General features: G+C 45.8%; 133 protein-coding genes, 1 tRNA gene, 3 pseudogenes and 1 riboswitch (2 of these 138 only partly in view). Of the genes and pseudogenes, 27 read left to right on the top strand and 110 right to left on the bottom strand.

Features of this window, described 5'->3' with window-relative positions; all coding sequences use genetic code 11:
• The 14 genes from accC to C5I45_RS07795 form a co-directional block, all read right to left on the bottom strand.
• Positions 1-79 carry the beginning of an acetyl-CoA carboxylase biotin carboxylase subunit gene (gene accC, locus C5I45_RS07860; RefSeq protein ID WP_003153154.1) on the bottom strand. Its footprint begins 1,274 nt before the window's first position, so the window shows 79 of its 1,353 coding nt (coding positions 1-79); its start codon is at positions 77-79; its stop codon lies beyond the left edge, outside the window.
• Positions 80-93: 14 nt separating this feature from the next.
• Positions 94-573 (bottom strand): acetyl-CoA carboxylase biotin carboxyl carrier protein, encoded by a 480-nt coding sequence (gene accB / locus C5I45_RS07855; RefSeq protein WP_003153152.1) that lies wholly within the window; start codon positions 571-573, stop codon positions 94-96.
• A gap of 153 nt (positions 574-726) precedes the next feature.
• Positions 727-1,377, bottom strand: coding sequence for a SpoIIIAH-like family protein (locus tag C5I45_RS07850; RefSeq protein ID WP_003153150.1), 651 nt, complete (start codon positions 1,375-1,377; stop codon positions 727-729).
• 3 nt (positions 1,378-1,380) lie between these two features.
• Complete coding sequence (gene spoIIIAG, locus C5I45_RS07845; protein ID WP_024085595.1) at positions 1,381-2,073, bottom strand: stage III sporulation protein AG; 693 nt, start codon at positions 2,071-2,073, stop codon at positions 1,381-1,383.
• Positions 2,066-2,686, bottom strand: coding sequence for a stage III sporulation protein AF (gene spoIIIAF, locus C5I45_RS07840; RefSeq protein ID WP_003153146.1), 621 nt, complete (start codon positions 2,684-2,686; stop codon positions 2,066-2,068). The genes spoIIIAG and spoIIIAF overlap by 8 nt, the downstream gene beginning before the upstream one ends.
• Before the next feature lie 16 nt (positions 2,687-2,702).
• Entirely contained in the window at positions 2,703-3,911 is a 1,209-nt protein-coding gene (gene spoIIIAE / locus C5I45_RS07835) for a stage III sporulation protein AE (RefSeq protein WP_003153145.1), read from the bottom strand.
• A gap of 33 nt (positions 3,912-3,944) precedes the next feature.
• Positions 3,945-4,334, bottom strand: a complete 390-nt coding sequence (gene spoIIIAD / locus C5I45_RS07830; RefSeq protein WP_071392571.1) for a stage III sporulation protein AD — start codon at positions 4,332-4,334, stop codon at positions 3,945-3,947.
• Positions 4,335-4,346: 12 nt separating this feature from the next.
• Positions 4,347-4,553, bottom strand: a complete 207-nt coding sequence (gene spoIIIAC, locus C5I45_RS07825; RefSeq protein ID WP_003153142.1) for a stage III sporulation protein AC — start codon at positions 4,551-4,553, stop codon at positions 4,347-4,349.
• A gap of 22 nt (positions 4,554-4,575) precedes the next feature.
• Positions 4,576-5,091 (bottom strand): stage III sporulation protein SpoIIIAB, encoded by a 516-nt coding sequence (spoIIIAB, locus tag C5I45_RS07820; RefSeq protein WP_003153126.1) that lies wholly within the window; start codon positions 5,089-5,091, stop codon positions 4,576-4,578.
• Entirely contained in the window at positions 5,085-6,008 is a 924-nt protein-coding gene (spoIIIAA, locus tag C5I45_RS07815) for a stage III sporulation protein AA (RefSeq protein WP_107994313.1), read from the bottom strand. The genes spoIIIAB and spoIIIAA overlap by 7 nt, the downstream gene beginning before the upstream one ends.
• A gap of 76 nt (positions 6,009-6,084) precedes the next feature.
• Complete coding sequence (locus C5I45_RS07810; RefSeq protein ID WP_003153124.1) at positions 6,085-6,366, bottom strand: YqhV family protein; 282 nt, start codon at positions 6,364-6,366, stop codon at positions 6,085-6,087.
• 147 nt (positions 6,367-6,513) lie between these two features.
• A complete protein-coding gene (gene efp, locus C5I45_RS07805; protein WP_003153123.1) occupies positions 6,514-7,071 on the bottom strand; it encodes an elongation factor P in 558 nt (185 codons plus the stop codon).
• 24 nt (positions 7,072-7,095) lie between these two features.
• Positions 7,096-8,157 carry a M24 family metallopeptidase gene (locus C5I45_RS07800; protein WP_003153122.1) on the bottom strand — a complete coding sequence of 354 codons (1,062 nt, stop codon included), beginning with the start codon at positions 8,155-8,157 and terminating at the stop codon, positions 7,096-7,098.
• Between the two features lie 131 nt (positions 8,158-8,288).
• Entirely contained in the window at positions 8,289-8,819 is a 531-nt protein-coding gene (locus C5I45_RS07795) for a YqhR family membrane protein (RefSeq protein ID WP_003153121.1), read from the bottom strand.
• A 221-nt stretch (positions 8,820-9,040) separates the two neighbouring features.
• Here C5I45_RS07795 and C5I45_RS07790 point away from each other — a divergent pair, with 221 nt between their 5' ends.
• A complete protein-coding gene (locus tag C5I45_RS07790) occupies positions 9,041-9,997 on the top strand; it encodes a DUF1385 domain-containing protein (protein WP_003153120.1) in 957 nt (318 codons plus the stop codon).
• Between the two features lie 34 nt (positions 9,998-10,031).
• The gene (locus tag C5I45_RS07785) at positions 10,032-10,427 is read left to right on the top strand and encodes an SA1362 family protein (protein ID WP_003153119.1); all 396 of its coding nucleotides are present in this window, start codon (positions 10,032-10,034) and stop codon (positions 10,425-10,427) included.
• Here C5I45_RS07785 and C5I45_RS07780 read toward each other — a convergent pair.
• The 3 genes from C5I45_RS07780 to C5I45_RS07770 all read right to left on the bottom strand — a co-directional run bounded on the left by C5I45_RS07780 (position 10,424) and on the right by C5I45_RS07770 (position 12,778).
• Positions 10,424-11,299: a patatin-like phospholipase family protein gene (locus tag C5I45_RS07780; protein WP_003153118.1), complete on the bottom strand. Its 876-nt coding sequence runs from the start codon at positions 11,297-11,299 to the stop codon at positions 10,424-10,426. The genes C5I45_RS07785 and C5I45_RS07780 overlap by 4 nt on opposite strands.
• A gap of 114 nt (positions 11,300-11,413) precedes the next feature.
• Positions 11,414-11,842: a transcriptional regulator MntR gene (mntR, locus tag C5I45_RS07775; protein WP_007408338.1), complete on the bottom strand. Its 429-nt coding sequence runs from the start codon at positions 11,840-11,842 to the stop codon at positions 11,414-11,416.
• A gap of 99 nt (positions 11,843-11,941) precedes the next feature.
• Positions 11,942-12,778 (bottom strand): lipoate--protein ligase family protein, encoded by an 837-nt coding sequence (locus C5I45_RS07770; protein WP_025852904.1) that lies wholly within the window; start codon positions 12,776-12,778, stop codon positions 11,942-11,944.
• A gap of 193 nt (positions 12,779-12,971) precedes the next feature.
• Here C5I45_RS07770 and C5I45_RS07765 point away from each other — a divergent pair, with 193 nt between their 5' ends.
• Positions 12,972-13,352 (top strand): rhodanese-like domain-containing protein, encoded by a 381-nt coding sequence (locus C5I45_RS07765; RefSeq protein WP_007408335.1) that lies wholly within the window; start codon positions 12,972-12,974, stop codon positions 13,350-13,352.
• 52 nt (positions 13,353-13,404) lie between these two features.
• Here C5I45_RS07765 and gcvPB read toward each other — a convergent pair whose 3' ends face one another.
• The 3 genes from gcvPB to gcvT are packed head-to-tail and all read right to left on the bottom strand — an operon-like array spanning position 13,405 to position 17,334.
• Positions 13,405-14,880, bottom strand: coding sequence for an aminomethyl-transferring glycine dehydrogenase subunit GcvPB (gcvPB, locus tag C5I45_RS07760; RefSeq protein WP_014305403.1), 1,476 nt, complete (start codon positions 14,878-14,880; stop codon positions 13,405-13,407).
• A complete protein-coding gene (gene gcvPA, locus C5I45_RS07755; protein ID WP_032856854.1) occupies positions 14,873-16,219 on the bottom strand; it encodes an aminomethyl-transferring glycine dehydrogenase subunit GcvPA in 1,347 nt (448 codons plus the stop codon). Before gcvPA ends, gcvPB begins: the two co-directional genes overlap by 8 nt.
• A 14-nt stretch (positions 16,220-16,233) precedes the next feature.
• Positions 16,234-17,334 carry a glycine cleavage system aminomethyltransferase GcvT gene (gene gcvT, locus C5I45_RS07750; RefSeq protein WP_003153108.1) on the bottom strand — a complete coding sequence of 367 codons (1,101 nt, stop codon included), beginning with the start codon at positions 17,332-17,334 and terminating at the stop codon, positions 16,234-16,236.
• 177 nt (positions 17,335-17,511) lie between these two features.
• Positions 17,512-17,612: riboswitch (glycine riboswitch) on the bottom strand.
• A 144-nt stretch (positions 17,613-17,756) separates the two neighbouring features.
• Between gcvT and C5I45_RS07745 the strand changes: the two genes are divergently transcribed.
• The 4 genes from C5I45_RS07745 to sinR all read left to right on the top strand — a co-directional run bounded on the left by C5I45_RS07745 (position 17,757) and on the right by sinR (position 20,958).
• Positions 17,757-19,427 carry a DEAD/DEAH box helicase gene (locus tag C5I45_RS07745; protein ID WP_003153107.1) on the top strand — a complete coding sequence of 557 codons (1,671 nt, stop codon included), beginning with the start codon at positions 17,757-17,759 and terminating at the stop codon, positions 19,425-19,427.
• A gap of 17 nt (positions 19,428-19,444) precedes the next feature.
• Positions 19,445-20,239: a YqhG family protein gene (locus C5I45_RS07740; RefSeq protein ID WP_014305407.1), complete on the top strand. Its 795-nt coding sequence runs from the start codon at positions 19,445-19,447 to the stop codon at positions 20,237-20,239.
• A gap of 176 nt (positions 20,240-20,415) precedes the next feature.
• Positions 20,416-20,589: an anti-repressor SinI gene (gene sinI, locus C5I45_RS07735; RefSeq protein WP_003153105.1), complete on the top strand. Its 174-nt coding sequence runs from the start codon at positions 20,416-20,418 to the stop codon at positions 20,587-20,589.
• 33 nt (positions 20,590-20,622) lie between these two features.
• Positions 20,623-20,958 (top strand): transcriptional regulator SinR, encoded by a 336-nt coding sequence (gene sinR, locus C5I45_RS07730; RefSeq protein WP_003153104.1) that lies wholly within the window; start codon positions 20,623-20,625, stop codon positions 20,956-20,958.
• 47 nt (positions 20,959-21,005) lie between these two features.
• Here sinR and tasA read toward each other — a convergent pair whose 3' ends face one another.
• From tasA to tapA, 3 genes are all read right to left on the bottom strand, one after another.
• Positions 21,006-21,791 (bottom strand): biofilm matrix protein TasA, encoded by a 786-nt coding sequence (tasA, locus tag C5I45_RS07725; protein ID WP_003153102.1) that lies wholly within the window; start codon positions 21,789-21,791, stop codon positions 21,006-21,008.
• Positions 21,792-21,854: 63 nt separating this feature from the next.
• Complete coding sequence (gene sipW / locus C5I45_RS07720; RefSeq protein WP_025852917.1) at positions 21,855-22,439, bottom strand: signal peptidase I SipW; 585 nt, start codon at positions 22,437-22,439, stop codon at positions 21,855-21,857.
• Positions 22,411-23,082 carry an amyloid fiber anchoring/assembly protein TapA gene (tapA, locus tag C5I45_RS07715; protein WP_014305409.1) on the bottom strand — a complete coding sequence of 224 codons (672 nt, stop codon included), beginning with the start codon at positions 23,080-23,082 and terminating at the stop codon, positions 22,411-22,413. Before tapA ends, sipW begins: the two co-directional genes overlap by 29 nt.
• Before the next feature lie 258 nt (positions 23,083-23,340).
• On the opposite strand from tapA, the gene C5I45_RS07710 reads away from it, so the two are divergent.
• Entirely contained in the window at positions 23,341-23,670 is a 330-nt protein-coding gene (locus C5I45_RS07710; protein WP_003153097.1) for a DUF3889 domain-containing protein, read from the top strand.
• Positions 23,671-23,709: 39 nt separating this feature from the next.
• Here the strand turns inward: C5I45_RS07710 and C5I45_RS07705 are convergent, their stop codons facing one another.
• The 9 genes from C5I45_RS07705 to C5I45_RS07665 form a co-directional block, all read right to left on the bottom strand.
• On the bottom strand, positions 23,710-23,889 hold the full coding sequence (locus tag C5I45_RS07705; protein ID WP_003153093.1) for a YqzE family protein: 180 nt from the start codon (positions 23,887-23,889) through the stop codon (positions 23,710-23,712).
• A 56-nt stretch (positions 23,890-23,945) separates the two neighbouring features.
• Positions 23,946-24,323 (bottom strand): competence type IV pilus minor pilin ComGG, encoded by a 378-nt coding sequence (gene comGG / locus C5I45_RS07700; protein WP_014305410.1) that lies wholly within the window; start codon positions 24,321-24,323, stop codon positions 23,946-23,948.
• A complete protein-coding gene (comGF, locus tag C5I45_RS07695; RefSeq protein WP_226565836.1) occupies positions 24,324-24,824 on the bottom strand; it encodes a competence type IV pilus minor pilin ComGF in 501 nt (166 codons plus the stop codon).
• Positions 24,733-25,047 carry a competence type IV pilus minor pilin ComGE gene (gene comGE, locus C5I45_RS07690; RefSeq protein WP_015388003.1) on the bottom strand — a complete coding sequence of 105 codons (315 nt, stop codon included), beginning with the start codon at positions 25,045-25,047 and terminating at the stop codon, positions 24,733-24,735. The genes comGF and comGE overlap by 92 nt, the downstream gene beginning before the upstream one ends.
• Positions 25,031-25,468, bottom strand: coding sequence for a competence type IV pilus minor pilin ComGD (gene comGD / locus C5I45_RS07685; RefSeq protein ID WP_025852922.1), 438 nt, complete (start codon positions 25,466-25,468; stop codon positions 25,031-25,033). Before comGD ends, comGE begins: the two co-directional genes overlap by 17 nt.
• Positions 25,458-25,766 carry a competence type IV pilus major pilin ComGC gene (gene comGC / locus C5I45_RS07680; protein ID WP_003153087.1) on the bottom strand — a complete coding sequence of 103 codons (309 nt, stop codon included), beginning with the start codon at positions 25,764-25,766 and terminating at the stop codon, positions 25,458-25,460. Before comGC ends, comGD begins: the two co-directional genes overlap by 11 nt.
• Before the next feature lie 4 nt (positions 25,767-25,770).
• Positions 25,771-26,808, bottom strand: coding sequence for a competence type IV pilus assembly protein ComGB (comGB, locus tag C5I45_RS07675; protein WP_024085602.1), 1,038 nt, complete (start codon positions 26,806-26,808; stop codon positions 25,771-25,773).
• Positions 26,795-27,865, bottom strand: a complete 1,071-nt coding sequence (gene comGA / locus C5I45_RS07670) for a competence type IV pilus ATPase ComGA (RefSeq protein ID WP_003153083.1) — start codon at positions 27,863-27,865, stop codon at positions 26,795-26,797. The genes comGB and comGA overlap by 14 nt, the downstream gene beginning before the upstream one ends.
• A 191-nt stretch (positions 27,866-28,056) precedes the next feature.
• Positions 28,057-29,007: a magnesium transporter CorA family protein gene (locus C5I45_RS07665; RefSeq protein ID WP_003153082.1), complete on the bottom strand. Its 951-nt coding sequence runs from the start codon at positions 29,005-29,007 to the stop codon at positions 28,057-28,059.
• Between the two features lie 145 nt (positions 29,008-29,152).
• On the opposite strand from C5I45_RS07665, the gene C5I45_RS07660 reads away from it, so the two are divergent.
• Positions 29,153-30,454: a hemolysin family protein gene (locus C5I45_RS07660; protein WP_014305416.1), complete on the top strand. Its 1,302-nt coding sequence runs from the start codon at positions 29,153-29,155 to the stop codon at positions 30,452-30,454.
• A 38-nt stretch (positions 30,455-30,492) separates the two neighbouring features.
• Here C5I45_RS07660 and C5I45_RS07655 read toward each other — a convergent pair whose 3' ends face one another.
• On the bottom strand, positions 30,493-31,323 hold the full coding sequence (locus tag C5I45_RS07655) for an STAS domain-containing protein (protein WP_025852928.1): 831 nt from the start codon (positions 31,321-31,323) through the stop codon (positions 30,493-30,495).
• Between the two features lie 71 nt (positions 31,324-31,394).
• On the opposite strand from C5I45_RS07655, the gene C5I45_RS07650 reads away from it, so the two are divergent.
• Positions 31,395-31,465: transfer RNA gene (locus C5I45_RS07650), tRNA-Gln, on the top strand.
• A gap of 63 nt (positions 31,466-31,528) precedes the next feature.
• On the opposite strand, the gene C5I45_RS07645 is transcribed toward C5I45_RS07650, so the two are convergent.
• Positions 31,529-31,909 carry a Spx/MgsR family RNA polymerase-binding regulatory protein gene (locus C5I45_RS07645; protein WP_003153079.1) on the bottom strand — a complete coding sequence of 127 codons (381 nt, stop codon included), beginning with the start codon at positions 31,907-31,909 and terminating at the stop codon, positions 31,529-31,531.
• Positions 31,910-32,145: 236 nt separating this feature from the next.
• Between C5I45_RS07645 and C5I45_RS07640 the strand changes: the two genes are divergently transcribed.
• Entirely contained in the window at positions 32,146-32,391 is a 246-nt protein-coding gene (locus C5I45_RS07640; protein WP_003153078.1) for a DUF2626 domain-containing protein, read from the top strand.
• Between the two features lie 40 nt (positions 32,392-32,431).
• On the opposite strand, the gene C5I45_RS07635 is transcribed toward C5I45_RS07640, so the two are convergent.
• Entirely contained in the window at positions 32,432-33,070 is a 639-nt protein-coding gene (locus tag C5I45_RS07635; RefSeq protein ID WP_025852931.1) for an MBL fold metallo-hydrolase, read from the bottom strand.
• 154 nt (positions 33,071-33,224) lie between these two features.
• Here C5I45_RS07635 and C5I45_RS07630 point away from each other — a divergent pair, with 154 nt between their 5' ends.
• Positions 33,225-33,398, top strand: a complete 174-nt coding sequence (locus C5I45_RS07630) for a DUF2759 domain-containing protein (RefSeq protein WP_003153076.1) — start codon at positions 33,225-33,227, stop codon at positions 33,396-33,398.
• A gap of 32 nt (positions 33,399-33,430) precedes the next feature.
• Here C5I45_RS07630 and C5I45_RS07625 read toward each other — a convergent pair whose 3' ends face one another.
• The 5 genes from C5I45_RS07625 to C5I45_RS07605 all read right to left on the bottom strand — a co-directional run bounded on the left by C5I45_RS07625 (position 33,431) and on the right by C5I45_RS07605 (position 37,277).
• Positions 33,431-33,745, bottom strand: a complete 315-nt coding sequence (locus tag C5I45_RS07625) for an MTH1187 family thiamine-binding protein (RefSeq protein WP_025852933.1) — start codon at positions 33,743-33,745, stop codon at positions 33,431-33,433.
• Between the two features lie 5 nt (positions 33,746-33,750).
• Positions 33,751-34,788 (bottom strand): YqgU-like beta propeller domain-containing protein, encoded by a 1,038-nt coding sequence (locus C5I45_RS07620; protein ID WP_025852935.1) that lies wholly within the window; start codon positions 34,786-34,788, stop codon positions 33,751-33,753.
• A gap of 72 nt (positions 34,789-34,860) precedes the next feature.
• Entirely contained in the window at positions 34,861-35,988 is a 1,128-nt protein-coding gene (locus C5I45_RS07615) for a M14 family metallopeptidase (protein WP_107994312.1), read from the bottom strand.
• Between the two features lie 82 nt (positions 35,989-36,070).
• Complete coding sequence (glcK, locus tag C5I45_RS07610; protein ID WP_003153068.1) at positions 36,071-37,033, bottom strand: glucose kinase GlcK; 963 nt, start codon at positions 37,031-37,033, stop codon at positions 36,071-36,073.
• Positions 37,034-37,067: 34 nt separating this feature from the next.
• Entirely contained in the window at positions 37,068-37,277 is a 210-nt protein-coding gene (locus C5I45_RS07605) for a YqgQ family protein (RefSeq protein WP_003153065.1), read from the bottom strand.
• A gap of 197 nt (positions 37,278-37,474) precedes the next feature.
• On the opposite strand from C5I45_RS07605, the gene nhaC reads away from it, so the two are divergent.
• A complete protein-coding gene (gene nhaC / locus C5I45_RS07600; RefSeq protein WP_014305423.1) occupies positions 37,475-38,839 on the top strand; it encodes a Na+/H+ antiporter NhaC in 1,365 nt (454 codons plus the stop codon).
• A 76-nt stretch (positions 38,840-38,915) separates the two neighbouring features.
• Here nhaC and C5I45_RS07595 read toward each other — a convergent pair whose 3' ends face one another.
• From C5I45_RS07595 to rpmG, 3 genes are all read right to left on the bottom strand, one after another.
• Entirely contained in the window at positions 38,916-39,089 is a 174-nt protein-coding gene (locus C5I45_RS07595) for a hypothetical protein (protein ID WP_003153061.1), read from the bottom strand.
• Positions 39,090-39,159: 70 nt separating this feature from the next.
• The gene (locus tag C5I45_RS07590) at positions 39,160-39,714 is read right to left on the bottom strand and encodes a 5-formyltetrahydrofolate cyclo-ligase (protein ID WP_003153058.1); all 555 of its coding nucleotides are present in this window, start codon (positions 39,712-39,714) and stop codon (positions 39,160-39,162) included.
• Between the two features lie 78 nt (positions 39,715-39,792).
• Positions 39,793-39,942 carry a 50S ribosomal protein L33 gene (gene rpmG, locus C5I45_RS07585; RefSeq protein ID WP_003153056.1) on the bottom strand — a complete coding sequence of 50 codons (150 nt, stop codon included), beginning with the start codon at positions 39,940-39,942 and terminating at the stop codon, positions 39,793-39,795.
• 347 nt (positions 39,943-40,289) lie between these two features.
• On the opposite strand from rpmG, the gene C5I45_RS07580 reads away from it, so the two are divergent.
• Together C5I45_RS07580 and C5I45_RS07575 are read left to right on the top strand one after the other, a co-directional pair.
• A complete protein-coding gene (locus C5I45_RS07580) occupies positions 40,290-40,643 on the top strand; it encodes a hypothetical protein (protein ID WP_003153047.1) in 354 nt (117 codons plus the stop codon).
• Complete coding sequence (locus C5I45_RS07575) at positions 40,640-41,104, top strand: endolytic transglycosylase MltG (protein ID WP_003153042.1); 465 nt, start codon at positions 40,640-40,642, stop codon at positions 41,102-41,104. Before C5I45_RS07580 ends, C5I45_RS07575 begins: the two co-directional genes overlap by 4 nt.
• 98 nt (positions 41,105-41,202) lie before the next feature.
• On the opposite strand, the gene pstB (C5I45_RS07570) is transcribed toward C5I45_RS07575, so the two are convergent.
• The 9 genes from pstB (C5I45_RS07570) to C5I45_RS07530 all read right to left on the bottom strand — a co-directional run bounded on the left by pstB (C5I45_RS07570) (position 41,203) and on the right by C5I45_RS07530 (position 50,652).
• Positions 41,203-41,985 (bottom strand): phosphate ABC transporter ATP-binding protein PstB, encoded by a 783-nt coding sequence (pstB, locus tag C5I45_RS07570; protein ID WP_003153040.1) that lies wholly within the window; start codon positions 41,983-41,985, stop codon positions 41,203-41,205.
• 11 nt (positions 41,986-41,996) lie between these two features.
• Positions 41,997-42,803, bottom strand: a complete 807-nt coding sequence (gene pstB / locus C5I45_RS07565; protein WP_107994311.1) for a phosphate ABC transporter ATP-binding protein PstB — start codon at positions 42,801-42,803, stop codon at positions 41,997-41,999.
• 18 nt (positions 42,804-42,821) lie between these two features.
• Positions 42,822-43,706, bottom strand: a complete 885-nt coding sequence (pstA, locus tag C5I45_RS07560; protein ID WP_107994310.1) for a phosphate ABC transporter permease PstA — start codon at positions 43,704-43,706, stop codon at positions 42,822-42,824.
• Positions 43,706-44,635: a phosphate ABC transporter permease subunit PstC gene (gene pstC / locus C5I45_RS07555; protein ID WP_107994309.1), complete on the bottom strand. Its 930-nt coding sequence runs from the start codon at positions 44,633-44,635 to the stop codon at positions 43,706-43,708. Before pstC ends, pstA begins: the two co-directional genes overlap by 1 nt.
• Before the next feature lie 48 nt (positions 44,636-44,683).
• Positions 44,684-45,586: a phosphate ABC transporter substrate-binding protein gene (locus C5I45_RS07550; RefSeq protein ID WP_003153032.1), complete on the bottom strand. Its 903-nt coding sequence runs from the start codon at positions 45,584-45,586 to the stop codon at positions 44,684-44,686.
• A gap of 155 nt (positions 45,587-45,741) precedes the next feature.
• Complete coding sequence (gene pbpA, locus C5I45_RS07545; RefSeq protein ID WP_014305428.1) at positions 45,742-47,889, bottom strand: penicillin-binding protein 2A; 2,148 nt, start codon at positions 47,887-47,889, stop codon at positions 45,742-45,744.
• A 101-nt stretch (positions 47,890-47,990) separates the two neighbouring features.
• Positions 47,991-49,280, bottom strand: a complete 1,290-nt coding sequence (locus tag C5I45_RS07540; RefSeq protein ID WP_014305429.1) for an MFS transporter — start codon at positions 49,278-49,280, stop codon at positions 47,991-47,993.
• 117 nt (positions 49,281-49,397) lie between these two features.
• Positions 49,398-50,003, bottom strand: a complete 606-nt coding sequence (sodA, locus tag C5I45_RS07535; RefSeq protein WP_107994308.1) for a superoxide dismutase SodA — start codon at positions 50,001-50,003, stop codon at positions 49,398-49,400.
• A gap of 166 nt (positions 50,004-50,169) precedes the next feature.
• The gene (locus C5I45_RS07530) at positions 50,170-50,652 is read right to left on the bottom strand and encodes a DUF456 domain-containing protein (protein WP_003153024.1); all 483 of its coding nucleotides are present in this window, start codon (positions 50,650-50,652) and stop codon (positions 50,170-50,172) included.
• 157 nt (positions 50,653-50,809) lie between these two features.
• Here C5I45_RS07530 and C5I45_RS07525 point away from each other — a divergent pair, with 157 nt between their 5' ends.
• From C5I45_RS07525 to ispG, 3 genes are all read left to right on the top strand, one after another.
• On the top strand, positions 50,810-51,574 hold the full coding sequence (locus C5I45_RS07525; RefSeq protein ID WP_107994307.1) for a DUF1189 domain-containing protein: 765 nt from the start codon (positions 50,810-50,812) through the stop codon (positions 51,572-51,574).
• Positions 51,575-51,665: 91 nt separating this feature from the next.
• Entirely contained in the window at positions 51,666-51,968 is a 303-nt protein-coding gene (locus C5I45_RS07520; RefSeq protein WP_003153022.1) for a LysM peptidoglycan-binding domain-containing protein, read from the top strand.
• Positions 51,969-52,100: 132 nt separating this feature from the next.
• Positions 52,101-53,219, top strand: a complete 1,119-nt coding sequence (gene ispG, locus C5I45_RS07515; RefSeq protein ID WP_169510269.1) for a flavodoxin-dependent (E)-4-hydroxy-3-methylbut-2-enyl-diphosphate synthase — start codon at positions 52,101-52,103, stop codon at positions 53,217-53,219.
• A 34-nt stretch (positions 53,220-53,253) separates the two neighbouring features.
• Here the strand turns inward: ispG and C5I45_RS07510 are convergent, their stop codons facing one another.
• Entirely contained in the window at positions 53,254-53,631 is a 378-nt protein-coding gene (locus C5I45_RS07510) for a DUF308 domain-containing protein (RefSeq protein ID WP_087920773.1), read from the bottom strand.
• A gap of 133 nt (positions 53,632-53,764) precedes the next feature.
• Between C5I45_RS07510 and C5I45_RS07505 the strand changes: the two genes are divergently transcribed.
• Complete coding sequence (locus C5I45_RS07505; protein WP_007408297.1) at positions 53,765-54,346, top strand: nucleotidase; 582 nt, start codon at positions 53,765-53,767, stop codon at positions 54,344-54,346.
• Between the two features lie 31 nt (positions 54,347-54,377).
• On the opposite strand, the gene C5I45_RS07500 is transcribed toward C5I45_RS07505, so the two are convergent.
• On the bottom strand, positions 54,378-54,788 hold the full coding sequence (locus tag C5I45_RS07500; protein ID WP_003153018.1) for a zinc uptake transcriptional repressor Zur: 411 nt from the start codon (positions 54,786-54,788) through the stop codon (positions 54,378-54,380).
• 123 nt (positions 54,789-54,911) lie between these two features.
• The gene (locus tag C5I45_RS07495; RefSeq protein ID WP_107994306.1) at positions 54,912-55,793 is read right to left on the bottom strand and encodes a YitT family protein; all 882 of its coding nucleotides are present in this window, start codon (positions 55,791-55,793) and stop codon (positions 54,912-54,914) included.
• A gap of 118 nt (positions 55,794-55,911) precedes the next feature.
• Between C5I45_RS07495 and C5I45_RS07490 the strand changes: the two genes are divergently transcribed.
• Positions 55,912-56,166 carry a DUF2624 domain-containing protein gene (locus C5I45_RS07490; protein WP_003153013.1) on the top strand — a complete coding sequence of 85 codons (255 nt, stop codon included), beginning with the start codon at positions 55,912-55,914 and terminating at the stop codon, positions 56,164-56,166.
• Positions 56,167-56,194: 28 nt separating this feature from the next.
• Here C5I45_RS07490 and C5I45_RS07485 read toward each other — a convergent pair whose 3' ends face one another.
• On the bottom strand, positions 56,195-57,088 hold the full coding sequence (locus C5I45_RS07485; RefSeq protein ID WP_063174749.1) for a deoxyribonuclease IV: 894 nt from the start codon (positions 57,086-57,088) through the stop codon (positions 56,195-56,197).
• A 10-nt stretch (positions 57,089-57,098) separates the two neighbouring features.
• A complete protein-coding gene (locus C5I45_RS07480; protein ID WP_003153010.1) occupies positions 57,099-58,415 on the bottom strand; it encodes a DEAD/DEAH box helicase in 1,317 nt (438 codons plus the stop codon).
• A gap of 165 nt (positions 58,416-58,580) precedes the next feature.
• Here C5I45_RS07480 and vrrA point away from each other — a divergent pair, with 165 nt between their 5' ends.
• A complete protein-coding gene (vrrA, locus tag C5I45_RS07475) occupies positions 58,581-59,276 on the top strand; it encodes a VrrA/YqfQ family protein (protein WP_025852949.1) in 696 nt (231 codons plus the stop codon).
• A gap of 122 nt (positions 59,277-59,398) precedes the next feature.
• The gene (locus C5I45_RS07470) at positions 59,399-60,343 is read left to right on the top strand and encodes a 4-hydroxy-3-methylbut-2-enyl diphosphate reductase (RefSeq protein ID WP_003153006.1); all 945 of its coding nucleotides are present in this window, start codon (positions 59,399-59,401) and stop codon (positions 60,341-60,343) included.
• 20 nt (positions 60,344-60,363) lie between these two features.
• Here the strand turns inward: C5I45_RS07470 and C5I45_RS07465 are convergent, their stop codons facing one another.
• The 25 genes and pseudogenes from C5I45_RS07465 to rpsU all read right to left on the bottom strand — a co-directional run bounded on the left by C5I45_RS07465 (position 60,364) and on the right by rpsU (position 83,345).
• A complete protein-coding gene (locus C5I45_RS07465; RefSeq protein ID WP_024085615.1) occupies positions 60,364-61,485 on the bottom strand; it encodes a Nif3-like dinuclear metal center hexameric protein in 1,122 nt (373 codons plus the stop codon).
• The gene (locus tag C5I45_RS07460; protein ID WP_032856945.1) at positions 61,478-62,182 is read right to left on the bottom strand and encodes a tRNA (adenine(22)-N(1))-methyltransferase; all 705 of its coding nucleotides are present in this window, start codon (positions 62,180-62,182) and stop codon (positions 61,478-61,480) included. Before C5I45_RS07460 ends, C5I45_RS07465 begins: the two co-directional genes overlap by 8 nt.
• A gap of 125 nt (positions 62,183-62,307) precedes the next feature.
• The gene (gene cccA / locus C5I45_RS07455; RefSeq protein WP_025852954.1) at positions 62,308-62,670 is read right to left on the bottom strand and encodes a cytochrome c550; all 363 of its coding nucleotides are present in this window, start codon (positions 62,668-62,670) and stop codon (positions 62,308-62,310) included.
• A 350-nt stretch (positions 62,671-63,020) separates the two neighbouring features.
• Entirely contained in the window at positions 63,021-64,142 is a 1,122-nt protein-coding gene (gene rpoD / locus C5I45_RS07450; RefSeq protein WP_003152998.1) for an RNA polymerase sigma factor RpoD, read from the bottom strand.
• 189 nt (positions 64,143-64,331) lie between these two features.
• Positions 64,332-66,143, bottom strand: a complete 1,812-nt coding sequence (gene dnaG, locus C5I45_RS07445; protein WP_025852958.1) for a DNA primase — start codon at positions 66,141-66,143, stop codon at positions 64,332-64,334.
• A 21-nt stretch (positions 66,144-66,164) separates the two neighbouring features.
• The gene (locus C5I45_RS07440) at positions 66,165-66,671 is read right to left on the bottom strand and encodes a YaiI/YqxD family protein (protein ID WP_014418404.1); all 507 of its coding nucleotides are present in this window, start codon (positions 66,669-66,671) and stop codon (positions 66,165-66,167) included.
• 255 nt (positions 66,672-66,926) lie between these two features.
• Positions 66,927-67,739 (bottom strand): pyruvate, water dikinase regulatory protein, encoded by an 813-nt coding sequence (locus C5I45_RS07435; RefSeq protein WP_003152991.1) that lies wholly within the window; start codon positions 67,737-67,739, stop codon positions 66,927-66,929.
• A gap of 25 nt (positions 67,740-67,764) precedes the next feature.
• Positions 67,765-68,403, bottom strand: a complete 639-nt coding sequence (gene ccpN / locus C5I45_RS07430) for a transcriptional regulator CcpN (protein WP_003152989.1) — start codon at positions 68,401-68,403, stop codon at positions 67,765-67,767.
• 100 nt (positions 68,404-68,503) lie between these two features.
• A complete protein-coding gene (gene glyS, locus C5I45_RS07425) occupies positions 68,504-70,543 on the bottom strand; it encodes a glycine--tRNA ligase subunit beta (RefSeq protein WP_014305438.1) in 2,040 nt (679 codons plus the stop codon).
• On the bottom strand, positions 70,536-71,423 hold the full coding sequence (glyQ, locus tag C5I45_RS07420; protein ID WP_003152984.1) for a glycine--tRNA ligase subunit alpha: 888 nt from the start codon (positions 71,421-71,423) through the stop codon (positions 70,536-70,538). The genes glyS and glyQ overlap by 8 nt, the downstream gene beginning before the upstream one ends.
• A gap of 301 nt (positions 71,424-71,724) precedes the next feature.
• Positions 71,725-72,492: a DNA repair protein RecO gene (recO, locus tag C5I45_RS07415; protein WP_003152982.1), complete on the bottom strand. Its 768-nt coding sequence runs from the start codon at positions 72,490-72,492 to the stop codon at positions 71,725-71,727.
• 36 nt (positions 72,493-72,528) lie between these two features.
• Complete coding sequence (locus tag C5I45_RS07410) at positions 72,529-72,672, bottom strand: YqzL family protein (RefSeq protein WP_007408286.1); 144 nt, start codon at positions 72,670-72,672, stop codon at positions 72,529-72,531.
• A 155-nt stretch (positions 72,673-72,827) separates the two neighbouring features.
• Entirely contained in the window at positions 72,828-73,733 is a 906-nt protein-coding gene (gene era, locus C5I45_RS07405; protein WP_003152978.1) for a GTPase Era, read from the bottom strand.
• Positions 73,714-74,124, bottom strand: a complete 411-nt coding sequence (locus tag C5I45_RS07400) for a cytidine deaminase (protein ID WP_003152976.1) — start codon at positions 74,122-74,124, stop codon at positions 73,714-73,716. Before C5I45_RS07400 ends, era begins: the two co-directional genes overlap by 20 nt.
• 123 nt (positions 74,125-74,247) lie before the next feature.
• Positions 74,248-74,622 carry a diacylglycerol kinase family protein gene (locus C5I45_RS07395; protein ID WP_003152974.1) on the bottom strand — a complete coding sequence of 125 codons (375 nt, stop codon included), beginning with the start codon at positions 74,620-74,622 and terminating at the stop codon, positions 74,248-74,250.
• Entirely contained in the window at positions 74,603-75,076 is a 474-nt protein-coding gene (gene ybeY / locus C5I45_RS07390; RefSeq protein WP_003152973.1) for an rRNA maturation RNase YbeY, read from the bottom strand. The genes C5I45_RS07395 and ybeY overlap by 20 nt, the downstream gene beginning before the upstream one ends.
• Positions 75,077-77,209 (bottom strand): HD family phosphohydrolase, encoded by a 2,133-nt coding sequence (locus C5I45_RS07385; protein WP_025852966.1) that lies wholly within the window; start codon positions 77,207-77,209, stop codon positions 75,077-75,079.
• 80 nt (positions 77,210-77,289) lie between these two features.
• Positions 77,290-78,249, bottom strand: coding sequence for a PhoH family protein (locus tag C5I45_RS07380; protein WP_003152970.1), 960 nt, complete (start codon positions 78,247-78,249; stop codon positions 77,290-77,292).
• Positions 78,213-79,437 (bottom strand): annotated as a pseudogene (gene yqfD, locus C5I45_RS07375) (sporulation protein YqfD). The gene C5I45_RS07380 and the pseudogene yqfD overlap by 37 nt, the downstream one beginning before the upstream one ends.
• 17 nt (positions 79,438-79,454) lie before the next feature.
• A complete protein-coding gene (gene yqfC, locus C5I45_RS07370) occupies positions 79,455-79,736 on the bottom strand; it encodes a sporulation protein YqfC (protein WP_003152966.1) in 282 nt (93 codons plus the stop codon).
• Positions 79,737-79,792: 56 nt separating this feature from the next.
• Positions 79,793-80,227, bottom strand: coding sequence for a hypothetical protein (locus tag C5I45_RS07365; protein WP_014305441.1), 435 nt, complete (start codon positions 80,225-80,227; stop codon positions 79,793-79,795).
• 27 nt (positions 80,228-80,254) lie between these two features.
• Positions 80,255-81,247 (bottom strand): flotillin-like protein FloA, encoded by a 993-nt coding sequence (gene floA, locus C5I45_RS07360; RefSeq protein WP_003152961.1) that lies wholly within the window; start codon positions 81,245-81,247, stop codon positions 80,255-80,257.
• 24 nt (positions 81,248-81,271) lie between these two features.
• Positions 81,272-82,588 carry an NfeD family protein gene (locus C5I45_RS07355; RefSeq protein ID WP_107994588.1) on the bottom strand — a complete coding sequence of 439 codons (1,317 nt, stop codon included), beginning with the start codon at positions 82,586-82,588 and terminating at the stop codon, positions 81,272-81,274.
• A gap of 122 nt (positions 82,589-82,710) precedes the next feature.
• Complete coding sequence (locus C5I45_RS07350) at positions 82,711-83,157, bottom strand: GatB/YqeY domain-containing protein (RefSeq protein ID WP_003152958.1); 447 nt, start codon at positions 83,155-83,157, stop codon at positions 82,711-82,713.
• A gap of 14 nt (positions 83,158-83,171) precedes the next feature.
• Positions 83,172-83,345 carry a 30S ribosomal protein S21 gene (rpsU, locus tag C5I45_RS07345; RefSeq protein ID WP_003152957.1) on the bottom strand — a complete coding sequence of 58 codons (174 nt, stop codon included), beginning with the start codon at positions 83,343-83,345 and terminating at the stop codon, positions 83,172-83,174.
• Positions 83,346-83,516: 171 nt separating this feature from the next.
• Between rpsU and C5I45_RS07340 the strand changes: the two genes are divergently transcribed.
• Positions 83,517-84,443 (top strand): Na/Pi symporter, encoded by a 927-nt coding sequence (locus tag C5I45_RS07340; protein ID WP_032856881.1) that lies wholly within the window; start codon positions 83,517-83,519, stop codon positions 84,441-84,443.
• Positions 84,444-84,480: 37 nt separating this feature from the next.
• Here the strand turns inward: C5I45_RS07340 and mtaB are convergent, their stop codons facing one another.
• From mtaB to gpr, 12 genes are all read right to left on the bottom strand, one after another.
• Entirely contained in the window at positions 84,481-85,836 is a 1,356-nt protein-coding gene (mtaB, locus tag C5I45_RS07335) for a tRNA (N(6)-L-threonylcarbamoyladenosine(37)-C(2))-methylthiotransferase MtaB (protein ID WP_014305444.1), read from the bottom strand.
• Positions 85,836-86,606, bottom strand: a complete 771-nt coding sequence (locus C5I45_RS07330; RefSeq protein ID WP_003152900.1) for a 16S rRNA (uracil(1498)-N(3))-methyltransferase — start codon at positions 86,604-86,606, stop codon at positions 85,836-85,838. Before C5I45_RS07330 ends, mtaB begins: the two co-directional genes overlap by 1 nt.
• 22 nt (positions 86,607-86,628) lie before the next feature.
• Positions 86,629-87,564: a 50S ribosomal protein L11 methyltransferase gene (gene prmA, locus C5I45_RS07325; RefSeq protein ID WP_003152897.1), complete on the bottom strand. Its 936-nt coding sequence runs from the start codon at positions 87,562-87,564 to the stop codon at positions 86,629-86,631.
• A gap of 23 nt (positions 87,565-87,587) precedes the next feature.
• Entirely contained in the window at positions 87,588-88,715 is a 1,128-nt protein-coding gene (gene dnaJ / locus C5I45_RS07320; RefSeq protein ID WP_003152895.1) for a molecular chaperone DnaJ, read from the bottom strand.
• Positions 88,716-88,900: 185 nt separating this feature from the next.
• Positions 88,901-90,739, bottom strand: a complete 1,839-nt coding sequence (gene dnaK, locus C5I45_RS07315) for a molecular chaperone DnaK (protein ID WP_003152893.1) — start codon at positions 90,737-90,739, stop codon at positions 88,901-88,903.
• A gap of 24 nt (positions 90,740-90,763) precedes the next feature.
• Complete coding sequence (grpE, locus tag C5I45_RS07310) at positions 90,764-91,339, bottom strand: nucleotide exchange factor GrpE (RefSeq protein WP_003152892.1); 576 nt, start codon at positions 91,337-91,339, stop codon at positions 90,764-90,766.
• Between the two features lie 59 nt (positions 91,340-91,398).
• Positions 91,399-92,430, bottom strand: a complete 1,032-nt coding sequence (gene hrcA, locus C5I45_RS07305; protein ID WP_003152889.1) for a heat-inducible transcriptional repressor HrcA — start codon at positions 92,428-92,430, stop codon at positions 91,399-91,401.
• Between the two features lie 80 nt (positions 92,431-92,510).
• Positions 92,511-93,650 carry a radical SAM family heme chaperone HemW gene (gene hemW / locus C5I45_RS07300; protein ID WP_088037413.1) on the bottom strand — a complete coding sequence of 380 codons (1,140 nt, stop codon included), beginning with the start codon at positions 93,648-93,650 and terminating at the stop codon, positions 92,511-92,513.
• A 59-nt stretch (positions 93,651-93,709) separates the two neighbouring features.
• Positions 93,710-95,545 (bottom strand): translation elongation factor 4, encoded by a 1,836-nt coding sequence (gene lepA, locus C5I45_RS07295; protein WP_013352938.1) that lies wholly within the window; start codon positions 95,543-95,545, stop codon positions 93,710-93,712.
• Between the two features lie 132 nt (positions 95,546-95,677).
• The gene (locus C5I45_RS07290; protein WP_003152882.1) at positions 95,678-96,016 is read right to left on the bottom strand and encodes a YqxA family protein; all 339 of its coding nucleotides are present in this window, start codon (positions 96,014-96,016) and stop codon (positions 95,678-95,680) included.
• 16 nt (positions 96,017-96,032) lie between these two features.
• Entirely contained in the window at positions 96,033-97,226 is a 1,194-nt protein-coding gene (gene spoIIP, locus C5I45_RS07285) for a stage II sporulation protein P (RefSeq protein ID WP_003152880.1), read from the bottom strand.
• 67 nt (positions 97,227-97,293) lie between these two features.
• The gene (gpr, locus tag C5I45_RS07280) at positions 97,294-98,400 is read right to left on the bottom strand and encodes a GPR endopeptidase (protein WP_003152878.1); all 1,107 of its coding nucleotides are present in this window, start codon (positions 98,398-98,400) and stop codon (positions 97,294-97,296) included.
• A 202-nt stretch (positions 98,401-98,602) separates the two neighbouring features.
• On the opposite strand from gpr, the gene rpsT reads away from it, so the two are divergent.
• Entirely contained in the window at positions 98,603-98,869 is a 267-nt protein-coding gene (gene rpsT / locus C5I45_RS07275) for a 30S ribosomal protein S20 (RefSeq protein ID WP_003152876.1), read from the top strand.
• Between the two features lie 16 nt (positions 98,870-98,885).
• On the opposite strand, the pseudogene holA reads toward rpsT, so the two are convergent.
• Positions 98,886-99,927, bottom strand: a pseudogene (holA, locus tag C5I45_RS07270) (DNA polymerase III subunit delta).
• 39 nt (positions 99,928-99,966) lie between these two features.
• Positions 99,967-100,121 (bottom strand): annotated as a pseudogene (locus tag C5I45_RS20215) (hypothetical protein).
• Positions 100,122-100,161: 40 nt separating this feature from the next.
• On the opposite strand from C5I45_RS20215, the gene C5I45_RS07265 reads away from it, so the two are divergent.
• On the top strand, positions 100,162-100,296 hold the full coding sequence (locus C5I45_RS07265; RefSeq protein WP_003152870.1) for a YqzM family protein: 135 nt from the start codon (positions 100,162-100,164) through the stop codon (positions 100,294-100,296).
• An 18-nt stretch (positions 100,297-100,314) separates the two neighbouring features.
• Here the strand turns inward: C5I45_RS07265 and C5I45_RS07260 are convergent, their stop codons facing one another.
• From C5I45_RS07260 to C5I45_RS07250, 3 genes are all read right to left on the bottom strand, one after another.
• Positions 100,315-102,666, bottom strand: coding sequence for a DNA internalization-related competence protein ComEC/Rec2 (locus tag C5I45_RS07260; protein ID WP_107994305.1), 2,352 nt, complete (start codon positions 102,664-102,666; stop codon positions 100,315-100,317).
• Positions 102,667-103,236 (bottom strand): ComE operon protein 2, encoded by a 570-nt coding sequence (locus C5I45_RS07255; RefSeq protein ID WP_003152868.1) that lies wholly within the window; start codon positions 103,234-103,236, stop codon positions 102,667-102,669.
• A gap of 66 nt (positions 103,237-103,302) precedes the next feature.
• Complete coding sequence (locus C5I45_RS07250) at positions 103,303-103,917, bottom strand: helix-hairpin-helix domain-containing protein (RefSeq protein WP_015387983.1); 615 nt, start codon at positions 103,915-103,917, stop codon at positions 103,303-103,305.
• Positions 103,918-103,975: 58 nt separating this feature from the next.
• Here C5I45_RS07250 and comER point away from each other — a divergent pair, with 58 nt between their 5' ends.
• Positions 103,976-104,797 carry a late competence protein ComER gene (comER, locus tag C5I45_RS07245; protein WP_014305449.1) on the top strand — a complete coding sequence of 274 codons (822 nt, stop codon included), beginning with the start codon at positions 103,976-103,978 and terminating at the stop codon, positions 104,795-104,797.
• Between the two features lie 68 nt (positions 104,798-104,865).
• Here the strand turns inward: comER and C5I45_RS07240 are convergent, their stop codons facing one another.
• Genes C5I45_RS07240 through C5I45_RS07205 form a run of 8 tightly spaced genes read right to left on the bottom strand, consistent with a single transcriptional unit; the run spans position 104,866 to position 109,871 of the window.
• A complete protein-coding gene (locus C5I45_RS07240; protein WP_107994304.1) occupies positions 104,866-105,603 on the bottom strand; it encodes a class I SAM-dependent DNA methyltransferase in 738 nt (245 codons plus the stop codon).
• Complete coding sequence (gene rsfS, locus C5I45_RS07235) at positions 105,600-105,956, bottom strand: ribosome silencing factor (RefSeq protein ID WP_003152864.1); 357 nt, start codon at positions 105,954-105,956, stop codon at positions 105,600-105,602. The genes C5I45_RS07240 and rsfS overlap by 4 nt, the downstream gene beginning before the upstream one ends.
• On the bottom strand, positions 105,953-106,534 hold the full coding sequence (gene yqeK / locus C5I45_RS07230) for a bis(5'-nucleosyl)-tetraphosphatase (symmetrical) YqeK (protein WP_107994303.1): 582 nt from the start codon (positions 106,532-106,534) through the stop codon (positions 105,953-105,955). Before yqeK ends, rsfS begins: the two co-directional genes overlap by 4 nt.
• Positions 106,524-107,093, bottom strand: coding sequence for a nicotinate-nucleotide adenylyltransferase (locus tag C5I45_RS07225; RefSeq protein WP_003152860.1), 570 nt, complete (start codon positions 107,091-107,093; stop codon positions 106,524-106,526). Before C5I45_RS07225 ends, yqeK begins: the two co-directional genes overlap by 11 nt.
• Positions 107,094-107,103: 10 nt before the next feature.
• The gene (yhbY, locus tag C5I45_RS07220; RefSeq protein WP_003152858.1) at positions 107,104-107,394 is read right to left on the bottom strand and encodes a ribosome assembly RNA-binding protein YhbY; all 291 of its coding nucleotides are present in this window, start codon (positions 107,392-107,394) and stop codon (positions 107,104-107,106) included.
• Complete coding sequence (gene aroE / locus C5I45_RS07215) at positions 107,388-108,230, bottom strand: shikimate dehydrogenase (protein WP_003152856.1); 843 nt, start codon at positions 108,228-108,230, stop codon at positions 107,388-107,390. Before aroE ends, yhbY begins: the two co-directional genes overlap by 7 nt.
• 19 nt (positions 108,231-108,249) lie before the next feature.
• Positions 108,250-109,350, bottom strand: a complete 1,101-nt coding sequence (yqeH, locus tag C5I45_RS07210; RefSeq protein ID WP_014305454.1) for a ribosome biogenesis GTPase YqeH — start codon at positions 109,348-109,350, stop codon at positions 108,250-108,252.
• Between the two features lie 2 nt (positions 109,351-109,352).
• On the bottom strand, positions 109,353-109,871 hold the full coding sequence (locus C5I45_RS07205; RefSeq protein WP_003152852.1) for a YqeG family HAD IIIA-type phosphatase: 519 nt from the start codon (positions 109,869-109,871) through the stop codon (positions 109,353-109,355).
• A gap of 357 nt (positions 109,872-110,228) precedes the next feature.
• On the opposite strand from C5I45_RS07205, the gene C5I45_RS07200 reads away from it, so the two are divergent.
• Complete coding sequence (locus C5I45_RS07200; protein WP_003152850.1) at positions 110,229-110,369, top strand: sporulation histidine kinase inhibitor Sda; 141 nt, start codon at positions 110,229-110,231, stop codon at positions 110,367-110,369.
• 131 nt (positions 110,370-110,500) lie between these two features.
• Here the strand turns inward: C5I45_RS07200 and C5I45_RS20105 are convergent, their stop codons facing one another.
• The 3 genes from C5I45_RS20105 to C5I45_RS07190 all read right to left on the bottom strand — a co-directional run.
• A complete protein-coding gene (locus C5I45_RS20105; RefSeq protein ID WP_003152848.1) occupies positions 110,501-110,635 on the bottom strand; it encodes a hypothetical protein in 135 nt (44 codons plus the stop codon).
• A gap of 74 nt (positions 110,636-110,709) precedes the next feature.
• Positions 110,710-111,441, bottom strand: coding sequence for an SGNH/GDSL hydrolase family protein (locus C5I45_RS07195; RefSeq protein WP_107994587.1), 732 nt, complete (start codon positions 111,439-111,441; stop codon positions 110,710-110,712).
• A 69-nt stretch (positions 111,442-111,510) separates the two neighbouring features.
• A protein-coding gene (locus C5I45_RS07190; RefSeq protein ID WP_041481888.1) for a polysaccharide deacetylase family protein crosses the window boundary here: on the bottom strand, positions 111,511-111,624 show its 3' portion. The gene runs 621 nt beyond the window's last position; the window shows 114 of its 735 coding nt (coding positions 622-735); its start codon lies off the right edge, out of view — the gene reads right to left on this strand; it ends in the stop codon at positions 111,511-111,513.

The following is a 111,624-nucleotide window of genomic DNA, read 5'->3' as shown; positions in this document are numbered from 1 at the left end:
CAATGCCCAGCTCTTTGCAGGCCCGGATGATTCTGACGGCGATTTCTCCTCGGTTGGCGATCAATAGCTTTTTAATCATAATAGCAGGTCTCCTTACTCAGCTTTTACAAGAAATAGAGGTTGTCCGTATTCGACCAGCTGGCCGTTTTCAACTAACACTTCAACGATTTCTCCTTTTACTTCGGCTTCAATCTCGTTAAAGAGTTTCATTGCTTCTACGATACAAACAACTGTATTTTCGCTCACTTTTGAACCTTGGTTTACGTAAGGGCCGGCTTCCGGCGATGAAGAAGCATAAAACGTTCCGACCATCGGAGACGTAATTTTGTGCAGGTTTTCGTCTTGTTTCGGCGCTTCCTGAACAGGAGCGGCTTCATGCGCTTCCGGTTTTGCAGCCTGCGGAGCAGGTGCGTAAGCGGCGGGAACGGCTTGAGCTTGTCCCGTTACATTCACTGCCGGCGCTTCATTTTTTTTCAGTTTGAGGCTTACGCCTTCGATTTCGTAAACGAATTCGTCGATGGAAGATTCATCGATTCTTTTTATCAGTTCATGAATTTCGTTGATTTTTAACATCAGTTTCCACTCCTATGTATAAAAAATAGAAATTTATGGGTTGCTACTAAAAGTACATACTATGTTTATCTTACAGGAGCGCTTGTGTAAATTCAACACTGATCTAAAATGACATCAGAAAAGCCCGCAGCGGGTGCGGGCGGTGGAGATCTCTTATTTTGTCGGTTCAAACGTGACGGCGACGTCTTTCATCGTCTTGATTTCTTTTTCCACCAGGTCAATGATAGCGGAAGCTTTTGCGTTTGAATGTTTGTCAGACATGACCGTAATGTTGATTTTGTCTCCTTCAGCATCCACGAGCGCATCTTTGTAGCCTTGTGTTTTAATCAGCGTTTCCAGCTGTTTTTCCGTCCCTTCAGCATTGCTCAGCGCCGTCATTTTATCGTAGGCTTCGCTTTTTTCCTTTGCGGTCGCATCATCGCTTGAAACAATGCTGTTTAACTGTTCCCTTTCTTTGCTTCTTGCGTCTTCAAGTTCCATGCGGTATGCGGTAAATAAGTTTTCATCAGCTGTTTCTGTAGCGACCGATCCGTCTTTGTCCGATGCTTCGGCTGATGTTTCTTTATCCTCTTTTGTGCCTTTAGAATCTTTCGTTCCTTTTGTTCCGTCTTCTTTATCCGTGCCGCTTCCGTTCTTATCTTTCGTTTCAGGAGCCGGCGTTTTTTCAGTTGCCACTTCTCCGCTGCTTTTTTCGCTTTTCATCTGCACGGCATTTTTGCTTTCCGGCGACATAATATAATAAACACTTAATACCACGACGAGACTGAGCATTGTTAAAAGCCAAACCGTTTGTTTTTTCAGCATGATTTATGAATCCTCCTTGATTTTTTTAGGGGCAACCGCTACACGGTAGCTCGGAACATCAAGCACCCTTGTGACGGCATCAATGATGGTTTTTTTTATTTGAACGTTGTCCACTCCCTGAGCGACAACGAGTACACCGCGGATATCGGGCTTTCTCGTCTGGACGACGACCGGGGTTTCCTGATCCCCGTTTCGAATCATGACAATTTGTTCTTCAGAGGTTTGATCGGTTACGCTTCTTTTGCCGCCTTCTTTATCGGTTTCTTCGGTGGTGGTGTCTTTTTTCGTTTTATTTTTCTCAAACACTTTCAAAGATGTTGCGTCTACGTTCACGACAATTGATACATCCTCCACGCCGATAATCGTTTCAAGGATTTCTTTCAGCTGGTTTTCATAGTCTCTTTCATAATCATCGATCGTGTTTTTGGCGCTGCTGTCTTTCGATGCCTTAAAAACGGGTGCGCTTTTTTGCCCGCTTTTGTCTTCCGTTCGGCCGGACATGACGGTCTGCGCCGCTTGGTCCTTCCCGGTTTTCTCCGGTGAAGAGAACAGCTGGCTCACCAGCATAAAAGATACTCCGAGCACAAACACGAACAGAAAGTAATGATATTTTGTCAGTTTTGGTTTTTCTCCGTCTTTCGCCTGTCCGATCATCAGCTGTTTTTTGAGTATGGTCCATAGTCCGTTTTTATTCATGGCCGTTTTTCTCCCCGCCTTCCATATAAACCGTAATTTTCTCACTGCCGATTTCCCATATATCCGCAAGTTTTTCTTTGATGTCTGCGGCCTCTTTTTTGTCGGCTGCGCCTTCCGGTTCGTATTTGCGGTCTGTGCGGATGTCGATCGGTGCGACGGTTTGCACGGTTTTTTCAGAAGATGGGGCCATATACACGCTGATCGTTTTTACATCTTCTTCTGAACGAACCTGTTCTTCCGCTGTAAGGCGGATGTCGTCTATTTTGTATTCGTCATGACTGAACATCTCCTCCGCTTTCTTTTTTAGTTGGACAGCCATTTCTTCTAAAACATATGCGCGGTTTGATGCTTGTATTTCTTTTTTTTCTGATTTGATTTGATTTTTTATATCAGCGGATTGAGATTGCTCTTGTTTTGTCAAATAATCGAAGATGATTTCCGGGTCTGTTTTGAAAAGTTTGAAGATCGGGTTGAGCATGACAATGATTAACAGCAGGCTGACAACCATCTTGGCGTATTTTTGCATACTGGAGCTGGGCAGCAGCATGTCGATGACGATGGCGAATAAGATAAACAAAATAATGCTTGTCAGCCATTCTGTTAAAAAGCTCATATCCAATGGGCCTCCTTTATTTCATCATCATGGTGAGGTTGCCTGCTGTAATAATGACTGTAATACTGAGGAAAAACATGAGAGAGACGATGGCGAGCGCCGCGAAAATATACAGCACGCTTCTGCTGATGACGCCGAGGCACGTAATGACGGGCCCGCCTCCGAGCGGCTGCAGAATAGCGGCCGCGAGCTTATAAATAAAAGCGAGCGAGAGCACTTTGATCGCCGGAAACGCGGAGATGCAGATCAAAATTCCGACTCCTAGGATTCCCACGGTGTTTTTTAATAGGAGCGATGCGCTGATGACCGTATCCGTCGCATCCGTAAACATCCGGCCGAGCACGGGAATAAAATTGCCTGTGATAAATTTTGCAGTCCTGAGCGTAATCCCGTCCGTCACGGCAGCCGAAGCCCCCTGTACGGAGATGACGCCGAGAAACACGGTGAGAAATACGGCAAGCGCGCCGATCGCGATATTTCTGAGCAGATTGGCAAGCTGCGTGACTTTATATTGATCCGTCATCGTGCTGACGATGCTTAAAATCGCTGACAGGAAAATAAGCGGCATGACAATGTTTTGAATGAGAAGGCCGCTCGTATTCATCAGAAATAAAATAACGGGGTGAAAAAAAGCTGCGGAGACGGCTCCCCCGGAAGACGCCAAAAGCGCGAGTAAAAGCGGGATGAGCGCGAGAATAAAACTTGTCATCGTCTGGATCGCTTCACTGGCATAATTGACGGCAACATGAAAGCTGTTTAAAGCGAGAATAATCAGCACCATGTAGACGATTGCATAAGCCACTTTGCTGACAGTGCTCTGCTGAAACGCATTTTGCAAAAGCTGCAGAATGACACAAAAAATGGTGAGAAGAATCAAAGTTCCCAGAAGCTTTCCGTTTGCGAGCACTTCATGAAACAAGTATGAAAATAAAGCCTTCAGCCATGCCTCCGGCGAGAACGTTTTTTCACCGTTAATAAAGTCGATGATGCTTCCCTTTTGGCTTTCAGGCAGAAGACCGCCGTATTCTGTCATGATGTCGTCCCAAAACTTTCCGATGCCTTCTGTTTTCAGCGCTTCGGCCTGCTTTTTCGCCACTTCATCAGCGGATTCTTGGTGAACTGCGGTTTCCTGCGACGCACCGTCTGTTCCGGCAGCTTGTACACATTCAGTCTGAAAAAATAAGAGGATGAACAAAAAAGCCCCCGCCCACCGAAAGCGCTTCATTTTTTGTGCCCCCCCTTTCCATTTTATTGATGATCAAGAAGGAATAAGTCCGAGAATCGTTTCAATAATGACGGTGAGTATCGGCACGGCCATTACCAGTATCAAAATTTTTCCGGCCAGCTCTATTTTCGAAGCAATCGCTCCCTGGCCCGCATCCTTTGTCAGCTGCGCACCGAATTCAGCGATGTAGGCGATGCCGATAATTTTTAAAATGGTTTCCACATAGACCATATTGACATTTGCATTGACGGCTATTTTTTCTATCATTCTGATAATGTCGTAAATCTGATCGATGAGATAGAGAAAGATCACGCAGCCGCTGAAGACGACAATCATAAACGCGAAAGTCGGTTTCTGTTCTTTTACGATCAGGGAGAGAAATGTGGCGATCAGGCCTAAACCTACAATTTGAACAATCTCAATCTGTAAGCCCCCCTATCCTTGGAATAGAAACACAGCTTTGATCTTTTTGAACAGGTCATCGACAATCGTCGCCACCATAAATAAAATATAGATAAAGCCAAGCAGCGTCACCCATTGGGCGTATTCTTTTTTTCCCATTTGGTCAAGTATGGTGTGCAGAAACGCAACCACGATACCGACTCCGGCGATTTGAAAAATGACATTTACGTCGACTCCCATTTTATGTTTGCTCCCCTCATGTTTACATCAATAGAAGAATGAGTAACAGTCCGGCTAAAAATCCTAAGCTTTTCACCATTTTTTCATTTTTCGCCTGCGCCCGTCCGGCATCCGCTTCCGCCGCTTCCAAATGTGTAAGCGCAAGCTTGATATGTTTCTGCTGAGAAACACGGTCATGGAGCCCGAGCGTCTCTCCGAATTGCTTCAGCACATCGTATTCGCTTTTTTTCATCGCCATGGAGGGCCAGTTATGTTTCAAGCTCTGTTCCCAGGCCGTTTTGGCGGAATCGCTTCCCTGCTCAAGCCTCCTGCTGAAAGCTTGAAACAATGACGATACAGGCTTGGAAAGCTGTGCGGCGATTTGTCCCGAAGCTATGTGCAGCGGCGTATGCCCGAACATGATTTCCGCTTCAAGCGATTGCAGCGCCGCGCGCAGCTGACGGATCTGTCTCGGCCTTTCAATATACATTTTGGCGATCTCAAATCCCGTCCATGTCGTCGCTGTCAGAATGAACACGGCACCCAAAAGCTTCAGCATGTCATCACGCTTTCAGCATGCGGAACAGGTTCCCCGTCCTTTCCGTACATCCTGCTGATCGTTCCCGGACCGCGGCGTCTTGACAGTTCAACATACCGGTCAAACACGTTTTCCTCCCAAAGCATTTTCAGCGACGGCCTCTTGACCAAGTCTTTCATATTCCATCCGTGCGCAGAGACGATAACGGATACGCCCGCATGGAGCGCCTCCATCAGCGCTTGTGAGTCTTCCATTCTGCCGATCTCATCCACAATTATGACATCAGGACTCATAGAACGGATCATCATCATCAGCCCTTCCGCCTTCGGACAGGCATCAAGGACATCGACTCTGCGGCCGAAACTGTGCTGGGGAATGCCCCGCAGGCAGCCGGCAATTTCCGACCGTTCATCTACGATACCTGTCTTTTTTGCCGGGATGCGTTTTGATCCGGTGCTGGAAAGCCGGGCCAAATCACGAAGCAAGGTCGTTTTCCCCGTTTGCGGAGGACCGATGATCAGCGTGTTCAGCCAGTTTTCTTTCCATAAGAAAGGAATGAGCGGTTCTGCGATCCCCAGCTTCTCCCGGGCGATTCGGATATTAAAAGAAGTAATATCCCGGAGTCCTTTGACGGCTCCGTTTTCGACGATGACTCTTCCGGCCAGCCCCACACGGTGGCCTCCTCTGATTGTGATGTATCCTTTTTTCAGCTCTTCTTCCAGCGTGTACATACTGTAGTTGCTGAGCCGGCTGAGGATCAGCTGTGCGTCGCCGGCCGTACACACATATGACAAATACAAAGGTTGTCCTTTTTGGATCAGTTCAACCGGCCTGTCGACCCGGATTCTGATTTCTTCTGTATCCCGCCTCGCTTCTTCGGGCACGGCGGAGATGGCATCTCTCAATAATTCAGGGAGAAACTCTGTAATTTCATTCAATAGAGTCCCCTCCTTTTTACCGATTGGCTTCTTTAAAATGTATGATCCGGGACAGACTTTATGACACCCCGGCCCTCTATTTATGCACACCGGCCAAAATCAGCACCACCCCCGCAAAAATCAATATTAATTTTGCATATGAGAGCTGTCCGGCAATCTGATAAATGCCGATCGTCATTGTGATGATAAAGATCAGAGGGCCGACGATTGCCAAAATACTATTCACCACAACCGCTTTTCTGATGTCGTTTGTCAAAAGCATGATAATAGCGGCAGATAATTCAATGAGCGAGGACAAAACTCGTAAACCGGCCATCGTTAAAACAGTAGAATTGATTGAACCGAACAAAAATTTCATTGCAATCCCCCAACTTCAAGCATTTTGTTACACTATATGCTCTAGCTGACGGAAGTAGTCTCACTATTTTCATATAGAAGAAAGATTCTGAGGCAGAACGCAAAAAAAGCCTGCCCCGTAAAAGGAGCAGACTCCGAATTTCTTTAACTACGCTCTTGACACGTAAGAACCGTCTGATGTATTTACAACCAGCGTATCGCCTTCGTTCACGAAGAACGGTACGTTTACGACAAGGCCTGTTTCCGTTTTGGCAGGTTTCGTGCCGCCTGACGCCGTGTCGCCTTTAATTCCCGGCTCTGTTTCAACAACTTTCAGTTCAACTGTGTTCGGCAGTTCAATACCGAGCGTTTCAGACTGATACATCATGATATGCACAGACATATTTTCCAGAAGGTATTTCAATTCTTCTTCGATTTGGTTTTCGTTCAATTCAAGCTGTTCATATGAGCTTGTATCCATGAACACGTGCTGATCACCGTTGGCATAAAGATACTGCATCGTTTTTGTTTCGATTTGAGCTTTCGCGACTTTTTCACCTGCACGGAATGTTTTCTCCTGAATAGCGCCCGTGCGCAGGTTACGCAATTTAGAACGGACAAATGCCGCTCCTTTTCCCGGTTTTACGTGCTGAAAGTCAACGACGCGCCAAATGCCGCCGTCTACTTCAATCGTTAGTCCTGTACGAAAATCGTTAACTGAAATCATGTTTGATGTCCTCCTATATTCCGATCACAAAATAATTAATTCTTTAGGGGAATGCGTAATTGTCCGGTTGCCGTCCTCAGTGATGATGATATCATCTTCGATTCTTGCGCCCCCGACTTCCGGTATGTATATGCCCGGCTCAACCGTTACCGCCATGCCCGGCTCAAGAACGGCCGATGACCTGAAAGACAGCCCCGGTGATTCATGGACTTCCATTCCGAACCCGTGTCCTGTCGAATGGCCGAAATACTGTCCGTAGCCTTTTGCGGTGATATGATCCCTCGTCAGGGCATCCGCTTCTTTTCCCGTCATGCCGGGTTTAATATGCAGGACACCAAGCGCTTGGGCATCGTATACGACCTGATAAATCTCTTTCAGTTTATCACTTGGCTCTCCGACCGCGACGGTGCGTGTGATATCAGAACAATAGCCTTTATAATAAGCGCCGAAATCGAGCGTGACCAAGTCTCCCTTTTCAATCAATTTGCCGCTTGCCACTCCGTGGGGAAGGCTGGATCTGACTCCCGAGGCGACGATCATATCAAAGGAAGAGCCGTCTGCTCCTTGACGTCTCATATAAAATTCAAGCTCGTTTGCAACTGAAATCTCTGAGATGCCCGGTTTGATAAACGTCAGAATATGTTCAAACGCATCATCCGCAATCTTCGCAGCTTCCTCTAATATCTTAATCTCTTCACTTGACTTAATCAAGCGCAACTTTTCAACGGAATCCGCGACGGGAACCATCTCCGCTTCCTGCAGCACCGCTTGGTAGGATGCATATGTTCCGTACGTCATGCTGTTTTGCTCGAAGCCGAGTTTTTTAATGCCGTACTCAAGAATCGTATCCGCAGCCGTTTGGATTAAGCTTCCGCCGTGCTCGATAATGTCAAAACCCTTCACTTGCGTCTTCGCCTGCTCGGTGTAACGGAAATCCGTGATAAATGCCGCACGTTCTTTCGATATGACCGCAAGGCCTGACGAACCCGTAAATCCCGTCATATACTGCAGATTGGCGGAGCTTGTCACCAACATTCCGTCTATATCCAGCTGACCGAAAAGATTTCGCAATTTCTCAAGTTTCATTCCCTTTCTCCTCCTCGCCGATTCTTGACTGCCGCCTGACAACGCGGGAGCATCCCCGCCCGGTTTTCAGCATAAAAAATGTTCACTTCTCGTGAACATTTTACCATACCGGACAGGGATTATACACTTATTCACTTGTTGCCGAGCGCCCTTGCAAGCTTGTCTGACGTAAGTTCATTGTAGTTGAAGGAAATTGAGTAGCCGACAAACAAACCGTACAGAATGTAAAGGCAAAGCGTCGTCACGATTGTATCTGATTTCAATTCAGTGACGGATTTCACATCTTCGAAAATCGGATTGAATAAGAAAAAAACCGCACACCATAAAATGACGCCGTACACCATCCCCGGCCACATGGTTTTAAAACGCTTCAGGCAGACGAAATAAATAAACGCCCCGGCAATTGAAATGAATCCGATGACAACGATGCTGACCATCGTGCCCAGCCATTGTTTTTTCCATTCTCCGATCATAAACGGCTGAAGAATCATGTTGGGGCTGATCTCTGAAAAATGAAAGACATACCCGAGATAGCCGATCAAACTCCAAAATACACCGCCGGCAAATCCGATACCGCAAATTCTGCCGGTAAATGAAACAGGCTGCTGATCATCATCCTGCTTCTTTTTTTCTTCCTGTTCTGAATGTTTTTCGCTTGTCATCATGGCACCTCCAGTCATAGACTGCCCAAAAATTGAAAAGTCATAAAAAGCTGCGCCATATTTTCATTCAATGAGTAAAATCTAAAGAAACGGGGTATACTGCATGTAGAAAAAGCATTGATTTTCCGGCTGTCTAACTAGAGGTTTACCGCGGTTTCCTGTACAATAGAGTGAAAGGAAATGGTTAGTAAATCCTAAGAAAACAGGCAGGTTGATAAACAATGTCCAAACAAAAAACACCCCCTGCATACGGCGGGCAGGCTGTCGTTGAAGGGGTAATGTTCGGCGGCAGAAAAAATTATGTTACCGCCATCCGCAGGAATGACGGAAGCATTGATTTTTTCAAGCTTCCGAGAGTGCCGAACGCCAAGCTTTCGGCTTTAAAAAAGATTCCTTTTTTGCGGGGAATCGTCGCCATCATTGAGGCGAGCGCCAACGGCACAAAGCATTTAAACTTTTCCAGCGAACGTTACGGGCTTGATCCTCAGGATGACGCCAAGCTGGAGCAGGAAGATAAGAAGGGTTCCGGCTTATCGATGTTTTTCAGCCTGGCGGTGATCGGCGTTCTGTCGTTTTTGTTCAGCAAATTCGTTTTTACGCTCGTCCCGGTCTTCTTAGCGGAGCTTGTAAGGCCCGTATTTTCCTCAGACGCCGCGCAGATCGGAATCGAAAGTCTGTTTAAGCTGATTCTGCTTCTCGGATACATTTATTTTTTATCAATGACGCCGTTAATTAAAAGAGTGTTTCAATATCATGGAGCCGAACATAAGGTCATAAACTGTTATGAACAGAATTTGCCAATTACAATAGAAAATGTTCAGAAACAGTCACGGCTTCATTACCGTTGCGGTTCAAGCTTTATTTTATTTACGATCATTGTCGGCATGTTCGTCTATTTACTCGTTCCGACAGATCCGCTTTGGGTGCGGATTTTAGACAGGATTGCGCTTATACCGGTCGTTCTCGGCATCTCCTTTGAAGTGCTCCAGCTGACGAACAGAGTACGGAATATCCCCGTTTTGAAAGTGCTCGGTTATCCCGGCCTGTGGCTGCAGCTTTTAACGACAAAGGAACCGGCGGATGACCAGGTCGAGGTTGCCATAGAAAGCTTTAACGAGCTTCTCAGACTGGAAGACATTTCAGAACAGAGCGAAAAGCCGTCTCACAACGTAATCTGAACCGTTACCGTTATTATTTTGGAGGTGGGCAGTTATGAATCATCGTGTACAACCTTTTTTTGCTGTATTGATAGCGCTTGGCGCATTCGGTTTCATTTATGCGGCGGTAACCAACCCCGGGCAGATGATTTCAAGAGCAATCACCGTTATTATCGCAGGCATCATTATTTATTTTATCGTGAGGACGGTCCTGAACCGACGCACCGGCCGTGACGGAACCGCTTTCAAAAAAGCGGCCAGACAATCGCGGCTCCGAATGAAGGAGCAAAAAGCGAAGCACCGCGCCGGACACAGAGGCCGGGTCAGCCATTTGCGGAGCGTGCCGAGCAGCAGCAGACCGAAGCCGATGATTCTTAAGAAAAAAAGCCAGACCCAGCTTACCGTCATAGAAGGCAAAAAGAATAAAAAGAAAAACAGAGCGCTTTTTTAATAGCTCCATTGCTTCAAAAATTGCTCTGTTCTGCTTTTTCCTAGCTCAATGAGAGCTAGTTTTTTTTGCGGTGTGAGATGAAACTCCGTCGCCATCACATGTTCCACCGGAATAAAAATAATATTCTGTTCGTACTTTGTCGCGATATGCCTGGCATCATGAGCGTCTTTCATCGTTTCAAACAAAGCCCCGAACAGCTCAAAAGCGTTGCGGATTGATTTTTTCGGGCGCTCTTTTTCGTTGGGCGAAAGCGAAATTCCGATGACCGGCCGTTTGCGTTCTTTTGAATACAGCCAAATCGGGAAATTGCTTAACACGCCGCCGTCAACGACCGTTGAGGTGCCTTTTTCGGTCTTCAGTTTTATCGGTTCAAAAAAATAAGGAATGCTGCAGCTCATTCTGACGGCTCTGGCAACCGGGAACATCTCCGGATTTAATCCGTAGCGGGGAAGATCGTCAGGAAGCACGATCATCGTTCCGTTCGTCAGATCTGAAGCGATGAGACGGAGCGAGCCTTTTTTCAAATCGCCGAACGCGATGATGCCCTTCGCTTTTAATTTATCCGCAATCCACTTTTCCAGCATATCGCCTCTGTATAGTCCGAGGCGCCAATATATCGACACCCACTGCAGGATTTTCAGCGGGAGGAATGAGTATCTCTGATCAAGCAATTGCCTTCCGTCCACCTCATCTATGATGGAATGAACCTCTCTGCTCGTATAGCCCGCAGCGATAAATGCGGCAATAATCGCGCCGGCGCTTGTTCCGGCGAGCCTTTCAAAGCGAAAGCCCTTTTCTTCCAGCGCTTCATAAGCGCCGGCAAGCGCCACCCCTTTTATCCCCCCGCCCGAAAATACGCCGTCAATCTGCATAGCGCGCCCTCTCCCTTCCATCTCAAGGTGTATTATTATTTTAAGAAACGGCTGGGCGAAATAGACCAAAGAATGAAGACATTAAAAAAAGGGCGCCCCATTTCGGGCTGCCCTTTATTCACCGGGATTTTCAGTTTTTTTCTGTACGGATTTCAATTCTTTTTTCCGGCTTTCGTCATCTTCAAAATACTGAACGAGGTCGCCGATGCGGTCAATGCTGTTCCAGCTCAGATGATGTTCGATTCCTTCAACATCATTGTAAATCTTCTCTTCATCAACACCAATGATTCTTAAAAACTGCTCAAGCAATTCGTGTCTGTATACGAGCCGTTTGCCGATCTTTTTGCCTTTTGACGTCAATACGAGCCCGCGATATTTTTCATAAATCAAATACTCGTCTTTATCTAGTTTTTGAACCATTTTCGTTACAGAGGAGGGGTGGACTGCCAAAGCTTCCGCGATATCAGAAACCCGTGCATATCCTTTTTCTTCTATCAGCATATAAATCTGTTCAATATAATCTTCCATACTTGGTGTTGTCATAAGTAACCCTCCCAAAAAGCACCTTAACTTTATAAACCATTACAAGTTTACACTAACGGTCATGAAAAAACAAGGATGCTTCCGGTCTGTCAAGCCTTATCAGCGCTTATAATTCCATTCATCAGACGCGTATTTCGTCTCAGCCAGCTCATTGACAAATGCAAGCTCTTCAGACATGAGTGTGTAAGGCTCAAGATGAATGTTCAGCCCTTCCTCAAAACCGGCTTTAAAAGCGATTCTGGCCTCATCCATCGTTACCCGTTTCGGCGCTAAGGCGTTGATGGCTACCGCTTTGTTTTTGAAATTCCGCTGCATGCGCTCACGGACTCTGTCGCTCGGATATAAAAACAGATCAAACAGCTTATCCTCATCAATGTCAAGCAGGATGGAACCGTGCTGAAGAATGACGCCTTTTTGGCGTGTCTGTGCGCTTCCGGCAACTTTCCGTCCTTCGACGACCAGCTCATACCACGAAGGGGCATCAAAGCAGACGGACGAGCGCGGATTTTTCAAGCTTTCTTTTTCTTTCTCCGTTCGCGGAATCGCAAAGCAGGCATCAAGTCCAAGGTTTCTGAATCCCTGCAGAATACCTTCTGAAATCACCCGGTACGCCTCTGTCACCGTGGCCGGCATTTCCGGGTGATCCTCTGAAACGATTACGCTGTATGTCAATTCTTTATCATGCAGAACACCCCGTCCGCCTGTCGGTCTTCTGACAAACCCGAGGCCGTGTTTATGTACTGCGTCAAAGTTAATTTCCTTCTTAATATTTTGAAAATACCCGACAGACAAAGTTGCCGGATTCCAGCCGTAAAAACGGATCACCGGAGGAATTTTTTTTTGGCTGTGCCAATATAAAAGCGCTTCATCCAGCGCCATGTTAAATGCCGGGCTTTCATTCCCTGAGTCAATAAACCGCCATGTTTCTTTTTCCATACACTGAACCCTTCTTTATCGTTTTAATAAAATCAGTTTAACAAACTGCCTTGAAAATGAAAAATATTTCGTTTCATTAAGGATGACAATCGCTTCATGCTTTACTATAATAGTATTTGTCCCAAAACGTCCGGTAAGCCTTGTTTTCAGGAAGCAGGGTTTTGATTTTATAAGCTAAAGGAGTAGAATTGCATTGTCTAATATGATTGCTTTAATTATTGTTGCGGCGTTTATCGTTTATATGATCGTGTCGTATTTTTACCAGCAGCGTTTAATGAAAACACTTACGGAAGAGGAATTCCGCGCGGGCTACAGAAAAGCGCAGCTGATTGACGTCCGTGAACCGAATGAATTTGAAGGCGGCCATATTCTCGGCGCGCGCAACATTCCGCTGTCACAGCTGAAACAGCGCAAAAGTGAAATCCGTCCTGATAAACCCGTTTATCTGTACTGCCAAAACAATGTCCGCAGCGGACGCGCGGCACAGACGCTCCGCAAACACGGCTGCAAAGATATTTACAACCTGAAAGGCGGATTTAAAAAATGGGGCGGAAAAATTAAAGCAAAAAACTAATCATGAAAAAAGAGCTGTCCGTTTTATACGGAAGCTCTTTTTTTATACCGTGTCAGCGGCTGACGTCAGGTGTACGTTCGTATTTTAAAACCGGCTTTCTTGCCGCCTTGGTTTCATCCATTCTTTTGACAACTGTTGTATGCGGCGCCTCCTGAACGATTTCAGGCGATTCCTCCGCTTCCCGCGCAATTTGAATCATGGCATCTATAAACGCATCAAGCGTTTCCTTCGATTCCGTTTCCGTCGGTTCGATCATGATGCTTTCTTCAACATTGAGAGGAAAATACACAGTCGGCGGATGATAGCCGAAATCCAAAAGCCGTTTGGCAATATCAAGCGTTCTTACGCCGAGCTTTTTCTGCCTTCTTCCCGATAACACAAATTCATGCTTGCAATGACGGTCAAACGGGAGATCATAATAAGGCGCGAGTCTTCTCATCATATAATTTGCATTTAAAACCGCGTTTTCGGTCACAGCTTTTAAGCCGTCAGGCCCCATGGAACGGATATACGTGTAGGCTCTGACATTAATGCCGAAGTTGCCGTAATAAGGTTTTACGCGCCCGATCGACTGCGGCCGGTCATAGTCAAAAGTCAAACGGCCCTCTTTTTTCGTGAGAACGGGTTTCGGCAGATACGGAATGAATTCTTTTTTCACTCCGACCGGCCCTGAGCCCGGTCCTCCCCCGCCGTGCGGCCCGGTAAATGTTTTATGCAGATTAAGGTGAACGACGTCAAATCCCATATCTCCCGGTCTTGCTTTACTTAAAACGGCATTTAAATTCGCTCCGTCATAATAAAGCTTTCCGCCGGCCTGATGGACGATTTCAGCCATTTCCGTAATGTTTTCTTCAAATAACCCGAGGGTGTTCGGATTCGTCAGCATCAGCGCCGCTGTTTCTTCGTTTACCGCTCTTTTCAAATCTTCAATGTCAACCAGCCCGTGCTCATTTGACTTAACGGTAATCGTTTCAAAACCGGCGACCGTGGCGGATGCCGGATTCGTACCGTGGGCTGAATCAGGGACAATCACCTTCGTCCGTCCGAAGTCTCCCCGCGCTTCGTGGTAGGCGCGGATCATCATCAGGCCGGTCCATTCGCCATGAGCGCCCGCCGCAGGCTGCAGCGTCACCTCGTCCATGCCCGTAATCTCCTCCAAGTGTCCGCTTAAATCGTATAAAAGCTCAAGCGCCCCCTGAACCGTGTCCTCGTCCTGAAGCGGATGAATAGCGGAAAAACCTGCGAACCGGGCAATCTTTTCATTTAATTTCGGATTGTATTTCATCGTACAGGAGCCGAGCGGATAAAAGCCTGAATCAACTCCGTGGTTCCTCTTGGAAAGAGCGGTATAATGCCGCATAATATCGAGCTCTGATACTTCCGGCAGCTTTGCGTCTTCATCGCGGATATAGTCACCGGGAAGAAGGCTTTCAAGCTCTGTTTCCGGCACATCAAGCTCCGGAAGGCTGTAACCGACACGCCCTTCGCGGGACATTTCAAAAATAAGCGCCTGATCTTGATTATTCATGTTGATCCCCCAATCCCGCAATAAGCGAATCGATCTCTTCTTTCGTTCTCAGCTCTGTGACGGCAATCAGCATATGCTGATCCAGTTCCGGATACGCAAGACCTAAGTCATATCCGCCGATGATGCCGTCTTGCAGGAGCCGCCGGTTTGCTTCCTTAACGGGAAGATTCAGCCTGACGGCAAATTCATTAAATATCGGGCCGTCAAATGCTACGTGCAAGCCGGCTTTTTCCGCTTGGCGTCTCGCGTAATCAGCTTTCAATATATTTTGGCGGGCCATGTCTTTGACGCCGTTTTTTCCGAGCGCCGTCATCGCGACTGAAGCCGCTAAAGCATTCAGCGCCTGATTTGAACAAATGTTAGACGTGGCTTTGTCTCTTCTGATATGCTGCTCGCGCGCCTGAAGGGTGAGAACAAAACCTCTTCGTCCATTTTCATCCTCCGTTTGGCCGACAAGCCGGCCCGGCACCTTTCTCATCAGTTTTTTCGTTACTGCAAAATAGCCGCAGTGCGGGCCGCCGAACGCCGCAGGTATGCCGAAAGGCTGCGCGTCTCCGACGACAATATCAGCTCCGTATGCCCCGGGCGGTGTCAAAATACCGAGCGCGAGCGGGTTTGAAGAAACAATCAGCTGGCTGTTTCCTTTATGTGCGAGCGGCTCAATGTCCTTTAACGGCTCGATTTGTCCGAAGAAGTTCGGATACTGAACGATCACGGCGGCCGTCTCATCACAAACGGCATGTTCCAATGCTTCAAGATCTGTGACGCCGTTTTTCGCGGGCACCTCTACAACCTCAATATATTGGCCCTTTGCGTATGTTTTCAAAACATCCCGTGATTCCGGATGAACGGCTGCGGAAATGACGATTTTTTTCTTTTTCGTATGTCCCGACGCAAGCATCGCCGCTTCCGCAAGCGCCGTTCCCCCGTCGTACATAGAGGAGTTTGCGATATCCATTCCCGTTAATTCACAGATCATCGTTTGAAATTCAAAAATCGCCTGCAGCTCCCCTTGTGAGATTTCAGGCTGGTAAGGCGTATATGCCGTGTAAAACTCTGATCGGGATATCACATGATCGACGATGACCGGCTGGTAGTGATCGTACACTCCTGCGCCCAGAAAAGACGCATATGTAACAGCGTCCTTATTTTTCGCCGCAAGCTTTGTCAGCTCTCTCGTCAGCTCCGTTTCAGATTTTGCTTTTTTAATTTGGTAGTCTTTTTGAAACCTCACATCTTCCGGAATATCGGCAAACAGTTCATCAATTGTTTCTGCGCCGATGGCTTTCAGCATTTCTTTTTTATCCTGTTCTGTCGCGGGCAAATATCGATGCTTCATATGACTCTCCTTTTTCAGCTCTGTTTTGGACGTTTATAAAACGGTGTGCGGACAATCTTCGCTTTTACCGTTTTTTTACGGATTTCCACTTCTACTTCCGTTCCGACTTCACTGAATTCCGTTTTGATTAAGGCAAGGCCGATATTTTTCTTTAAAGTCGGAGATTGCGTGCCTGTCGTGACTTCACCAATCGGAACACCGTCTTTTTTCACGGCGTACCCGTGTCTCGGAATCCCTTTTTCAATCATCTCAAGTCCGACCAGCTTTCGCGGGGCTCCTTTTTCTTTCTGTTCACGCAATACAGATTTCCCGAAAAAATCGGAATCTTTCTTGTGTTTCACGGCAAATCCGATTCCGGCTTCAATCGGTGTAATATCTTTCGTCAATTCCTGACCGTATAAAGCAAGCTTCGCTTCAAATCTCAGCGTGTCACGGGCGCCGAGGCCGCACGGAACGAGGCCTTCATGCTCTCCCGCTGCAAGTATCTCCTTAAATAGATGAACCGCATCTTCATTGCGGCAATATAACTCAAACCCGTCTTCACCGGTATAGCCCGTTCTTGAAAGCAGAACTTGGCGTCCGGCAACATCCGCCTCGTCAATAAATGTAAACGGCTTTAAGGAGGACAAATCACATTCAGTCAGCTTCGCAAGAACCGACTGAGCATTCGGCCCCTGAACGGCAAGCAGTGAAATCCGGTCAGACTGATTCGTCAGCGTGACGTCGCCTTCCGCATGTTCCGTCAGCCAGGCGATGTCTTTTTCAATATTAGACGCGTTTATCACGAGCAGATAGCAGCTCTCGCTTTTCTGATAGATCAGCAAATCATCGACCGTACCGCCGTCAGGATAGCACATGGCGGTATAAAGCGCGTTTCCCGGCTTTAAATCGGCAACGTCATTTGTCATCATTTTTTGCAGAAAAGACAGGGCGTCTTTACCGGATACTTCAACTTCCCCCATATGAGACACATCAAACAGGCCCGCTTTTGTGCGGACGGCTTCATGCTCCTCTTTAATAGAAGAAAATTGAACCGGCAGCTCCCATCCTCCAAAATCAATCGTTTTTCCGCCGTATTCTTTATACACGTCATAAAGCGGTGTTCGTTTCAGCATCATCTTCCCCCTTCAGTCATTGGCGCTTGTAAAAACATATAAAAAAGGACAGAGAAACACCTCATGAAAATGAAGGCTTCTCTGTCCCGGCACCTGAAAGTTTACTTTATGAACATATCATAAAGACGTCCCCTTTGGTGGCCTGCTTCTTCTAAGTGCAGACACTCTCCAGAGTTGCGTCGAGCAAGAGTTCTTTTGCCTGAGAGATTCACTCCGCAGTTTGCTCCTTCGGCGCCCGGACGCCCATCTTTCGTCCGAGTCTCTCCCCTTGCTGTCATTCGCTCATATTTACCAATTTTATGGACATACTAAAGCAATATCTTTTAGTGAAATCATTACTTATATCCTACCACCCTCATTTACGTCCGGCAACAAAAATTATGATAAATCAGTTTTTTAAAAGAAAGGCGGTTTTGTTACAAATGACAGCAGAGATCATATTTGATGCAAACTGGCCGGGAGAGTTTTCTGAGCGGCTGAAAACGGACGGTCCCTGGTCAAATTGGGAGCTGTACAAACTGTCGGCTGAAGTCCAGCAGACCCTTGCCATTCCTGAATTTGAAGGGTTGAGAGCTCCTTTATACCTGCCCGATTTCACTCCGCTTCCCCATCAGCTTGAGGTCGCGCAGAAAGTCGTTGAAAAAATGAACGGCAAGGCGATTTTGGCTGATGAAGTGGGGCTCGGAAAAACGGTGGAAGCGGGCCTGATTTTAAAAGAATATATGATTCGCGGGCTGGCCAAAAAAATCCTGATTCTTGTGCCGGCATCACTCGTTTCCCAGTGGGTGAAAGAGCTTCAGGAGAAGTTTTTAATACCCGCTGTTGAACAGAAGAAAAGCTATGTGTGGGAACAGTGCGATATCGTCGTTTCTTCTATTGATACGGCCAAACGCTCCCCTCACAAAGACATTGTCCTTTCTATTCCGTATGATCTCGTCATTATTGACGAGGCGCACAAGCTCAAAAACAGCAAAACGAAAAATTATGAATTTGCGAGAAGTCTTGTGAAGAAATACTGCCTGCTTCTGACGGCGACGCCGATTCAAAACCGGATCGAAGAAATCTTCAATTTAGTGTCACTGTTAAAGCCCGGCCATTTAGGAAATGAAAGCGGATTTCAAGAAACCTTCAATCAGAAGGACGGGATTGACGCTCATGAGCATTTGAAAGAACTCGTCAATAAGGTGATGATCCGCAACACGCGGAGCGACACCGGCCTTACATGGACGAAGCGCCACGTGGAAACAGTGCCGATCACCTTTTCACCGACGGAACAGGCGCTTTACGATGACATTGCCGCACTGAAAAACGGCACGGAAAAGCCCGCCAGCGCATTTTCCATTATGACGCTGCAAAGAGAGTGCTGTTCAAGCAGAGAAGCCGTGTATATGACGCTCAAAAAAATGCTTGACCAAAAAGACAAACAAGCGCCCGCATTCGATGAACAGACGATCGCTAATTTAATGGACCGCATCAATCAAGTCACGCAAAACTCAAAAGCGATTCAAGTTGTTGACTTGATCCAAAAGATTAATGATAAAGTCATTATTTTTACTGAATACAGGGCGACACAGATTTACCTGCAATGGTTCCTTCAGCAGAACGGCATAAGCTCCGTTCCGTTCAGAGGCGGATTTAAACGCGGAAAAAAAGACTGGATGAAGGATCTCTTCCGCGGCAAAGTGCAGGTGCTGATCGCTACAGAAGCCGGAGGCGAAGGGATCAACCTGCAATTCTGCAACCATATTATCAATTATGACCTCCCGTGGAACCCGATGCGGCTTGAACAAAGAATCGGAAGGATTCACAGACTCGGTCAGGAAAGAGATGTCCATATCTACAATATGGCGACAAAACATACGGTGGAAGAGCATATCTTAAAACTTCTGTATGACAAAATTCATTTATTTGAAAATGTCGTCGGAGAATTAGATGACATTTTAACAAAAATCAAAGTGAGCAATTTTGAAGACCATTTGCATGATATTTTATGCCATTCGCTGACAGAGGAGGAAATGAGAATCAAAATGGACAATCTCACCTCTTTTCTGTCGTACGGTACGGAAAAGCCCGCCAGAAAAAAAGGCTCTTAAAAAGGAGGAAGCGCGACATGAGACAGCAGGAGGTTCACCAATTTTTACTGCGCTTTTTTGAAGCGAACCACTGCCCGATTACAGAACACGGGCCGGGTTTTATGACGGTTCAGTTGACGGTCGAGATGGACAAACAAATTATGAACCGCCCGTTTTATTGGCATTGGCGTGAAAAAACGGGCGGCGAACCGAACCCGATGAAGATTACGTTCATCACTGATAAAGAAACGGCTCCGGAGGATATGGACGGCGAGTTTATTTACTTTGGAGCCCCGCGCCTCTTTCAAATCTTTCAAGCAGTTAAACAAAATGGGAGATTTACAAGAATATATGAGAAAATTGTATCAGCCGGAGCCAGAGTGCCGCTTCAGCCCTGGCTTGGATTAAATGTAGTGATTTCATACCAATCCGACATGAAAAAAGACAGACTTTTGTCTTTAGGCCTGCATCTTGTTTCTGGAACAATTATAGAAGGGTTTCAGCAGAAGCTTGCACCGCTTCCGCTGACCTCGCAAATATCAGACTATTGCTTTACCATATCGCCGATGATTAAGCCGGAAAGCGGGATTAAAAGGATGGAGCATTACTTAAAAGACGCTGCCGCCAAAGAGCCGTCAGACTGGGCTGACAGCGCGATCGCCAGATGGAAAAAGGACCTCAGGCTGCTCGATCAGTTTTATGAGCAGACAGAAGAAAAACCTGAGGAATACCATTTGGAAAAACAAGCGCTGAAAGCCTTATATCAGCCGAAAATTCACATTCAGATTGAAAACGGCGGTTTATTTTTCCTGCAAAGTAATTTTTCTGGATAAGCGTTATCCATTCGACACCTTTCCCGTTTTTTCTGGAAATTCTATATTATAATAAAAGTATATAGAAAAAATTTCTGGCGTTTCGCATGCGATGAATCACTTCCAGACATGTAAAGATAAGGTCATGGGCGGATTGGCTGAAATACATAAACAAGTATTTTAGGAGGAGAAAATGCATGAAAAATGCAAAAATGGAATTTTCGCAATTAGATAAGGAATGGGTTGAGCTGATATTAGAAGCCCAAAAAGCAAATATCAGCCTAGAAGAAATACGCAAATACCTGCTTTCGCATAAAAAGTCTTCTCAACATATCCAGGCAGCCAGAAGTCATACCGTAAATCCTTTCTGAATGTGCTATAATATCACAAGGAAGGTGATGACATTGATTGGCCAGCGTATTAAACAATACCGAAAAGAAAAAGGCTACTCACTATCAGAACTAGCTGAAAAAGCTGGGGTAGCGAAGTCTTATTTAAGCTCAATAGAACGAAATTTACAGACGAACCCCTCCATTCAATTTCTCGAAAAAGTCTCCGCTGTTCTGGACGTCTCGGTTCATACTTTACTTGATGAAAAACATGAAACCGAATACGATGGTCAATTAGATAGTGAATGGGAGAAATTAGTTCGCGATGCGATGACATCCGGGGTATCAAAAAAACAATTTCGTGAATTTTTAGATTATCAAAAATGGAGAAAAGCGCAAAAAGAGGAGTAGTGCCGCCATATGTGCACAACTCCTCTTTTAACTGTCCGACTTTCGGATTAGTTTTTATCCTCACTGTGAGCCTTTTCATTTTCCTTGACGTAACCGTCTTTATCCGTATGATCTTTCTTAATGGTCAAGCCGTTCCATTGCGTGGCTTCAAAAGAGAATTGAAGAGAAATCGCATTGCCTTGGAACTTGTTTTGCACACTTAATCCGTCCGCAGTTTTTGCGGTGTCATTTTTAAATTGGATTTCCATTCTCACCTGGTCATAATCAGCAGGCGTTTTCGGAACTCCGTCGTACTCAGGAGCTGTTTTGCCGTTAATGGTTGCCACATTGACTTTCCCGCTCTCGCTCAGGAATTTCGGATCAATGTGCTTGCTGATCGCTTCGGCAGCTGCTTTATCCTGCTTTGTTGACATTAAGTATAAGTCTTTCAGGCTGGCCGCCTTTAAAATGATATTTTTAGGATAGCCGTTGCCCCCTTCTTTACCGACTGTCAGAACCGTAATTTCAAACTGGCTGAGGAAATCCTCCGCAGATTCATTGCCTTTCTTTGCTCCTTTAAAGTCAGTAAAATTCAAAGCCATCAGCACTTCTTTAATGGCAAGTGAACCGTTGTTTCTGAATTCAAAATCTTTCGTCAATTTATCACCTGGTTTTAAGTTTGACAAATTGACATTGGCTGATTGTTCTTTAGCCGATAAATCCAGTGTTCCTGACGCAAATGTAGCGTCCGTCGACTTCACATCATTAAATGCGGCCCATGTGCCTCCTCCTACTAATGCTAAACCGAGTGCGGCAGAGGCAACGCCCAAGCTTAATTTCTTTTTCATACCCATGTTTGTACTCCCCTTACTTTTTATTTTTTGTTATCAAATCCTGTCGCCAGGTTGCAACCGTATTCATGTGGAGATGGTTCCCTTTTTCGCATGTTCTTCCAGCGCTTTCGTTTTCCGCTCAATATCGCGGAGGGCGCTGAGGATGACTGTTATTGAGTAAATCAAAAGCATGACGCCGGGAACGATTAACAGAATCGCCGTTCCGATCGGCTGGCTTGCCAAATGTATGACATATCCCGCATACGGAAGCTGATATCCCGTATACTGGGCCGCCACTTTTTCAGCTTGAACGGGGGCGGCATCCGGGGCGGCATTATGGTCCCCTTTTGTCTCAAACAGCAGGTTCCCGTCCTTTTTTGTGATCCCGATTATTCTGTGTGTGACGGCTGTTCCGTCATCTTGCGTAAAGGTGATCACATCCCCTTTTTTTAAGTCATTTACGTCAGAAATTTTCTTTACCGCTATGAGCGAACCCGTCTTAAATTCCGGGTCCATTGAACCCGACAGCACGGATTTCAGCGTATAGCCGAAGATGGCCGGCTCACCCCCGGAAGCCCGGGTCGAAATCACCGTTAACGTCAGCACAATAATCAGGCTGAAGATGACGGCATACAAAATATTACTGATCAGTTTCAGCGTTTTTTTCATGATCTTCCCCGCTTTCTTTTACCGGCTCAGCCGGCTCTTTCTCCGTTTTCTTCAGATCGGAAACGGTTGCCTGTTCCCGGCATTTGACGAGTTTCATCGGTTTTGACCACTCAAATTGTTCTTCGTCCGCCGGATACCCTTCAGGCTTGTAAATCTTGAATGCGTATATGCCCGGCTGCAAAGACCGCTTTGACTCAATTTTATAAATCGTTTTGCTTTTTTTATCAGTAATAAGCCCTTTATCCACAACATTGCCGTTTCGTAAAGGCTGCTGCTGAGAAGCGATTTTATGGAGCTCCCATTTCCAGTCAGAAACAGTCCGCTCTTTTCCCTTATTCTCCAGCTCGGCATAGAGTTGAAGCGGCGCACACACGGTGCCTGACGTATCAGTTTGATTTGTTATATGTAAATCACTCTGATCCCAGCGTTCGTCATAACGGCAATCGTCATCCGTATATTGAAAATCTCCGCACGTTTGAACCGGGAGACTGAAGCTTTTCACATCATTGAAGGAGGAACTTGTATCACCTGTGAACTGAGCACATATCGTCACGGACAGGCAAAAAATGAACGAAAGCCGTAAAAATAGCATCATCCGCCATCTCACCTTTCCCTTTTTTTCCATTCGCAACAATCGGAACATGCCTTACCCCCTGTAAAACTGTTAATAAATATGACAACCGTTCTCTTTAAAGAACCTCATGAACAAAGTATAATCAAGGATTATCGTCTTGAAAAATGTCAAAATCGGTCAATTTGTTCGTTTTTGAGAATGGTATCTTTCAAAAACATCGTTTTGCTTCAAATTACACACCTTTTTGGAATTTTTTCTAATAAAACGTGAGAAAATAACGAGGTGCCTAGCACAAAATGGAAAGTATATACAGCGAAAGGACGAAGAATGATGATCACACAAAGTCTGATTTGCCTTTCTCTTCTTGTTTTCGGGGTTTCAGGAACAGCTCAGGCGGAAACGGTGCCTTATTATGCTGTTCACCATAAATCAAAATGGGAAAAGTTAGCAGAAAAAGAAGCTAAAAAAAGATATCCGCTCGCCCAAACGTTATTTATTCAAAAGGTGTGGGACCGGAAAAGAACGGACGAAGCAGTCAAACAATACCACTTGACATTGCGGGATGGCGCAAAAGAATTTGGTGTGTTTGTTACGATTTCTTTTAATCCCTACAGCCAAAAGGTAAATAAAATTGCCGTCATTGAGGAATACCAATAAGGCCCTCCTGATACAGGAGGACCTTTCGTGTGATTCGCTTTATTTTTTCCGCTGCATCCACAGCTTAAAACTGTACGGCAATATTCCGAACCAGTGCTGAGAAGCCGGCACTTTCTTTTCTTTCCGCACTTCTTTTCGCTCTCTCCGTTCCTGTTTCGGCGTATCGAAATATTTAACGAATTGCTCAGTCATATATTTTACATAATCATTTGTTTTCACGGCTCTCACCTCATAGTGCTGTCTTTACTATGAAGTGTTGTCCCGCCGCCTCTTTTTTATACTTCCGTCCATTGAATCAGCTGTTTCTTCTTCTGATCGAACAAAAGGTGAGCCTCCCGTCTCGTGCCTGACACTGTTTCGGCCTGAATTGTAACCTGAACCGTTTCCCGGCGATCACTCCCGGTGATGCGGAAGGAAACAGTTCCGTACGGAAAACGCTGTGTACCAGTTTGGACCTTTTGTCCCTGTGTCATATGGCGGCTTGACAGCAGCGCGCCGTTTTGGAGCAGATTCTCTCCGATCCAGTACTCCCCGGCCTCTTTCGCAAATGTTTTTCGGGTGATGAAATCAGATGAAGTATAGCTGATGACAAGTAAAACTGCGGCAGAAACAAACAGAACCGCGGGATAGATAAAACCGTCAGATTTGTACATTTAATCACCTTTTAAAGAGCTGTAAACCGGAATGACCGCCTGATTCTTTTTACCTGTAACGCTTGAGATCTCTAATAAGAGCAGGCCGTTTTTCACATCAGCCGTTAATGATGCCGCGTTTTGCAGGATCGGCACGTGGCCTTTTCCGTTTACTCTTTTCCTTATCATCTTATGATAAATTTCAAAACGCACTTCTTCGCCCCCTGTTTTCCGGCATGCTAACGCCAATCCGCCGTCCGCCGGCTTCACAGTCTCAGCCTGTTTACATTCGTTCATGATCTGCTGAACGGCAATTTGATGCTCCCGGCTGTCTAATCCGCCGTTATCGGTCCGGTTTGATAAAAACAGATGTAAAATCGGGCCCAGGGTGCCTGATAGGAAAAGACAGACTGCCAAGGAGAACAAAACATTAAGAAGCGTAAAGCCAGTCTGTTTTGAGAATGCTGAGACACATTTCTTTTTCGCCGCGGTCAGCCGCACACACTTTGTAATACTCACCATCCTCCTTCCACTTCACGCCGGGAGACGGCGGCTTTTTTCCGGTCATCATATAAGTGCTGATATGTTTCTGAAGAAGCTGGTACGCTTCCTGGCGATCTTCTATTTTCAGACCGTCTGTCAGCATGCCCGTCCAGACCGGAATGATAGACGTCATAAGGAACAGCCAAATGGCCATTGCTGATAGTGTTTCAATAGTAGAGAACCCTTTATTTCCGTTTAGCATGGACATTTCCGCTCCCTAAGTAAACTGTGATCTCATAGGTGAACCCGGCGCTCTTCAATTGAATCTTTCCTCCCGAATTCGGATGGCCTTTTTCGTTAAATTCAAGGCTCTCCGGTAAAGTCACAAGTGTAATGTGAAGCGAATCAAAAGAACGCTCGACAATCCTTCCGGCTGACTGCAGTTTGTATTTATGCTCTTTTGGAAGAAAAGTGATTTTTGTTCTTTTATGTTCTGCGATAGCCGTTTCCTGCGCAAGCTGAATATCTTTTTGAAGCTGTTCTGTTTTTTGCCGCACGGCAAGGTGGGTGCAGACCGGCGGAACCGTCGTGAACAAAACCGTCAGCAGGACGGACGCCAGGCTTAACACAATCAGGCTTTCAAGAAGAGTAAACCCGTTTTCTGTCCGCCTGTTATTGTTCAACTGTAACTTCTCCGCCACTAATTAAGATCTGTTTACCATTCGGGCAGGCTGTATTCTTTTTGATATACCCCTCTGATTGTAAATCGTTCATATCCGGCATTTTACCTTCATGGTCGATTTCGTACGCCGTCACTTGGGCTTTCACCATATTCTGCAGTCCTTCACAGCCTTTATGCTGAATGCTTTGATTATGTTTTGTAACGTTAGGAATGGTGATTAAAAGCAGAATGGAAACGATAAATAAAACGATCAGCATTTCAATTAAAGTAAATCCATCTTGATTTTTCAGACGAAGCACTCCCTTACATTTGGTTCATCATCTGGTACATCGGCATCAGCATTGACATGTAGACAATTAAAATCATACCGGCCACAACACCGTAAATGACAGGCTGGAGAATGCCGGTATACTTCGCCGCGTTTTGTTCAAGACGCTCCATCATAAACTGGCTGTACGTATAAAGTTCGCGGTGAAGCAGGCCGTTTGCCTGTCCGTGGCTGACTGCAGCCGCAAGATCTTTTTCATAATACGGATGCCCGGAAAGAGCGGATTCTATGGTTTCTCCGGCTTTCAGACGTGTAATGAGCATCTCTGCTTCTTCACGATAAAAAGGCAGAAAAGATTGTTCTTTAAAAGCTGTTAAGCTGTCATAGATAGAAAGGCCGGATTTCAGAAGACTGCTGAGCTGTAAAGAGAAAAAGTAGCTGTTAAAAAGAACGGCCGCTTTTCCCAAGAGGGGTATTTTCACAACAATGAGCATTTTATCTTGCGGGGATTTTTTCTTACATAAGAACCAAACGTACAAAAACAAGCAGAAAGCGGCGGACAGCGCCAGTGCGCAGGCTTCATGAAAATGCCGAAAAAATGCAAAGATGAAAGCAGTCGCACCGGATGTATTCATATTCATTGATTGATAAATCCCAGAAAACTGCGGAATAATTAAACTTTGCAGGATATAAAACATGACACAGACGGAAGAAATTAAAAACATCGGATACCGGAGCATTTTTTTGATTTGATTCGTCTGCATGAGCTTTCTCTGTAATAATTCGCCGCTTTGTTTCATCGCCCCCGGCAATTCTCCGTGTTTCTCTGCGAAATAGCAGATAGAGACGGCTTCTTTATGAAAAGACAGTGCCTCAAGCACTTCGTAAAACGCATCACCTTCCCTCAGCCGGCGGATTCCGTCCGTCAGCTCTGCAAGCTGACGTTTATGCAGCTGGAGTTTCAGCAGTCTGAGCCCTTCAATCAGACTGTATCCTTTTTCCGTCATTTCACCGAGCCTTTTCAAAAAAGCCGCTTGATCCTTCAACGGCCAGGTTCGTTTAATCCGCTTCATGATACACCCACCGATCGTAATTGTCGGTTGTGACATAGCCGAGCGCGATTCCTTTTCTGATCAGCCTGCGGAGCGTCTGATATTGAAAATTGGCGTGCTCTCCCTTTGCTTCCTGAAAGCATTGGGTGAGGTTTTTCCCGTAGAGCAGTTCATAAATGCCCGCACGGCGGGTCTGCCTGTACATCCGGCAGTACACGGAACAGTTTTCCTCTTTGCAGAACGGACATGTTAAATCAACCAGACGCTGAGCGGCAATGGCAATGACGGTTTGTTCAATTTCTGTCATGTTCACCCCAAACTCCAGCAGCCTGTATATGGCGCCCTTAGCATCTCTTGTATGCAGGCTTGAAAGAACGAGGTGTCCCGTCATGGCCGCGCGGACTGCGATTTCAGCCGTTTCGGCATCTCTGATTTCCCCTAAGATGATCATATCGGGATCATGTCTTAAAATCGCTTTTAAACCGGCGGAATATGTGACTCCGGCTTTTTCATTCACCTGAACTTGCAACACATCCTCATCTCTTGTTTCTACGGGGTCTTCAAGCGTGACAATCCGCCGGTTGAAATGCCGTTTTGCATAGTTGACAAGCGAGTAAAGAGTGGTCGTTTTTCCAGAGCCGGTCGGGCCGGTAAACAGAAGCAGGCCGTGTGAATGCTTCAGAAAGGACAATAGTGCGGCGCCCGCCCCCCGAAATAAGGACAGTTTATCCAGAGGGGGAATCTGCCGCTTAGGCAAAAGCCTGATGACAAGACTTTCATCATTCATTGTCGGCAAGGTTGACATTCTCAAATGAACGGTTTCCGTCGGAAGCGGCAGAGACAATGACCCGTTTTGCGGCTTACGTCTTTCTCCTATATCCATGGCCGATAAAAACTTGAAATGAGAAATAAGCCTTACGCATTCCTCTTTTTTTAAGACTCTTTTTTTCACAAGAGCATGGCCGATGCGAAAATGAATGAAAGCATCCTTTTCTCTCGGCACAATGTGTATATCTGAAGCCCTTGCCGTATAGGCCTCGTTTATGATGTTCCTGCTGTATGTTTCAATATTTTTCACAAGACTTCCCTCCTTCCGCACGTATTGTAAATCAGATAAACAAAAGCCGGCAAAGGAGAGATTATGCGTTTTACACTGTGTAAAACGCAAAAAAATAAAAAATAAGCCCCCTGACATTGATTTACTGAATGAAATCCGGAACCATTCGGCCATTTTCAGCCATCAAAAAAGCAGGCGTATGCCTGCTCTTCTTAGCGTTTCTTTTCTTTCCGCAAATATTTTTTTTGATGCTCCCTCAAAATGTCCCCTGTCCAGCCTTTCTGCCGCAGATAAATATAAATCAGCAGGGTTGATACAATAATGAGCACGATGGAACAGATATACGCATATTTCCAATGAAGCTCCGGCATGTTATCAAAGTTCATCCCCCAGAGAGCTCCAAGCGCCGTCATCGGTGTAAAGAGAGTTGTAAAGATCGTCAAGGCTTTCACAATTTCATTTCCTCTTTGGGAAGTAATGACTTCCTCGGCGTGCAGCAGATTGCTCAGTTCCTGATCAAACTCATTGATATATGTAATCCCTCTTTCCATCTTATGATGAGCTCTGAGGTAATCTTTCTGCCTGTCATTTTTCGGAAGAAACGCTTCTTTTAAAGCCATTTCCACTTTTTTAGCCCCCAGTGTAAGGCCTTTCCAAATGAACAGCTCATGGCGCAGTTTATGCACATTTTCCAAGATTCCTTTGCTGTTGTCATCATGAATCTGCCATTTCAGCGTCCGCTGCTTGACTTCAAATTCATCCAGTCCGATCAGATAGGAATTCATCAGCTCTCCCAGCAGAACAAAAAAGCCTTCAATCGGATTTTCACAGGTTTGAATCTGCTGTGTGGCATGCTTTTCTTTTACACCGCGCAGCAGCGAAAAATCAAAATTAATCGTAAAAAAGAAGTCTCTCGTAATATAAAAGTGAAATACGGTATGGTTTTTTTCATCATCTAATCCTTGATGATAGATTAAAGATCCGAAAACCGCTTCATTATTCTGATCATTTGTATCTGAGCGCAGAAAGTTTATATGATTTTCATGTTCAAACCACTTTTCGCATTGCGGCCAGTGATTGTGATGAATCATTTTTTTCGCTTCCGTTTTTTCATGCGGACCGAGCTGGTACCACAGCCAGTCCGCACCCGAATGTACCTTCATCTCTTGTCATCCTCCAGTATCGCTTTCTTGTTTTATTACCGTAAATGAGGCGGGCTAAACCAGGTTCGATGTTTGAGCAGCTTTCTACAGTGGTATTATTCCGAAAAAAGGGAGGTGCAAGCCTTCCTTCGCGGAAGGCGTTACATTGTATATCATCAAACTATCTGCCATCGTACTATTTATATTATTAACGGCGTGTTTTGTCGCCATAGAGTTTTCAATCGTTAAAGCAAGGCGCTCCCGTATTAATCAGCTCATTGAGGAAGATGTAAAAGGAGCAAAAGCAGCCAAGCATGTCATTACACACCTCGATGAATATTTATCGGCGTGCCAATTGGGCATCACCGTCACCGCTTTGGGGATCGGCTGGCTGGGTGAACCGACAGTCAAAGCAATGCTTCAGCCGTTATTTTTAAAGACCGGAGTTCACGAAGCGGTTGCCCAAGTACTGTCATTGATCATCGCCTTTCTGCTGGTTACATATGTGAATGTCGTCATCGGCGAACTCGCCCCGAAAAGTTTTGCTATCCAAAAAGCCGAGCGGATTACACTTTTGTCTGCCAGACCGATGATTTTGTTTTATAAGTTAATGTTTCCGTTCATCTGGCTGCTCAATCATTCCGCCCGCCTGATTACAGCCATGTTCGGCTTGAAGCCTGCTTCCGAACATGAAATGGCTTATACGGAAGAGGAATTGCGGGTGCTCCTTGCCGAAAGCTATCGAAGCGGCATGATCAAAAAAAGTGAGCTGCATTACGTAAATAACATTTTCACATTTGATAAGCGCACTGCCAAAGAAATTATGGTGCCACGGAATGAAATGGTGAGCCTGCCGTTAGACAGCGGATCGGGACATATGCTCCGGGACATTATCAAAACAAATAAATATACCCGGTATCCCGTCGTAAAAGGAGATAAAGATCATGTAGTCGGCATCATCAATATAAAAGAAGTTTTATTCAGATTCCTGTCAGAAGGAGCGGCGTTTACAAAACACGAACTCAGCCCTTACATTCAGCCGGCGATCCATGTGATTGAGACGATTCCGATTTATCAATTGTTCGTTAAAATGCAGCGGGAACACGCCCATATGGCCATTCTCATTGATGAGTACGGCGGAACCGCGGGATTAGTAACGGCAGAAGATATCATTGAAGAGATCGTCGGCGAAATCCGCGACGAATTTGATACGGACGAAACACCTTCCGTTCAAAAGCTTGGGAAGAACCGCTATCTCCTGAACGCCAAATTGCTGATCAGTGACGTCAATGATTTACTCGGAACAGAGATTACGGCTGATCAAGTCGATACACTGGGGGGCTGGTTTCTTACTCAGCATATTGACGCGAAGCCCGGGAGCACCATTGATTTTGAAGGCTACACATTTACGGTAAAAGAAATCGACAGCCATCATATCATGACGATTGAAGCTGACAAAGCTGAATAGCCTGAGGGAGAAATCCCTCCCGGCCATTCAGCTTTTTATCATCTTAATGATTCTTTTACGATAAATCCGTTTTTTGCCAGCGCCTTCGCCAGACTCTGCTCCGTTTTCACCTGAGAAAAATCGATGCCGAGCTTCACGACGGTCTGCGCGATTTCCGGCCTGATGCCTGAGATTGTCGTTTCTATGCCGAGAAGTTTTGTGCTGTCAATCACTTTGAAAATCTGATAAGCGACCATCGTATCCACAATCGGCACACCTGATATATCTAAAAATAAATAAGAAAGCCGGAGTGAAGAACATTGGTCAAGCACCGATTCCAAAATCATTTTTGCCCGGTAGGTATCAATTTCGCCGACAAGCGGCAAAATTCCAATACCGGCGGCAATCGGCATAATCGGCGCGCTCAGTTCGTTAATCATTTCCTTTTGGGCGTTTAATTGTGTAACCGTCACTTTATAATATTCCTCTGTAAATACTTCAATCATATGGTCAATTGCTTTGTTCAGCTTCTCTCCCCAATGGAATACCGCATTCGCCCTGGGCTTCTCAGACATCGTTTCGCAGCATGTCTGTATGCGGTTCCAGACCAATCTCCGGAATTCTTTAAAGCTCGTGACGCTTTCATAGACCGGTACTTCATGGACGGCCCGGTCCCTTGCGAACTGAAGCGCCCACTTTGTCAGCTCCTCTTCTCCGCCTTCTTTTTCCGATAAAATGCCGGCAACGATTTCAATTAACAGACGGTGCTGCATTTCCGCTTTCTGATCATCTGAAGGCCGCCCCGATTTTGGTATGAGCAGCCACTGGCGTGTGATTTCACCTGATTCTTCAATTAAGGTTCGAGATAATGTTTCATTCAAATGTTTCACGGGTCTCCTCCATTCAAATTACTTTGTATGTATAAATCGGGGCCGGACGCACATACTGTAATTACATCCGATGGGCTATAGCCAAGCGGTAAGGCAATGGACTTTGACTCCGTGATCGTTGGTTCGAATCCAGCTAGCCCAGTCCCGCAACCGCAAAAAACGAAGATTAGCTGATAAATTTGATCAGCGGATCTTCGTTTTTCTCTTATGATACAGATTGATGTACCGTTTTTTTCTTCGTCAGCTTCATCAGTTCTCCCGGATTGTATCCGATAACGAGCTTATTGCGATCGATCAGAATCGGACGCCGCAGCAGTTTCGGCTTCTCAGTCAAAAGCTTCAGCACTTCATTTACAGTCATTTCTTCAATGTTGAGGTTAAGGTTTTTAAATGTTTGGCTTCTCGTCGCCAATATTTCATCAATTCCTTCGGTCGTTAATGATAAGATCTGTTTCAATTCATCAATTGTCGGTGTCTCCCGGAATAGATGTCGCTCTTGAAAGTCAACATTGTGGGCTTTTAACCAATGTTTCGTTTTTCGGCATGATGTGCAGCTCGGGTATGAATAAAAAATAAGTTCTTTCATTTTTAAAAATTCCTCCCTCGGATAATCCGTCTCTTTGTTAACATAAGTACCCTGAACTTTTTTTCCCTAAACGTATTTCAAAAAGATTTTTCGGATCTTTTTTAGAGAACGGCATAAGATATAAAACACAGGGAAAGACATAAATTCCACAATAAATATAATAATGAAAATGTTTACATTTTGAGTGCCGATCTATTATAATAAACTTCAGATAGACTCTCGGGAGGGGATAAGGAATGAATCGCATGTTCCGGGTGTTAGGATTTTGGACGGGGATATTTGCAGTCATGTTTTTTCTAGGGGGCATGAAAGACGCTTCTCTTTTGTTTTTTGGACAGACGATCTTTTTCGTATTTCTTTCTTATTTGAATCTGACTGAGCGGATGTATATTTATATTTTCGGAGCTTACTTAACCGTATTTTTCGCCGGATTTACATACTACTCTATTTTTATTATGACACCGGGCGGCGGAACCCACTGAACAGAAAAAGACAGACCGATTATGGTCTGTCTTTTTTCATTTACAGTGAAAAACCATTGATAAACGGGTTTCGCTCCTGCTCTGTCTGGATGTCCGTTTCCGGCCCGTGCCCGCTTAATACAAGTGTATGTCCGGGAAGCGTGAGCAGTTTTTGATGAATGGAATCAAGCAATACGTCCTGACTTCCGCCGTGTAAATCAGTTCGGCCGATGCCTCCCTGAAAGAGCACATCACCTGAAATCACCAGATCTGCGTCCTTCACATAATAAGAAACGCTTCCCGGTGAATGTCCCGGCGTAAACAATGTCTCCAAATGGAAAGGCCCGATGTCCAAAATGCCGTCGCCTTCGATGAGCCGTTCGGCGGGCCGTGCCGTTACGGCAATGCCCCGCAATATGCCTGATCCGTTTAAGGAAGAGTCCTCCAGCCACTTTTCTTCCTTTTTGTGAAGATAGACGGGAACATCCCATCTGTCTCTTACTTCGTCAAGTGCGCCGATATGGTCAAAATGGGCGTGCGTCAGTAAGATGGCCAGCGGCTTCAGATTGTTTTCTTTTATGTAATTGTTGATTTTGTCCGCTTCCCCGCCCGGATCAAAAATAAGACAGGACTGATCCTCACTGACAAGAAAATACGCGTTTGCCTGAATCGGACCGGCCGGCATTCGTCTCCATTTCACTTTCATCACCTCTTTATGTATATGCCCTTATTATGAAGGTTTTCTGCGGAAGATTCAATGAATGCGGCCGGGAAAACGCTATCGACAAACAAAATGAAAACGGTTAAAATGAAATGGAAAGATTTTCAGGTTCCAATGACAAAGGAGGAGCATGATGTTACTTGTTGTAATCTTCGGCCTTGTCGCATTATTAGCTGTATTAGGAGTCCTGCGGGCTGTCAGACAGAGAAATATCCTGGGATTTTTGTTAGCCGCCGCCACCCTGGGTGTGTTTGGCTGGTTTACCGTAATGACCGTTGTAACCAGCGGCTATCCGACTGCACATTAAAAGCCTGTATCCAATGGATACAGGCTTATTTTTTATTGCTGCAAATGTTTGCTGACACTTTTGATTTTGCTCTCCAGCGTCGTTTTTTTATCACGTCTGTCATCAATGCGGATATTTGTCGCCACTCTGTGCAGCCCTTTTTGGAACGGAGCTTCGTGAATGTCCTGAATGACTGCGAATAAGTCGCTCAGCTCACCTTCAATCAACGTGTTCATCGGCGTGAGCTGAAATTTGATTTTGCCGGCAGCTTTGTAACCCTCCAAAATTTTTTGTACATCCGCTACATACTCACTGACGCTCGGTGTTTTTGTTCCGATCGGAATGATTGTGACATCTGCAATTGCCATTTGGTTCAAACTCCTTTTTCATTTGTTATGATTGGTTCTGTCATGCCTGTTTTCAGTGAAATCAGACGGTCATACGTAAAGCCGTATAAAGCGTATTCCCCGTTCGGAGAGATCTGAATCGGCTCCATTTCCGTGTTTTTGAGCACCGTCCGCTCCCGTTCGTCTCCTAAGTCAAAGCTGATCAGATTGTAAGAGCGGCCTCCAGGCTTAAATATGTAAAACCGCTTGTGTGTCTGATCGTAATCATATTCCATCGGCGCGAAGCTCTCATACTTTTTTTGGAGAGGAAAGCTGTGTGTCACGGATGCCGGCTTTTGGAAAAAGAACTCGCCGTCTCCGTCCGATTGATCCGTTTGTCTGACGGCAATCGTCATGCCCGGGCGGGAATCAGCCCAGATGACGTGATGAAGCACTCTTTTTTCTTTTTTCGTCTGCAAGTCATAAGAATATAAAGGACCCTCTTCCTCCGTTTTTCCTTGCTTGATATATTGGAATTCATCAGTGGAGGTCCAATGGACAAAAGGGGCCTGAACGGGACTCTTTTTTAAAATGCCGTTGTTCATATCGGCCGTATAGGCTGTGAAGTCCCATGTTTCAGTAAAAACGGTAATCATCATTTGATACGGGTCATACGGATTCCAAGCCGTCTCCAGCTCATAAGAGTTAAAGGCTTTGTGATAAAGTCTTTTCCCCTGCTTGTTCATAAGCACAAGCTCAGTCTGACCGCTGCTTGTCACCTGTACGAGAATCAGCTGTTTTTTCCGGCTGATCTTTACATTGACAATATTGCCCTTTGTTTCATAGAGCCGTTCGGATTTTCCGCTGAAAAGATCATATTTCATCAGCTGATGATGTGCTGTATACAGAATTGTTCTGTTATCCAGCCATCCTTCCGTTTTTTCCGCTTCCTTTTTACTGAGCGGAACGATTTTCTGTTCTGCCGATTTTGCCGAAACGCCTGTGTCTTGCTGCTGATGAGATGGTTCACAGGCCGCTAAACACAGAACGAATGCGGACAGCAGAACACAAACCAAGTATCTCATCAGCCTTCCCTCCATTCTTTTCTATTGTCCCATATTTGTTTATGTAAACAAATGAGAAATTTCACAGATGTCTCAAAAAACAAGCGACCTCCACAAAATACCTTCCGTCGCTTGATAAATATCAGCAAACTGATGAAAAGGCAAAGGGTTTTTTCCCTTCCCGAGCTCAATGGTATAGCCCTCTTTTCCATACTGCTGTATAAACCAATCCCTAAAACCGGCATGGCTGTCAATGGTTTTAACGCCTTGATAGCGGTTTCCGCTTATCGCTTCAAACTCCCGAATCATCTGGGATGATTGCTCCGGTTCACATCCTTCGTATCCCCAGTAAATCTCTTCTCCCTGCGTATGAAGCGCGATCAGCCGGTCAGGCGGCTGTTCCGTTATCATCCGGTGCATCGCCTGCGCCTCCGGTTCAGTGAGCGGCGCCGTTCCCGGAAAATCACGGTATGAAGGGGCTTTCGGTTTGCGCCTTTGTTCAATATCCCAATTGGATGGGAAATGTTTATTTAAATCCACACCGTTTATATTCGCCTTCCATTCGCGGAAATCCGGGCGGTGCTCATTTAATTCGTTGAGGAATTCATTTTTTTCTGATAAATCTTCACATCCGTAAAGTACGAGATCAACACCGTCGGGATTTACGAGCGGAACGAATGACAATGATGTCCGGCTGAATATATCAAGCACAGACTGCCCGAAAACGGTTTTATTTTCGCATAATGCCGCGCAATATTCTTTACACCATTTAAACGCGACCGAGGTGGTGATCCATTCATTGGCATGAAATGAGGCGTTTACATGGACTTTTCTTTCGGCCGTATCCGCACCTATTTTCAGCTCATAAAGCGGCTTTCCCAATACGGAACTGCCGATTTTACGGCTTGTGACAAACGGAAAGACATCCGTTATTTTCTCAATTTCTTCATAAACCGATTCAGAGCCGTACACCTTTTCTTCCTTCACCCATTGATCAGCGGAAAGAACGCTTTCACAGTGCCGGATGTATCGTGAAAGCCCGCTCAGCGTCTCAAGCGGCGGACCCTCTGACTGCCCGCTCACGGCAAAGCCGGGACAAAATAATTCATCGCTTTCCGCCGTTTTATCAGCGGCTTTCAACAGTTTTTCATCAATTGAAAGCACCTTTGCAATATCTTTCATATGCTGTTTCAATTCAGGTTTGACACGAATTCCCGCCATGTTCATCCCCCTTTTTTAAAAACTATATGACAGGGGAGATAAAAAAAGAAAGCCGCCCGCGATATGGGCAGGCAGACTTTCTTCAGCAGTTTTGATGTTTGAGCCATTCATTTTTGGCAATCCACGCCCCGCCGATGACTCCGGCGTCATTTCCAAGTGCCGCAATCGAAATATCGGCCGCTTCCGCAGAACGCGGGAACGCGGTGATTTTGAAGGTCTCTTCCACTTTTGACCGCAGGATTTCCCCCGCTTTAGACACGCCTCCGCCGAGCACGATTTTTGTCGGATTCATGGCGCTTGCCAGATTTCCGAGCACGAGGCCTAAATGTTTTGCGACATAATCGACGACTTCAAGCGCGGTCTTATCCTGCTGTTTAGCCGCTTCGAACACGTCACGTGCCGTCAGATCGCGCACTTGTAAGAGCGAAGAGTCGGAAACCGCCGCAAGCTTTTCTTTCGCGATGCGGACGATGCCGGTTGCGGACGCAATCGTTTCGATGCAGCCGGATTTTCCGCAATTGCACGGAGCTCCTCCTTCCGGAATACTGCAAATATGACCGATTTCTCCGCCGGCCCCGTTTTTACCGTGAACGATTTCTCCGTTGACGATGATGCCTCCGCCGACTCCGGTTCCGAGCGTCACTAAAATGACATCTTTGGCCCCGTCACCTGCACCCTTCCACATTTCTCCGAGCGCCGCGATATTGGCATCGTTTTCAATGACGGCCGGAATACCCGTTTCCGCCTCGAGATGGTCTTTCAGCGGATAGTTTTTCCACCCCATATTTGTCGTCTCATAGACCATTCCCGTCGTCATTTCCACAGGTCCGGGCGCTCCCATTCCGATCCATTTTACAATCCGTTTCGGCTTGTTCAGTTCTTCCAGCTTCTGATCAAGCGCTTTGGCGATCGTGACCGTAATTGTGTTTCCGGATTTATCGGTCGGAACTTCCCATTTATGCTGAATTTCACCGTACATGTTGATAAAGGCCAGCTTGATGGTTGTTCCGCCCAGATCAATCCCCGCAAACCATGTATCTTCCATAATAATCTCCTTTTCTTATTAAAATCCTGCTGTGTTAACTGCCTCTGATCCGCTCCGATTCTCTCTGAAGAACTCCGGCGGCTTTTTGCCATAAATCTCTTTCAATCACGTTTGACAAGTACATTTCCTTTAATTCATCTTTCATAAAGTCAATTTCGGCTTGTCTGTCACCGAAATAAACAATATGTCCGAATGACTTAAACAGCTGCTGCACGTCATAAAATGAATTCATCTTCTTCACCATTTCTATTCTTCTTAGTATAAGCGTATTTCATCACTGATCCGGGCGTCAAGCAAAAAACGATTGGAGAAAATATCCTTGTATTATTTTCATAAATTGTATATTCACAATTGTAAAAAAACACTCATTTATGCGTTTTTCTGTTACAATACTTTCGTGCCCAAAAGCACAAAAGGATTAAAGTTTGATGGGGTGTTGTTTTGAAACAAGAAAAAAGGCTGACGTTCATCTCAGCCATCAGTTTATTTGTCTTGATGTTAGCAGTCATTATTTCCTGCCTGTTTTTCTTTCATACAGAGCCGCATATGCCGCTGTTCTTTTGCGTCATTATTCTGTCTCTGGCAGGTTTGTGGCTCGGTTTCTCGTGGGAGAGTCTTGAAAAAGGAATTGTCAGCGGATTGAAAAACGGGGTGCAGCCGATTATCGTGCTGGCTTTGATCGGTGTGCTGATCGGCGCCTGGATGTACAGCGGCGCCATTCCCACCGTCACCGTTTACGCTTTGTCAATTATACAGCCGAGTCAGCTGCTTTTGACCGCATTATTTTCCTGCATGATTATCAGCACGCTTGTCGGCTCAAGTCTGACAACTGTCAGTACAATCGGCGTCGCGCTGTTAGGGGTAGCAAGCGCGGCGGGAGTTCCGCTCGAATGGACGGCGGGAGCAGTTATTTGCGGAGCTTGTTTCGGTGATAAAATGTCACCGATGTCCGACACGACGAATTTTGCCGCCGGAATCGGCGAAATTCCGATTTTTAAGCATATTCGCCATATGATGGGCACCACCGTTCCGGCACTGCTGATCACAATCGTTCTTTTTTATATTCTCGGTTCATCTGTTTCAATAAATGCCGCTTCAACGCAAAATATTGAGGCGGTCATTTCCGGAATAAAAGAGGCTGTGCACGTTACGCCTTGGTCGCTTCTTTCACCTCTGTTGGTGATCATTTTAGCTGTGAGACGGGTTTCCGTGATTCCGGTGCTTACCGCCGGTATTATTTCCGCAGGGCTTTTGACTGCTGTTTTTATTCCTGACAGCAGCATTCAAGGATTTATATCCGCCCTGCAAAGCGGGACGGCGTTTAAAACCGGCGACCAGGCTGTGGCCAGCATTATCAACAGAGGCGGGCTCCAATCGATGATGGGATCAGTCTCTCTGATTATGATCGCCTTTGCGCTCGGCGGCCTGATGGAAAAAACGGGCCTGATCGCGGCGCTGCTTCAAGGATTGATAAAAGGCGTGCATACGAAAGGACGTCTTGTCATGGCGACCGTCTTCTCAAGTATAGGCGTAAACCTTGCGACAGGTGAGCAGTATTTGTCGATCTTAATTCCGGGTCAATCTTATAAACCTTTATATGACAAGCTCGGCATTAAGCGGATTCACCTTGCGCGGTCGCTTGAGGACGGCGGAACATTGATCAACCCGCTGATTCCCTGGGGAGTAAGCGGCGCTTTTATGGCAAGCGCATTAGGGGTTTCCGTCGTCGACTACCTGCCGTTTACCTTTTTCCTGTACATTTCTCCTATGATCTCAATTCTGCTCGGTTTCCTGAAAAAAAGCTGACAATACGAGAAAACCTGCCGTTTTTTTCCGGCAGGTTTTCTTATGCAAAAAATCCCGCTTAAAAAACGGGATTTGTTTAAAATGCCTGCTGAATGAATTTGTTTCTGATAAACGGTATTTTTAAAAAGAAATGAATGAATGTCCGTCTGATCCCCGGCTGGCTGAGCACGCTGTTCATCAGACGGTAGCGGTTTTGGTAAACGGCTAAAACAGATACGGCGCATAATGAGTAGATCAACAATTTTTTCATCTTATCCCTCCTGCCCCTATCGTTTGTCAAACAGCGAGAATTATTCCGGTGCAAAAAGTTTTTTATGCGATTAAGCGATGGTTTCGGATTCAGTCACGATCATATCGACCGGAATATCGTGGGGCATGCGGGGAATGCGGTCTGTCAGCTGGCAGTCAAAGAGAAGCGACACGGTACGGCCTTTATAACCGGACAGGTACCGATCATAATATCCTCCGCCGTATCCGATTCTGAAGCCTTCCCGGTCAAAAGCCACGCCGGGCACAATCACAAGGTCAATGTCATTTTGGGCGGCTTTTTCCGTCAGACTCTCGATCGGTTCACTGAGGCCCGCATATACGGTTTCCAGCTGATCATACGCAGAAAATGTACGGAACTCCATTGCTCCCGTCTGCGGAAAGCATTTTGGGATACAGACTTGTTTTTTCTCTTGCCAGGCCTGTTCAATAATCGGCCGTGTCGGAATTTCCAGGCGTGTCGAGATGGTAACGGCGATCACGCGGGCCTGTTTCCATTCTTTTAAAGAAAACAGCGTTTCACGCATGCTGCGGCATTTTTTCTCCCATTCACTTTCTGTCATGTCAGAAAGCTTTGCTTTTATATGGGTTCTGATTTGTGCTTTCACGTTTCTCAAACCTCCCTGAAAGACAAAAAAGCCAGAACTTTATTGAAAGCTCCAGCTTTTTCCGCTGTGTTAAACAGCTTATTTTGTTTCACGGTGTAACGTAGATTTTTTATCACGTGGGCAATATTTTTTAAATTCAACGCGGTCCGGATTGTTGCGTTTGTTCTTTTTAGAAATATAGTTACGCTCACCACATTCAGTGCAAGCCAAAGTAATATTAACGCGCATTATTTTCCCTCCAAACTAAATATCATTTACTTATTCAGACTTATATATAATACCACTATAATGGACGGAATGCTAGAGCTGATTTACATGAAATGTTGTTTAAGTGCAGAAAACATCAGTTTACGCTTCTGATCCTCTGAATGAGCTTGCGTCAGAAGAAGGCAAAATATGACGAAACAGGACAAAAAAGGGCTTTCTGATACGAAATCTATAGAGAAATAACCGTTTGCTCCCCGAGTAAAAAAGATTTTCCGACAAAATTCCGTTTTTTTCTCTATTTCCTTTAGAATGGCGGCGTTTTATGGTATAAAAAAGAAGGGCAAATTAATAATAGAAGGTGATGAAACGTGGAAATTGCTATTATTGCGTTGTTTATCGTCAGTATAGCGCTTATTGCATTCTCATATTCTCAAAGAGATCCGATGAAAGACGTGGAACAGGAGCTAGAAACGCTTCAGCTTTCCGCCATGCAGGAAATTTACAAGTTGAAAAAGAAAATGACGGTGCTTGAAGAAGAATTGCTGGAAACCAACCTCGTGATCCGCAAAGCCAAAAGCAGCGGCATTAACCAAAAAATCGCCAAACAAATCATTTCAAAATATAACAACGGAATGTCTGCGGAAGCCATCGCAAAAGCGGAGCACGTGTCTGTCGAGGACGTCAATACCATTATTAAAGATAATGAGAAGGTGCTCGTATGACAAAACGGGGCATTCAGGCTTTTGCAGCAGGCATGATTTTAGCGACGGCCGTTCTCGCCGCTGTCTTCTATTTGACTGACCATGACCAGGCAGCCGCCGTTAAAACCGAAAAAACAGCATTGACAGAAAAAGAAGTAAACAGCTACCTCGACGATCAGCACAAAGTCTCCGTCAACCGGGATGACTATCAAAAACTGCTTGATTCTAAAGAAAAATCGTTAAACAACGACCAAAACACAGACGCCAAAAAGAAAAAAGTAACATACAAACTGACGATTAAAGACGGAATGAGCACTGCTGACGTGTCATCCATTCTTGAAAAAGAAGGGATTATTCCTTCAGCGAAAGACTTCAATGATTACGTCATTGACGCAGGCTACCACAAAGAAATCCGCGCCGGCCATTTCAAAGTCGATTCAGATATGAGCTTTAAAAAAATCGTCAAAACATTAACCCGCTAAAAAAGCTTGCAGGCATCGTCCATTCAGATGGATACGGCCGGCAGGCTTTTTTAATAGACATATAAAACGGACCCGGTTAATGGCCGGGCCCGTTTTTTTCATCCGAATTTTCCGGTGATATAATCATGTGTTTTTTGATGATCCGGCTGAGAAAATATTTTGCCCGTATCGCCCCACTCCACCAGTTCGCCCATATAGAAAAACGCGGTTTGATCAGAGACCCTCGCAGCCTGCTGCATGTTATGAGTCACAATAACGATTGTATACTTTTCTTTCAATGTCAAAATCAGCTCTTCTATTTTCCGCGTGGACACGGGATCAAGAGCGGACGTCGGTTCATCCATCAGAAGGACGTCCGGTTTGGTGGCGAGCGCTCTTGCGATGCACAGCCGCTGCTGCTGACCGCCTGACAGTGAAAGCGCCTGTTGGTGAAGGCGATCCTTCACTTCATCCCAGAGCGCAGCTGCTTTTAAAGATTCCTCGGCGATTTCAAGCAGTTTCTTTTTATTTTTTTCGCCGTGAATTCTCGGACCGTACACGACATTCTCAAATATTGACTGGGGAAACGGATTTCCTTTTTGAAACACCATACCGATCTGTTTTCTTAATTCTGCCGCATCCGTCTTTTCCTTCAGCAGATTGCGCCCGTTATAGATCATGTCGCCTGTCACTTTGACATTCGGAGCCATTTGCAGCATTAAGTTTAATGTTTTAATAAAAGTGGATTTCCCGCAGCCGGACGGACCGATGATCGCAGTTACCTTCCGCTCCTCAAAACCGATCGTAATGTCTTTTAAAGCCTGATGGGCTCCGTACCATACGTTCATGCCGTGAATATCAAATAAATTCTGTGTGTGCACCGCTTCCTTCACAAGGCTCACAGTCCTTCCCCCTATCCGAACTTTCCGTTAATGTAGTCATCTGTCTTTTGCGCTTTAGGACTCGTGAAAATTTGTTCTGTCTGCCCGTATTCCACCACTTCCCCGTTTAAAAAGAAAGCCGTTCGGTCAGACACCCTCAGCGCCTGCTGCATGTTATGCGTAACGATAATAATCGAATAATCTTTTTTCAGTTCTGTCAAAAGCGTCTCGATTCTGGCGTTTGAAATAGGGTCCAGAGCTGAAGCCGGTTCATCTAAAAGAAGCACGGCAGGTTTCATCGCCAGCGTACGGGCGATACAAAGGCGCTGCTGCTGGCCGCCTGATAACGACAGAGCCGATGAATGAAGCCGGTCTTTGACTTCATCCCAAAGCGCCGCCTTCGTTAAGCTTTCCTCGACCGCCTCATCCAAAACGGCTTTTCTGCGTTCCCCCGCATACTTCAGCGCATGTGTGATGTTATTGTAAATGGATTTCGGGAACGGATTCGGTTTTTGAAACACCATACCGATCTCCCGTCTGAGATACACGACATTAATCGCTTCACCCAAAATATTCAGCCCTTCATAAAGGATTTCTCCCTCACTTCTCGCCGAAGCAATGGCATCGTTCATTCTGTTAATCTGTCTCAAAAATGTTGATTTCCCGCAGCCGGACGGACCGATCAGAGCCGTCACCGCATGTTTTTCAATATTCATGTTTACATCTTTTACCGCTTGTTTGTCACCGTAATAAATTGATAAATGCTTCACTTCCAAAATCGAAGACTCCGGCAAACGCTTTGTCTGTTCCGCTTGTTCCCTGATGATGTGATCGATCATGTTTTCGCCTCTTTCCGATTAATTTGCCGTAAGCTTTTTATAAATGACAGACCCGAGCCATCTCGCAGAAAGGTTAAACAAGAGAACCGAAATCACCAGCACCGCCGAGCCGCCGTTTGCAATCGCTTCGGCGTCAGGGATGATTCCCTGCGTATTGACACTCCATATATGAACCGCCAGCGTCTCAGCCGGCCTGAAAATGTTGAAAGGAGATGATTCAGAAAACGGGTTCAAATCCGTAAAGTTCAGCCGCGGCGTTGTCAGCCCCGCTGTAAATAACAATGCGGCCGCTTCTCCGAATACTCTTCCTGATGCCAGAATGGCTCCGGTTAAAATTGAAGGAATCGCACTCGGAATCATCACCGTTTTGACGGTATGCCATCTCGATACGCCTAAAGCGAGAGAAGCTTCTTTCAGGTCCTTAGGGACTGCAGTGAGCGCGCCTTCTGTCACCCGGACCATAACGGGAAGGTTAAAGACCGTTAATGCGAGCGCGCCCCCGATAATCGTGTAGCCCCATCCGGTCAGGTTTACAAACATCAGCATGCCGAACATCCCGATGACAATGGACGGAAGCGAAGACAGCACCTCAATACACGTTCTGATAAAATCAGTGATTTTATTTTGGGGCGCATATTCAGCCATAAAGACGCCGCCCCCCACACCAAGCGGTATCGTGATCAGCATGGTGATAAACAGAATGTAAAAAGAGTTAAAAAGCTGATCCCGTATTCCGCCGCCTGAGGCAATGGCGCTTGATTTTGACGTAAGAAAACGCAAGGAGATTTCAGAGACGCCGTGAATAAGAATGTACAAAAACAATCCTGCCAAAATCGCCGCGATTACAGCGGCGCATAACCCGAATACACCGGTGGCCAATTTATCCGTTATTTTCCGGTTCATTACACTTTCCTCCTAGATGACAAATAGCGTATGAGCAATATAAACAGAAACGACATGATGAGAAGAACAAGCCCCATAGACCATAACGTATTATTTTCAATACTGCCGTATGTGGTATGGCCCATGTTTAACGTGATAATCGTCGTTAATGTTCCCGCCGTATCAAGCAGGCTTTCCGGCAGAAGCTTTGTATTTCCGATAACCATCTGTACGGCGAGTGCTTCTCCGAACGCTCTTGCCATCCCGAGCACGACAGCGGTCAGCAATGTCGGAAACGCCGCCGGGATAAGCACCTTTCTGATTGTCTGCCACCTCGTCGCACCAAGCGCATATGAACCGTCGCGAAGGTGTTTCGGAAGTGACGCAAGCGCATCAGCGGAAATCGATGTAACAGTCGGCAGAATCATTACCGAGAGTACGATCGTCCCCGCCAAAAGGCTGTGACCCGTTCCGCTTGATTTAAAAGCGCCGATAAACGGAACCAATACTGTAAGACCTATGAATCCATAAACGACGGACGGAATGCCGACAAGCAGCTCAATTACCGGCTGCAGCACCTTTTTTCCCCAAGTCGGTGCAATTTCCGTCATAAACACGGCACCCGCAATACCGAGGGGCGCTGCGATCAGAGCGGACAGAACCGTGACCGCAAATGACCCGAAAATAAAAGGCAGCGCGCCGAACTCAGGTTTTGCCTGGGTTGGATTCCAATTCAGACTTGTTAAGAACTCAATCGGGCTTACACCATTTACAAAAAAAGATTGCAGCCCCTTTATGCCGAGAAAAATTGTGATCGCCGCTGATGCCGCAATGATAATCGCGGCACACACAGACACAATCACCCTTCCGCGGACTTCATCCAATTGCCTGTTTTGTTTTGAGCTTATTAAGCGTTCGCTTACAGACTCTTTTTCTCTGTGATTTATCATTTGTTTACACTCCTATAAAGAAGAAGAGGCGGGGAGCCCGCCCTCCCCTCAGCTTTGCTTGCCGTTTGCGTCACGTGTGACTTTCATATCAGAGATCGGAATGTAGCCCTGATCTTTTACGATACTTTTCTGTACTTCATCGCTGTTCATATAGTCAAGAAACGTTTTTGTAAGGCCTGACGCTTCACCTTTCGTATAAGAGTGCTCGTAAGCCCAAATCGGATACTCGCCTGTGACGACGTTTTTCTCTTCCGGTTTGATGCCTCCGATCGATAAAGGCGTTACTTTGTCATCGTTTATATAAGAGAATGCCAGATAACCGATTGCTCCCGGCGTTTCCGCAATGATTTTTTTGACTGTATTGGAGGAATCCTCTGTAATGCCCTCTGCAGGCTCTGCTCCGTCAAGAGCATATTTGACGAACGTAGCGCGTGTTCCAGATGAATCAGGACGGTTCACGAGTGTAATTTTTTGATCTTTACCGCCAAGCTCTTTCCAGTTTTTAATTTTGCCTGTAAAGACGTCTGTCAGCTGTTTTTTGGTTATATCCTTTACGCCCGCACCGGGGTTGACCGCAGCCGCCATCGCCACTACCGCTACTCGGTGGTCTTTTAGGGCTTTCGCATCAATGCCTTCTTTTTCTTCAGCGAAGACATCTGAGTTGCCGATTTGCACTGCCCCTTCAGACACTTGCGAAAGTCCTGTTCCTGAACCTCCCGCTTGCACCTGCACATCAGCATCCGGATGTTTTTCCATAAACTTTTCCGCCGCTGCCAGTACTAACGGCTGCATGGCTGATGAACCAGAAATGGTTAAAGAACCTGATGCTTTTTTATCCTCACTTGCAGATTGACTGTCTGTCTTGCCGCTTTCCTTTGCATTTCCGCATGCTGCAGCAACAATCATAACAGCAGCCATCAGAAGCGTAAGCATCCATTTGTTTTTTTTCATTTCCTGAATTCCCCCTGCATTTAATGTGTAATTTGTCCTACACGTATAGAGTAAAGGGTTCTTGTAAAATGCGTATAAATCAAGTGTTAAGGTTTTGTAAATCCGGATGTTTTTTTGTATAAAAAAAACGCTCACAGGTTGTGAGCGTTTTTCTGTTAGTTGCTTGTATTGCCGTTTTCAGCGTCTTCCTGAATTTTATCTTCGTTTTTCTGCTTCGTATTATTATCTTCTTGTTTCTTTTTCAGCTCGAAGTATTTGTCCAGAGCTGCTCTTCCTATATCATTCGTAATCGAATATCGATCGCTGTAATTAATATAGGCCCAAGGAACGACTACAGAAATAGCCACTTCCGGATTATCAGCAGGTGCATACGCGACAAGAGTCGTATTATACGTTCCTTCACCCGTCTCTGATTTGTCAGGACCGTCATAGAAAGATTGCGCCGTACCCGTTTTACCGGCAGGACTGTATGTCGCCGTCGCAAAATCAGTTGCGGCTGTCCCTTTTGTCATGACACGTCTGAAACCTGCCTGCACTTCTTTAATGTCTGCATGATTCATATCAATCTTGTTCAGTACTTGAGGCTGAACAGACTCTACAACGGCTCCGATTCCTTTTTTCGAATCAGGCTGTCTGACCTCTTTTACAAGCTGAGGTTTCAAACGATAGCCTCCATTGGCGATCGTTGATACATACTGCGCCATTTGCAGCGGTGTAAACGTATCATACTGCCCGATGGCAAAGTCTAACAGAAGACCGGAAATTCGCTGTGTCCCTTGGTACCCGGTTGCTTCATTCGGAAGATCAATCCCCGTCTTAACTCCGAGTCCGAACTGATTGAAGTAGTATCTGAAAGTATCGAATGCCTTCATATCAAGCGGCAGGGACTGGCCTTTTTTGTACTCCCCTTTACCGACAGCAATCGCCGTTTTGAACATGAACACGTTTGAGGATTCCTGAAGCGCTTTTTGGATATCTACGGGACCTAAATTCGTCCATGATTTTTTCGGGTTTTTACTTCCCTTGAAATACATAGGTTCATCCTGGAAAACGGTGTTCAAATTAATCGCGCCCGTCTGCAGTCCGGTCAACACCGTCGCTCCTTTGACCGCCGATCCCATTGCGTAGGAGGAAGTCATTGCGCCGAGGGCATAATCATTAATTTTGTACTTTCCATGATCATTCGTAATCTGTTTGCCGGCCATCGTCAGCACTTCTCCGTTTTTCGGGTTCATCATGACGACGAAGGCCCGATCAAGAAGCTTCGTGCTCGGTCTCGCTTTTGCCGATCTTAAATTTTTCTCAATGATTTTTTCAACGGATTTCTGCAGGTCCATATCAATGGATAATACAAGGTCTTTGCCGGCCTGTCCTTTTGAAATCACTTTGCTGCCCGTGACATTTCCGGATGAGTCGGTTAAGTTCTGCACTTTCTCTTTTTGACCCTGCAGCAGGCTTTCATATTGATATTCTAAATAGCTTTTTCCGACCCTGTCATTCCGGCTGTAGCCGAGTGACAGATAGTGATCCAGCAGATTGGAAGGAAGACCTTCGTTCGCACTGGATACACTGCCGAGCAATGTCCGGATCAGGCTTTTATAAGGATAAGACCGTTCCCAGTCAGACGTCACGTCAACTCCCGGCAGTTCATCTAAATGTTCGCTGACGACGGCCATTTCTTTTGCCGACACCCCTTCATTTTTGATGTATTGAGGCGTCAGTGAGTAGCCTGAATCCATCTGCCTTTTGATCGCAAGGATCTGCATATCTTTTGAAGTGAGCTCATTCAGCTGTTTGTCTGTGATACGTTTCAGCTGAAGCTGATATAAATCATCTTCAGACAGTTTTTTGTCTTCAGCTTTTTGCTTTTCTTCGGCCGTAATCAGTTTTTTCGCTTCATCAGGCCTCGTTAACATCCAATAGTCTTTTTTATCCCGCTCAGTCACCTTTTTGGTGCTTACCTTAATCATACCCGACAGTTTTTTTGCGATTTTTAAACGCTGCGCCTGGGTGGTTGAGGCTGAACGTGTATATGTAATCGCATTTAATGCTTTATTCGTTACGATGGGATTTAGGTTCCGGTCGTATATTTTCCCTCTCGGAACCGCCGTGCTGACATCAGACTCCTCCTGCTTATTAGCGGCGTTTTTATAATCATCACCCTGAACGATCTGCTTGATGCCAAGCTCGACGATAATCCAAGTGAAAATAAGAAACGCGGCCAAAAACAAAAAATTAAGCCGGATCGGCAGTGATTTTTTCTTTTCTTTGTTTACAGCTATTTTCTTTTTATTTCTCCTCATGACATCACCTTTTCTTATTTACAGAAAGAAATGACACCTTCTGTTCAGGTGCCATTTTTCATTCTAAAGGTTTTTTCGATATTTTTCTACAGATAACCCTTTTATCTTTCTCCTTTTATAAAATTCGGTTCCGCCGCCTGTTTTTGTCGGTCTTCTTCTACTGTTTCATCAGAAGTTTCCGTATCCAGTCTGATGTCTTTTATAAAGTAATAAATCAGCGGATGGCCGGCTCCGAGCAGCACGAGCGCCGCCGGTATTCCCACTTTTTCCTTGAATAATGTAACGATTACAAGGAAACAAAGGATGGAAACGATCCGGCCCGCATTTAAAAATAACTCCCTGAGCACAATGTATTCAATTCTGGCTTTTCTGGCAAGCCGCGCCCGGCCTATCACATCATATGTAAGCGAGACATACGGCACGAGCAGAACTGGATAGCCGATCGCAATAAACACTCCGTACAAAAGGAGCGTCGTGAAGCTCATTTTAAAAATGATAAGAAACAGGGCGCCGTACAAGATCAATCCGCCGATAAGAATCGCCTTTTTCCGCGCTCTTTTTTTGATGAGCCTTGATGCAAAATAATAGGCAAAAAAAGAAACCGCGGAATTGACGAGACCGAATGTTCCGAGCGCCAGCTCACTGTTTGTCGCAATGAATACAAATACGCTGATTAAAAAAACAAAAATCCCCTCTCTCAAGCCTTGAAAAAAGTGCGCGTTGGTAATCCGGCGCCAATTCAGATTCGTGTGGCGCTCATCAAAAACTTTTTTCAGCATAAACCGGCCTTTCGACTCCCTCCGCTTCAGAAAAAAGCTCATGACCACGGCAAGGGCAAATAAGCCGAGCGACAGGCTGAAAATGATTGTATAACCCGTATTGTTTTCAAGTCTTGAAATGACATATCCGGCCACAATCGGACCGATCATGCCCGCCGATGAAGACAAAATGCCTAAAAACCCGTTAAAAAAATCTCTCGTTTCCGGTTCCGTAATTTCGAACGTCAGCACATTAAAAGCCAGCCAGTAAAAGCCGTATCCAACTCCGAGCACGGCCCCTATCAAAACGAGACGGGAAGCCGCAGTTTCTCCGGCAAGCAGCACACTTAAATAAAAAGCGGCCAAAAAGATAACGCCGAACCTGAGAATAAACACCCTGTCGATTTTTTTAGCCAGCCGGCCCGCCAGAAGAAAGGTAACCGGCTGCATCGTTACGACCGACAAATTGTATATGGCCAAATCAATAAATTTTCCCGACTGCTTCCACAAATACACGTTGACAAATGTATTTGACAGCGCGATGCCCAATGAGTAAAGGCCGCCAATCGTCAATAACAGCAGCAGCCCTTTATTTATTTCGATGTCGCCGATAATTTTTTTTATTTTGCTCATCATTGACTCCCCTTTACTACACATTAGTTTGTCTCACTCAAACTGAGATATGTAAAAGGATTCAAAGTCAATAAAAAAACAAGGCCTCCCGCGGGAGACCTTGTTTGATCGAACTATTTATTTTGCTTCGCTGTAAAGACGGGCAACTTCATCCCAGTTCACAACATTCCAGAAAGCTGAAATGTAATCAGGACGGCGGTTTTGGTAGTTCAGGTAGTACGCATGCTCCCAAACATCAAGACCGAGGACAGGTGTTTTACCCTCTGAAAGCGGTGAATCTTGGTTTGGCGTGCTTGTAATTTCAAGTTTGCCGTTGTTTACAACAAGCCAAGCCCAGCCTGAACCGAAACGGCCGGCAGCTGCTCCGGCGAATTTTTCTTTAAATTGATCGAAGCTTCCGAACGTGTTTTTGATCTCTTCAGCAAGCTCACCAGTCGGTTCGCCTCCGCCGTTCGGAGATAAAAGAGTCCAGAATAAAGAGTGGTTGGCATGTCCGCCGCCATTGTTGCGGACAGCTGTGCGGATGTCCTCCGGCACTGCGTTCAAATCAGCAACAAGCTCATCTACAGATTTCTCTGCAAGCGCTGATCCTTCGATCGCTTTGTTGAGGTTTGTCACGTATGTGTTATGGTGCTTCGTATGATGAATCGTCATCGTTTCCTTATCGATATGAGGTTCTAAAGCATCATAAGCGTAAGGCAATTCTGGAAGTTTGTAAGCCATAATTTTTTTCCTCCTTTAAATATATGTACTGAAATGCCGCTTAACGCGAACTTTTCTAATCTCAATGTAACAAAAGAAAGCATGGTAATCAATGAAAAAGCTCACAATCCGGCGATTCCAGCAGACATATTACACTTTATCCGTTCCCTGCCGAAATTAAACCTTTCTAAAGCACCGTCCATAAGAAATATCCGATCATAAAGAGCTGAATGACGCCTTTTGCCGCCACGCTTGTTAAAAAACCGATTAACGAGCCGAGCCCCACTTTTGCCGCGGACTTGATATCCTTTTGATGAACAAACACCTCAGCGCAGACAGCACCGATAAACGGCCCTAATATAATGCCTGCCACGGGAATAACGAAGGGCCCGATCAATAATCCGATCGTGCTTCCCCAGATTGCCGCCCTGCTTCCTCCGTACCTTTTAACGCCAAGTAAATTTGACACATAATCAGCTGCGAATAAAACGGCCGCAAATACCGCCTCAATGAGCCAAAACAGGTAGGAATAAGGACTGAAGGAAAACATAAACCCGTAGAGAAGAAAACCGGCCACAATAAAAATAACGCTTGGAATCACCGGATATACAAGCCCGATAAAAGCAATGACGAAGACCGCAATGATAATCAGCCAATACAAAACACTCATGACAAAAACACCCTCCTTTGTTTTGCGGGCGATCACCGCTTCCCGCTTTATCTTATATGTATGATTCCTTATCACCGCTTTAAATACTCTCACTTGTGTTCATCCCCTGTGAACGATACAATAAGCAACATATACCAGTTTAGGCTAGGAAGTGAAGATGTTGAACATATTTACGGCTTTATTGAAAAGTACATACTCTCCGGCAGATATTGCAAAAACACGGTTTCAGGGGATAGGAAAAGCGATCCTTTATGTATTTTTGCTGTCTGTCCTTTTTACGCTGCCAAGCGCTTATTACCTTTGCTCCGGCACCGTAAACTCAATGAACGGTTTCAAAACCGTGTTAAAGAAAGATTTCCCTGATTTCAGCATTTCAAACGGAGAATTGCAGACGAAAGCGTCCGCCTCTAAGGAAACGGAAGCGAACGGGTTCGTCATCGTCTTTGATCCCACAGATGCTTACGGCGCGAAACAAATAGCGGCGAAACAAAATGCGATCGGCATTTTGAAAAATAAAATGGTGCTTGCTGTAGACGGACAAGCGACAGAAATGAATTATTCGCTGATGCCTGCCGATATCACAAAAAAAGAAATCATATCAGCATTAAACCAAAATAAAACAATGATCGTCACCGTCCTGTCCGTTTTGCTGTTCATCATGACAGCGGCAGGCAAATTCATTGAAGTATCATTTCTCGCCGTCATCGGCCTGATATTGAAAAATGCGCAAAGAAAGACATTGAATTACCAGCAGCTCTGGAAGCTTTCGGCTTATTCCATTACACTTTCGACCGTATTCTTTACGATCATGCGCGCGCTTGTTATTACGGTGCCGAGTGAATTTTTAGTGAATTGGTTTGTAAACTTTATCATCCTTTTCCTCGTCTTAAAAGAGATACCGCGATGTAAAACAGATGTATAACAAAGACTGCCCCCGGCGGTCTTCTTTTTTGTCATGAACAAAATGGGACAAGCATACAATGAAGTAAAAATGTATGCGGGAGGCGGTTGGAATGAAGCGGCTTACTTTTGTATTCGGCAGTTTATTTGTGATATTCATTATCTTTTACGATCTTAAAATCGGCACGATCCCTTCTCAAGACCTTCCAGCATACGCAGCGGCGGCACAGCCAGCCCAACAGGAAGCTTCATACAGAACGGTTACGGTCAAAAAAGGCGATACGGTGATGTCGATAGTCGGCGCACATAAAGCGCCAGATGATATTGCACAAGATTTTGAAGCGCTGAATCCGAATGTAAAAGCAAACGCCATTCAGGCAGGCACCGCTTATAAATTCCCCGTCTACCGCAATTAAACGTTAATTTCTTGTCAGTTCGGCAAATACACTGTTACAATATAACATGTAAATAGAAGTTGCCTGACATGTAAAAGGCTCAGCCTGCAAAAGCGGTAACTACAATTAAGGAGCGATTGACAAGTGAGTGAAATCACACATCGTACAAAAACGCGTCCCGTCAAAGTGGGACCTTTAACAATAGGCGGAAATAACGAAGTCGTCATTCAGAGTATGACGACGACCAAAACACACGACGTAGAAGCAACAGTTGCGGAAATCAACCGTTTAGCCGAAGCCGGCTGCCAAATTGTCCGGGTGGCATGTCCGGACGAACGCGCCGCTAACGCGATTGCCGACATCAAAAAACAAATTTCCATCCCTCTCGTTGTCGATATTCATTTTGACTACAAGCTTGCATTAAAAGCAATTGAGGGCGGGGCCGACAAAATCAGAATCAATCCGGGAAACATCGGCCGTCGCGAAAAAGTGGAAGCCGTCGTAAAAGCGGCGAAAGAAAAAGGAATTCCGATCCGGATCGGCGTAAACGCGGGATCTTTGGAAAAGCGCATTTTAGAAAAATACGGCTATCCGACTGCTGACGGAATGGTTGAGAGTGCGCTTCATCATATCAAAATCCTGGAAGACCTTGACTTTCATGACATCATCGTCAGTATGAAAGCGTCTGACGTCAACCTCGCCATAGAAGCATACGAAAAAGCGTCAAAAGCATTTGATTATCCGCTTCACCTCGGAATTACAGAATCGGGCACGCTGTTTGCCGGAACGGTAAAAAGCGCGGCCGGACTCGGAGCGATTTTAAGCAAAGGAATCGGTAACACGCTCCGGATCTCTCTGAGCGCCGATCCTGTTGAAGAAGTAAAAGTAGCCAGAGAACTGCTGAAATCATTCGGTCTTGCTTCAAACGCGGCTACGCTTATTTCATGCCCGACATGCGGACGGATCGAAATTGATCTCATCAGCATCGCAAATGAAGTGGAAGAATACATTTCTAAAGTCAAAGCGCCGATTAAAGTAGCGGTTCTCGGATGTGCCGTTAACGGACCGGGCGAAGCAAGAGAAGCTGATATCGGGATTGCCGGCGCACGCGGCGAAGGACTTCTTTTCCGCAAAGGCCAAATCGTCCGCAAAGTCCCTGAAGAAACAATGGTCGAAGAGCTGAAAAAAGAAATCGACAAGCTGGCAGAAGAACACTATGCAAAGCTTGAAGCGGAAAAAGCAAAAGCAGAACAAGAAACACAAAAAGCTTGACGGATATTCCGCCAAGCTTTTTTTTTGCGTTGTGTTAAAAAAACGGTGTAATGAAGATGCCAAGCACAAGGGAAACAATACCGATTCCCATCGCCCATCCGCCTAAAGCGCCTGCTCCTCTTCTTCTGGCGATATAGCCGACGATAATGCCGCATGCCCCTAATAAAACAGGGAGCACAAACAGGGAAATGATAGAAATAGCCAATGCTGCATACCCTATCCCCCGGCCTTCACTTACTCCGTCCCGATTATCATCACGGTCTGCTGCCCGGTCAGAAGCACGATATGGCTCTGAGATTTCGGCCGCTGTTTCTTCTGAATAAACATCACGCGTGATATCGGTTCCTTCCGATCCATGATCCACGTAATAGTCGTTGCCTTTTCGATTTTCGTAATCGTATGCCACCTTCAATTCCCCCTTTTTCTTTTATGAAAGGAGCTTTTTTAGTTTCCGCGTTTTTTACGGATTCATGTTTGCTAAACTTTTCTGGTATTGTTAATTGTTTATGTTACACTTGAAGGGATGAATCTATAGGAGTGTGGACATGTTACGGTTAGGTATAGATATTGACGGCACAGTTACGGCACAGGATACATTTGTCCCTTATTTAAACCGCTCATTTCATCTTTCCATTACCTTGGATGATATGACTGATTATGATCTGACGAAGCTTTTGAACATTACAGACGAGGAATTTTGGGAATGGATGAACGTTCATGAAGCAGCCATATATAAAGAAGCGAAGCTCGCGGAATTTGCCAAGCAGGCACTGGACGGACTGAAAGAAGAGCACCGTCTTATCTACATTACGGCAAGACGCGGCCACTTAGAAGATGTTACGCTGGACTGGTTTGCAAACCGGGACATTCATTACGATCACATTGAGCTTGTCGGAGGCCATCACAAAGTGGAAGCTGTCAAAAAACACGGCATTGATTTATTTTTCGAAGATCACCACGGCAACGCGACAATGATCGCAAAAGAAGCAGGCATTCCGGTTATCCTTTTTAACTCCCCATATAATCAGCTCCCCATCGATTCCAATATTATCAGGGTGCAGAATTGGCTTGAAGCCGTCGCCTGGATTAATAAAAACAAACACAGCTTTCAGCATGTTAAAAGCTGAAAAAAACCTCCTGTATATAGCAGGAGGTTTTTTATCGGCACGCCGGACAGGTGCCGTAAATTTCAAACTTATGGCCGCTGATTTCATACCCTTCCAAATCATCGTGCAGCTTATCCATCGGACAGGACTCAATTTCCTTCGTTTTCCCGCAGGTTAAACAGATAAAATGGTGATGATGATGGGTATAAGAGCATGTAAAACGGAACAGTTTTTCTCCGGAAAGCTCCGTCGTTTCCAAAATGCCGAGTTCTTCATATAACGAAAGATTTCGGTATATGGTATCAAAACTCAGACCCGGATAGTCGTCATTTAATGCGGCAAGCACGTTTTTGGCGGTCAGATATTTATCAGAATCAGCAAAAAGCTGCAGCATGTCTTCTCGCTTACTCGTATATTTATACCCTTTTTCTTTCAGCAGGTTCAACGCTTCTTGTACGTTCATGAGGACCTCCCCTTTACAACACGGTATCGCTCCAAAAAGAAAATGGCAGCTGTCTGAACAGCAGGCCATTTTCTTATGATGTATCAAATTATACCTATAAAATGATGAAAAGTAAATGAAAGCCTAGTGAATCGCGGTTTTGAACTTACCGCCCCTCGTTTCATGGGTATTCATGATCGTAATAAAGGCGTTTTTATCAATTTCAAACACAATGGATTTCAATTTAGTCACTTCAAGCCTTGTCACGACCGCGTAAATGACTTCTTTGGATTCATCCGTATATCCGCCTTTTCCCTGAAGCTTGGTGGTTCCCCTTCCAAGCCGATGCAAGATTGCGTCTGAAATTTCGCCATACTGATCTGCCACAATAATGACCGCTTTTGTTTCATCAAGCCCCTGGATGACGGCGTCAATCGTTTTCATGGCAATATAATAAGTCATGAAAGAATACATCGCCTGCTCCGGACCGAACACAAAACCGGCCCAAATAAAAATAAACACATTGATGAGCATAACGAATTCTCCGACTGAGAAGGGCAGCTTTTTTGTGAGAAGGATACCGAGTATTTCAGTACCGTCCATCGAGCCTCCGTTTCGGATGACAAGGCCTACCCCGAAACCGAGCAAAAGCCCGCCGAATACCGTCGCCAAAATAGGCTGGGTCGTAATGGCCTCCACATGGTGCAAGGAGGATTCAATCAGCGCTAAACCGACAATTCCGATAACAGTAGAGATGAGAAATGTTTTTCCGATATATTTATATCCGAAAATCATAAATGGAATGTTGAGTAACACAACGAATAAGGCGAAATTGAGGAGGGGATTGGACATAAAGAGGTGGTCTAAAATTAATGAAACACCGATAATGCCTCCGTCGATAAAATTATTAGGGACCAGAAACAATTCAATACTTACAGCGGCTGAACCCGCCCCGATCAGAATCATAATGACCCTGAAGATAAAGTGTAAAAATGACTCTCTTTTATGCTGTTTATTTGGGGTCATAAAATCTCCTTTCCTGTAATAACTATTTTAAACAGTAAGCAACTTCATTTTACCATTAAAAGCCGTAACATTTTAATGATTTGCTCAATACATTATGTCTAAAGAGGTGAAAGTATCGATGATTTTAATACAAAGAATTATTTTGCAGCGGCTCAATCAAGTCACTGCGGACGATCTTCTGAAATATTCCAAGCAATACGGGATCAGCATTACGAGAAGTCAAGCGGCTGAGGTAGCGGCTCTGATGCACGGAAAAAACATCAATATTTTTGATGAACAGGAGCGGCTTCGCCTGCTGAAAAAAGTGGAAACGATAACCTCAAAAGAAACGGCTCGGAAAGTTGACGAACTTTTCAATCAATTCTCGGGGTAAAAAAGGAGGGGCAATTCCCCCTCCTTTTTTATTGAGCTGATATTTTTTCAAGAAGCTCCTGATCAAACTGCTTTTCTTTCAGCATTTCGATTTCAAAACGGTACGGCGGCTTCTTATTTTTCTTGTCTTCGCCTACATACGGTGTTTCGAGGATTTTCGGAATATCGGCAAGCTGCTCGTGATGAACGATGTACTGCAGAGCGTCAAAACCGATCTCTCCGAACCCGATATTTTCATGGCGGTCTTTCCGGGCGCCTTTAATATTTTTACTGTCATTCACATGAAGGACTTTTATCCGATCGATGCCGACGATTTTATCAAACTCGTTAAGAACACCGTCAAAATCATTGGCGACATCATACCCGGCGTCATGGGTGTGGCAAGTGTCAAAGCAGACGGATAGATGTTCATTATGCGTAACCCCCGAAATGATCTCGGCCAGCTCTTCAAAGCTTCTTCCGCATTCTGATCCTTTGCCCGCCATTGTCTCCAGCGCAATCTGCACGTTTTGACCGGGAACAATCACTTCGTTTAGCCCTTCAATGATTTTTTTGATGCCCGTCTCAGCCCCGGCTCCGACATGCGCTCCCGGATGAAGTACGATCTGTTTCGCGCCGATCGCTGCCGTTCTTTCAATTTCAGAACGCAGAAAATCAACACCCAGCTCAAACGTTGCCGGATTTGTCGTATTTCCGATGTTAATGATGTACGGCGCATGCACGACAACCTCATCGATGCCGTTTTCCTTCATATGGGCGCGGCCCGCTTCGATATTCAAGTCTTCAATTTTTTTGCGGCGCGTGTTTTGGGGAGCGCCCGTATAGATCATAAATGTATTCGCCCCGTACGAAACAGCTTCCTTGCTTGCGGCAAGGAGCATATGTTTTCCGCTCATTGAGACGTGTGAACCTATTTTCAGCAACCCGAGTCCCCTACTTTCCTTTGTTAGATTTGTTTCTTCTCTGCTTTCTTTTTATCTTTTCCATTTCGTAGCTCATTTTCTTTTTATAGCCCGGCTTCACTTTTTTCGGTTTTTTCACGAGGCGCTTCGCCATTTGGTCGGCCTCATTCTCCGATTTTTTGCGTTTTTTGCGGCGGTGGCGGTCATCGCCTTTCTTCCATTCGCCGTTTACAAGCTCCGCATAGTCAAACACAATACCCATCTTTTCGAGTCTTACGAGCGCATCTTCGTCAGAAAGCTCATAAATGGTCAGTGCTTGGCCTGATGAACCGGCGCGTGCGGTTCTCCCGACGCGGTGAACATAAAAATCCAGATCGTCCGGAAGCTCATAGTTGATGACATGGCTTACGCCTTTAATGTCAATTCCTCTTGCCGCAAGGTCTGTCGCAATGACATAAGTGAATTCCAGATCATTAATCTGCTTCATTACCTTCTTACGCTCACGCGGCGTTAATCCCCCATGCAGAAGACCGATCCTCATGCCCTTTTCAGTCAGGTATTTCGCAATATGGTCAGCCGTGTTTTTCGTATTGGCAAACACAATGCCCAGATAAGGATTCAGATGAGACATCATATCAAAAAGCAGCTTGTCTTTATCACGCTGTTTAGAAGGAACCAAAACATGTTCAATCTTTTCGGCTGTGATTCTTTTCGGCTCAACATGCGCGTACTTCGGATTTTCCATATACTTTTTCAAAAACGGCTTCAGCTTTTCCGGAATCGTAGCTGAGAACACAAGCATCTGAAGTTCTTCCGGCATCCGCGATCCGATATAATCAACATCTTCTAAAAAGCCCATGTCAAGCATCAGATCTGCTTCGTCAATGACGAGAGACTGCGCTTTATAGACGTTCAATGCCTGCGCCTTAATCAGATCCGCGATCCGGCCCGGCGTTCCGACGACGAGATGAGGCTGTGTTTTCAGCTTATCAATTGATTTTTGCTTGTCCGTCCCTCCGATGAAACATTTTGTCCGGATCGGCTCATCTTCCGCACCCTGTGTGATTTTGAGCGCTTCCTGATGAATCTGATTGGCAAGCTCTCTCGTCGGCGCCGTGATAACAGCCTGCACCGTATCAGAACCCGGATCAATCCGATTCAAAATTGGCAATAAATAGGCGTGGGTTTTCCCCGTCCCCGTCTGGGACTGCCCGATCACGCTTTCGTTTTTCAGCACGGCGGGTATCAGCCGCTTTTGAATATCTGTCGGTTCATAAAAACCAAGGCGGTGAACTGCATCTATAATAAACGGTTTTAAGTTGTATCCATCAAATTTAGTTTCTTTCATTTTTCCCAGCTCCTTAAAGCGGCACATTCTGTGTCCATCATCACATTATAACCGATTTTACTTAAAAACACCATGTCTTGGGGGAATCCTGTTTTCGAGACAGAAAAGCAAATGCCCCCTCCGATGCATATTGTAATAGCAGAGAGACAGAAAGGAGGTACAAGTATGTTTCCACAGCAGCCGATGAGAAATATGGCGCAGCAGGGCCGGCCGTTGATGAATCCGCGTATGATGATGGGAGGAAGACCGTCATTGCCGGGCCGGCAGCTGATGCAGCAGGGCCGGCAGCTTTTCCCTCAGCAGCAGATTGCCGGAGCGGGCCTGAGAAACGCAGGCACGGGCGGCGGAGGGGGCTTAAAAGGGATGCTTTCCCGTTTTTTACCCGGTTCAGGAGGAGGAAGCGCTGCCGCGTCGGCACCGGCGGCGGCCAGCGGAGGAGCAGGTGCAGGACTGCAGGGAATACAGAACCTGGCAAGTCCGGCATCCCTGTCGAGCATGCTCGGCAACGTTCAGAAGGTGCTCGGCGTGGCGCAGCAGGTTACACCGATGATTCAGCAGTACGGTCCTTTAGTACGGAGTCTGCCCGCCATGATGAAGCTTTACAGCCAATTAAGCAGCAGCGATGATGAGAATGAATCTGACGAGACAAAAGAAACAAACGAACAGGATAAAAAGGATGAAGCTGAAAAAACAGATGAAACAGAAGATGAAAACAAATCAGACGCCTCATCCAACACATCAAAGAAGACGTCTGAAAAAGCATCCGCTTCAAAAGAAAAAGACGCCGCACAGGCAGACTCAGCGGAACAGCCGCGTCCAAAAAGAACATCGGGCAGATCAAAGCCGAAATTATATATTTAACATTCTTTGATATCTCACGAAAGATTAGCTATAATGAGATCAGAAGAATGCAAGATTTGAGCCGTTTAACTACGGCTTTTTATATTGCCTCTACACTCACTTTTGATAGGAGGACATCTACATTGGACGTTATCAAAATATCGCCGCGCGGCTACTGTTACGGCGTTGTTGATGCCATGGTCATAGCCAAAAACGCGTCACTCGATAAAACACTGCCAAGACCTATATATATACTCGGAATGATTGTTCATAATAAGCATGTCACAGATGCGTTTGAGGAAGACGGCATTTACACGCTTGACGGCACAAACCGTCTGGAGATTTTAAAGCAGGTGGAAAAAGGAACCGTTATTTTCACGGCTCACGGGGTATCTCCGGAAGTAAGAAAAGCCGCTGAGGAAAAAGGGCTTGTTACGATTGATGCCACATGCCCGGACGTCACGAAAACACATGACTTAATCCGAAAAGTAAAAGCTGAAGGCTATCATGTCATATACATCGGCAAAAAAGGCCACCCCGAGCCTGAAGGAGCCGTCGGCGTCGCTCCTGAAATCGTTCATCTCGTTGAAACAGAAGAAGACGTCAGAAATCTCGATATTCAGGCTGAGAAATTAATTGTTACAAACCAAACGACAATGTCCCAGTGGGACGTCCACGATATTATGGAATCAGTCAAAGAAAAGTACCCGCACGTGGAATACCATCAGGAAATCTGCCTGGCCACACAGGTTCGTCAAGAAGCTGTATCAGAGCAGGCAAAAAAAGCGGACTTAACCATTGTTGTCGGCGATCCGAAAAGCAATAACTCCAACAGGCTGGCTCAAGTGTCAGAAGAAATCGCCGGAACAAAAGCCTACCGAATCGGAGACATCAGTGAACTGAAGCTCGAATGGCTGAAAGACGTCAATACCGTCGCCGTTACCGCAGGCGCATCAACACCGACACCGATTACAAAAGAAGTCATCCGCTTTTTAGAACAGTTTGACCACAACGATGAATCGACATGGCAGCTTGAACACAGTGTGCCGCTCAAAAAAATTCTTCCGAAAGTAAAAATAAAAAACTGAGGCCCGGGGCCTCAGTTTTTTTATAAGAAGGTAAATGGGTTTGTATCTGTTTCGGAAGCGAAAATGCGCACGTCATAGTTTTTCTCTCCGGCCATTGCCGTAAGCTTCTCAGCCGTGCCTTTTCTCATGATCTTTTCAGCATAATGCCCCGGGTCCACGACGTTTAATCCCATCATCATCGCATCATGCGCTACATGAAAATAAAGGTCGCCCGTCACGTAAACATCTGCACCTTTCCGCTTTGCCTGATAAATATATTTATTTCCGTCGCCGCCAAGAACCGCGACCTTTTTCACCTTGCTGTTTCGCTCTCCGACCATCCGGACTCCGTTAACGTCAAACTTTTCTTTCACAAACAGAGCAAACTCTTCAAGCGTCATGTCCTGCTGAAGTTTTCCGATCCGGCCGAGGCCTTTTTCAAGCGGAGACTGCTCCACCGGATAAATATCATATGCCACCTCTTCATACGGATGGCTTTTTTTCAGCGCTTTTACGACGGTTTTCTCCATACTTGCCGGAAAAACGGTCTCAAGTCTCACTTCATGGACGAGTTCCAGCTCTCCCGTCTGTCCGATAAACGGGTCTGCCCCGTCCAGCGGCTTAAAGCTCCCGATTCCCTCAGAAGAGAACGCGCAATGGCTGTAATTGCCGATATGTCCCGCTCCGGCGTTGCCGAGTGCGGTTCTTACAGCTTCTTCATAGTCTTTCGGAACATATACGGCAAGTTTTTTCATCGGGTCCGAATATGTCGGGACGAGCACTTCAGTGTCTGTCAGGCCGAGAGCTTCGGCAAGCAGATCGTTAACACCGCCGTCCGCTACATCAAGATTCGTATGAGCCGCATATACGGCAATATCATGCTTTATACATTTCTCAATCAGTCTTCCGCCCGGCTGATCAGTGGTGATCTGTTTAAGCGGCCGAAAAATCGGCGGATGGTGGGCGATAATTAAGTCAACTTTTTTCTCAATGGCTTCATCTACCGTTTGTTCCAAAACATCCAGTGTCACCATGACATTTTTCACCGGCTTATTCAATGTACCGATCTGCAGTCCGATTTTATCTCCTTCCACCGCATAAGCCTTCGGTGAAAATTGTTCAAACAGCTGGATGATTTCCTGTCCGTTCACATGTTTAGGCATGTCCGATTACCTCCTTCAGCAGAGAAATCCGCTCTTTCAATTCAGCTAATTTTTCATGATTTTCATACTTTGCGCTGCGGCTGATCTGTTCATAAATTTGTTCAGTATGCTTAAGTTCCTGGCTCCATTTCCGAAGAAACACTTCATTCCTCTCTTTTAATAAAAACGGACCCGCAAGCATTCCGGCAGCCATCGGCACGTCCCGATAAGGCGCATCACGGTCGCCAGTTTCCGCAACGAGGATTTCATAACACTTTCCGTCTTCTTCGAGAATCACTTCATCAAGCAGTTCATAGCCTTCCTGATACAGCCACTCTCTTATATGAACGGCATGAATATTCGGCTGCAGAATCAGCCGTTCACGCCCTGTCAATTTCGTTTTTCCCGACTCCAAAATATGAGCGATCAGCGCTCCGCCCATGCCAGCGATCGTAATGGCGCCGGCTTCTCCTTTTTCAAGGACGCTCAGCCCGTCACCTTTCCTTACGGAGATAAGAGTGCTTAAGTCCAGTTTTTCCACCTGCTGTTTGGCGGATAGAAACGGTCCGTCTGTAATTTCACCGGCGATTGCCCGGCTTGCCAAATGATTCAAAACGGCATAGCAAGGAAGATACGCGTGGTCTGACCCGATATCAGCAACCAGGGCACCCGGAGGGATATATTCCGCCACAGACTGCAATCTTTTCGATAACTTCATTTCATTCACAATATCACAACTTTTCTCAGGTTCTTTTTCCTTTACTATCATATAAAAAAACCGCCCGGAATCCAAGCGGCGGATAGAGTTTTTCATATGTCTTTTATATAGGGACCGGTAAAGCTTTATTTAATGTCAGAAACCCATTTTGCCATGTCATCCAGCTTTTCGGCCGGCACAAGGCCCGAGGGCATCCCGTTGCCGCCTTTTTCAATTTTTGTTTTAATCTCAGCGACATCTTTTCTTTTGCCGACGCCTTTTAAGTTCGGCCCTGACACACCTTCATAGTTTTCTCCGTGACAGGTGATGCAGTTCGCTTTATAAATCTCTTCAGGTGAAGCGTTTGCAGTTTCCTTCTCGGCATTTTTGCTTTCACCGCCGCTTGCGATCTGATGCGCATCTCCATTGCCTTTTACAGCTAAAAAGAAAGTCAGCCCTATTCCCAGCACTGCAATGAGCAAAAAAGGAATCAGCGGATTCCACTTCATATCTCCATCCCCCTTTTTCATTCTCCCCCTATGTAAACACTTCTAATTCTAACTTATTTTTACAAAAAGTAAATGGTCTTGCTCAGCAATTTTATTGATTTCACAATTTATACAAAAAGCAAAAATAACTGTTTTGCTTACCACAAAATTATCTTTATTCTATTGTATAATGAATTGTATACGCTTACAATAAAGAATATAAATAAACTTGTCTCATTTTCCCCCTTTCAGGACATGCCGCATTTTTTCCAAACTCATTTGCAAAACATATGCTTATCCAGTAAAATAAAGGTATATTATCCATATATCTTATACATAAAAAAGAACGGATCAAAAAGACCCGTTCCATTCTATTCGAGAAAATCCTTCAGACGTTTGCTTCTGCTCGGATGTCTCAATTTGCGAAGCGCTTTTGCTTCAATTTGGCGAATACGCTCTCTCGTTACTCCAAACACTTTGCCGACTTCTTCCAAAGTTCTTGTGCGTCCGTCATCCAGACCGAAACGGAGACGCAGCACGTTTTCTTCACGATCTGTCAACGTATCCAGCACATCTTCCAGCTGTTCTTTTAAAAGCTCATATGCCGCATGATCCGACGGAGATGTCGCTTCCTGGTCTTCGATAAAATCACCGAGATGTGAGTCGTCTTCTTCACCGATCGGTGTTTCTAAAGAAACTGGCTCTTGAGCAATTTTTAATATTTCACGGACTTTTTCAGGCGTAAGATCCATGTCTTCAGCAATCTCTTCCGGTGTCGGCTCTCTGCCAAGATCCTGAAGAAGCTGACGCTGCACCCGGATTAATTTATTAATGGTTTCCACCATGTGAACCGGGATACGGATTGTTCTCGCCTGGTCAGCGATGGCGCGTGTAATCGCCTGTCTGATCCACCAAGTCGCATACGTACTGAATTTATATCCTTTACGGTAGTCAAACTTCTCGACGGCTTTCATGAGACCCATGTTTCCTTCTTGGATCAAGTCTAAGAAAAGCATGCCGCGGCCGACATACCGTTTAGCAATGCTGACAACTAAACGAAGGTTTGCTTCAGCCAGTCTGCGTTTAGATTCCTCGTCACCCTCTTCAATTTTTTGAGCGTAGGTGATTTCTTCTTTAGCAGAAAGAAGATTTACCCGTCCGATTTCCTTAAGGTACATGCGGACTGGATCATTGATCTTTACGCCAGGCGGTACGCTGAGGTCATTAAGGTCAAATTCTTCTTCGGCTTTGGCAAGCTGTTGAATATTAGGATCTTCCGTTTCTTCATTTTCACTAATTAATTCAACACCTTGTTCTCCTAAAAATTCATAATACTCATCCATTTGGTCTGATTCAATTTCAAAGCTGGACATGCGTTCAGCAATTTCTTCATATGTTAAAACGCCACGTTTTTTTCCAGTTTCAGTAAGCTGCTCTTTTACCTGGTCTAATGTAAGTTCTGTTTCTGTTTCGTGGGTTTGTTTATCAGCCATTATGGATCCCTCCTTCCAAAGCTTGCAACGAATTCTAAAAGCGGTATGTTTCTTATCCGACCCGAGCCTTCTCTCTTTTTCAGCATGCAGGGCTGCGGATAATAATGACAATTCATGATGAGGTTAAGCGATCTATTTGCTCCTCCGCAAGGAATCATTGCCAATCAGAACGCAAGCCTCTATTTGTTGTTACTTTAATGATCGGTTCAATGCAACAATTTCTTGAGCCAGAGACGCAGCTTTCACGAAGTCTTTCTGCCTCTCCGCATCTGCTCTTTCTGCTTCTTTTTCCTTTATCATTGACCATTTTCGGTGATCCAACACTTTTTTTACGTAATCGGATAACTCGGCCTCTGAGAGCTCCTCGTTTACTTGGAGCATCCCTATATCTGAAAGCAGCTGGCTGATTTCCTCATCCTGCATTCTCGCCATAAGATGCTGCGGCGTCATGTCAGCACCCTCTTCATAAACAGCGTACAGGTATGCTGCCAGCGCACGATGTCCGTCAATGTTAAATTCAAAGCCGACACGCTCAATCACTTTCTTGATGACGTTTCGGTCTCTCAGCATATGAGCGAGCAGAAGTCTTTCCGCGTTCTCATAGGCGGGACGGAGACGGCGCCGTTTCGCTTTTGTCGTCACCCGGGCCCGTCTTGTCTGCGGTTCGGCGTTTTTGTCGCCGGGGGCGTTTTGTCTGGCGTAGATGGAAAGCTGTTCCGTCAAAGATTCTACCGAAAGAGAAAATTCTGAGGCGAGCTGCTTCACATACATTTCCTGCTCAAGCGACCCGGAAAGAGCGCTGATTTCTTTCAGCACTTCTTTCATATAAGCGAGCCGGTCTCCTTCGTCAGATAAGTTTTTCCCTTTGCGGAAATATTGCATTTTAAAAGCCATGACCGTAACGCTTGCATCAATGATATCGGTCCGGAATTTTTCTCCGCCCCGGGTTCTGATATAATCATCAGGATCAAGCCCGTCAGGCAGCATGCTTACTCTTACCTTACAATCGGCTTTCTGGAGCAGGCCGGCCGCTTTCAGCGTAGCTTCGTATCCGGCTTTATCCGAATCGTAACAGAGAATGACCTCCTGAACATTTCTTCTGAGGATTTTCACATGCTCTTCGGTGAGCGACGTCCCCATTGTGGCGATACTTTCTTTTACGCCTGAGCTGACGGCGGATATGACGTCAGCGAAGCCTTCAAACAGAACGGCTCTCTCCTCTTTCCTGATCGGCAGGCGCGCCTTATGAAAGTTATACAGCAGCTTAGATTTATGAAACAGCGGCGTTTCCGGGCTGTTCATATACTTCGGCTGCTGGCTTCCGAGCGCCCTTCCTGAAAAAGCCGCCACGGTTCCGTGGTGATCATGAATGGGAAACATAATTCTGTTTCTGAAACGGTCAAAATACCCGCTGCCGTCTTCCCTTCTGATCAGCAGACCCGCTTTTTCCATCATTTCTTCCTCAAAACCGCGCTTTTTCAAGAATTTCGTCATGAAATCCCAGGAATCCAGCGCGTAGCCGATTTCAAACTCATCTATGAGCTCTTTCGTAAAACCCCTTGATAAAAGGTAATCTAACGCTTCCTGGCCTTCCTTTGTATTTATTAGCAAATGATGGTAAAATTTCTTCAGAAGCTCGTGGGCTTCCGCCATCTTCTGCTCTCCGGAAGATTCAGGCCTGGATGCAGAGTGAATCGTTATATCATCAGGGAAATCAATCTGATATTTATCCGCAAGGTGAGAAACAGCTTCCGTAAATGAATAGCCTTCCATCTGCCGTAAGAAAGAGAAAACGTTCCCGCCCGCTCCGCATCCGAAGCAATGAAAGATCTGCTTATCGCTGGAGACGGAAAACGAGGGCGTGTTTTCCCCGTGAAACGGACAGAGCCCAAAGTAGTTGCGGCCTTGCTTTTTCAATTGGACATAATCACCTATGACTTCAACAATGTCTGCTGACTGCTGCACCTGATTAACTACTTCATCTGGTATGCGGTTTCCCATCTTATAACACTCCGTCGTACATTATTCGATGTTTTGATTTGAAATCCCTTCATCATTCGACAGGATTTTTTTAAGCAGGGTAACAAATCGATTCCGATCTTCTTTATTTAATTTTTTAGGTCCTTTGGAATGAATGCCGCTTCTCCTCATTTTGCCTGACATATGACGGCTCATCAGAGCGAAGTCAATCGTGTCTTCAGTATAAGAACGGCCCCTTTCCGATAAGACGGCAATATTTCTGTTCAGCAAAAGAGATGCTAAACCGATATCCTGCGTGACTACGACGTCTCCCGATCTCACATGGTTTGCGATATATAAATCTGCCGCTTCTTTATGAGGATCAACGTATACCCAGTTCTCGTCTTTGCTTCTGGAAAGCTGGTAGTGTTCAAATGATGCGACGAAAATAACCCGAACGCTGAATTGCGATGCAATGAGCATTATTTCCTCTTTTACGGGGCATGCGTCTGCATCGACAAAAATCGTCTTTTCTTTTTCATTTAGAAGACTAATTCTCCATCCCTCCATCAATCTCCTGCATAAAAACAAGCGAAATCGCATATGCTCCATGACTGCGGATCTATTTTGAGCTTTGTCGAAAAATTTCCGGGAGTTATTCTTGACATCTTACCCATAATAGTTTATTCGTATCACACGAAGCTTAAACCTAAAAATAAACATTTTATCACAATTTTTTATTATAATACAAACTTCGCGAAGATGCCATCCTTTTTGTTTATTCCCTATTTGCATACCCAAAAACCCAGGATAAAGCGTCCTGAGTTATCGGCCCTTTGTTTTGAGATGATGAATGATGTTCGCTGTTTCTTCGACTGCTTTATTCGAAACGTCAACGACTTGGCAGCCGATCCGGTCCACAATTTTCTCAAAATACTCCAGCTCTTCTTTAATTCTGTTGATATTGGCGTAAATGGCTTTGTCATTTAAGCCGAGAGATTTTAACCGTTCTTTACGTATATGGTTCAGTTTATCAGGGCTGATTTTTAAGCCGATGCATTTTTTCGGATCAACGCTGAACAGTTCTTCCGGCGGGTCGACCTCAGGAACGATCGGCACATTGGCCACTTTCAGACGCTTATGGGCAAGATATTGTGATAATGGGGTTTTAGACGTTCTGGATACTCCGAGCAGGATGATATCGGCTTTTAAAATGCCTCTTGGATCCCTGCCATCGTCATATTTGACGGCAAACTCGATCGCCTCGACCTTTTTGAAATAATCTTCATCAAGCTGCCGGACGCGGCCCGGTTCATATTTGGCGGTCAAACCGTAAGCCGATTCCATTTTATCGATGAGCGGACCGATAATATCGTAATACAGCACATTCGCTTTTTCCGCTTGTTCAACCAGGTATTTGCGCATTTCAGGAACAACGAGCGTAAAACAAATAATGCCGCCGTCCGCTTTGGCGAGAGACACGACTTCATTAATGGTGCCGATATCTTCCACATAAGGTATTCTTCTGATATGCGTATCATCGGCTGAGCCGTTAAACTGGCTGAGCGAGGCTTTTACAACGAGTTCGGCGGTTTCTCCGACTGAGTCTGATACTACATAAATAATGCGATTGTCCATGTTATCCCCCCGTTAGTTTTCAAGCTTATATGATTTCATTTTCTGATAAACTGACAAGTATCTTAGTCATATTCGTTTTGGTAAACCGGCCGATGACCTCAAAGCCTTTATCCGTATCTTTAATAACGGGCAGGGCATCGATCTGTTTTTCAATTAAATACTTGGCGATGTCCATCACATAATCATCACGCCGGCAGACGGCGATATTCGGCATTCTTGTCATGATAATATGAACCGGTATTGAGGCAAGTTCCTGCTGGCCGATGCTCGCCCGCAGCAAATCTTTGCGTGACAGCACACCGACTAAGACAGCATCACGATCTACGACAAATAACGTGCCGACATCTTCTAAAAACATGGTGCAGATGGCATCGTATACCGAGACATTTTCATTGATGACAACAGGGATCGATTGAAAATCTTTCACTTGCAGCTTTTTCAATTTATCCGCAAGCAGCTGATTTCCCGTTTTCCCCGTATAAAAATAACCGACCCGCGGACGGGCCTCTAAGAAGCCTGACATGGTGAGTATGGCCAAGTCCGGCCGCAGCGTGGCCCTCGTTAAATTGAGCTGTTCTGCGATATGCTCTCCGGTAATCGGGCCGTTTTCCTTTACAATCTGTAAAATTTGTTCTTGCCGTTTATTTAATTCGATCGTACTCACCACCTTTATGGAAGGGTTTCTTTATCTATGTTTTCATTCTGTGATGTTTATGTAAAAGGGGAAAAGACGATTGCCGATCACACAGCAACCGTCTTTTTCTTTATTTTACAATAAGATGATTCATATTAGCAAAAGACTTGATCACATCTGCAAGAGCGGTCATTTGCGCTAAACGGTTGGTTTTTAATGCTTCATCGTCCGCATTTACCATCGTGTGATTAAAGTAATCTTCGATCGGCTCTTTTAATCCGCTGAGCACGGCAAGCGCCTGTTCATAGTTTTTGGAGGCAAAGCTTTCCGCGACACTGTCTTTTGTTTTTTCATAAGCGTCAAACAGCTTTTTCTCCTGTTCATTTTCAAACAGATCCGGCTTGATATCGCGGCTCTCGCCTTTTTTACTGATGGAGATAACCCGGCCGAGTGATTCAGCCGTTTCTTTAAAGCCGGGTGTGCCGAGGTGCTTCTCAAGCACTCTTGCCTTATGAACGGCTGCATACGGCTCAAGCTCTGTGCTGTCCAGAACGGCATCAATAACGTCATGACGGATGTCTTCAGCGTTTAAGACGTATTTCAGACGCTGTGTAAAGAAATCAAGGAGCTCATTCTCTTTTTCCGTTTCTGTCAACGACAGCAGTTCTTTAAAAGAAATGCCCCAGTTGCGGTCGATCAGAATGGAAACAATGCCGCTTGCCTGACGGCGCAATCCGTACGGATCCTGAGAACCTGTCGGAATTACGTCAATGCTGAAGAAGGAAGCAATCGTGTCCAGTTTATCAGCTAACGCCACGACCGCGCCGATAAAGGTTGAAGGCACTTCTCCCCCGGCCGCTCTCGGCATATAGTGCTCATTGACAGCGGCAGCGACGGCATCATCTTCACCGAGCATGCGCGCATATTTTTCTCCCATCACGCCTTGAAGCTCTGGGAACTCATAGATCATATGTGTAACCAGGTCAAATTTAGAAATCTCTGCGGCGCGCTTCACAAGTTTTTGCGTCTGTTCATCCGCTTTCAGGCGGACGGCAAGTTTGCCCGCAATGGTGACCGCTCTTCTTACTTTATCTCCAAGGGAGCCGAGCTCTTCATGGAAAACGATATTTTCCAATTTCTTCACGTTTTCATCAATGTTCAGCTTTTGGTCTTCTTTGTAGAAGAACGCAGCATCTGAAAGCCTTGCTCTCAGCACTTTCTCGTTTCCGCGGGCAACATTTTCAATTGCATGGCTGTTCCCGTTTCGCACCGTAATAAAATGAGGAAGCAGATTCCCGTTTTCATCTTTTACCGGGAAGTAGCGCTGATGCTCTTTCATTGTTGTCACAAGCACTTCTTCAGGGATAGAAAGAAACTCGGATTCAAAAGATCCGTAAAGCGCCGTCGGATATTCCACCAGATGGTTGACTTCGTTCAGCAGATCCTCATCGACCGGAATGTTCCATTTCTTCTTGGCCGCAAGCGCATCCAGCTGGCTTTGGATCATTTGTTTGCGTTCTTTCGGGTCAGCAATGACGCTTTGTTCTTTCAGCAGCTTTTCGTATGATGACGGCGCATCAACAGATACTTCTTGGCCGAGAAAGCGGTGTCCCTGCGTGTTCCGGCCCGTCTTGACATTTGTGATTTCAAACGGAATGACGTCTTTTCCAAAGAGGGCGGCAATCCATTTGATCGGACGGATATAGCGCAGATCCTGCGTGCCCCAGCGCATGTTTTTCGGAAAATGCATTCCGGCAATCAAATTTTCCAGCTGCGGTAAAAGTGTCTTCGTCTCTTGTCCCGCCTGGAATTTTTGAACGAAGACATATTCCGTGCCGTTTACATCTTTTATATACAGGTCATCCACTCCGGCGCCTTGGCCTTTTGAAAATCCGATAGCGGCTTTTGTCCAGTTTCCGTCAGCATCCAGAGCGATTTTTTTCGCAGGGCCTTTTGCTTCTTCCTGAATATCAGCCTGTTTTTCTGCTACGTCTTTTATATATACTGCCAGACGTCTCGGCGTATTAAAAAGTTTCACTTCGCCGTGGGCGATATTTTTTTCAGCAAGCCAGCCGGTCAGCTTTTCACCGAGCTGCACCATGCTGTCATGTAAAAACCGCGCCGGCATTTCCTCGAGTCCGATCTCTAAAAGCAAGTCTTGTTTACTCATGGGAAGAGCCCTCCTCTTTAAGCATTGGGAACCCTAATTTTTCCCGTTCTTCATAATACGTTTTTGCCACTTTTCTCGCTAAGTTGCGGACACGGCCGATATAACCCGTCCGCTCTGTCACAGAGATCGCGCCTTTTGCATCAAGCAGATTAAATGTGTGAGAGCATTTCAGCACATAATCATAGGCCGGATGCACAAGCCCGTTATCCATTTGTCTGATCGCTTCTTTTTCATAGGTGCTGAACAAATGGAAAAGCATATCCACGTCAGATGTTTCAAAAGTATAAACGGAATGCTCATATTCAGCCATCATAAATAAATCTTTCACAGTAAATCCTGACGTCCATTCAAGATCAAAGACGTTTTCTTTATCCTGAATATATGACGCGAGACGTTCAATACCATATGTGATCTCAACGGACACCGGCTTACATTCAATTCCGCCCACCTGCTGGAAATATGTAAACTGAGTAATTTCCATCCCGTCAAGCCATACTTCCCAGCCGAGACCTGCACAGCCTAAAGACGGGTTTTCCCAGTTGTCTTCTACGAAACGGATATCATGTTCAAGCGGGTCAATGCCGAGCGCACGCAATGAATCAAGGTAAAGCTCTTGAATGTTATCAGGCGACGGCTTGATAATGACTTGGAATTGGTGATGCTGATAGAGCCTGTTCGGGTTTTCACCGTACCGTCCGTCCGCAGGCCGTCTGGACGGCTCAACGTAAGCCACTCTCCACGGCTCCGGCCCGATGCTTCGTAAAAATGTATACGGGCTCATTGTGCCTGCGCCTTTCTCCACATCATACGACTGCATGAGCACACAGCCTTCATTCGACCAGTGCTTCTGCAAGGTTAAAATCATATCTTGAATGTTCATTTCAAGCACCTCCACTTTCTCCATTCTTTTACAAGTGCGGCGGCAACCAAAAAACTCCCGTCTCTATGCTTGCCGGCCGCAAACATAGGGACGAGAGTTCTCCCGCGGTTCCACCCTAGTTGCTGAGGATGTGAATCACTCAGCCTCTTTTTAAAGGGTTGCTCGAGAATGCCTTTCGTTGCGCGCTCATCCTTAGCTTACACTGTCCTAAGGTCGCTTGTATGAGTTGGACGCAAGTACTTCTTTCTGTCACTGCAACATATTTTATAATAAATGATCATATAAAAAGATGGGCAGAATGTCAACTTTTGTTTTCATCCAAAAGGTTCTTCATGCTTTCCATCTGGTCTAAAAACCGTTTTGACTTTAAATAAAGTCCTGAATATTCCTCGTAATACAGATCAATGACCTGTTTAATTTCGTTTTTGGTTTCCTGTTTTAACGAGACGCTGCCGAGCCTTCCGATATCAAAGTAATAAAAAAGCCTTAGCAGCCTTGCCGTTTGCGGCGAAATCGGAACTCTGTACGGATCCTTTTCAAAGCAGCGGTGGCAGATAAAACCGTTATCTCTTATCGAAAAATGAAACGTCCCTTCCCCGCTTTTGCAGTGGACACAATGATTCAGCTCCGGATACAGCCCCATGACGCCGAGCATTTTCATCTGCACGATGAATGTGATCACGTCCGGGTCAGTCCCGTCATTCAGCCTCTTAAAGGATTCGAGAATCAATTCGAATAAATAGGGGTTCGGTTTCTTCTCTTCCGTTCCTTTGTCAGTGAGTTCAGCGATAAAAGCGGCATACGCCGTCAAAAATAAATCTTCTCTGATCGTTCTCATGCTGAGAATCATTTCACCCTGCTGGAGCGTGCCGAGTCCGGATGTTCTTTGCATTAAAAATGACCCGTACAAAAACGGCTGGCTGACTGCTGACAGCCGGCTGGCTGACTTCCTGGCGCCCCTTGCCATGACGCCGATTTTGCCGTGTTCCCTCGTCAGCAATGTCACGATTTTATTCGTCTCCCCGTAGTCATTCGTACGGAGCACGATTCCTTCACATTTAGTCAGCATTTCCGCACCTTCCAACAACGGGAGGGGCCAAGAGGTTTACAAAATTGGAAAATCAATTCGGGCTAGCTCATCTTCCGGTTCTTCGGGTCTTTCCAGGTTCTCTTTTTCCAGTTCTTTAAAAAGAAGGTACGTATCAACACTTCCTGTTTGAGAAAATACGTTCCAGGTAAAATTCAACACAAAAAACCCACCTTTCATCATTAAACTAGCTTGCCAATCCAAATTCTTACCCTTATCTTGACCTGATGTCCTCCTTTTCATGTTAAACAAATTTTGCTAACGAAGCCCTGTTTCTGTGAGGTAATCCCACACATCAGGCATGCGCTTTAGATGAATTAATATTCATCCTCTTTGAAGCCGAAATCACGCAGCTGAGACATTTTATTCCGCCAGTCCTTCTGCACTTTCACCCATAATTCGAGGTAAACGCGTGAACCCAGCAGCGCTTCAATATCAGCCCGCGCTCTTTTGCCGACTTCTTTCAGAAGCGCTCCTTTTTTCCCGATGACGATGCCTTTTTGAGAATCCCGCTCAACTACAATGGTGGCGGCGACATGGACGGAGCCGTTTTCCTGCCCTTTAATGGACTCGATAGCGACAGCGATGCTGTGCGGCACTTCTTCCCTTGTCAGATGGAGCACCTTTTCCCTGATCAGTTCAGAAATAATGAACCGCTCGGGATGGTCAGTCACCTGATCGCTCGGATAGAATTGAGGCCCTTCCGGTAAATACGCTTCAACCTGCGCGAGAAGGGTTTCGACGTTGTTCCCTTCCAAAGCTGAGATCGGCACGATTTCTTTAAACGGATAGCGCGCACGGTACTCATCAATTAAAAGAAGCAGCTGGTCAGGGTGGATCTTATCAATTTTGTTTACGATCAGAAAGACCGGCGTGGACGTCTGTCCGAGCTTTTCAATGATAAACTCGTCGCCCTTTCCGTACCCTTCTTCGGCGTTGATCATAAATAACACCAAGTCAACTTCTTTCAGCGTATTCTGCGCCACTTTCATCATAAAGTCGCCAAGCTTGTGCTTCGGTTTGTGAATGCCCGGTGTATCAATAAAAATAGTCTGCGACGTGCCGGTTGTCAGCACCCCTTGGACTTTATTTCTTGTCGTCTGGGGTTTGTCGCTCATGATGGCGATCTTTTGACCGATGACCCTGTTTAAAAAGGTAGACTTGCCTACGTTCGGTCTTCCGATGATAGATACAAATCCTGATTTAAAGCTTTCGTTCGTCATGTAAATCCTCCGATGAAAATGCGCCCGGCAATAATTCTTCCGCAGTCATTTCTTTTATTTGTCCTTGTAAGTTGGTCAGAATAACAAGCATATCCTTTGAGCACAGCTCGGAAATTACTTGTCTGCAGGCTCCGCACGGCGAAACCGGTCCCGGAGTATCCGCAGCCACGGCGAGCATCGCAAATTCCGTATCCCCCTCGGAAACAGCTTTGAATATCGCCGTGCGTTCAGCACAGTTGCACATGCTGTATGCCGCATTTTCAATGTTGCAGCCTCTGTACACTTTTCCGTCTTTGGTAAGAAGAGCGGCTCCCACTCTGAAATTTGAATACGGCACATACGCTGTGTCCCGTGCTTTTAATGCTTCTGCAATCAATTCTTGTCTGTTCATGTGTACTTAATTCCTCTCTTACCTTTATCCTGTATGATACCGCTGTCACTTTTATTTTACATAATTATGATCGGTTTTTCACGCCCATTTTTGGCAATGTAAAATAATTGTAAGAATCTTCTGCTAACATATCTTCGGCAGGAAGATGAGTAAACCAATGATACACGATATCACGGCAAAGACGCAAACGGCTCCGGCGGCCGCGTCCTTTGCCGCTTTTGCGAGCGGGTGATACTGATCAGTAACTAAATCCACAACATGCTCTATCGCCGTATTTAAAAGCTCCAAAGCAAGCATCCCTCCGATCAGCACCAAAACAACGGCCCATTCGGCTGTGCTCAGCCCGGTGAGAAAACCGCAAACGATAACGGCGCAGGCCGCGGTAATATGAAATTGAAAATTCCGCTCTGACCGCGCCGTTTTCCAGATTCCCCTCCATGCATGGACAAAGCTCTTCAGGAACCTGCTCCACTCGTTTTTATGATCTCGTGAGTCCATACTCATCCAGCAAATCCTTTTGCTTTGAAAACATTTCTTCCTCTTCTTCTTTTGTCATGTGATCATAGCCAAGCAAATGCAAAAAGCCGTGCACGGCCAGAAAACCGAGCTCTCTCATAAACGAATGGCCGTACTCTTCCGCCTGCTCTTTCGTTCTGTCTGCGCTGATGATAATATCTCCTAAAACAGGCGGCATGTCGGCGCCTACGATTTCCACCTCGTCTTCGCCTTCTTCTTCAAGCGCAAACGAAATGACGTCAGTCGGAGTGTCTTTTCCCCGGTAGTCTCTGTTGATTTCTCTGATTTCTTCATTTGTCACAATCGTGACCGATACTTCAGCCTGATCCTGAACGCCTTCTTTTTCCGCCGCGAATTGGAGCAGCTTCTCCACTTCTTGGAGCGCATCAGCTGAGACGCTGTTCGTTTCATCAACAATATCTATGAGTAAACCCATTTATTTCACCTTCTTCGTAGCCTCCGGATATTCAATCCGGGAGTGGAAAATTCCTTTTAAAGTCGCACATAGCGTTTTGGCGATCGTATCCAGTTCTCGGAACGTGAGATCACATTCTGAGAATTGTCCGTCCTGAAGCTTATCGGATATAATTCCCCGCACCAGTTTTTCGATCCGCTCGGGATTGGGATTATGCATGGAACGGACGGCGGCTTCAACGCTGTCGGCCACTGAGATAATAGCCGCTTCTTTCGATTGCGGCTTCGGCCCCGGGTAGCGGAACTCTTTCTCTGTAATCTGGTCGCCCTTTTCTTTCGCTTTATAATAAAAGAATTTTAAAAGGGACGTTCCGTGATGCTGCTCCGCGATATCCACAAGCTCTTTCGGAAACTTATAGCTTCTGAGCATATTCGCACCGTCTGTCGTATGTGCGATAATGATATTTTTGCTGAGCTGAGGAGACAGCTTGTCATGCGGATTTTCCATATTCATCTGATTTTCAATAAAATATTGCGGACGTTTCGTTTTGCCGAGATCGTGATAATACGCTCCGACCCGTGCTAAAAGACCGTTTGCCCCTACGGCTTCACAAGCCGCTTCCGACAGATTTGCCACCATGACGCTGTGATGATATGTACCGGGTGTTTCCGTTAAAATCTTTCGAAGCAGGGGATGATTCGGATTAGACAGTTCAATCAGCCTCATCGTTGAAAGAATGCCGAATCCCGTCTCAAAAAACGGCATCAGACCGATAATCAAAACGGATGAAGCAAGTCCCGAGACGACCCCCATCAGCATCAGCGTTCCGATTTCAACAGGTGACAGCGCCGTATTTTGTATTAATAAAAGCGACAGCACGATAATCATATTAATAAATGAGACGAACAGTCCCGCCTGCAATATTTTTGATCTCGCATTATGTTTCCCCAAAAACAGAATGCCTGAAATGCTGCTGATTAAATAGTAAATGCCGATGACGTAATTAAATGTTCCCGTCACACCCTGATTAAACATCATACTGCCGCAGATCGCCAGAATGATGCTTCCCAAAATGGCGAGCCTTTCATTGAGCAGCAGCCTGATTAAAATCGCGCCGGCGGCGATCGGCACAAGATAGCCGATATTGGTGTATTCAATCTTCTGAAAGAGACTGACGACTTCCATAATGACGAGAATAAGCGTTGTAATGATAGAAAACAGCAAAAGAGATTTATTTTTCAGCTTAAGCTCCTGCTGCTGTTTCTCAAAATAGTAGACAAGCGTGGCGATAAACAGCCCGATCATCAGAAGCAGACCGCTGATCGGCTTTAACAGGTTGGAATTATTCAAAAGCCCCGTCAGTTCAAGCTTCCTGTATACTTCCCGGTCGATCAGGTCATTCTCTTCCACGAGAACCTGTCCCTGTTTGATCTGTACCGGCTGGACGCTGTCTGACGCTTCCTGGCGTTTTTCATCCGTCGCTTTCGGATCAAATACGTAATTCGGGATGACCGCGTATTTTCCGATTTCAGTCGCAGCCGCTAAATATTTTGACGGCACAGAAGCGCTTTTCAGCTCTTTTGCGACCTTATCCTTCGCTTCGGCAAGCTTTTCAGAAGGAATTTCACTGCTCATCACCGTATTCACCGCGGTAATGACGGAATCCCTCACAAATGAGAAATCTTCATTGTTTGCATGGAGAAGCGATTTAATGGCATCTTCCGAGACAGATTCATTGACATCCTGTGTCAGCTTGTTTTTCACCGATTTGACCAATGATTTTTCCGAAGGTGACTTTTTGTCTTTTTCCGCATCTTTTTTCACTTCGCCGATGCTGTCAAAAATGGAAGTGATCAGGTCAAGCCGGTTGTCGGTATAGCCTTTTTTCAGGGTGTATTGATCTTCCACCGCATCTTCGGCCGCCTGTTTTTTCGATTCCGTCGCCTGCTGATCTTCCACTGTGGCGGGCGCGTAAATCGTCTTATCACTGACTGAAAACAAATCCAAATTAAGTGATTCAGGTTTTACATGAATAAAGAGCAAACCAAACATGATCGCTGAAAGCAGCAGGTACAGCAGCACATGGGCTGAGCGGGCATGTCTGAAACTGCGGAACCGTTCCCGGGCGCTTTTGCCCTTTCCCTTCTTTTTCAAAACAAGAACCTCCTCCCTGAAACATCAGGAACACATCATATAAAAATGACCCGATAACGGGAGATCGGGTCATTTTTGCATTACTTTTGCTTATCATAAGCTTCAATAATTTTTGCAACAAGCGGATGCCTGACCACATCTGTCTGGTCAAGTTCAATCACGGAGATGCCGTTTATGTCCTTCAGCATATCCTTCGCTACTGCAAGTCCCGATGTGACGCCTTTCGGCAGGTCAATTTGGCTTACGTCGCCCGTAATGATCATTTTAGAGCCAAAACCCAATCTCGTCAAAAACATTTTCATTTGAGCGGGAGTGGTATTCTGGGCTTCATCAAGAATCACATACGCGTCGTCAAGCGTCCGCCCTCTCATATAGGCAAGCGGGGCGATTTCAATAACCCCTCTTTCCATAAGACGCTCCGTATGGTCGCTTCCGAGCACATCATGGAGCGCGTCATACAGCGGGCGCAGATAAGGATCTACTTTTTCCTTTAAATCTCCGGGCAGAAAGCCGAGGCTCTCGCCGGCTTCCACAGCGGGTCTTGTTAAAATGATTTTTTTAATGTGGCCGTTTTTTAAAGCATGCACCGCTTTTACGACCGCCAAATAAGTTTTGCCGGTTCCCGCCGGCCCGATGCCGAACACCATGTCGTTTTTCTTCATCGCCGCCACATATTCTCTTTGGCCGAGGGTTTTGACACGGATCGGTTTGCCTTTTGCCGTTTTCGTTATTTCCTCTTCATACATGCTTTCAAAATAGTCCAGTTCATCTTTTTTTGCCATTTTCACGGCATACAGCACATCACGTTCCGAAATCTCGATCCCCTTGCGAATTAAAGTAAGGAGCGAGCCCAATAATCTGTCAGCGATCTCAAATGTTTCATCATTCCCGGAAACGTAAATGGTTTCACCGCGCGTGATGAGGCTAATGCCCAGATCCTTCTCCATTAAATGTAAAAAGGCATCTTGGCTGCCGAACAAAGAAAGTGCTTCGTCCGGGCTTTTCAGTTTGTGATTAATCGCAAGTAAATGTTCTGCCATTCTTTAGTCTCCCTGAACAATAGGTGTGGTTTGAACGATATCTTCTATAACTTGGTAGAGAATAATCAACTTTACTTTACCATTCTCAACGGATTGGTGCAAAACTTTTTCACTTTCCACCTCTCCGCTGCCGTTTAATCGCTTTTCTATATCTTGTCTTCCCATTTTGATACCGGCCTGAACCGCTTCGCCTTTCGTATAAGTCCGCACGGTTGTTTCACTTTCTCTTGTCTGTTCTTGAACGTAAGAAATCGGAAGCTTCATCCCCAGAAATTGAAACGGGTGCTTTTCTTCCTCTGTTTTCGGATGTTTCAGCGGCTCCTCATTAAATTCAAAGCCCCAAAAAGGCACGCCCCATGATCCGAAAGACAGCTTGTGCTTCGTCCTTACTTTACCCGTATATAGCGTAAATGATGTTTCAAGAGGCACGGTTACTTCTGACTTGTACCATGTTTCTCCGTAAATTTCCGCTTTTGAGGCGACTTTCCGGTCTTCATTTCCGATCAGTCCTGAGACGAGAAGCTGTCCTTTGTCAACATGATCGTTCACAAAAGCCATCGGCTGCCCCTTTTGCACGAACATCCTTTTGATGACCGCCTTCTTTTTGGCAACGATATGGCGGGGGCTCACGTACTTTTCTTTTGTCGGTTCGTTTTTTTCGACCACTTTCATATGAAGGGCTGTCCCGTTCAATTCCACACCGACCCACGTAATATTATCAATGCCGTTTGTTAATGATTTTTGAATTTTCTCCGGCGTCATCATTAAAAATTGCAAACGGCCTTTTTTCACACCTATTTCTTCAAGGTGCTTTACCATCTGATGCTCGGTTTCGGGCTTGGCCCCTTTAATATCAATGTCCCAAATCATGTTGGACAAAAGAAACAATATAACAAAAAACATCACAAACCCCGCAGTGAAGCCCAGGTTTAATTTTGATTTGAGAAGCAGAAAGGGAAGACCCTTTCTTTTTGTAAAGCTTGCTTTGCATTCATGTTTTCTGATGACTCTTCTGAAAGCATGTACATCTTGAAGCTGAATCATCAGCAGAACACAGTCTTGCTTTTTTTTCACCGCAAAGATGGCGATTCCGTTTCTCGTGCATTCATTCAGCAGCCGTTCAATCCCTTTTCCTTTGACTTCCATTTGGACTTTACCCGAAAAAAATGACAGCCATTTGTTTTTCACATTATTTCCCCCCGGCTTTATGAATCGACATATCGTACGTGATCTATCGTGCCTTCCAAAAGAATTTCTTCAGGAAGGATTGCCTTAATGACCAAGTTTTTTCCTGATATGATACATTGCCCCTGCTTGAGCATCAGCCTGACTTCTTCTTCGCTGAACAGCAGGAGGCCTCTGTGATTCTCTATGTAGATATGAAGTCTGCCGACCATCGTAATCCGAGGCAGATCCATCATAACGTCCGGGGGAATTTCCAATGCTCTTGTCAGCCATGCCTTTACACGATTCTTTCTTTGCCCCATAAAAAAAGAACCCCCTTTCATCTCATATGTATGATTTGAAAAGGGGTTCTAACACTTTATTTTTTACCGATGCTCCGCATGGTCCGGTGCGGTTTTTTTGCACGGGGCGGACCCAAAACCTCACTGAATATAATGCCTTGAACCGCAGTTTCTTTATTTATTTTGAGGGCTGATTTCTTCAGAGACGCGTTTCGTGCGCGTTGAGATGTCAGCTTATGTTCAAGCCCGTTAAACATCTGCTCCGTCTCCGCCAGGCGCTTTTCAGCTTCCCTTCTTTTTTTCTCAAAAGGGTTCTCTTCTGAAACGGCAGGCAATTCTTCCGCTTCCGGCTTATGCTCTTTCTGCGGCTGTTTTTGATCCTGCTTTTTTGTCTGATTTTCGGGGCGTGTACCCGGCGGCCGTTTTTCATCTTTGTTTTTCTTGCCGAATATTGCCGATATAATGCCGATGACGGCGGCAATGACGAGCGGATTTGTCAGAATTTCGTGCATATAGCGGCTCCCTCCTTAATAGAGAGGTTATTGTTGGTCTTCATCTTGCTGGTCATTCGTCAGCTTGCCGATAGAATCCCTCATGTCCGTATCCGCGTCGATATTTTTTATGTTCATATAGTCCATGACGCCGATGTTTCCTTCACGCAGCGCTTCTGCCATCGCAAGCGGCACTTCGGCTTCTGCTTCCACGACTTTTGCACGCATTTCTTCTACGCGAGCGCGCATTTCCTGCTCTTGGGCGACCGCCATGGCGCGGCGCTCTTCGGCTTTGGCCTGCGCAATGTTTTTGTCTGCTTCTGCTTGATCCGTCTGAAGAATCGCTCCGATGTTTTTGCCGATATCAACGTCGGCGATGTCAATCGAAAGAATTTCAAAGGCGGTGCCTGAATCCAGCCCTTTGCCAAGTACGGTCTGCGAAATCATATCAGGGTTTTCAAGCACTTTTTTATGATTACCCGAGGAACCGATTGTCGAGACAATCCCTTCTCCGACACGGGCGACAACCGTCTCTTCTCCCGCTCCTCCGACAAGGCGCTCGATATTGGCTCTTACGGTGATTCTGGCTTTTGCTTTTACTTCAATTCCGTCCATGGCGACACCCGCGATAAACGGTGTTTCAATGACCTTCGGATTGACGCTCATCTGCACGGCTTCCAATACGTCGCGCCCGGCCAGGTCAATGGCTGCGCAGCGTTCAAATGTCAGCTCAATATTGGCGCGCTGTGCCGCAATCAGGGCATTGACCACCCTGTCAACATTACCACCGGCCAGATAATGGCTTTCGAGCTGATTTGTTGTTGCGGATAGGCCGGCTTTGTGCGCTTTAATTAACGGATTGACAACGCGGCTTGGTATGACGCGCCGCAGCCTCATTCCGACTAAAGTGAAAATGCTGATTCTGACTCCTGCCGCAAGCGCCGAAATCCATAGCATCACCGGTACAAAGGTGAAGAATATGGCTAACACGATTATGGCAGCTGCAACTATTGCTAAAATCGCCAAACTTGACAGTTCCATCTAATTCCTCCTCAAGGTTATCATCTATATTTCTCTCACGACAATGCGTGAGCCTTCCGCTTTCACTACTTTCACCTGTCTGTCTTTTTCAGTGAACGATCCTTCCGAGACGACATCCAGACGTTCATCATCAATAATGACGGTGCCTGACGGTCTGAGGGCTGTAGCGGTAATGCCGACTTTCCCCAACAGCTCCGTCCGGTTCTGATTTGAAACATAACCGCTCTCCGTGCTTGTTGAATCAGTTAATATTAATTTTTTAAAGAATTTCATTCGTTTCCCCAACACCCTTGTTAATATGATAAAGGCTGTAATAGACACAGCAATGGCGATCAAGAGAGAAACCGCCATTACGGTAAAGCTGCCCGCAGCGAGAAAGAGGCTCGCGATGACGCCTGCAATACCGATAAGACCGATTATGCCTCCGGGCAGAAATATCTCTAAAAGGATAAAAACCAAGCCCGCGCAAAATAAGAATACGCTGTCATAGCCGGCGAATCCGGCAGCGATATGCCCGGTGAAAAACAGCAGCATGGCCGTCAGTCCGACAGCACCCGGTATTCCGAGGCCCGGCGAGAACAATTCAATGGTCAAACCAAGCAAAGCAAGCGTTAATAAGACGGGGACAACAAACGGATTTGTCAGCCATCTGCCCAATTTGCCGACAAAACCTTCTTTTGCATGGTGAACATCCGCTCTGTCAAAACCGATCTTTGTATATAAAGCATCGAGGTCTGAAACCGTGCCCTCCGAATATCCGACTTCCTTGGCTTTTTCAGCTGTCAGTGTCAGCAGTTTTCCCTTTGGGGCGCCCGCTTCCTTTGCATTGATGGCGGGATCTGCCATGGCCAGGGCGTATTTCGGATTTCGGTTGTTTTTAACCGCTGCGTCCTCCATTTCTGCATGCCACAGTGATTGAGCCTTTTTGTCCGCCGCGTTTCCTTTTCCGTCGATGATGGCTGCGGCACCCATTTTTCCGCCCGGCGCCATATAGATTTCATCTGCCTGAAGCGCTATATACGCTCCGGCAGAAAGCGCCCGTTTATTAACGTAAGCGGTAACAGGCAAATCCGCGCGGCCGATGATATCCGCAATATCCAAGGCTGATTGAACGGCGCCTCCCGGTGTATTGATGTCAAGAATAATGTGTGACGCGCCGGACTCCTTCGCTTCTTTGAAAGAACGCGATAAAAACGAGGCGAGCCCCTGTTCGACATTTTTCTCAACCGGGATGACATAAACCGATGGGTGATCAGCTTTCGCGTTCAATTGAACCCCTAATAAAGATAATACAAATAAGCCCAATAGAGCAACAGCAATTCCGGTTTTTTTTCGGAACAAGGCCAATATACCCTCCTTCCCGTTTCGTTCTTCTTTATATACGTAACAAATGTACTTTAGTTTCATTTTTTTATGTATAAAAAAAGACATCTCTCTAGGAAAGATGTCTTTTTTCTTGTCAATTAAGATAATTGACTGCTGACAAGTCTGTTAATTACGCTGCCGTCAGCTTTACCTTTTACTTTAGGCATAATAGCACTCATCACTTTGCCCATGTCCGCTTTGGAGCTCGCACCGACTTCAGCGATGGTTTCATTTACAATTGTCTGCAGCTCTTCTTCAGAAAGCTGCTTCGGTAAATAAATTTCTAAAATGTCCAGCTCTTTTTGAACTTTATCTACTAAATCTAAACGATCAGCGTTTGAAAATTCATGGAGGGAGTCTTTACGTTGCTTAAGTTCACGAGATAGGACAGTAAGTTCCTCATCCTCGGTCAAACTGTCTTTCTTAAGCTTAATTGCTTCGTTTTGAAGTGAAGCTTTCACCATTCGAACGACAGTCAGTTTGTCTTTCTCACGGCTTTTCATATACAGCTTCATATCTTGGTTAAGTCGCTCAAGAAGACTCATAAATCCACCCTCTTTTAGAATTTGCGTTTTCTAGCAGCTTCTGACTTTTTCTTGCGCTTTACGCTAGGTTTTTCATAAAATTCGCGCTTTCTTGCTTCTTGCAAAGTACCTGTCTTTGATACACTGCGTTTGAAGCGACGAAGAGCATCTTCAAGCGATTCGTTTTTTCTAACGACCGTTTTTGACATTCTCTTTCCCTCCCTCCGAATACACCAATCGACTACCTTTAAAAAGATACATATATAAACATGTACTTTGACATTATAATATAAGCCATCAGTCAGGTCAACTAAGCGAGCTCACTTTTCCGTCATGAATAAGGCTGCTTGTCTATATAATGATGGAAAGGGGTGTTTCGTTTGATAATACTGATTCTCTTTACCGCACTTATCCTGGTTTTTTTACTCGGAATGAGCCTGCTCAGGCAGGGCCTGATCGCATTAACGTATTCAAAAATTGAGAAAAGCCTGCTCTTATTTACCGACCACCCTTTGAAAGCTTTTCTCATAAGCATCGTATTCACCGGTTTTCTTCAGAGCAGCTCAGCCTTCATGGTCATTGTCATCGGCTTTGTCAGCGCAGGCGCTTTATCTTTTAAACGGACCATTCCGATGATTCTCGGCACGAATGTCGGCTCCACGTTTACGACGGAGTTTTTAGCCATAAAGATGGATGTGCTCATTTGGGTGCTTTTTATCGGAGGCCTTGTGTTTATCCTCATCCGTAAATATCCGTTCAGGCAGATCGGTATAAGCTTCCTCGGTCTCGGCATCATCTTTTTTTGCATCACATGCTTCAGCCGGCTTGCCGTTCCGCTGACAGAAATGAAGGCGGGGGCGGAGGTTTTGCGCCATGTGAATGATTCGAGCTGGTCCGCTCTTTTTATCGGCATGATATTGACGGCAATCATTCATTCAAGCTCCGTCTGCATCGGCATTTTGATGAGTTTTATGAACGAAGGGGTGATCGGCATTGAACAAGCGGTCAGCGTCGTTCTGGGATCTAATATCGGGACATGCGTCACGGCCGTCATGGCTGCTGTTTCAGGCGGTTATGCCGCCAGACAGACCGCCGGTGCTCACGTAGTGTTTAATATTCTCGGTGTGCTGCTCGTCTTTCCCTTCCTGTCCGCATCAGCAGGTATTACGGAGCGCCTGTCTGATGATCCCGCGCAGATGATTGCGCATTTCAGCCTGTTATTTAACGTAGTCACCGCCTTATTGTTTCTGCCGTTCACACATTTGTTTTACCGGCTGATTGACAGGCTGATTCCTCCGAAACCGTAAAAAAACCGATGCGGGAAGGCACCGGTTTTTTTATCTGTTATGAAGACATGCGCATGTTTCGGGTCATTTCATCCTCAACGACGCGGACGAATTGTCCTTCGTTATACGGATAGCCCGCTTTTTGAATTTTGACTTTGACAAGTTTGCCGATTACATCTTCCGTGCCTTTGAAGACGACTTTCATGTAATTGTCCGTATAGCCGACGAACATGCCGTCCTCATCAGACTCTTTAAACGCCTCTTCCGGAATGATTTCCAGAACCTCTCCTTCATAATCGGAGGCGTATTCTTTGGCAAGCTGGTCAGACAGCGCAATCAGCTTATGCACCCGTTCGTTTTTCACGTTTTCGTCAACCTGGTCTTCCATTCTGGCCGCAGGTGTTCCGGTGCGTTTGCTGTAAGGGAATACGTGAAGCTCTGAAAACTTATGTTCTTTAATGAACCGGTATGTTTCCATAAATTCTTCTTCCGTTTCACCCGGGAAACCGACGATGACATCAGATGTGACGGCAAGACCCGGCAGCGCTTCTTTCAGCTTATTTAAACGGTCCGCGAAAAATTCCATCGTATATTTGCGTCTCATCCGTTTCAGAACGGTGTTTGATCCTGACTGAATCGGGATATGAAGGTGGCGGACGATTTTATCAGACGCATCCAGCACTTCAATCACTTCATCAGTGATTTGACTTGCTTCAATAGATGAAATTCTGATCCGCTTCAGTCCTTCTACACGTGTGTCAAGCTCGCGGAGAAGCTTGGCGAAATTATAATCTTTCATATCTTCGCCGTAGCCGCCCGTATGAATCCCCGTCAGGACGATTTCTTTATAGCCGGCATCCACCAGCTGCTGCGCCTGTTTAATGACTTCTTCCGGATCGCGGGAACGAAGCAGGCCGCGCGCCCAAGGGATAATGCAGAACGTACAGAAGTTGTTGCAGCCCTCTTGGATTTTTAACGACGCTCTTGTGCGGTCAGTAAAAGCGGGAACATCCAGCTCTTCAAACACGCGTGCTTTCATAATATTGCCGACGCCGTTGATCGGCTGACGCTCTTCCCTGTACTGCTCAATGTAACCGAGCATTTTTTCACGATCCTGCGTGCCGACGACGATGTCAACACCCGGGATGGCCATAATTTCTGCCGGAGAGGTTTGCGCATAGCACCCTGTTACGCAGATGACGCCGTCAGGATTTTGGCGGATCGCCCGTCTGATGACTTGACGGCTTTTTTTATCTCCCGTGTTTGTTACCGTACATGTATTAATGACATATACATCTGCTGTCTGTTCGAATTCTTTTCGTTCATAACCCGCATCTTTAAACAGCTGCCAGATTGCTTCTGTTTCATAATGATTGACCTTGCAGCCAAGGGTATGAAAAGCAACAGTTGCCATTACTGATCACCTCTTAATAACTCTGTATGATAGGAAACTGCGCTTAACGCGTAAAGAGGCGCAGTTTCAGTCCGTAAAATTCTCGGTCCGAGGCCGCATAAGACGGCGCCTTTTTCTGAAAGCTGATGAACTTCAGACTCAGTCAGACCGCCTTCAGGGCCGAATACGATTAAAAGAGACGAACCTTGCGGAAGGCTTTTAAGCTCCGCGGCGAAAGCGCCCGTTTCTCCCTGCTTTGATGACTCCTCGTATGCAACGACACATTTATCGACATTCTCCGCCATTTCAAGCAGCTGCCGGAACGTATGAACGGTTTTCACTTCGGGAATTTCATTGCGGTACGATTGCTCCGCCGCTTCCTTCGCGATTTTCGCCCATCTCTCCCGCTTTTTTTTTGCCTTTTTGTCGTCTAGCTTAACGACGGATCTGGCGCCCTGAAAGGGGATGAACATACTAGCCCCCAGCTCGGTCCCTTTTTGGATAATCCATTCAAGCTTATCGCCTTTCGGAAGGCCGCTGGCAATCCTGATTTTTAACGGCAGTTCACGGTTTTCACCCGTCCATTCAGCAATGCTGCATGATATATGATCTTTAGAAACCGCTTTGAGCAGGCATAACGCTTCATGGCCGTCTTTCGAACAGCAGATTATCCGGTCTCCCGCACTCATTCTCATGACGTTCGCTATATGGTGGACGTCTTCCCCCGTAATTTGAAAATCGGGAGTTTCGTCCATCTCCTGCTTCGTGAGCTCGATAAAATATCGTTGCATACGCTGTGACACCTACTAACTGTTATTTTTTCGCGATGATGCTGACCCAATCTTCCATAGACAGAATTTCTGTGATGGTAAAGCCGGCTTTTTCCAACGCTTCTTTTACTTCCTGTTTTTTCTGGCCGATAATGCCTGAAGTAATAAAATGGCCTCCGTCTTTGAGCAGGTCGTACGCCTGTGATGTAAAGCGGAGAATCACTTCCGCCAGAATATTTGCGACAATGACATCATGTTCGCCCGTGATGCCGTCTAACAAATTGTTCTGCTTCACTTCGGCCGTATCACTCACTTTGTTCAATTTTAGATTCAGACGCGCGCTTTCAACAGCGACCGGATCAAGGTCATACGCATGAACCGATTCGGCCTCAAGCATGGCGGCCGCGATGCTTAAAATTCCTGAACCGGTGCCGACATCAATGACACGGTCGCCTTTTTGAACGATACGCTCAAGCGCCTGAATGCACAGAACGGTTGTCGGATGCGTTCCCGTACCGAATGCCATGCCCGGATCCATTTCGATAATCAGTTCATCGGTATTCACGGGTGTGTACGTTTCCCATGTGGGTACGATCGTGAATTTTTCAGAAATTTTCACCGGATGATAATACTTTTTCCAAGCTGTCGCCCATTCTTCTTCATTAACTTCAGAAATGGTGATTGTGTTTCTGCCTAAATCAATGTCGTACAAAAGCAGATTATTAATCGTCTCTTTAATGCCGTCCACCGTTTCGCCGAGGAAACTGTTAATCGGCAGATACGCTTTGACAATGACACCCTCATCGGGGTAATCATTGGGGTCGAGCTGGTAGATTTCCCCGTAAACATTCTCACGCTCTTTCATTAAATCAAGCGGATCTTCGATGACAACCCCGCTCGCACCAGCTTCATGCAAAATATTTGAGATGGGTTCGACCGCTTCATGTGTTGTGTGAATGCTGATTTCGGACCATTTCAAAACTACCAACTCCTATCCAATCATTACTCGCCTTTAAATGCGCGTTTTACTTTGTCAAAGAAACTCATTTCTTGTTCATCCGGCAGGTTTCCGCTGACTTCAGCGAACTCGCGGATGATGTCTTTTTGTTTGTCTGTCAGATTCGTCGGTGTGACGACGCGGACGACAATGTGCTGGTCGCCTTGTCCGTAGCCCCGGACGTTCTGAACGCCTTTGCCTCTTAATCTGAATTTCGTGCCGGTTTGTGTGCCGGCAGGTATTTTCAATTTCACTTTTCCGTGAAGCGTCGGCACTTCCACTTCGTCTCCGAGGGCCGCTTGGGCAAACGTTAACGGCATTTCGCAATAAATATCGTCTCCGTCGCGTTCAAAGAACTCGTGGGCGCGCACATGGAATACGACAAACAGATCTCCCGCAGGCCCTCCGTTTACGCCCGGTTCACCTTGGCCCGGAACGCGCAGCTGCTGTCCGTCATCCACACCGGCAGGAATCGTGACATTGATTTTTTTCCGTTTTTTCACTTTGCCCGTGCCGCCGCAGTCAGAACACTTGTTTTTGATGATTTTTCCTGTTCCTTCACAGTGGTGGCAGACTCTTCGGTTAACCACTTTGCCAAACGGCGTGTTCTGTTCGACGTTCAGCTGGCCTGAACCTCCGCAGTGCGAGCACGTATCCGGCTTTGTTCCCGGCTTTGCGCCCGATCCTTTACATGTTTCGCAATTCTCTTCGCGCGGAATTTCAATGATTGTTTCTTTTCCGAAAGCCGCGTCTTCAAATGACAGGGTCATTGTATACTGCAGATCCGCGCCTTGCCGCGGCGCATTCGGGTCACGGCGTCTCGTGCCGCCTCCGAAGATGCTTGAGAATATGTCATCGAAACCGAAGCCGCCGAAGTCTCCGCCGCCTCCGAAACCGCCGCCGAATCCCTGGTTAGGGTCTGTATGGCCGAATTGGTCATATTGAGCGCGTTTTTGGTCGTCTGAGAGCGCTTCGTACGCTTCTTTTACCTCTTTGAATTTTTCATCTGCTCCGGATTCTTTATTGATATCAGGATGATATTTTTTTGAAAGCTTCCGATAGGCTTTTTTGATTTCATCCTTTGAAGCGCTCTTACTTACCCCAAGCACTTCATAGTAATCACGCTTACTCATCTCGCTTCACTCTCCCGAATTTCTCACATAAATTAGATTGTATCATTTTGAATTATGTTTTTTCAATTCCTTTTATCCCGGGCAAGAAAAAAAGTCAAAGCCAAGAGATGCCTGACTTTGACTTTCTGTCTGTTGAATCAGAATATGCTGTGTGTTCTTCCGCCTATAGCCATGCGGGAAAGAACTTATTTTTTCGTTTCGTCGTCTTTTACTTCTTCGTATTCCGCATCGACAACGTTGTCGTCCGCTTTTTTGCCTTCAGCGTTTGCTGCGCCTTCAGCCTGCTGCGCTTTTGCCGCTTCTTCATAAAGCTTCATAGAAAGCTCTTGAACGATTGTTTGAAGCTCATCTTTTTTCGCTTTGATGTCTTCAATTTCGTTTTTCTCGATAGCGGCTTTCAGCGCGTCTTTCGCGTCGTTTGCTTTTTTCACTTGCTCTTCGTCCACTTTGCCTTCCAGATCTTTTAATGTCTTTTCCGTTTGGAACACAAGCTGGTCAGCTTCGTTGCGGACTTCGATTTCTTCTTTTCTCTTCGCATCAGCGTCAGCGTTTTCTTCCGCTTCTTTTACCATGCGTTCGATCTCATCATCAGAAAGACCTGAAGAAGATTTGATTGTAATGTTTTGTTCTTTTCCTGTGCCTAAGTCTTTCGCTCTTACGTTTACGATACCGTTTTTGTCAATATCGAAAGAAACTTCGATTTGCGGTACGCCGCGCGGTGCAGGCGGGATATCAGTAAGCTGGAAGCGGCCGAGCGTTTTGTTGTCCGCAGACATCGGGCGCTCACCTTGAAGCACGTGAATGTCAACAGCCGTTTGGTTGTCAGCTGCAGTTGAGAATACTTGAGACTTGCTCGTCGGAATTGTCGTGTTGCGGTCGATCAGTTTCGTGAACACGCCGCCCATTGTTTCAATACCGAGAGAAAGCGGTGTAACGTCAAGAAGAACAACGTCTTTTACGTCTCCCGTGATGACGCCGCCTTGAATCGCTGCACCCAGCGCTACAACTTCATCAGGGTTTACGCCTTTATGCGCTTCTTTACCCGTTTCTTTTTTGATTGCTTCCTGTACGGCAGGAATACGTGTTGATCCGCCGACAAGGATAACTTTGTCGATTTCGCTCGCAGAAAGATCCGCATCTTGAAGAGCCTGACGGACAGGAGCCATTGTGCGCTCAACAAGGTGAGCGGAAAGCTCTTCGAATTTAGCGCGGGTCAGTGTCAGCTCAAGGTGAAGAGGACCTGCTTCTCCCGCTGTGATAAACGGTAAAGAAATTTGTGTAGATGATACGCCGGAAAGATCTTTTTTCGCTTTCTCAGCCGCATCTTTCAAACGCTGAAGCGCCATTTTGTCTTTTGAAAGATCAATGCCGTTTTCTTTTTTGAATTCTGCTACGAGATGATCGATGATGACTTGGTCAAAGTCGTCCCCGCCAAGACGGTTGTCACCGGCAGTTGAACGGACTTCAAACACGCCGTCGCCAAGTTCAAGAACAGATACGTCAAACGTACCGCCGCCAAGGTCGTAAACAAGAATCGTTTGGTCTTCGTCTGTTTTATCAAGTCCGTATGCAAGCGCTGCTGCAGTCGGTTCGTTGATAATACGCTCTACTTCAAGACCGGCGATTTTACCGGCATCTTTTGTCGCTTGGCGCTCTGCATCGTTGAAGTATGCAGGAACCGTGATAACAGCTTTTGAAACTGTTTCGCCGAGGTAGCTTTCAGCGTATGCTTTCAGATGCTGAAGGATAATAGCTGACACTTCTTGAGGCGTGTAATCTTTTCCTTCGATTTCCACTTTATAGTCAGTACCCATATGGCGTTTGACAGACATGATTGTGTTAGGATTTGTGATTGATTGGCGTTTCGCCACTTCCCCTACTTGGCGCTCGCCGTTTTTAAATGCAACGACTGACGGAGTCGTACGGTTTCCTTCAGCGTTGGCGATAACTGTAGGCTCTCCGCCTTCAAGCACTGCCACACATGAGTTTGTCGTACCCAAGTCAATTCCGATTACTTTACTCACTTTGAATTACCTCCTGCTATGTAGTTATTGATTCACTTTTACCATTGAAGGACGGATGACGCGATCCTTCAGTTTGTAGCCTTTTTGCAGTTCTTCGATAACAATATTGCTGCCGAAGTTTTCATCTTCCACCTGCATGACGGCTTGGTGAAGGTTCGGATCAAATTCCTGACCGACAGCTTCGATGGCTTCAACGCCTTCTTTTTCAAGTGCGTCCATCAGCTGGCGGCGGACCATTTCCATACCTTGCAGCAAGCTTTTTGTCTGCTCGCTTTCAGCTTCTACCTGTAACGCCCGTTCAAAGTTGTCGAGAGCCGGAAGGATTTCCGTTACGACGTTTTGAGAACGGTATTTCTGAGCAGCTTCCATTTCAAGGCGGCTGCGTCGTTTATAGTTTTCAAAGTCTGCTTGAACACGCAAAAGCTTGTTTTCTTTTTCATCAAGCAAACCCTGCAATTCATCAATTTGGTGCTGAAGGGCTTCTTCCTGACCTGCCGTTTCTTCATGCTGCTCTTGTGAAGCCGCTTGTTCTGCCTGTTCTGTCACTTCTTCTTGTTCTGCTGCTTCGACCTGTTCTGCGGTTTGTTTTTCTTCTGACATTGTGTTCACCTCCCTCAAATGCTGTAAAAAGATGACTGAAAATGATTGCCAAAATTCCCTTATTCATCATACAAACTTGTGAATGCTTTTGACAAGTCCGAAGTCACGTGCTGCAGCAGGCTGACGACTCTTGAATAATTCATGCGCGTCGGCCCGATGATTGCGATTGATCCGATCTGCTTCGTATCAACTGTATAGGTGGCCGTGATTAAGCTGCAGTTTTCCATTTCTTCGTAGTCGTTTTCTTTCCCGATTTTGATTGAAATCCCGGCTTTTGATGACTGAAACAGCTTCAGAACATCCTGCTCTTTTTCAATTAAAGATAAGAGCGAGCGGACCCTTTCAATATCGTGAAACTCCGGCTGATTCAGCATGTTGATCTTTCCGCCGAAAAACAATTTCTCAACGTGGGCCGCCGGATGGAATGTGGAGCGGAGCGATTCAAGTATGCTGTCATAGTTGGCGATATGCTGCCTTAAATATGTGACAACCTCTTTGAAAATGCGCTCATTCAGTTCGTCCATCGGCACGCCCGCTAATCGATCGTTTAATATATTGACCAGTTTTTCAATATCGGCCAAATCCACTTTAGCCGGGAAATTGATGGTGCGGTTTTCGACATGCCCCGTGTTCGTGACGAGGATGGCGACCGCCTTATCCGGCTGGATCGGAACGATTTGAATCTGTTTAAGATAGTTCTCGCTCAGCGTCGGCCCGAGGACAATCGATGTGTAGTTTGTCAGGTCGGACAGGATTTGCGCTGATTTTTGGACTGTTTTTTCCAGCTCGAAGATTTTTTCTTTAAATATCGAGTGAATTAAATCCAGATCGGTTTTTGTCAGCTTGACGGGTGACAGCAAATGATCGACATAATACCTGTACCCTTTTTCCGACGGAATCCGTCCTGAGGATGAATGGGTTTTTTCAATAAAGCCCAATTCCTCCAAGTCAGCCATCTCGTTTCTGATCGTTGCAGAGCTGAATGTAATCTCGTCTTTTTTTGAAAGAGTTCTTGATCCTACAGGCTGCGCTGATTGTATAAAATCATTAATAATCACTTGCAGGATCAACAGCTGACGATTTGTTAACATCATCATCACCCCTGTTAGCACTCAAGGTCAGCGAGTGCTAATTCTATATCAAAAGTAACAAACCAAAAGAAAAATGTCAATTATAACTCACCCAAAAAAGCGCCAAAAACCTCATTTCCTAATAATTTGCCCTCATGCGTTAATGCAACCGATTCTTCCGTGTCACAGATCAGGCCTTTTTCGGTTAAATCTTTGAGAACATCGGGAAACAGTTCGTCGACCGAGCGTCCGAATTTATCGAGAAAAGCTTGCTTTTGTACGCCGGACATTTTTCTGAGACCGAGGAACATTTCTTCTTCAATCTGCTCCTCCCGTGTCACCTCGTGCGTGTCACGGTAAGGCAGCCCCTTTTCTTCGATGAGCTGAATGTAATGTTTCACAGGCCCGGCGTTGACGGTGCGCGTGCCGCTGATATACCCGTGAGCGCCTGCGCCAAAACCGAAATACGCTTCATTGCTCCAATACGTCAGATTATGCTGCGACTCGTATCCTGGCTTTGCAAAGTTACTGATCTCGTATTGACGGATGCCCGCTTCACTCATCTGCCTCATGACCGTTTCATACATCTCGGCCTCTTGTTCTTGCGCCGGGAGATGCAGGCGGCCTTTTTGCATTAAATTATAAAACACCGTTTTCGGCTCTACGATCAGCGAGTAAACGGAATAGTGCTCCGCATCAAGAGACAAAGCCGTTTTGACGGAATTGTCAAGATCGGCCAGCGTCTGACCCGGCAGGCCGAACATCAAATCGAGACTGATGTTGTCAAAGCCGAGAGCCCTCGCACGTTCAAAGGAAGTGAATACGTCCTTTTGTTTATGCACTCTGCCGATTTTTTGTAAAAGCTCATCTTCAAAGGTTTGAACACCGAAGCTCAGCCGGTTGACACCGGCATTTTTCATGATTTTTAATTTTTCCGGGGACAAATCATCCGGATTCGCTTCCGCGGCAAATTCTATGAGTCCGTCAGAAGGCTTCAGCACGCGGTGAATGGAATCCATCAATTTTTCCAGCTGGGCGGGTAAGAGCGATGTCGGCGTGCCTCCCCCGATAAAAATCGTGCGGAGATCAGGGCGTCCCGTCCGTTCTATTGTATTTATCATTTCCTTTTCGAGTGAGTTTAAGTACTCATCGACAGGCTGGCTCTGAATAAAATATTTATTGAAATCGCAATAGTGGCAGATATGCTCACAAAACGGAATATGAATATAAGCTGATTTCATTTTGAAACACCTTCTTCTTTACAGAAAGAAGCCGCAGCGCTGGACTGCGGCGGCTTCCGTTATTTTTTCGGGCTGTCATCCATTTTAAGAACGGCCATAAACGCTTCCTGCGGCACTTCTACCGAGCCGACCTGCTTCATCCGGCGTTTTCCTTCTTTTTGTTTTTCAAGAAGCTTCCGTTTCCGCGAGATGTCTCCTCCGTAACATTTTGCAAGGACGTTTTTCCGCATGGCCTTAATGGTTGAGCGGGCCACGATTTTCTGTCCGATCGCTGCCTGCACGGGCACTTCGAATTGCTGGCGGGGGATCAATTCTTTCAATTTTTCGACGATGACTTTCCCGCGCTCGTATGCGTAATCGCGGTGCACGATAAACGACAGCGCATCAATTTTTTCTGCATTCAGCATAATGTCCATTTTGACGAGTTTGGACGGTTTGTAGCCGATCAGCTCGTAATCGAAAGAGGCGTACCCTTTCGTGCTGGATTTCAGCTGATCAAAAAATTCATATACGATTTCCGCAAGAGGCATCTCATATACAATGCTGACTCGGTTGGCGTCTAAGTACTGCATATCGATAAAGTTGCCCCGTTTCCCCTGACAAAGCTCCATAACCGCTCCGACGTAATCGTTCGGTACCATCATCGTCGCTTTGACATAAGGTTCTTCCACCCGCTCTATTTTCTGCGGGTCAGGCATGTTTGACGGGTTATCCACGATGATCTTTTCGCCGTCCGTCATATAAACGTCATAAATAACGCTCGGCGCGGTCGTAATAAGGTCAATTTTAAATTCCCGTTCAATCCGCTCTTGAATGATTTCCATGTGAAGCATTCCTAAAAAGCCGCAGCGGAAACCGAAGCCGAGGGCTTGTGACGTCTCCGCCTCGTATTGAAGAGATGAATCGTTCAATTCAAGTTTTTCCAGAGCTTCGCGCAAATCATTATATTTGGCTGTGTCAATCGGATAAAGTCCGCAGTATACCATCGGATTGAGTTTGCGGTAGCCCGGAAGCGCTTCTGCCGCAGGCTTAACCGCGCTCGTGATCGTATCACCGACACGGGTGTCGCCGACGTTTTTGATTGCGGCTGTCAAATAGCCTACGTCACCGACTGTCAATTCGTCAGCCGGCTGCGCTTTCGGCGTGAAGACGCCGACTTCGATGACTTCAAACTCTTTTCCGGTTGCCATCATTTTAATTTTCTGGCCCGGTTTGACCGTTCCTTCTACGACTCTGATATACGCGACGACTCCGCGGTACGCGTCATAAAGCGAGTCAAAGATGAGCGCTTTCAGCGGAGCTTCCGGATCTCCCGCGGGAGCCGGCACTTTTTCTACGATCTGTTCTAAAATGTCTTCGATGCCGATGCCCGCTTTCGCTGAAGCGAGGACGGCGTCTGAAGCGTCAAGGCCGATAACGTCCTCAACCTCTTGACGCACACGTTCTGGCTCTGCGCTCGGAAGATCGATTTTATTAATGACAGGAAGAATCTCAAGATCATTATCAAGCGCCAGATAGACGTTCGCCAATGTCTGCGCTTCTATTCCCTGAGCCGCATCAACAACGAGAATCGCGCCTTCACAGGCAGCCAGGCTTCGCGAAACTTCATATGTAAAGTCGACGTGTCCGGGCGTGTCGATGAGATGGAATATATATTCTTCTCCGTCTTTTGCTTTGTATTTCAGCTGAACGGAATTTAATTTGATGGTAATTCCCCGTTCGCGTTCAAGGTCCATTGAATCAAGCAATTGTTCTTTCATTTCCCGCTGGGTGATCGCCGATGTTTTTTCTAAAATCCGATCCGCCAAGGTCGATTTGCCGTGGTCTATGTGGGCGATGATGGAGAAATTCCGGATTCTTGACTGCCTCTCTAAACGCTTTTCTTTATCTGTCACAATCTATCACTCCTACTATTAAACGCAAAATACACTAGCTTAGATTATATCAATAGGATTGTAAACATTCAATTAAAACAAGAAAGAGAAAAGCTTCCTTTAAGGAATCATCCGCTTTTCTCTTCATCAATGCTAACGGTTCAGTTTCGAAACCCACTCGTACATCGCCTGCGCCGAGTCCGTCACGGTATTTGAAAGGGTTTCTCCGGCTTTTGAAAACAGGTTGAAGGTTTCCGCCTGTTCCAGCTGTTTTTGTTTTTCTTCCAGATCTTTCGCCGTAACGGTTTGCCCCAAAATGGAAGCTTCTTTTTCCTGTCCTTCTCCGCCGCCGAGCGTGAATGCTCCTTTTAAAGAGGGATCTTTGTATCCTTTCATATCAAGCATTCCGCTGTTTGCCTGCTGCATGCCGAACAAAACGCCGACAAACATGACAATAGCGATCAGCAGGCATTTGCCGGTAAAACGGATCATTTGCATCACCTGATTTCTATTGTTTTTTCTTCTCTCCTGATTGCGAGCTGACCTTGTCTGCATCCCAGTACAGTTCGCTGAATACATCGGCCGCGGCATCTGATGCGCGCCTCAGTTCTTCAAGATTGTTATCCACGCCCCCGAATTCCAGCAGAAGCGACCGGTCGTTTAAATCCTGGTTGTACACTCCATTATCTCCCGGAGAGCCTTTTGATAAAACACCGACGCTTAAGCCGGGGTATTTTTTCTCCATCAGCTTATGAAGTTCACTTGCGAGTTTATAGTTTTCTTCAAAATTAGCGCTTTTTTTGCCGACGACGATGGCGACCCTGGCATAGCTTTTTCCTTTGATGTCGGCTGTCGTATTTTTCTTGCGGCGGGAATCCCGGTGAATGTCTATGGTATATTGCAGGTTTTTATTTTTGGCGAGCGCGCTTTTTACGACCGGCCTTGATTCGTCGTAGCTTCGCGCATAATTTAAACCGTCTTTGTTCAGGCGGGCCTGAATGTCGGTTTTATCTACGGTCGCTCCTACACCTTGCGCTTCAAGCGCTTTTCCGAACATATCTCCGACAAGCGTGACATTGGCCTTCGAATGGCGGGCGTTATCCGGATTTGTTTCCCCTTTTAACAGAGGAAGATAGGATTCGGTATTATGAGTGTGGTAAATAAAAACGACTTTTTTGCTGCCTGTTGAATGTTTCGGCGGCGCCTTTTCTTCTTTTTTCGTTTTGTTTTCGATTTCTGCCAGGTTCACTTCTTTTTCTTTTTCCATCACCTTTGACGGCGGCGGGGATTCAGCAGGCATATTCGTATAATCAGTCCCCTGCCCCGCCAGAAGGATCTCCGTATCGTATTGGGCAAATCCCGGCAGCTCACGTCCCAAGAAACTCCGCGGGTCTTCCATATTAATGCTTGTCGCCAGTTTTAAGGAAAGCCGGGACAGCTGAAAAGAGTCTTTTTCAGGAAGCTCTGAGGCGAAATAATGATTTTCCATACCGAGGAGGTGTGCAAACGCGTCACCCGGAAGTTCTCCGGCAATTCCGTGAAGAGAATTCGAAGAAAGCCTCAGTTCAGGGCGAAGCGATGTGAGCACACCCGATAATACGAAAATAACGATAAGGCTTGTCATAAACAAAAACATGCCCTTGAGCGCATTTCCACCGTTTACTGCAACGACAATTTGACGGTTTCTGCGTTTTTTTCTCATGATTTGAATCCCTCCAGCGCTTGTCTAGTAATTACTCTATGAACAAGCTAGAGGAGGTAGAACCATTTTAATGATTATAAGAACCTTTGTTATCTTGTGACACTTTTTCATGAAGGGCGGTGTTTAACCCGTTTGCAAGCACGTTCGCCATATCATCAATAAAGGTGTCAATCTCCTTCGGCGTGACCATCAGATTATGGCCGAGCGGAGAGAGCACTTCGTGAATCAGCTGGCGTTTTTCGTTTTCGTCCAGTGTGCCGACAATACCGAGAAAGGATTGGCGTTCTTTTTCTCCGGGAAGGTCTTCGTCTGTCAGCACCTTCTTTTTGCCGAAGTTCATTCCGGCGGGCACCAGAGATCTTGACGGGCTGTCATCTTTCATCTCTCTGCCGAAATGCTTTAATATATAATCCACCGTATCGCTCGCGATCGTAACCGCATCAACGACAGTCGGTACCCCGATTGCGATGACGGGGATGCCGAGCGTCTCCTTGCTTAATTCTTTTCTCTTATTGCCGACGCCTGATCCCGGGTGAATGCCCGTATCAGAAAATTGGATGGTCGTGTTCACCCTTTCAACGGCTCTTGCCGCAAGAGCGTCTACCGCAATCACAAAATCCGGCTTTGATTCTTTGATCACACCTTGAATAATATCGCTCGTTTCAATTCCCGTTAATCCCATCACACCGGGAGCAAGCGCGCTGACCGGCCTGTACCCTTCCTGTACGTTTTCCGGCTGAAGCCTGAACAGATGCCTTGTCACAAGAAGGTTTTCGGTCACGAGAGGGCCGAGCGCATCCGGCGTCACATTCCAGTTGCCGAGACCGACGATCAAACAGCTTGCATCCTTTGGAATCTTTAATGCCGACAGATAGGCGGAAAATTCCTCGGCAAACACTTCCGTTACTTTTTCCTGCATGTCAGAGTCGTGTTCCCGAACCCCTTGAGCCTCGATCGTGACATAGCGTCCCTGCTTTTTCCCCGATAGCTCGGCGCCTTCTTTGGTAATATCGACGGTTCTGACTTTAATGCCGCCCTTGTCGCGTTCTTTTTCAATAAACCCGTTTATTTCTTTTGTCTGACCGGCTTGTCCGTCTTTTACCGCCTGTTTCGTTTCTACCGCTAAATCCGTCCGTATCAGAAATTGATTGACATCCAGTTCATTGTTTTTCACAGGAAAGACCTCCTTCAATCATCGTGGTACATAGTGTGGCCATTTACAAAACGAATCATGCGAATTTACCCATCAACGAAAAATACTTTACATTTATATTGCAATCTAAAGTTCTGTTTGATAGAATACAATTTGTTCTATTGTGAAGAAGATTTAACCTTAAGACACTGTGCTACAGGTTGTATCTTAGGAGGTGAAACACATGCCAAACATTAAATCAGCGATTAAACGTACAAAAACAAACAACGAACGCCGCGCTCATAACGCGACAATCAAATCTGCTATGCGTACTGCAATCAAACAAGTTGAAGCTTCTGTTGCTAACAACGAAGCGGATAAAGCGAAAACTGCTCTTTCTGAAGCAGCGAAACGCATTGATAAAGCAGTGAAAACAGGTCTTGTACACAAAAATGCCGCAGCTCGATACAAATCTAGACTTGCGAAACAAGTGAACGGACTTTCTGCATAATACAAAAACGATCCCTTTAACGGGGATCGTTTTTTTCATTCAGTCCGGAGAAGCTCAAGGAGAAAGAGCTCCAGCAAGAGCTGCTTGTCCTTTTTCCCCGTTTTCATTTCATAATCCATCACTGCGAGCCTTTCTATAATACGCCGCAGCTCTTCTTCAGAAAATAGCCTCGCCTGATCCATCGCCAGCTTTACCCGGAAGGGGTGCACCTTTAAGTTGGAAGCGATTTGCTTTTGGCCGTATCCTTGTCCCGCAAAATACTTTGTCTGCATAATCAGACGGAATTGGTTGGCGATCAGCGCCATAATTTTGATCGGTTCTTCGTTTTGTTTTAAAAGATCATAAAATATTTGAAGACTTTCCGTCCGTTTTCGGTTCACGATTTTGTTGATCAGCTCAAAAATATTCTGCTCCAAACTTCTTGCGACAAGCTCCCGGACATCTTCAAGCGTGATCTCATGTCTGTCACCGGTGTAGGCGGAGAGTTTTTGTATTTCCTGATATATGGAAGACAGATGGCCGTTTGCAAGCAGAACCAAATGCTCGGCAGCTTCTGTATCCATCGTTTTATTTTCGGATTTCGCCAGATTAATCGTAAAATCAGTCGTCTCCTTTGCATTCAGCTCCTTAGCTTCAATCATAAGGGCTTTTTGCTTCAGCGCTTTCGTCAGCTTTTTCCGTTCGTCCAGCTTTTCATACGGAGCCACAATCACAAAGACCGTATAAGGCGCAGGCTCCTTCAGGTAAGTCTCCAAAGCGCTTGTATTATGCTCTATTTTTTCTTTCTTTTTTTCCCCTGTTAAAAAAGACGGATTTTTTACGATAACCAGCCGCTTCTCTCCCATAAACGGAAACGTTTCCGCATCGGTTATGGCCTGGTCAAGCGGATCCTCTTCAAGATCAAAAACAGATAGGTTAAAATCTTTAGTCTCCTCATCAACGACAGCTTGTCTGATCCGGCTGACAGTCTCTTGGAGCAGATACGTTTCTTTTCCGTATAAGCAATAAACGGAGCGGACATCCCCTTTTTTCAGGGCTTTCCAAACATCAAATACCATGATCGTATGACTTCCTCTCTTTCTTGATCCCCTTCTATCCTAAATTGAGTTCGGCAAATAGTAAAGAGGAAGCTTTAAAAAGGACAGCTCCCTCATTTATAATAAACGCCTGATTCACAAGCTCCCGGGTCTGCTTGTAAAAAGGCGATAATCACAAGAACAGAAAACGTTACCATCACTTCTAGATTTTTCAAAACAATTCCAGTATACTTAGGGAAGTCAGGAGGGATGAAATTGAATGATTTTGAAAAAAACGTTCAAAGCAAACGAAATGATGCTGTTGACTCAGCTGTCGGTTTTGTCGTGTCCTTCGGATTTTTCGCCTTTTTGTTCGTGATGGCAACAGCCATCCATCTTATCGGCTCTTAGCCGCATTCCGGGCTGCTGTCAATCGGCAGTCTTTTTTACTTCTTGCGCCCTGGTTTCTTCTATATCATATGGAGGGAAGACGGAAAACGTTCCGGCGCCTTTTTCAAATCTGTATTGAATCGTTCCGCTGATATCGGTGCGAAGCACATTGACAGAGTACGCCTTCAAACGATCCAGCACTTCTTCGTGCGGATGATGGTATCGATTCTCTTTTCCTGCTGAAATCAGCGCTGCTTCCGGCTGAAGCTGTTTCAAAAAGGCTTCACCCGTTGAGCTTTTGCTGCCGTGATGACCCGCCTTCAATATATCAGCCTTCAGTTTCGGATACGTTTTCAGCACTTCTGTTTCGCCGTCCGATTCTAAATCTCCCGTCAAAAGCCAGCTCACTCCGCCTAAAACCGTCCAAAGCACCAGTGACGAATCATTTTTACTCTTTCCGTCAGACGACTCCGGAGACAGCACCTGAAACTGAAGATCACCGGCTGTAATGGTGTCGCCCCGCTTTGCTTCGGCAACGGGAATGTTGTTTTCTTTCGCCATATTTAATATGTTCTGATCCTTCGGTTCTTTTACGAATCCCACGGGGACAATTAACCGTTTGACTCTATGATTTTTGATTAACACTCCGGCTTCCCCGATGTGATCCTGATCCGCATGGGTTAAAATCAGCGCATCCAGCTTTTTCACCCCTTTTCCGTTTAAAAACGGAATCAAAACCTTCTCGCCGATAGAATACGGGTGGCGTTTTTCTTTCCATGATTCTCCGGGATAAGCAATCACTCCCCCTGTATCAACCATTACGGTCCCTTTGCGGTGAGGCGCGCTTATAAACAGCGAGTCTCCCTGCCCGATATCAAGCATATCCGCTTCTCCCCATGGACTGAAATACGGACGGCATATTAAATAAGCCAAAACCGCGCAGAAAAAAAGAGCCGATTTCCTGAGTTTTAAAAAACCTCCCTTTTCTAAAGCCGCAAAAAGCGTAAAAATGGAAACAGCAAGCAGAAGAAGGGAAAGAAAGTCAGGCTTTAACACAATCACAGTAAATAAATCAACGGATGCCGCATATGTAATGAAATCATGCACAGGCTTCATCACAAGGTCAAACATATTAAACAAACATTCTCCCATCTGCCTTGAAAGTAAAAGAAGAAGGAAACCGATGACAGAAACCGGAATGACAAATAACGTATAAAATGGCACCATCACCATATTCATCGGAAAACTGGCAAGTGAAATTTGCTGAAAATGATAGAGAAGAAACGGAAGTGAGCTGAGCTCTGCAATGAATGAAGCCATCGCAAGCCCGGCAAGTCTGCTTTTCCCTGCTTTCTTTAAAATGGAGGATGACAGAATTAAAGAGGCGCTTACCGCAAAGGAAAGCTGGAAGCCCGCCTGCCAAAGGAGGTAAGGATTAAACAGCAGGAGCAGCAGATAAGACAGAGACAATGCAGCAGAGGAATGAATGCCGCGTTTAACAAGAGTTCCGGCGATATAAAATCCCAGCATGAGGGATGCGCGCAATACGGATGGGGCGGCACCGCTCAGCAGCGTATAGACCGGCAAAAACAGCAGCAGCAACATCCCCGCCTTTTCTCTAGTCAGCCCGATTCTGATCAGAGCATAAAATAGTCCTGCCGTAATAAGACCGACATGCATTCCGGAAATCGCCATTAAATGAACGACTCCCAAATTTTGATATGCACTCAGTATATCGTCTTCTATAGAAAATCTTTCACCTAAGGTCAGCGCTTCAACAATTCCGGCGGAAGATTCAGGCACGTGATTCCGAATGATCGAAATCAAATTTTTTCTGATGCTCAGCAGTTTAAACAGCGGCTGTTTGGATTTTTCACACTGCTGAATAGAAGTCACGGTAAATAACCAGTGAATCTGCTGAGAGTAAAGATATTCCTTATAATCAAAACCCCCGGGAATCGTCGCATGTGCAGGCTGTTCCAGAGAGCCTGTAAACGTGCAGCGCATCCCCGGTTCAAGCTGTTCAATGAGTCTCTTTTCTTCAAGAGACCGGATTTTGTACGAAGCCGCCCATTTTTCCTTGTCATGTGTACGGATAACGGCTGACATTTTCGCTCCGTCAACCTTCGGAATATTAGTGATGACGGCCTGTTCAGTATAACTGCCGGCCTGATACCGCGTTACATTCGCAGCGTCACAAACCGTATAAAGAAAGAAATAAACACAAAAAGAAACGAGGCAGATGATAACCGGAGCAGGCTGCTTTGTTTTTATCATAATAAAGAGAAGATACAGAAGAAAAAGGAGCAGAACCCAGAAGACATGAGCGGCGGCAATCCCCGCAGTTGCAGATACCGCCGCCAGAGGCAGAAGAAGGTATTTATATTTCATTTATACGTAACTGGTAAACAGCTCATTGGCCTGTTCATGAATTTTTTTCAGTTCATCTGCCTTAACTCCCGCATCAGATAATTGCTGAATCAGACCTGCGACAAAAGACAATTTTTCGCGGTTTTTCAGATCGATGATCATTTCATCAAGTTCGACCTGCTCCACCTTGACTCCGGCTTGGCTGAACAGCTCTTTTGCATAAGGCTGTGTTTTGTAATCTTCGGCATAATAGACCGTTTTGATGCCTGCCTGGATAATTGATTTGCAGCATTGAATACAAGGATAATGCGTCACATAAATTTCGGCGCCCTCCGTCGGAACACCGAACTTAGAACATTGCAGAATCGCATTCATCTCTGCATGTATGGTCCTCTGGCAATGATTATCTATTAAAAGGCATCCTTCATCAGCGCAATGGACGCCGCCGGCGATTGAGCCGTTGTATCCGCCGGCAATCATCCGCTTATCTCTGACTACGGTTGCCCCGACTGACAGTCTCGGACATGTGCTTCTCAGCGCCAGCAAATGGCTTTGCGCCATAAAATATTGATTCCATGAGATTCGTTCCACAAGTGTTCCCTCCAAAAAGTCTTGTTGCTTTTCTAAGTTTACATAGATTTAAGCAGAACCGTCAATTCACTTTACCGTAATGGAAGTTTTTATCCGCTCAAATGACTTTTCTCCAAAGCCTGATACATTCATCAAATCTTCAGCAGTCTGAAACCGTCCGTTTTCTTCTCGGTAGGCGATAATGGCTTCCGCTTTTTTCTGCCCCACCCCGGAAATCGCCTGAAGTTCGTCCAGAGATGCCGTATTGATATTGACAGCTGCATTCTCCTTTTCACCAACTGCTGTTTTCGGGCGATTCTCCTCTTCGCCTTCACTCGGAATATAAACAATCGTCCCGTCCTGCAGCTGCTCTGCTAAATTAACATTCAATTCATCCGCCTTTTTCTTCAGGCCGCCGGCTTTTTCAATGGCTTGCGTCACTCTGTCTCCCGCTTTCATTTCATACACGCCGGGATTTCGGACCGCTCCTTTCACATCAATCATAATCTTATCGTCTGCGGTGTCTTTTTTGTCCGCGACGGATGCGGAGGCTGTTTGACCGAGCACGGACTGCTGTTTGACCGGCTCTTCCTTTTCAGAACGAAACAGCCAAATACAGATAAAAACCGCCCCTGCCGCAAGACAAGCGCCCAGAATTTTCAGGTTCCGCCGCATCCGCTCCGTCATCATCGCTTTCGTCATATTGCATTGCCTCCCCGCATAAGGTTTAGAGGATTAAGGGAAAAAGGAGGGGAATTCATTGAAAATAGGCTTTATCGGCACCGGAAACATGGGAACGATCCTGATTGAATCGTTTATCGAATCAAACGCTGCCGATCCCTCACATATCACCATCACAAACAGAACAATCGAAAAAGCATTAAAACTAAAAGAACGTTTCAGCGGCATCCACGTCACCGAGGATCAGGAAAAGCTCGTACAGGATAATGAAATAATATTCATTTGTGTAAAACCGCTGGATATATATCCTTTGCTGAAAAAACTCACACCGCATTTACGGAAAGATCACATTTTAATCTCCATTACCAGCCCCGTTCAGACGGATCAGATTGAACATACGGTTCCGTGTCAGACGGCCCGCGTCATTCCGAGCATTACGAACCGCGCCTTGGCCGGCGTCTCGCTTGTTACGTTCGGCAAAAGCTGCAGCGAGTCTGCAAAAGCGGATATTCAAACGCTGTTCACTCATATTTCAAAACCTGTGGAAATCAGCAGCGGTATTACAAGAGCGGCGTCAGACATTGTCAGCTGCGGGCCCGCTTTTATGAGTTATCTCGTTCAGCGCTTTATTGACGCGGCAGTGGAAGAAACGGACATCACCAAAGAAGAAGCCGTGATTATGTCGACAGAAATGCTTGTCGGTCTCGGAAAGCTTCTTGAAACGGGGCATTACACGCTTCCCGCCTTGCAGGAAAAAGTATGCGTAAAAGGCGGCGTCACCGGAGAAGGACTGAAGGCTCTCGAAAGCGGTGTTCAGGATATGTTCAATCGTGTCTTTCAGCGTACACATGACAAATACGATGAAGATATATCGTTAGTGAAGAAGCAATTTCACGTGTAACTGAGTATGCCATAAAGAGCTTTATCGCGCCAATCGCAAAAAATGCATTTTAAAAACCATCGTTCCGTTTAAACGATGGTTTTTGGTTTGCCTGCCGTAAAGAAAAGACGTTCAGACTCTGTTGAAGGAGGCCGGTCTGTAAAATCAGCCGTCACTTTCTTCAATTCAAATCCGGTCTCTGCAAGCATTTGTTTATATTCTTCAATGTAAAATGTTTTTTGCTCATGCGTCTCGTCATAGCGGTCATAAGATTGTCCGTTCCATACGAAAAAGGACATATCATGGATGACAGAAAGCTCTTCATCGCCGGCAAAGCTTTGCCAGACATAGCTGATCTGCTCATCCTGATCCGCATGGGTGCTGTCCGGAAAAAGCTCCGTCATTTTATACGGGGAATGGACGTCAAACAGAAGCAGGCCGCCCTCCTTCAAAACTTGAAAAACACTTTTGAAGGTGCTTAAGACATCATTTTTCGTTTTTAAGTAATTTAGGGAATCACAGCAGATGACTACGGCATCAAACTGTTCTTCAAAACCGGAAAGCTCTCTCATATCCTGCTGGAGAAAAAGAATCGGCTTTCCTGTTTTTTTCTGCTGGGCACAGCTCAGCATATCTTCACTCAAATCAATCCCCGTGACTTCGCAGCCTTTTTCAGCAAGCCTGATGGATATTTCTCCGGTTCCGCAGGCAAGATCAAGCACACTTCCCTTTTCCGGAAGAGACGCTTCGATCCAGCCCGCCCATTCATCATACGGCGCATGGGACATTAACTCGTCATATACACCGGCGAAGCCTTGGTAAATCATGAGTTCAAGCCGAGTTCAAGCTCTGCGAGCGGCGCGTCGCCCCATAGCTTTTCAAGATTATAGTAGCTTCTTTCATCTTTATGGAAAACGTGGACAATGACGTCGCCGAGATCAACTAAAACCCAGCGGGCCTCATCAAATCCTTCCATCTTTTTGACATCAATGCCGTTTTCTTCTGCCTGATCTTTAATTTCGCGCGCAATGGCCTGAACCTGTTTATCAGAATTCCCGTGGCAGATTAAAAAGTAATCCGCTACAAGTGAGATTCCTTCCATGTCCAGCGCTAAAATATCTTCTGCACGTTTATCGTCGCATGCTTTTGCCGCGATTTTTAATACGGAAGCTTGATTCATTTTCCATATTCCTCCTGTCGTTTTTGAGACACCAGCCAGTTATAGGTTGCAAACGTCTCCGGAAAGACCGGCTGGTTTTTTTTCATCAGAAATATCATTGTATTTTTCATCGCTTGTATGAGCGCTTCGTTCAGATCTGTTTCCGCCAGACGGCGCACCTCTTCCACTCCGGGAAACTGGCGGCCGGGTTCAATGTAATCCGCAACGTAGATGACTTTGTCTAAAAGGGTCATTCCGGGACGCCCTGACGTGTGATAGCGGATTGCATCCAAGACCTCGGGATCAGTGATCCCCGCTTCTTTCTCAGCCAAATACGCTCCCACAGGGGCATGCCACAGCTCGGCATTGTAATCCAAGAGCTCAGCCGGCATTTTTTCCCGCACGATGATCTGCTTCATTTCTTCTTTCGGCCGGAATTTTGCATAATCATGAAAAATAGCCGCCATTTCCGCTTTTTTCGGATCTGCTCCGAATCGGCCTGCGAGAATAACCGCCGTATCTGTCACGCCGATTGTGTGGATGTAGCGATGCTCGGTCAGCTGTTCTTTGACGCAGGCAAGTGCTTCCTCACGATTCATATAAATCATTCTCCTCTATATACTGCCTCACTTTATCCGGCATTAAGTATTGCGTCGGCTTTTTTGCTTTGAGACGTTCTCTAAGCATCGTTGACGAAACGTCAAATTCCGGAACGTCGGCAAAAAGCAGCGGGTACGGGGTCTCGATATGATACCCCGGGCGCCGCACTCCGATAAATTGAATGAGCGTGAGCAGTTCGTCCAGTTTGTACCATTTCGGCAGATATTCAATCATATCCGCCCCGATAATAAAGAAAAGCTTGTCGTTCGGGTGCCGCTCCTTCAGTAAACGGACGGTATCATAGGTATAAGAAGGGCCTTTCCGGTCCATTTCCGCAAGCTCAAGCTTAAAGAAGGAATTAGAGCTGATGGCAAGCTTCAGCATCTCCACCCGGTGCCGGCTGTCTGTAAAGTCTTCATTCTGCTTATGCGGCGGGATTTTATTGGGCATAAACCAAATCTCATCGAGCTCCGCCTGATGAAGGACTTCATTAGCCATCAGAAGATGTCCGTTGTGCGGAGGGTCAAATGTGCCCCCGAATATTCCGATTTTCTTCATGTCAACCACCTTACGGAAGCTCGATTTGTTTATTTTCCTTTGATTCCTTATACAATACGATCGTATTTCCGATCGTCTGCACCAATTGTGAGCGGCTGCCTTTTACAAGGGCTTCTGCGACGTCGTTTTTATCGTCTTCGCAGTTTTGAAGCACGCTGACTTTAATCAGCTCTCTTGCTTCTAAAGCCTCGGCAATCTGTTTCACCATGTTTTCGTTGACTCCGCCTTTTCCCACTTGAAAAATAGGCGTTAAATGATGCGCTTTTGAACGCAAAAACCGTTTTTGTTTTCCTGTTAACATTGTGTTCCTCCTAGTTTTCCTTCAACAATTGCTCTCATTAAGCCGCTGTCAGGCTCTTGTTCCGTCCACAGCTTGAAAGACAGTGCAGCCTGTTCCACAAACATGCCGACACCGTCAAGGGTTGTTAAACCTCTTTTTTCAGCTTCTTTTAAGAACGCCGTTTGAATCGGGTTGTATACGATATCACAAACGATGGCGCCCGTTTTGGCCCGTTCCAATGAGAGCGGCACGGCATCTGTTTTCGGATACATGCCGACAGATGTTGTATGAATAATGACGTCATATTGTTCAAGCTGATTTTCAGCTTCTTTTAAAGTAAGGGCGCGTTTCTGCTGAAAAGAGGGAGCAGCCGCAATCAGACTTTCCGCTTTTTCCGGCGTGCGGTTGCAAACGTCAAATTGTTTCGGCTCTCTGCGGACGATCGTCGTAAAAATCGCTCTTGCCGCCCCTCCCGCCCCAATCATGAGGATGGAGAGCTCTGATATCGGTTTGTCCAATACTTTGACTAAGGATTTATAAAACCCATCTCCGTCAGTATTATACCCGATGAGCCTGTCTCCCTCTCTTTTGACGGTATTTACGGCCCCGAGTACTTTCGCGCTTTCATGTATTTCATCCAGATGCTCCATGATCGCGACTTTATGCGGGACTGTGACGTTCACTCCGCAGATGCCAAGCGCCTTGATTCCGTTAACGGCGTCCTTGAGATGATGAGGTTCCACCTGAAACGCAAAATACTGCCCGTTGATGTTCTTATCTTGCAAAGCCGCGTTATGAATATCGGGTGACATTGAATGCCCGATCGGATTTCCGATTACTCCGTACAATTGTTTCATGCTCCCTCTCCCCTTCTCTCTATATTAATGAACGGCGGACAAATACGTGTACGCCTTTCGGAGCGTATGCCGTTATTTTTTTATCTGCTTGCTGCACCGTGACCCAGCCGAGTCCGGAAAAAACGATATCCGTCTTTCCTTCTTTAATCGTAAACGTGTGGGCCGTAAGCTCCGGAAATTCATCCAAATGATCTTTTCCGGGCGGGGTAAGCAGTTCTCCCGCATGCTTTTCGTATAAGGCATCAGCATTTTCAAGCTTTGTTCTGTGAATCATCAATTCATTCGGCATATAGCATACAAACGCCGTTTTATCGCCTGATACATAGTCAAACCGGGCAAGCCCGCCGAAATAAAGCGTTTGTTTTTCATTCAGCTGAAAAGTGCGCGGCTTCAGTTCTTTTTTCGGTGTCAGCACCTTTAAGTCACGCTTGTCCACGTAATGCGCCATCTGGTGATGGTTAATGATTCCCGGCGTATCATAAAGCGCAGATCCGTCATCAAGCGGGATTTCAATCGCATCAAGCGTCGTGCCCGGAAATTGAGAGGTGGTAATAATATTCTCTTCCCCTGAGACCTCTTTAATAATCCGGTTGATAAATGTGGATTTGCCGACATTGGTACACCCCACCACATACACATCGCGCCCTTCGCGGTAATGTTCAATGGCGTCAATGACTTCCTTCATCCCTTGTCCGCGGGAAGCGCTGATTAAAAAGACATCAAGGGGTTTTAAGCCGTATTCTTTCGCTTCGCGTTTCATCCATTGGACGAGCCGTTCCCGCTTTACGGATTTCGGCAGGATATCGGCCTTATTACCGACAAGAATGATCGGATTACCGCCGACAAAGCGGTTCAGCCCGTTTATCCAGCTTCCGTTAAAATCAAAAATATCAACGACTTTGACAATTAGAGAGTCAGTATCGCCGATTGTGTGCAAGATATTTAAAAAGTCATCATCCGTTAATGAAACATCTTGAATTTCATTGTAATTTTTCAGTCTGAAGCAGCGCTGACAAATGACATTCTCCTTCGTGAGCGATGCCTTTGGCGCGTATCCGAGACCTTGTTTATCCTCGGTCTGGATCGTTACTCCGCAGCCGATGCAAACAACCTTTTCCATTCCTAATCCTCCCACTGAATATGGCCTTTACGTTTCAAAGAACTCAATATTCTCCGTTCAATCCGGCGGTTAAAGCGCGTCATGACTCCGTCAGAGGAAGCGACAGGCACGACGAGGATCGTATGATACCCGTTTCTGTTTCCGCCGAGAACATCAGTAAGCAGCTGATCGCCGATGACCACACAGTCTTCTTTTTTCAGCTCCATGCTGCTGACGGCTCTTTTAAAGGCGCGGCCCATCGGTTTTCTTGCCTTATAAATAAACGGTATGCCAAGCGGCTCCGAGAATAATTTCACTCTTCGTTCATTATTATTGGAGACGATCGTGACTTTAATGCCGTGCTCCTTCATTTCTTCAAACCACTCGATTAATCGAGGTGTCGCACTCGGTCTGTCCCACTCCACAAGCGTGTTGTCAAGGTCTGTAATAATCCCTTTCACATTGCGTTCCTTGAGCTTTTCCGGTGTGATATGAAATATATTTTTCACAAATTCGTCAGGTAAAAAAAACTTTTTTAACAAAACCCGCACCCTTCCTTTTCTTTCTATCATCTATATGTCGAAACCTGTCAGATTTAAAAACAAAGTCGGACTCGGTAAAAAAATTTCGACAAAAATTGGGTTTCTTCACCAGTTGTGGATAAAATTACACACATTATCCACTCTTATTACATCCGGATTTATCCAGATTATAAACAAGATACTAACAAGTTATCCACTTGCGAGTGTGGATAACAGAACGATTGTTCTTATTTGTATTTCATGGTAGATTAAAGATAACCTCACCATGATTGAAACGCAACCTTCCATCATATGCTTGCGTCTGATGATTGATTACAATTGTAAGGAGGTGCCACTCCCATTAATTGGGTCCCCGGCATGAGAAAGCTTTCTGATGAATTACTAATAGAATCTTATTTCAAAGCCAATGAAATGAATTTGAGCCGTGAATTTATCGAGTTAATTGAAAACGAAATCAAAAGAAGATCGCTCGGACACATTATTTCCGTTTCTTCTTAAACAGAAAAAATTCCCGGGCGAATTTCCTTTTTTTACTCAGATGACTGATATTATATCACTTCGGTTATGCGCATTACTACCACTTTCAACAAAAAACACCCCTAAAATAGAGGTGTTTAAGAGGACGGCTGCTATATATTGAACCAATACAGACCGCCCAGAACGAGAATGACGACGAGCAGCACAACAAAAAATGCGTACCAGTACCCCGCATTCACCCGAGGAGGCGGGCATACAGGATATTGCGGAGGGAAACCGCGGTTCATAGCAATCGCCTCCAAAAGATGTTTTTTCTACAGCCTATGAAGCAGAAGCAAAACGGTTTAGGCAGCTGACGGCGTCAGCGTTCCAAAACCCGCCCATTTTTTATGCCTTCAATTAAGATTCTGGCGCCTTTTGGCGTCATATGATTTCCGGAGGGATCTATCAGTCCGGATTGGATCAGCGCCCGGTCTGTATCTTTGCCTCCGTGCGCGCGTATAAAGTGTTTCCAGTTATCCACCAGCGGCACTTTCAACTCAGCTGCAACCTGCCTCGTAACGCCGTTATAGGAATTATGCCATGTTCTCGCGCCGCCTTTTTCTTTAAAGGCTGAGGCTTTATATCTCGAATAGTAATAGAGATGATGCGTTCCGTTTCCTTCTATAACCGGGATGCACGTCATTAAAATCGGCTTTATGCCGTGATTTCTGCTTTCGTTTATGAAATAAGTCAGGTTTTCTTTAAACCGTTTCTTTGATACTCGCGGCTGATCTCCCGTCAAAATGCCCGCATCATTTGTTCCGAACATGATAAATAAATATTGGGGCTTACGCTCCAGCACGTCGCTTTGAAAGCGCAGGCGCGCATCCTCAGTCGTCTGGCCGCCTATTCCCGCATTTATAACCGTAAGACGGCCGCGTTCCGCTGTTTTTAAAATGTTTACCCACTGCTGCGCCTTCGGATAATCACGATAATCCCAGTTGGAACCGCGCGTATTGCTGTCGCCGAACGCGACAACACTTTTCTCTTTGCCCGCAGCGCATCCTGATAACAGACAGGTTATCGTAATAAAAAGAACAGCAAACTTCATTTTCTCTCCCCCCAAACCTTACCTCCTATGGTACACATCTCTTTGGCGGCTTTCAACGCGGCGCTCTCTTTACTGGATATGAAAAGGACCGGAATCCTGTCCGATCAAATCCGAAACCTTAACAAACGTGTAGCCCTGCTTTTTCAGCTGGGGAATGATTTCTTTCAAAGCCTCAACCGTCTG

Origin of the sequence: Bacillus sp. ZY-1-1, from assembly GCF_003047165.1 — a bacterium.
GTDB classification, from domain to species: domain Bacteria; phylum Bacillota; class Bacilli; order Bacillales; family Bacillaceae; genus Bacillus; species Bacillus velezensis.
This window is presented reverse-complemented; position numbering and strand designations above follow the sequence as displayed.

Excerpts from the sequence above, each read along its gene's own strand:
- cccA (WP_025852954.1), bottom strand. The coding sequence starts at position 62,670 with ATGAAGTGGAATCCGCTGATTCCTTTTTTGCTCATTGCAGTGCTGGGA.
- C5I45_RS07365 (WP_014305441.1), bottom strand. The coding sequence starts at position 80,227 with ATGCACGAAATTCTGACAAATCCGCTCGTCATTGCCGCCGTCATCGGC.
- C5I45_RS07800 (WP_003153122.1), bottom strand. The coding sequence starts at position 8,157 with ATGAAACTTGAGAAATTGCGAAATCTTTTCGGTCAGCTGGATATAGAC.
- C5I45_RS07465 (WP_024085615.1), bottom strand. The coding sequence starts at position 61,485 with ATGCCTAAACATGTGAACGGACAGGAAATCATCCAGCTGTTTGAACAA.
- C5I45_RS07290 (WP_003152882.1), bottom strand. The coding sequence starts at position 96,016 with ATGATCCGTTTTACCGGCAAATGCCTGCTGATCGCTATTGTCATGTTT.
- comGE (WP_015388003.1), bottom strand. The coding sequence starts at position 25,047 with ATGCTAAACGGAAATAAAGGGTTCTCTACTATTGAAACACTATCAGCA.
- dnaG (WP_025852958.1), bottom strand. The coding sequence starts at position 66,143 with ATGGGAAACCGCATACCAGATGAAGTAGTTAATCAGGTGCAGCAGTCA.
- C5I45_RS07550 (WP_003153032.1), bottom strand. The coding sequence starts at position 45,586 with ATGAAAAAAAACAAATGGATGCTTACGCTTCTGATGGCTGCTGTTATG.
- hrcA (WP_003152889.1), bottom strand. The coding sequence starts at position 92,430 with ATGTTAACAAATCGTCAGCTGTTGATCCTGCAAGTGATTATTAATGAT.
- yqeK (WP_107994303.1), bottom strand. The coding sequence starts at position 106,534 with ATGAATCGTGAGGAAGCACTTGCCTGCGTCAAAGAACAGCTGACCGAG.
- C5I45_RS07640 (WP_003153078.1), top strand. The coding sequence starts at position 32,146 with ATGAATCGCATGTTCCGGGTGTTAGGATTTTGGACGGGGATATTTGCA.
- yhbY (WP_003152858.1), bottom strand. The coding sequence starts at position 107,394 with ATGTTAACAGGAAAACAAAAACGGTTTTTGCGTTCAAAAGCGCATCAT.
- C5I45_RS07810 (WP_003153124.1), bottom strand. The coding sequence starts at position 6,366 with ATGAAATTTTTGTTCGGTTCAATCAATTCTACTGTTTTAACGATGGCC.
- mntR (WP_007408338.1), bottom strand. The coding sequence starts at position 11,842 with ATGACAACACCAAGTATGGAAGATTATATTGAACAGATTTATATGCTG.
- mtaB (WP_014305444.1), bottom strand. The coding sequence starts at position 85,836 with ATGGCAACTGTTGCTTTTCATACCCTTGGCTGCAAGGTCAATCATTAT.
- C5I45_RS07530 (WP_003153024.1), bottom strand. The coding sequence starts at position 50,652 with ATGAGTGTTTTGTATTGGCTGATTATCATTGCGGTCTTCGTCATTGCT.
- C5I45_RS07595 (WP_003153061.1), bottom strand. The coding sequence starts at position 39,089 with ATGAAAAAATTGTTGATCTACTCATTATGCGCCGTATCTGTTTTAGCC.
- efp (WP_003153123.1), bottom strand. The coding sequence starts at position 7,071 with ATGATTTCAGTTAACGATTTTCGTACAGGACTAACGATTGAAGTAGAC.
- ybeY (WP_003152973.1), bottom strand. The coding sequence starts at position 75,076 with ATGGGTTTACTCATAGATATTGTTGATGAAACGAACAGCGTCTCAGCT.
- C5I45_RS07780 (WP_003153118.1), bottom strand. The coding sequence starts at position 11,299 with ATGCAGATTGACGGCGTATTTTCGGGCGGGGGGATAAAAGGGGTGGCG.
- grpE (WP_003152892.1), bottom strand. The coding sequence starts at position 91,339 with ATGTCAGAAGAAAAACAAACCGCAGAACAGGTCGAAGCAGCAGAACAA.
- vrrA (WP_025852949.1), top strand. The coding sequence starts at position 58,581 with ATGTTTCCACAGCAGCCGATGAGAAATATGGCGCAGCAGGGCCGGCCG.
- spoIIIAC (WP_003153142.1), bottom strand. The coding sequence starts at position 4,553 with ATGGGAGTCGACGTAAATGTCATTTTTCAAATCGCCGGAGTCGGTATC.
- C5I45_RS07620 (WP_025852935.1), bottom strand. The coding sequence starts at position 34,788 with ATGAGATACTTGGTTTGTGTTCTGCTGTCCGCATTCGTTCTGTGTTTA.
- C5I45_RS07490 (WP_003153013.1), top strand. The coding sequence starts at position 55,912 with ATGATTTTAATACAAAGAATTATTTTGCAGCGGCTCAATCAAGTCACT.
- rsfS (WP_003152864.1), bottom strand. The coding sequence starts at position 105,956 with ATGAATCAAGCTTCCGTATTAAAAATCGCGGCAAAAGCATGCGACGAT.
- C5I45_RS07195 (WP_107994587.1), bottom strand. The coding sequence starts at position 111,441 with ATGAAGTTTGCTGTTCTTTTTATTACGATAACCTGTCTGTTATCAGGA.
- C5I45_RS07505 (WP_007408297.1), top strand. The coding sequence starts at position 53,765 with ATGTTACGGTTAGGTATAGATATTGACGGCACAGTTACGGCACAGGAT.
- yqeH (WP_014305454.1), bottom strand. The coding sequence starts at position 109,350 with ATGGAAAAGGTTGTTTGCATCGGCTGCGGAGTAACGATCCAGACCGAG.
- gcvPA (WP_032856854.1), bottom strand. The coding sequence starts at position 16,219 with ATGAAGCATCGATATTTGCCCGCGACAGAACAGGATAAAAAAGAAATG.
- C5I45_RS07785 (WP_003153119.1), top strand. The coding sequence starts at position 10,032 with ATGAATCATCGTGTACAACCTTTTTTTGCTGTATTGATAGCGCTTGGC.
- hemW (WP_088037413.1), bottom strand. The coding sequence starts at position 93,650 with ATGAAATCAGCTTATATTCATATTCCGTTTTGTGAGCATATCTGCCAC.
- C5I45_RS07850 (WP_003153150.1), bottom strand. The coding sequence starts at position 1,377 with ATGCTGAAAAAACAAACGGTTTGGCTTTTAACAATGCTCAGTCTCGTC.
- sipW (WP_025852917.1), bottom strand. The coding sequence starts at position 22,439 with ATGAAAAAAACGCTGAAACTGATCAGTAATATTTTGTATGCCGTCATC.
- C5I45_RS07395 (WP_003152974.1), bottom strand. The coding sequence starts at position 74,622 with ATGGACTCACGAGATCATAAAAACGAGTGGAGCAGGTTCCTGAAGAGC.
- C5I45_RS07380 (WP_003152970.1), bottom strand. The coding sequence starts at position 78,249 with ATGGCAGAACATTTACTTGCGATTAATCACAAACTGAAAAGCCCGGAC.
- glyS (WP_014305438.1), bottom strand. The coding sequence starts at position 70,543 with ATGAGTAAACAAGACTTGCTTTTAGAGATCGGACTCGAGGAAATGCCG.
- C5I45_RS07350 (WP_003152958.1), bottom strand. The coding sequence starts at position 83,157 with ATGAGTCTTCTTGAGCGACTTAACCAAGATATGAAGCTGTATATGAAA.
- spoIIIAE (WP_003153145.1), bottom strand. The coding sequence starts at position 3,911 with ATGAAGCGCTTTCGGTGGGCGGGGGCTTTTTTGTTCATCCTCTTATTT.
- C5I45_RS07710 (WP_003153097.1), top strand. The coding sequence starts at position 23,341 with ATGATGATCACACAAAGTCTGATTTGCCTTTCTCTTCTTGTTTTCGGG.
- gcvPB (WP_014305403.1), bottom strand. The coding sequence starts at position 14,880 with ATGAATAATCAAGATCAGGCGCTTATTTTTGAAATGTCCCGCGAAGGG.
- C5I45_RS07630 (WP_003153076.1), top strand. The coding sequence starts at position 33,225 with ATGTTACTTGTTGTAATCTTCGGCCTTGTCGCATTATTAGCTGTATTA.
- comGG (WP_014305410.1), bottom strand. The coding sequence starts at position 24,323 with ATGTACAAATCTGACGGTTTTATCTATCCCGCGGTTCTGTTTGTTTCT.
- tapA (WP_014305409.1), bottom strand. The coding sequence starts at position 23,082 with ATGTTCCGATTGTTGCGAATGGAAAAAAAGGGAAAGGTGAGATGGCGG.
- C5I45_RS07605 (WP_003153065.1), bottom strand. The coding sequence starts at position 37,277 with ATGGTGAAGAAGATGAATTCATTTTATGACGTGCAGCAGCTGTTTAAG.
- C5I45_RS07330 (WP_003152900.1), bottom strand. The coding sequence starts at position 86,606 with ATGCAACGATATTTTATCGAGCTCACGAAGCAGGAGATGGACGAAACT.
- comGF (WP_226565836.1), bottom strand. The coding sequence starts at position 24,824 with ATGGTGAGTATTACAAAGTGTGTGCGGCTGACCGCGGCGAAAAAGAAA.
- rpoD (WP_003152998.1), bottom strand. The coding sequence starts at position 64,142 with ATGGCTGATAAACAAACCCACGAAACAGAAACAGAACTTACATTAGAC.
- C5I45_RS07440 (WP_014418404.1), bottom strand. The coding sequence starts at position 66,671 with ATGGAGGGATGGAGAATTAGTCTTCTAAATGAAAAAGAAAAGACGATT.
- aroE (WP_003152856.1), bottom strand. The coding sequence starts at position 108,230 with ATGAAACAATTGTACGGAGTAATCGGAAATCCGATCGGGCATTCAATG.
- comGB (WP_024085602.1), bottom strand. The coding sequence starts at position 26,808 with ATGAAGCGGATTAAACGAACCTGGCCGTTGAAGGATCAAGCGGCTTTT.
- C5I45_RS07495 (WP_107994306.1), bottom strand. The coding sequence starts at position 55,793 with ATGACCCCAAATAAACAGCATAAAAGAGAGTCATTTTTACACTTTATC.
- spoIIIAG (WP_024085595.1), bottom strand. The coding sequence starts at position 2,073 with ATGAATAAAAACGGACTATGGACCATACTCAAAAAACAGCTGATGATC.
- C5I45_RS07250 (WP_015387983.1), bottom strand. The coding sequence starts at position 103,917 with ATGACGAAAGCGATGATGACGGAGCGGATGCGGCGGAACCTGAAAATT.
- C5I45_RS07615 (WP_107994312.1), bottom strand. The coding sequence starts at position 35,988 with ATGGCGGGAATTCGTGTCAAACCTGAATTGAAACAGCATATGAAAGAT.
- gcvT (WP_003153108.1), bottom strand. The coding sequence starts at position 17,334 with ATGCTGAAACGAACACCGCTTTATGACGTGTATAAAGAATACGGCGGA.
- glcK (WP_003153068.1), bottom strand. The coding sequence starts at position 37,033 with ATGGAAGATACATGGTTTGCGGGGATTGATCTGGGCGGAACAACCATC.
- C5I45_RS07240 (WP_107994304.1), bottom strand. The coding sequence starts at position 105,603 with ATGATTTACCAAGGCTTCGCCGGTGTATATGACGAGTTAATGTCCCAT.
- C5I45_RS07575 (WP_003153042.1), top strand. The coding sequence starts at position 40,640 with ATGACAAAACGGGGCATTCAGGCTTTTGCAGCAGGCATGATTTTAGCG.
- C5I45_RS07400 (WP_003152976.1), bottom strand. The coding sequence starts at position 74,124 with ATGAACAGACAAGAATTGATTGCAGAAGCATTAAAAGCACGGGACACA.
- C5I45_RS07745 (WP_003153107.1), top strand. The coding sequence starts at position 17,757 with ATGACAGCAGAGATCATATTTGATGCAAACTGGCCGGGAGAGTTTTCT.
- C5I45_RS07225 (WP_003152860.1), bottom strand. The coding sequence starts at position 107,093 with ATGAAGAAAATCGGAATATTCGGGGGCACATTTGACCCTCCGCACAAC.
- C5I45_RS07770 (WP_025852904.1), bottom strand. The coding sequence starts at position 12,778 with ATGGAAAAAGAAACATGGCGGTTTATTGACTCAGGGAATGAAAGCCCG.
- C5I45_RS07625 (WP_025852933.1), bottom strand. The coding sequence starts at position 33,745 with ATGGCAATTGCAGATGTCACAATCATTCCGATCGGAACAAAAACACCG.
- floA (WP_003152961.1), bottom strand. The coding sequence starts at position 81,247 with ATGGAACTGTCAAGTTTGGCGATTTTAGCAATAGTTGCAGCTGCCATA.
- spoIIIAB (WP_003153126.1), bottom strand. The coding sequence starts at position 5,091 with ATGCTGAAGCTTTTGGGTGCCGTGTTCATTCTGACAGCGACGACATGG.
- accB (WP_003153152.1), bottom strand. The coding sequence starts at position 573 with ATGTTAAAAATCAACGAAATTCATGAACTGATAAAAAGAATCGATGAA.
- C5I45_RS07435 (WP_003152991.1), bottom strand. The coding sequence starts at position 67,739 with ATGGACAATCGCATTATTTATGTAGTATCAGACTCAGTCGGAGAAACC.
- recO (WP_003152982.1), bottom strand. The coding sequence starts at position 72,492 with ATGCTGACTAAATGTGAAGGAATCGTGCTCCGTACGAATGACTACGGG.
- C5I45_RS07790 (WP_003153120.1), top strand. The coding sequence starts at position 9,041 with ATGTCCAAACAAAAAACACCCCCTGCATACGGCGGGCAGGCTGTCGTT.
- C5I45_RS07525 (WP_107994307.1), top strand. The coding sequence starts at position 50,810 with ATGTTGAACATATTTACGGCTTTATTGAAAAGTACATACTCTCCGGCA.
- C5I45_RS07480 (WP_003153010.1), bottom strand. The coding sequence starts at position 58,415 with ATGAAAGAAACTAAATTTGATGGATACAACTTAAAACCGTTTATTATA.
- spoIIP (WP_003152880.1), bottom strand. The coding sequence starts at position 97,226 with ATGAGAAAAAAACGCAGAAACCGTCAAATTGTCGTTGCAGTAAACGGT.
- pstC (WP_107994309.1), bottom strand. The coding sequence starts at position 44,635 with ATGATAAATCACAGAGAAAAAGAGTCTGTAAGCGAACGCTTAATAAGC.
- C5I45_RS07795 (WP_003153121.1), bottom strand. The coding sequence starts at position 8,819 with ATGACAAGCGAAAAACATTCAGAACAGGAAGAAAAAAAGAAGCAGGAT.
- tasA (WP_003153102.1), bottom strand. The coding sequence starts at position 21,791 with ATGGGTATGAAAAAGAAATTAAGCTTGGGCGTTGCCTCTGCCGCACTC.
- pbpA (WP_014305428.1), bottom strand. The coding sequence starts at position 47,889 with ATGAGGAGAAATAAAAAGAAAATAGCTGTAAACAAAGAAAAGAAAAAA.
- C5I45_RS07500 (WP_003153018.1), bottom strand. The coding sequence starts at position 54,788 with ATGAACGTACAAGAAGCGTTGAACCTGCTGAAAGAAAAAGGGTATAAA.
- pstB (WP_107994311.1), bottom strand. The coding sequence starts at position 42,803 with ATGATCGATCACATCATCAGGGAACAAGCGGAACAGACAAAGCGTTTG.
- rpmG (WP_003153056.1), bottom strand. The coding sequence starts at position 39,942 with ATGCGCGTTAATATTACTTTGGCTTGCACTGAATGTGGTGAGCGTAAC.
- C5I45_RS07540 (WP_014305429.1), bottom strand. The coding sequence starts at position 49,280 with ATGAGCAAAATAAAAAAAATTATCGGCGACATCGAAATAAATAAAGGG.
- dnaJ (WP_003152895.1), bottom strand. The coding sequence starts at position 88,715 with ATGAGTAAGCGTGATTACTATGAAGTGCTTGGGGTAAGTAAGAGCGCT.
- C5I45_RS07665 (WP_003153082.1), bottom strand. The coding sequence starts at position 29,007 with ATGAAGGTACATTCGGGTGCGGACTGGCTGTGGTACCAGCTCGGTCCG.
- glyQ (WP_003152984.1), bottom strand. The coding sequence starts at position 71,423 with ATGAACATTCAAGATATGATTTTAACCTTGCAGAAGCACTGGTCGAAT.
- C5I45_RS07460 (WP_032856945.1), bottom strand. The coding sequence starts at position 62,182 with ATGAAGTTATCGAAAAGATTGCAGTCTGTGGCGGAATATATCCCTCCG.
- pstA (WP_107994310.1), bottom strand. The coding sequence starts at position 43,706 with ATGAACCGGAAAATAACGGATAAATTGGCCACCGGTGTATTCGGGTTA.
- sodA (WP_107994308.1), bottom strand. The coding sequence starts at position 50,003 with ATGGCTTACAAACTTCCAGAATTGCCTTACGCTTATGATGCTTTAGAA.
- C5I45_RS07200 (WP_003152850.1), top strand. The coding sequence starts at position 110,229 with ATGAGAAAGCTTTCTGATGAATTACTAATAGAATCTTATTTCAAAGCC.
- C5I45_RS07740 (WP_014305407.1), top strand. The coding sequence starts at position 19,445 with ATGAGACAGCAGGAGGTTCACCAATTTTTACTGCGCTTTTTTGAAGCG.
- era (WP_003152978.1), bottom strand. The coding sequence starts at position 73,733 with ATGACGAACGAAAGCTTTAAATCAGGATTTGTATCTATCATCGGAAGA.
- rpsU (WP_003152957.1), bottom strand. The coding sequence starts at position 83,345 with ATGTCAAAAACGGTCGTTAGAAAAAACGAATCGCTTGAAGATGCTCTT.
- yqfC (WP_003152966.1), bottom strand. The coding sequence starts at position 79,736 with ATGGGGCAAAGAAAGAATCGTGTAAAGGCATGGCTGACAAGAGCATTG.
- C5I45_RS07520 (WP_003153022.1), top strand. The coding sequence starts at position 51,666 with ATGAAGCGGCTTACTTTTGTATTCGGCAGTTTATTTGTGATATTCATT.
- rpsT (WP_003152876.1), top strand. The coding sequence starts at position 98,603 with ATGCCAAACATTAAATCAGCGATTAAACGTACAAAAACAAACAACGAA.
- C5I45_RS07260 (WP_107994305.1), bottom strand. The coding sequence starts at position 102,666 with ATGAAATATAAATACCTTCTTCTGCCTCTGGCGGCGGTATCTGCAACT.
- C5I45_RS07645 (WP_003153079.1), bottom strand. The coding sequence starts at position 31,909 with ATGAAAGAACTTATTTTTTATTCATACCCGAGCTGCACATCATGCCGA.
- C5I45_RS20105 (WP_003152848.1), bottom strand. The coding sequence starts at position 110,635 with ATGAACCGCGGTTTCCCTCCGCAATATCCTGTATGCCCGCCTCCTCGG.
- spoIIIAF (WP_003153146.1), bottom strand. The coding sequence starts at position 2,686 with ATGAGCTTTTTAACAGAATGGCTGACAAGCATTATTTTGTTTATCTTA.
- sinI (WP_003153105.1), top strand. The coding sequence starts at position 20,416 with ATGAAAAATGCAAAAATGGAATTTTCGCAATTAGATAAGGAATGGGTT.